Source organism: Luteipulveratus halotolerans (assembly GCF_001247745.1).
Lineage (GTDB): Bacteria > Actinomycetota > Actinomycetes > Actinomycetales > Dermatophilaceae > Luteipulveratus > Luteipulveratus halotolerans.
The window spans coordinates 1,469,665-1,581,801 of the sequence record NZ_LAIR01000002.1 but is presented as its reverse complement, the minus strand read 5'-3'; the positions used below and the strand labels follow the sequence as shown (position 1 = coordinate 1,581,801).

Annotated in this window: 112 protein-coding genes, 1 tRNA gene, 2 pseudogenes and 1 riboswitch (2 of these 116 cut by a window edge); of the genes and pseudogenes, 58 read left to right on the top strand and 57 right to left on the bottom strand. The window is 69.3% G+C overall.

Going from position 1 to position 112,137, the window contains the following annotated elements:
- Together VV01_RS08135 and VV01_RS08130 are read right to left on the bottom strand one after the other, a co-directional pair.
- Window positions 1-828: the 5' portion of an AAA family ATPase gene (locus VV01_RS08135; protein WP_050669447.1), read on the bottom strand. 2,367 nt of this gene lie to the left of the window's left edge; only the first 828 of its 3,195 coding nucleotides appear in the window; its start codon is at window positions 826-828; the stop codon falls past the left edge of the window.
- Entirely contained in the window at window positions 825-1,997 is a 1,173-nt protein-coding gene (locus VV01_RS08130) for an exonuclease SbcCD subunit D (protein ID WP_050669446.1), read from the bottom strand. The genes VV01_RS08135 and VV01_RS08130 overlap by 4 nt, the downstream gene beginning before the upstream one ends.
- A 125-nt stretch (window positions 1,998-2,122) precedes the next feature.
- On the opposite strand from VV01_RS08130, the gene VV01_RS08125 reads away from it, so the two are divergent.
- A complete protein-coding gene (locus VV01_RS08125) occupies window positions 2,123-3,607 on the top strand; it encodes a glutamate-cysteine ligase family protein (protein ID WP_050669445.1) in 1,485 nt (494 codons plus the stop codon).
- A gap of 31 nt (window positions 3,608-3,638) precedes the next feature.
- On the opposite strand, the gene VV01_RS08120 is transcribed toward VV01_RS08125, so the two are convergent.
- Window positions 3,639-4,247 (bottom strand): histidine phosphatase family protein, encoded by a 609-nt coding sequence (locus VV01_RS08120; protein ID WP_050669444.1) that lies wholly within the window; start codon window positions 4,245-4,247, stop codon window positions 3,639-3,641.
- A 30-nt stretch (window positions 4,248-4,277) separates the two neighbouring features.
- On the opposite strand from VV01_RS08120, the gene VV01_RS08115 reads away from it, so the two are divergent.
- Together VV01_RS08115 and VV01_RS08110 are read left to right on the top strand one after the other, a co-directional pair.
- Window positions 4,278-4,709 carry an OsmC family protein gene (locus tag VV01_RS08115; RefSeq protein WP_050669443.1) on the top strand — a complete coding sequence of 144 codons (432 nt, stop codon included), beginning with the start codon at window positions 4,278-4,280 and terminating at the stop codon, window positions 4,707-4,709.
- A 119-nt stretch (window positions 4,710-4,828) separates the two neighbouring features.
- Window positions 4,829-5,272: an SRPBCC domain-containing protein gene (locus VV01_RS08110; protein WP_050669442.1), complete on the top strand. Its 444-nt coding sequence runs from the start codon at window positions 4,829-4,831 to the stop codon at window positions 5,270-5,272.
- Here VV01_RS08110 and VV01_RS08105 read toward each other — a convergent pair.
- Window positions 5,249-5,899: a hypothetical protein gene (locus tag VV01_RS08105; protein ID WP_050669441.1), complete on the bottom strand. Its 651-nt coding sequence runs from the start codon at window positions 5,897-5,899 to the stop codon at window positions 5,249-5,251. The genes VV01_RS08110 and VV01_RS08105 overlap by 24 nt on opposite strands.
- A gap of 56 nt (window positions 5,900-5,955) precedes the next feature.
- On the opposite strand from VV01_RS08105, the gene VV01_RS08100 reads away from it, so the two are divergent.
- Genes VV01_RS08100 through VV01_RS08090 form a run of 3 tightly spaced genes read left to right on the top strand, consistent with a single transcriptional unit; the run spans window position 5,956 to window position 8,385 of the window.
- Window positions 5,956-6,576 carry an L-threonylcarbamoyladenylate synthase gene (locus tag VV01_RS08100; protein ID WP_050669440.1) on the top strand — a complete coding sequence of 207 codons (621 nt, stop codon included), beginning with the start codon at window positions 5,956-5,958 and terminating at the stop codon, window positions 6,574-6,576.
- Between the two features lie 30 nt (window positions 6,577-6,606).
- Window positions 6,607-7,413, top strand: coding sequence for a 2-phosphosulfolactate phosphatase (locus VV01_RS08095; RefSeq protein ID WP_050669439.1), 807 nt, complete (start codon window positions 6,607-6,609; stop codon window positions 7,411-7,413).
- 45 nt (window positions 7,414-7,458) lie between these two features.
- Window positions 7,459-8,385, top strand: a complete 927-nt coding sequence (locus tag VV01_RS08090; protein WP_050669438.1) for an SCP2 sterol-binding domain-containing protein — start codon at window positions 7,459-7,461, stop codon at window positions 8,383-8,385.
- Between the two features lie 7 nt (window positions 8,386-8,392).
- Here the strand turns inward: VV01_RS08090 and VV01_RS08085 are convergent, their stop codons facing one another.
- From VV01_RS08085 to VV01_RS08075, 3 genes are read right to left on the bottom strand one after another with little or no spacing between them, the layout of a single operon-like run.
- A complete protein-coding gene (locus VV01_RS08085; protein WP_050669437.1) occupies window positions 8,393-9,214 on the bottom strand; it encodes an acyl-CoA thioester hydrolase/BAAT C-terminal domain-containing protein in 822 nt (273 codons plus the stop codon).
- 49 nt (window positions 9,215-9,263) lie between these two features.
- Complete coding sequence (gene dinB / locus VV01_RS08080) at window positions 9,264-10,466, bottom strand: DNA polymerase IV (RefSeq protein WP_231635188.1); 1,203 nt, start codon at window positions 10,464-10,466, stop codon at window positions 9,264-9,266.
- A 33-nt stretch (window positions 10,467-10,499) separates the two neighbouring features.
- Window positions 10,500-11,627, bottom strand: a complete 1,128-nt coding sequence (locus VV01_RS08075) for a methyltransferase domain-containing protein (RefSeq protein WP_050669435.1) — start codon at window positions 11,625-11,627, stop codon at window positions 10,500-10,502.
- A gap of 85 nt (window positions 11,628-11,712) precedes the next feature.
- Between VV01_RS08075 and VV01_RS08070 the strand changes: the two genes are divergently transcribed.
- The 10 genes and pseudogenes from VV01_RS08070 to VV01_RS08025 all read left to right on the top strand — a co-directional run bounded on the left by VV01_RS08070 (window position 11,713) and on the right by VV01_RS08025 (window position 18,677).
- Window positions 11,713-11,901, top strand: a complete 189-nt coding sequence (locus tag VV01_RS08070; protein WP_050669434.1) for a hypothetical protein — start codon at window positions 11,713-11,715, stop codon at window positions 11,899-11,901.
- Between the two features lie 93 nt (window positions 11,902-11,994).
- Complete coding sequence (locus tag VV01_RS08065; protein ID WP_050669433.1) at window positions 11,995-12,741, top strand: SDR family oxidoreductase; 747 nt, start codon at window positions 11,995-11,997, stop codon at window positions 12,739-12,741.
- A gap of 67 nt (window positions 12,742-12,808) precedes the next feature.
- Window positions 12,809-13,693, top strand: coding sequence for a sigma-70 family RNA polymerase sigma factor (locus tag VV01_RS08060; protein WP_050669432.1), 885 nt, complete (start codon window positions 12,809-12,811; stop codon window positions 13,691-13,693).
- A 56-nt stretch (window positions 13,694-13,749) separates the two neighbouring features.
- Complete coding sequence (locus VV01_RS08055) at window positions 13,750-14,466, top strand: VOC family protein (RefSeq protein WP_050669431.1); 717 nt, start codon at window positions 13,750-13,752, stop codon at window positions 14,464-14,466.
- 286 nt (window positions 14,467-14,752) lie between these two features.
- Window positions 14,753-15,259, top strand: a complete 507-nt coding sequence (locus tag VV01_RS08050; RefSeq protein ID WP_197275010.1) for a GNAT family N-acetyltransferase — start codon at window positions 14,753-14,755, stop codon at window positions 15,257-15,259.
- Window positions 15,256-15,912, top strand: a complete 657-nt coding sequence (locus VV01_RS08045) for a GNAT family N-acetyltransferase (RefSeq protein ID WP_050669429.1) — start codon at window positions 15,256-15,258, stop codon at window positions 15,910-15,912. The genes VV01_RS08050 and VV01_RS08045 overlap by 4 nt, the downstream gene beginning before the upstream one ends.
- On the top strand, window positions 15,912-16,541 hold the full coding sequence (locus VV01_RS08040) for an HAD family hydrolase (RefSeq protein ID WP_050669428.1): 630 nt from the start codon (window positions 15,912-15,914) through the stop codon (window positions 16,539-16,541). The genes VV01_RS08045 and VV01_RS08040 overlap by 1 nt, the downstream gene beginning before the upstream one ends.
- Before the next feature lie 386 nt (window positions 16,542-16,927).
- Window positions 16,928-17,731: pseudogene (locus tag VV01_RS24900) on the top strand (alpha/beta hydrolase fold domain-containing protein); the annotation flags it as partial.
- Window positions 17,725-18,084 carry a Cd(II)/Pb(II)-sensing metalloregulatory transcriptional regulator CmtR gene (cmtR, locus tag VV01_RS08030; RefSeq protein ID WP_050671804.1) on the top strand — a complete coding sequence of 120 codons (360 nt, stop codon included), beginning with the start codon at window positions 17,725-17,727 and terminating at the stop codon, window positions 18,082-18,084. The pseudogene VV01_RS24900 and the gene cmtR, both read left to right, overlap by 7 nt.
- On the top strand, window positions 18,081-18,677 hold the full coding sequence (locus VV01_RS08025; protein ID WP_050669427.1) for a cadmium resistance transporter: 597 nt from the start codon (window positions 18,081-18,083) through the stop codon (window positions 18,675-18,677). Before cmtR ends, VV01_RS08025 begins: the two co-directional genes overlap by 4 nt.
- Here the strand turns inward: VV01_RS08025 and VV01_RS08020 are convergent.
- Window positions 18,674-19,738 (bottom strand): IS630 family transposase, encoded by a 1,065-nt coding sequence (locus VV01_RS08020; protein WP_050669426.1) that lies wholly within the window; start codon window positions 19,736-19,738, stop codon window positions 18,674-18,676. The two genes, VV01_RS08025 and VV01_RS08020, sit on opposite strands and share 4 nt — an antisense overlap.
- A 101-nt stretch (window positions 19,739-19,839) precedes the next feature.
- Here VV01_RS08020 and VV01_RS08015 point away from each other — a divergent pair, with 101 nt between their 5' ends.
- Both VV01_RS08015 and VV01_RS08010 read left to right on the top strand, forming a co-directional pair.
- The gene (locus VV01_RS08015) at window positions 19,840-20,226 is read left to right on the top strand and encodes a VOC family protein (RefSeq protein ID WP_050669425.1); all 387 of its coding nucleotides are present in this window, start codon (window positions 19,840-19,842) and stop codon (window positions 20,224-20,226) included.
- 57 nt (window positions 20,227-20,283) lie between these two features.
- Window positions 20,284-20,943: a DUF4304 domain-containing protein gene (locus VV01_RS08010; protein ID WP_050669424.1), complete on the top strand. Its 660-nt coding sequence runs from the start codon at window positions 20,284-20,286 to the stop codon at window positions 20,941-20,943.
- A 19-nt stretch (window positions 20,944-20,962) separates the two neighbouring features.
- Here the strand turns inward: VV01_RS08010 and VV01_RS08005 are convergent, their stop codons facing one another.
- Genes VV01_RS08005 through VV01_RS07995 form a run of 3 tightly spaced genes read right to left on the bottom strand, consistent with a single transcriptional unit; the run spans window position 20,963 to window position 22,428 of the window.
- Window positions 20,963-21,565: a VOC family protein gene (locus tag VV01_RS08005; protein WP_050669423.1), complete on the bottom strand. Its 603-nt coding sequence runs from the start codon at window positions 21,563-21,565 to the stop codon at window positions 20,963-20,965.
- A 1-nt stretch (window position 21,566) separates the two neighbouring features.
- Complete coding sequence (locus VV01_RS08000; protein ID WP_050669422.1) at window positions 21,567-21,977, bottom strand: VOC family protein; 411 nt, start codon at window positions 21,975-21,977, stop codon at window positions 21,567-21,569.
- Between the two features lie 10 nt (window positions 21,978-21,987).
- Window positions 21,988-22,428, bottom strand: coding sequence for a helix-turn-helix transcriptional regulator (locus VV01_RS07995; RefSeq protein ID WP_050669421.1), 441 nt, complete (start codon window positions 22,426-22,428; stop codon window positions 21,988-21,990).
- A gap of 172 nt (window positions 22,429-22,600) precedes the next feature.
- Here VV01_RS07995 and VV01_RS07990 point away from each other — a divergent pair, with 172 nt between their 5' ends.
- Window positions 22,601-24,781: an outer membrane protein assembly factor BamB family protein gene (locus tag VV01_RS07990; RefSeq protein ID WP_157508776.1), complete on the top strand. Its 2,181-nt coding sequence runs from the start codon at window positions 22,601-22,603 to the stop codon at window positions 24,779-24,781.
- A 7-nt stretch (window positions 24,782-24,788) separates the two neighbouring features.
- Here the strand turns inward: VV01_RS07990 and VV01_RS07985 are convergent, their stop codons facing one another.
- Window positions 24,789-25,277 carry a DNA glycosylase AlkZ-like family protein gene (locus VV01_RS07985; RefSeq protein ID WP_231635187.1) on the bottom strand — a complete coding sequence of 163 codons (489 nt, stop codon included), beginning with the start codon at window positions 25,275-25,277 and terminating at the stop codon, window positions 24,789-24,791.
- A 69-nt stretch (window positions 25,278-25,346) separates the two neighbouring features.
- Between VV01_RS07985 and VV01_RS07980 the strand changes: the two genes are divergently transcribed.
- Window positions 25,347-26,765 (top strand): GntP family permease, encoded by a 1,419-nt coding sequence (locus VV01_RS07980; protein ID WP_050671803.1) that lies wholly within the window; start codon window positions 25,347-25,349, stop codon window positions 26,763-26,765.
- A 3-nt stretch (window positions 26,766-26,768) separates the two neighbouring features.
- Here the strand turns inward: VV01_RS07980 and VV01_RS07975 are convergent, their stop codons facing one another.
- Window positions 26,769-27,278: a MarR family winged helix-turn-helix transcriptional regulator gene (locus tag VV01_RS07975; RefSeq protein WP_050671802.1), complete on the bottom strand. Its 510-nt coding sequence runs from the start codon at window positions 27,276-27,278 to the stop codon at window positions 26,769-26,771.
- Window positions 27,279-27,349: 71 nt separating this feature from the next.
- Here VV01_RS07975 and VV01_RS07970 point away from each other — a divergent pair, with 71 nt between their 5' ends.
- Complete coding sequence (locus VV01_RS07970; RefSeq protein WP_050671801.1) at window positions 27,350-28,093, top strand: SDR family NAD(P)-dependent oxidoreductase; 744 nt, start codon at window positions 27,350-27,352, stop codon at window positions 28,091-28,093.
- 9 nt (window positions 28,094-28,102) lie between these two features.
- Here VV01_RS07970 and VV01_RS07965 read toward each other — a convergent pair whose 3' ends face one another.
- The 3 genes from VV01_RS07965 to VV01_RS07955 form a co-directional block, all read right to left on the bottom strand.
- Window positions 28,103-29,746 (bottom strand): serine/threonine-protein kinase, encoded by a 1,644-nt coding sequence (locus VV01_RS07965; RefSeq protein WP_269431118.1) that lies wholly within the window; start codon window positions 29,744-29,746, stop codon window positions 28,103-28,105.
- A 39-nt stretch (window positions 29,747-29,785) separates the two neighbouring features.
- A complete protein-coding gene (locus tag VV01_RS07960) occupies window positions 29,786-30,463 on the bottom strand; it encodes a PadR family transcriptional regulator (protein ID WP_071606324.1) in 678 nt (225 codons plus the stop codon).
- 152 nt (window positions 30,464-30,615) lie between these two features.
- Window positions 30,616-31,053 (bottom strand): VOC family protein, encoded by a 438-nt coding sequence (locus VV01_RS07955; RefSeq protein WP_050669417.1) that lies wholly within the window; start codon window positions 31,051-31,053, stop codon window positions 30,616-30,618.
- A 71-nt stretch (window positions 31,054-31,124) separates the two neighbouring features.
- Between VV01_RS07955 and VV01_RS07950 the strand changes: the two genes are divergently transcribed.
- The 3 genes from VV01_RS07950 (at window position 31,125) to VV01_RS07940 (ending at window position 34,613) form a co-directional block, all read left to right on the top strand.
- Complete coding sequence (locus VV01_RS07950) at window positions 31,125-32,582, top strand: FAD-dependent oxidoreductase (protein ID WP_071606323.1); 1,458 nt, start codon at window positions 31,125-31,127, stop codon at window positions 32,580-32,582.
- A gap of 54 nt (window positions 32,583-32,636) precedes the next feature.
- Window positions 32,637-34,028, top strand: coding sequence for an MFS transporter (locus VV01_RS07945; protein ID WP_050669415.1), 1,392 nt, complete (start codon window positions 32,637-32,639; stop codon window positions 34,026-34,028).
- Between the two features lie 225 nt (window positions 34,029-34,253).
- On the top strand, window positions 34,254-34,613 hold the full coding sequence (locus VV01_RS07940; protein WP_050671800.1) for an RNA polymerase-binding protein RbpA: 360 nt from the start codon (window positions 34,254-34,256) through the stop codon (window positions 34,611-34,613).
- Window positions 34,614-34,682: 69 nt separating this feature from the next.
- Here the strand turns inward: VV01_RS07940 and VV01_RS07935 are convergent, their stop codons facing one another.
- From VV01_RS07935 to VV01_RS07915, 5 genes are all read right to left on the bottom strand, one after another.
- On the bottom strand, window positions 34,683-35,249 hold the full coding sequence (locus tag VV01_RS07935; RefSeq protein ID WP_050669414.1) for an FxsA family protein: 567 nt from the start codon (window positions 35,247-35,249) through the stop codon (window positions 34,683-34,685).
- A gap of 23 nt (window positions 35,250-35,272) precedes the next feature.
- The gene (locus VV01_RS07930) at window positions 35,273-36,076 is read right to left on the bottom strand and encodes a polyprenol monophosphomannose synthase (RefSeq protein WP_050669413.1); all 804 of its coding nucleotides are present in this window, start codon (window positions 36,074-36,076) and stop codon (window positions 35,273-35,275) included.
- Window positions 36,063-37,646 carry an apolipoprotein N-acyltransferase gene (gene lnt, locus VV01_RS07925; RefSeq protein ID WP_050669412.1) on the bottom strand — a complete coding sequence of 528 codons (1,584 nt, stop codon included), beginning with the start codon at window positions 37,644-37,646 and terminating at the stop codon, window positions 36,063-36,065. Before lnt ends, VV01_RS07930 begins: the two co-directional genes overlap by 14 nt.
- 322 nt (window positions 37,647-37,968) lie before the next feature.
- Entirely contained in the window at window positions 37,969-39,504 is a 1,536-nt protein-coding gene (locus VV01_RS07920; RefSeq protein ID WP_050669411.1) for an amidohydrolase, read from the bottom strand.
- A 46-nt stretch (window positions 39,505-39,550) separates the two neighbouring features.
- Window positions 39,551-40,057, bottom strand: a complete 507-nt coding sequence (locus VV01_RS07915) for an Lrp/AsnC family transcriptional regulator (RefSeq protein WP_082220881.1) — start codon at window positions 40,055-40,057, stop codon at window positions 39,551-39,553.
- A 115-nt stretch (window positions 40,058-40,172) separates the two neighbouring features.
- Between VV01_RS07915 and VV01_RS07910 the strand changes: the two genes are divergently transcribed.
- Entirely contained in the window at window positions 40,173-41,114 is a 942-nt protein-coding gene (locus tag VV01_RS07910) for a 5'-3' exonuclease (RefSeq protein WP_050669410.1), read from the top strand.
- Here the strand turns inward: VV01_RS07910 and VV01_RS07905 are convergent.
- The 7 genes from VV01_RS07905 to VV01_RS07875 all read right to left on the bottom strand — a co-directional run bounded on the left by VV01_RS07905 (window position 41,105) and on the right by VV01_RS07875 (window position 48,412).
- Window positions 41,105-41,668, bottom strand: a complete 564-nt coding sequence (locus tag VV01_RS07905; protein ID WP_050669409.1) for a PH domain-containing protein — start codon at window positions 41,666-41,668, stop codon at window positions 41,105-41,107. The two genes, VV01_RS07910 and VV01_RS07905, sit on opposite strands and share 10 nt — an antisense overlap.
- Before the next feature lie 54 nt (window positions 41,669-41,722).
- Window positions 41,723-42,217, bottom strand: a complete 495-nt coding sequence (locus VV01_RS07900) for a DinB family protein (protein WP_050671799.1) — start codon at window positions 42,215-42,217, stop codon at window positions 41,723-41,725.
- Between the two features lie 26 nt (window positions 42,218-42,243).
- Complete coding sequence (locus VV01_RS07895; protein ID WP_050669408.1) at window positions 42,244-45,057, bottom strand: DEAD/DEAH box helicase; 2,814 nt, start codon at window positions 45,055-45,057, stop codon at window positions 42,244-42,246.
- 48 nt (window positions 45,058-45,105) lie between these two features.
- Window positions 45,106-45,921, bottom strand: a complete 816-nt coding sequence (tatC, locus tag VV01_RS07890; RefSeq protein WP_231635186.1) for a twin-arginine translocase subunit TatC — start codon at window positions 45,919-45,921, stop codon at window positions 45,106-45,108.
- Between the two features lie 40 nt (window positions 45,922-45,961).
- Window positions 45,962-46,318, bottom strand: a complete 357-nt coding sequence (gene tatA / locus VV01_RS07885) for a Sec-independent protein translocase subunit TatA (protein WP_071606322.1) — start codon at window positions 46,316-46,318, stop codon at window positions 45,962-45,964.
- A 136-nt stretch (window positions 46,319-46,454) separates the two neighbouring features.
- Window positions 46,455-47,429 (bottom strand): helix-turn-helix transcriptional regulator, encoded by a 975-nt coding sequence (locus VV01_RS07880; protein WP_050669406.1) that lies wholly within the window; start codon window positions 47,427-47,429, stop codon window positions 46,455-46,457.
- On the bottom strand, window positions 47,429-48,412 hold the full coding sequence (locus VV01_RS07875) for a helix-turn-helix transcriptional regulator (RefSeq protein WP_050669405.1): 984 nt from the start codon (window positions 48,410-48,412) through the stop codon (window positions 47,429-47,431). The genes VV01_RS07880 and VV01_RS07875 overlap by 1 nt, the downstream gene beginning before the upstream one ends.
- A 41-nt stretch (window positions 48,413-48,453) precedes the next feature.
- On the opposite strand from VV01_RS07875, the gene VV01_RS07870 reads away from it, so the two are divergent.
- Window positions 48,454-49,551, top strand: coding sequence for a DUF3866 family protein (locus VV01_RS07870; RefSeq protein ID WP_050669404.1), 1,098 nt, complete (start codon window positions 48,454-48,456; stop codon window positions 49,549-49,551).
- Window positions 49,552-49,838: 287 nt separating this feature from the next.
- On the opposite strand, the gene VV01_RS23280 is transcribed toward VV01_RS07870, so the two are convergent.
- From VV01_RS23280 to pafA, 4 genes are all read right to left on the bottom strand, one after another.
- On the bottom strand, window positions 49,839-50,327 hold the full coding sequence (locus VV01_RS23280; protein ID WP_157508775.1) for a hypothetical protein: 489 nt from the start codon (window positions 50,325-50,327) through the stop codon (window positions 49,839-49,841).
- 158 nt (window positions 50,328-50,485) lie between these two features.
- A complete protein-coding gene (locus tag VV01_RS07860; RefSeq protein WP_050669402.1) occupies window positions 50,486-50,905 on the bottom strand; it encodes an FKBP-type peptidyl-prolyl cis-trans isomerase in 420 nt (139 codons plus the stop codon).
- A gap of 42 nt (window positions 50,906-50,947) precedes the next feature.
- Entirely contained in the window at window positions 50,948-51,964 is a 1,017-nt protein-coding gene (locus VV01_RS07855) for an FKBP-type peptidyl-prolyl cis-trans isomerase (protein ID WP_050669401.1), read from the bottom strand.
- 96 nt (window positions 51,965-52,060) lie between these two features.
- A complete protein-coding gene (pafA, locus tag VV01_RS07850) occupies window positions 52,061-53,422 on the bottom strand; it encodes a Pup--protein ligase (RefSeq protein WP_050669400.1) in 1,362 nt (453 codons plus the stop codon).
- Between the two features lie 121 nt (window positions 53,423-53,543).
- Here pafA and VV01_RS07845 point away from each other — a divergent pair, with 121 nt between their 5' ends.
- Window positions 53,544-54,545: an NAD-dependent epimerase/dehydratase family protein gene (locus VV01_RS07845; protein WP_050669399.1), complete on the top strand. Its 1,002-nt coding sequence runs from the start codon at window positions 53,544-53,546 to the stop codon at window positions 54,543-54,545.
- A 10-nt stretch (window positions 54,546-54,555) separates the two neighbouring features.
- Here the strand turns inward: VV01_RS07845 and VV01_RS07840 are convergent, their stop codons facing one another.
- From VV01_RS07840 to dop, 7 genes are all read right to left on the bottom strand, one after another.
- Complete coding sequence (locus tag VV01_RS07840) at window positions 54,556-56,415, bottom strand: ABC transporter ATP-binding protein (protein WP_050669398.1); 1,860 nt, start codon at window positions 56,413-56,415, stop codon at window positions 54,556-54,558.
- On the bottom strand, window positions 56,412-58,346 hold the full coding sequence (locus tag VV01_RS07835; protein WP_050669397.1) for an ABC transporter ATP-binding protein: 1,935 nt from the start codon (window positions 58,344-58,346) through the stop codon (window positions 56,412-56,414). The genes VV01_RS07840 and VV01_RS07835 overlap by 4 nt, the downstream gene beginning before the upstream one ends.
- 205 nt (window positions 58,347-58,551) lie before the next feature.
- Window positions 58,552-59,412, bottom strand: coding sequence for a proteasome subunit alpha (gene prcA, locus VV01_RS07830; protein WP_082220878.1), 861 nt, complete (start codon window positions 59,410-59,412; stop codon window positions 58,552-58,554).
- Complete coding sequence (prcB, locus tag VV01_RS07825) at window positions 59,409-60,236, bottom strand: proteasome subunit beta (protein WP_050669396.1); 828 nt, start codon at window positions 60,234-60,236, stop codon at window positions 59,409-59,411. The genes prcA and prcB overlap by 4 nt, the downstream gene beginning before the upstream one ends.
- Window positions 60,233-60,439, bottom strand: coding sequence for a ubiquitin-like protein Pup (locus VV01_RS07820; RefSeq protein WP_050669395.1), 207 nt, complete (start codon window positions 60,437-60,439; stop codon window positions 60,233-60,235). The genes prcB and VV01_RS07820 overlap by 4 nt, the downstream gene beginning before the upstream one ends.
- A 77-nt stretch (window positions 60,440-60,516) precedes the next feature.
- Window positions 60,517-61,134, bottom strand: coding sequence for a hypothetical protein (locus tag VV01_RS07815; protein WP_050669394.1), 618 nt, complete (start codon window positions 61,132-61,134; stop codon window positions 60,517-60,519).
- A 69-nt stretch (window positions 61,135-61,203) separates the two neighbouring features.
- Window positions 61,204-62,730, bottom strand: a complete 1,527-nt coding sequence (gene dop / locus VV01_RS07810; protein WP_071606320.1) for a depupylase/deamidase Dop — start codon at window positions 62,728-62,730, stop codon at window positions 61,204-61,206.
- A 92-nt stretch (window positions 62,731-62,822) separates the two neighbouring features.
- On the opposite strand from dop, the gene VV01_RS07805 reads away from it, so the two are divergent.
- Window positions 62,823-63,866 (top strand): Gfo/Idh/MocA family protein, encoded by a 1,044-nt coding sequence (locus VV01_RS07805; RefSeq protein ID WP_050669392.1) that lies wholly within the window; start codon window positions 62,823-62,825, stop codon window positions 63,864-63,866.
- A gap of 26 nt (window positions 63,867-63,892) precedes the next feature.
- Window positions 63,893-64,855, top strand: a complete 963-nt coding sequence (locus tag VV01_RS07800) for an alpha/beta hydrolase (protein ID WP_197275009.1) — start codon at window positions 63,893-63,895, stop codon at window positions 64,853-64,855.
- Here VV01_RS07800 and VV01_RS07795 read toward each other — a convergent pair.
- Window positions 64,816-66,813: an MFS transporter gene (locus VV01_RS07795; protein ID WP_231635185.1), complete on the bottom strand. Its 1,998-nt coding sequence runs from the start codon at window positions 66,811-66,813 to the stop codon at window positions 64,816-64,818. The genes VV01_RS07800 and VV01_RS07795 overlap by 40 nt on opposite strands.
- A 162-nt stretch (window positions 66,814-66,975) precedes the next feature.
- Here VV01_RS07795 and VV01_RS07790 point away from each other — a divergent pair, with 162 nt between their 5' ends.
- A complete protein-coding gene (locus tag VV01_RS07790) occupies window positions 66,976-67,359 on the top strand; it encodes a DUF3054 domain-containing protein (RefSeq protein WP_050671797.1) in 384 nt (127 codons plus the stop codon).
- Window positions 67,360-67,413: 54 nt separating this feature from the next.
- Here VV01_RS07790 and arc read toward each other — a convergent pair whose 3' ends face one another.
- From arc to VV01_RS07775, 3 genes are read right to left on the bottom strand one after another with little or no spacing between them, the layout of a single operon-like run.
- Entirely contained in the window at window positions 67,414-69,240 is a 1,827-nt protein-coding gene (arc, locus tag VV01_RS07785; protein ID WP_407942905.1) for a proteasome ATPase, read from the bottom strand.
- Window positions 69,221-70,225, bottom strand: a complete 1,005-nt coding sequence (locus VV01_RS07780) for a tRNA (adenine-N1)-methyltransferase (RefSeq protein ID WP_050669389.1) — start codon at window positions 70,223-70,225, stop codon at window positions 69,221-69,223. Before VV01_RS07780 ends, arc begins: the two co-directional genes overlap by 20 nt.
- 36 nt (window positions 70,226-70,261) lie before the next feature.
- Window positions 70,262-71,401, bottom strand: a complete 1,140-nt coding sequence (locus tag VV01_RS07775; protein ID WP_050669388.1) for a site-2 protease family protein — start codon at window positions 71,399-71,401, stop codon at window positions 70,262-70,264.
- 65 nt (window positions 71,402-71,466) lie between these two features.
- Between VV01_RS07775 and VV01_RS07770 the strand changes: the two genes are divergently transcribed.
- The 8 genes from VV01_RS07770 to thiC all read left to right on the top strand — a co-directional run bounded on the left by VV01_RS07770 (window position 71,467) and on the right by thiC (window position 78,790).
- Window positions 71,467-72,309 (top strand): RecB family exonuclease, encoded by an 843-nt coding sequence (locus VV01_RS07770; RefSeq protein ID WP_050669387.1) that lies wholly within the window; start codon window positions 71,467-71,469, stop codon window positions 72,307-72,309.
- Window positions 72,310-72,331: 22 nt separating this feature from the next.
- Complete coding sequence (locus VV01_RS07765; protein WP_050669386.1) at window positions 72,332-72,985, top strand: TRM11 family SAM-dependent methyltransferase; 654 nt, start codon at window positions 72,332-72,334, stop codon at window positions 72,983-72,985.
- Between the two features lie 209 nt (window positions 72,986-73,194).
- Window positions 73,195-73,989 (top strand): hypothetical protein, encoded by a 795-nt coding sequence (locus VV01_RS07760; protein ID WP_050669385.1) that lies wholly within the window; start codon window positions 73,195-73,197, stop codon window positions 73,987-73,989.
- 145 nt (window positions 73,990-74,134) lie between these two features.
- Window positions 74,135-74,245, top strand: a riboswitch (TPP riboswitch).
- A gap of 107 nt (window positions 74,246-74,352) precedes the next feature.
- Complete coding sequence (gene thiO, locus VV01_RS07755) at window positions 74,353-75,477, top strand: glycine oxidase ThiO (protein ID WP_050669384.1); 1,125 nt, start codon at window positions 74,353-74,355, stop codon at window positions 75,475-75,477.
- The gene (thiS, locus tag VV01_RS07750) at window positions 75,474-75,674 is read left to right on the top strand and encodes a sulfur carrier protein ThiS (protein ID WP_050669383.1); all 201 of its coding nucleotides are present in this window, start codon (window positions 75,474-75,476) and stop codon (window positions 75,672-75,674) included. The genes thiO and thiS overlap by 4 nt, the downstream gene beginning before the upstream one ends.
- A gap of 10 nt (window positions 75,675-75,684) precedes the next feature.
- Complete coding sequence (gene thiG / locus VV01_RS07745; RefSeq protein WP_197275163.1) at window positions 75,685-76,443, top strand: thiazole synthase; 759 nt, start codon at window positions 75,685-75,687, stop codon at window positions 76,441-76,443.
- Window positions 76,440-77,081, top strand: a complete 642-nt coding sequence (locus tag VV01_RS07740; RefSeq protein WP_050669381.1) for a thiamine phosphate synthase — start codon at window positions 76,440-76,442, stop codon at window positions 77,079-77,081. Before thiG ends, VV01_RS07740 begins: the two co-directional genes overlap by 4 nt.
- The gene (gene thiC, locus VV01_RS07735) at window positions 77,078-78,790 is read left to right on the top strand and encodes a phosphomethylpyrimidine synthase ThiC (RefSeq protein WP_050669380.1); all 1,713 of its coding nucleotides are present in this window, start codon (window positions 77,078-77,080) and stop codon (window positions 78,788-78,790) included. Before VV01_RS07740 ends, thiC begins: the two co-directional genes overlap by 4 nt.
- Window positions 78,791-78,937: 147 nt before the next feature.
- Here thiC and VV01_RS07730 read toward each other — a convergent pair whose 3' ends face one another.
- A complete protein-coding gene (locus tag VV01_RS07730) occupies window positions 78,938-79,834 on the bottom strand; it encodes an SDR family oxidoreductase (protein WP_050669379.1) in 897 nt (298 codons plus the stop codon).
- An 89-nt stretch (window positions 79,835-79,923) separates the two neighbouring features.
- Between VV01_RS07730 and VV01_RS07725 the strand changes: the two genes are divergently transcribed.
- Window positions 79,924-80,481: a TetR/AcrR family transcriptional regulator gene (locus tag VV01_RS07725; RefSeq protein ID WP_050669378.1), complete on the top strand. Its 558-nt coding sequence runs from the start codon at window positions 79,924-79,926 to the stop codon at window positions 80,479-80,481.
- Window positions 80,482-80,494: 13 nt separating this feature from the next.
- Here VV01_RS07725 and VV01_RS07720 read toward each other — a convergent pair whose 3' ends face one another.
- Complete coding sequence (locus VV01_RS07720) at window positions 80,495-81,193, bottom strand: HAD family hydrolase (RefSeq protein ID WP_050669377.1); 699 nt, start codon at window positions 81,191-81,193, stop codon at window positions 80,495-80,497.
- Entirely contained in the window at window positions 81,193-85,035 is a 3,843-nt protein-coding gene (gene metH, locus VV01_RS07715) for a methionine synthase (protein ID WP_456237224.1), read from the bottom strand. Before metH ends, VV01_RS07720 begins: the two co-directional genes overlap by 1 nt.
- 190 nt (window positions 85,036-85,225) lie before the next feature.
- Here metH and VV01_RS07710 point away from each other — a divergent pair, with 190 nt between their 5' ends.
- Window positions 85,226-86,074, top strand: coding sequence for a PAC2 family protein (locus VV01_RS07710; protein ID WP_050669376.1), 849 nt, complete (start codon window positions 85,226-85,228; stop codon window positions 86,072-86,074).
- Between the two features lie 150 nt (window positions 86,075-86,224).
- Complete coding sequence (locus VV01_RS07705) at window positions 86,225-86,698, top strand: hypothetical protein (protein ID WP_050669375.1); 474 nt, start codon at window positions 86,225-86,227, stop codon at window positions 86,696-86,698.
- 51 nt (window positions 86,699-86,749) lie between these two features.
- On the opposite strand, the gene mshC is transcribed toward VV01_RS07705, so the two are convergent.
- From mshC to VV01_RS07685, 4 genes are read right to left on the bottom strand one after another with little or no spacing between them, the layout of a single operon-like run.
- Window positions 86,750-88,009, bottom strand: coding sequence for a cysteine--1-D-myo-inosityl 2-amino-2-deoxy-alpha-D-glucopyranoside ligase (gene mshC / locus VV01_RS07700; RefSeq protein WP_050669374.1), 1,260 nt, complete (start codon window positions 88,007-88,009; stop codon window positions 86,750-86,752).
- 18 nt (window positions 88,010-88,027) lie between these two features.
- A complete protein-coding gene (locus tag VV01_RS07695; RefSeq protein WP_082220874.1) occupies window positions 88,028-88,876 on the bottom strand; it encodes an SCO1664 family protein in 849 nt (282 codons plus the stop codon).
- A 3-nt stretch (window positions 88,877-88,879) separates the two neighbouring features.
- A complete protein-coding gene (locus tag VV01_RS07690; RefSeq protein WP_050669373.1) occupies window positions 88,880-89,419 on the bottom strand; it encodes a DUF3090 domain-containing protein in 540 nt (179 codons plus the stop codon).
- Window positions 89,420-89,428: 9 nt separating this feature from the next.
- Window positions 89,429-90,145 carry a histidine phosphatase family protein gene (locus VV01_RS07685; RefSeq protein ID WP_050671794.1) on the bottom strand — a complete coding sequence of 239 codons (717 nt, stop codon included), beginning with the start codon at window positions 90,143-90,145 and terminating at the stop codon, window positions 89,429-89,431.
- An 81-nt stretch (window positions 90,146-90,226) separates the two neighbouring features.
- Here VV01_RS07685 and VV01_RS07680 point away from each other — a divergent pair, with 81 nt between their 5' ends.
- Entirely contained in the window at window positions 90,227-91,222 is a 996-nt protein-coding gene (locus VV01_RS07680; protein ID WP_050669372.1) for a magnesium and cobalt transport protein CorA, read from the top strand.
- 4 nt (window positions 91,223-91,226) lie between these two features.
- Here VV01_RS07680 and VV01_RS07675 read toward each other — a convergent pair whose 3' ends face one another.
- On the bottom strand, window positions 91,227-92,291 hold the full coding sequence (locus VV01_RS07675) for an LLM class F420-dependent oxidoreductase (RefSeq protein WP_050669371.1): 1,065 nt from the start codon (window positions 92,289-92,291) through the stop codon (window positions 91,227-91,229).
- 59 nt (window positions 92,292-92,350) lie between these two features.
- Between VV01_RS07675 and VV01_RS07670 the strand changes: the two genes are divergently transcribed.
- Window positions 92,351-93,283: an aldo/keto reductase gene (locus VV01_RS07670; RefSeq protein WP_050669370.1), complete on the top strand. Its 933-nt coding sequence runs from the start codon at window positions 92,351-92,353 to the stop codon at window positions 93,281-93,283.
- A 17-nt stretch (window positions 93,284-93,300) separates the two neighbouring features.
- Here VV01_RS07670 and VV01_RS07665 read toward each other — a convergent pair whose 3' ends face one another.
- The gene (locus tag VV01_RS07665) at window positions 93,301-93,636 is read right to left on the bottom strand and encodes a hypothetical protein (RefSeq protein WP_050669369.1); all 336 of its coding nucleotides are present in this window, start codon (window positions 93,634-93,636) and stop codon (window positions 93,301-93,303) included.
- A 38-nt stretch (window positions 93,637-93,674) separates the two neighbouring features.
- Between VV01_RS07665 and VV01_RS07660 the strand changes: the two genes are divergently transcribed.
- Window positions 93,675-93,860: a DUF5703 family protein gene (locus VV01_RS07660; RefSeq protein ID WP_231635184.1), complete on the top strand. Its 186-nt coding sequence runs from the start codon at window positions 93,675-93,677 to the stop codon at window positions 93,858-93,860.
- 8 nt (window positions 93,861-93,868) lie between these two features.
- Here the strand turns inward: VV01_RS07660 and VV01_RS07655 are convergent, their stop codons facing one another.
- Genes VV01_RS07655 through VV01_RS07645 form a run of 3 tightly spaced genes read right to left on the bottom strand, consistent with a single transcriptional unit; the run spans window position 93,869 to window position 98,281 of the window.
- The gene (locus tag VV01_RS07655; protein ID WP_050669367.1) at window positions 93,869-95,209 is read right to left on the bottom strand and encodes a M20/M25/M40 family metallo-hydrolase; all 1,341 of its coding nucleotides are present in this window, start codon (window positions 95,207-95,209) and stop codon (window positions 93,869-93,871) included.
- Window positions 95,210-95,237: 28 nt separating this feature from the next.
- Entirely contained in the window at window positions 95,238-96,776 is a 1,539-nt protein-coding gene (locus VV01_RS07650; protein ID WP_050671793.1) for an ATP-dependent DNA ligase, read from the bottom strand.
- Between the two features lie 35 nt (window positions 96,777-96,811).
- Entirely contained in the window at window positions 96,812-98,281 is a 1,470-nt protein-coding gene (locus VV01_RS07645; RefSeq protein WP_050669366.1) for an amino acid permease, read from the bottom strand.
- A 156-nt stretch (window positions 98,282-98,437) separates the two neighbouring features.
- Between VV01_RS07645 and VV01_RS07640 the strand changes: the two genes are divergently transcribed.
- Window positions 98,438-99,454 (top strand): NADP-dependent oxidoreductase, encoded by a 1,017-nt coding sequence (locus tag VV01_RS07640; protein ID WP_050669365.1) that lies wholly within the window; start codon window positions 98,438-98,440, stop codon window positions 99,452-99,454.
- Window positions 99,455-99,548: 94 nt separating this feature from the next.
- Window positions 99,549-99,633, top strand: a tRNA-Leu gene (locus VV01_RS07635).
- A gap of 289 nt (window positions 99,634-99,922) precedes the next feature.
- On the opposite strand, the pseudogene VV01_RS07630 reads toward VV01_RS07635, so the two are convergent.
- Window positions 99,923-101,128: pseudogene (locus tag VV01_RS07630) on the bottom strand (IS3 family transposase).
- A gap of 169 nt (window positions 101,129-101,297) precedes the next feature.
- Between VV01_RS07630 and VV01_RS23275 the strand changes: the two are divergent.
- From VV01_RS23275 to VV01_RS07580, 11 genes are all read left to right on the top strand, one after another.
- Entirely contained in the window at window positions 101,298-101,468 is a 171-nt protein-coding gene (locus tag VV01_RS23275; protein ID WP_157508774.1) for a hypothetical protein, read from the top strand.
- A gap of 104 nt (window positions 101,469-101,572) precedes the next feature.
- Window positions 101,573-103,528, top strand: coding sequence for a type I restriction-modification system subunit M (locus VV01_RS07620; protein ID WP_331456422.1), 1,956 nt, complete (start codon window positions 101,573-101,575; stop codon window positions 103,526-103,528).
- Window positions 103,529-103,590: 62 nt separating this feature from the next.
- Entirely contained in the window at window positions 103,591-104,763 is a 1,173-nt protein-coding gene (locus tag VV01_RS07615) for a restriction endonuclease subunit S (RefSeq protein WP_157508773.1), read from the top strand.
- Window positions 104,760-107,981: a type I restriction endonuclease subunit R gene (locus VV01_RS07610; RefSeq protein ID WP_050669362.1), complete on the top strand. Its 3,222-nt coding sequence runs from the start codon at window positions 104,760-104,762 to the stop codon at window positions 107,979-107,981. The genes VV01_RS07615 and VV01_RS07610 overlap by 4 nt, the downstream gene beginning before the upstream one ends.
- Window positions 107,978-108,247: a hypothetical protein gene (locus VV01_RS07605; protein WP_015779343.1), complete on the top strand. Its 270-nt coding sequence runs from the start codon at window positions 107,978-107,980 to the stop codon at window positions 108,245-108,247. Before VV01_RS07610 ends, VV01_RS07605 begins: the two co-directional genes overlap by 4 nt.
- A gap of 79 nt (window positions 108,248-108,326) precedes the next feature.
- A complete protein-coding gene (locus VV01_RS07600) occupies window positions 108,327-108,764 on the top strand; it encodes a hypothetical protein (RefSeq protein WP_015779344.1) in 438 nt (145 codons plus the stop codon).
- 195 nt (window positions 108,765-108,959) lie between these two features.
- Window positions 108,960-109,169, top strand: a complete 210-nt coding sequence (locus VV01_RS23270) for a hypothetical protein (protein WP_143827359.1) — start codon at window positions 108,960-108,962, stop codon at window positions 109,167-109,169.
- Between the two features lie 20 nt (window positions 109,170-109,189).
- Window positions 109,190-109,435, top strand: coding sequence for a hypothetical protein (locus VV01_RS07595; RefSeq protein ID WP_231635183.1), 246 nt, complete (start codon window positions 109,190-109,192; stop codon window positions 109,433-109,435).
- Between the two features lie 124 nt (window positions 109,436-109,559).
- Complete coding sequence (locus VV01_RS07590) at window positions 109,560-109,937, top strand: TIR domain-containing protein (protein ID WP_015779347.1); 378 nt, start codon at window positions 109,560-109,562, stop codon at window positions 109,935-109,937.
- A 19-nt stretch (window positions 109,938-109,956) separates the two neighbouring features.
- Window positions 109,957-110,916 (top strand): caspase family protein, encoded by a 960-nt coding sequence (locus VV01_RS07585; RefSeq protein ID WP_231635182.1) that lies wholly within the window; start codon window positions 109,957-109,959, stop codon window positions 110,914-110,916.
- Window positions 110,913-111,383 (top strand): hypothetical protein, encoded by a 471-nt coding sequence (locus VV01_RS07580; protein WP_050669359.1) that lies wholly within the window; start codon window positions 110,913-110,915, stop codon window positions 111,381-111,383. The genes VV01_RS07585 and VV01_RS07580 overlap by 4 nt, the downstream gene beginning before the upstream one ends.
- A 15-nt stretch (window positions 111,384-111,398) precedes the next feature.
- On the opposite strand, the gene VV01_RS07575 is transcribed toward VV01_RS07580, so the two are convergent.
- Window positions 111,399-111,590 carry a hypothetical protein gene (locus tag VV01_RS07575; protein ID WP_015779350.1) on the bottom strand — a complete coding sequence of 64 codons (192 nt, stop codon included), beginning with the start codon at window positions 111,588-111,590 and terminating at the stop codon, window positions 111,399-111,401.
- Window positions 111,591-111,985: 395 nt separating this feature from the next.
- On the opposite strand from VV01_RS07575, the gene VV01_RS22265 reads away from it, so the two are divergent.
- Window positions 111,986-112,137 carry the 5' end (the start) of a L,D-transpeptidase family protein gene (locus VV01_RS22265; RefSeq protein ID WP_071606319.1) on the top strand. Its footprint extends 877 nt past the window's final position, so 152 of the gene's 1,029 nt are visible here — the first part of the coding sequence; its start codon is at window positions 111,986-111,988; the stop codon falls past the right edge of the window.

Below are 112,137 nucleotides of genomic sequence, written 5' to 3'. Positions count from 1 at the left end.
ACGGTCGGCGGCCGTCTCGGCATGCTCTGCCTCAGCCATCGCGACAGTGACCGCGGCCCCGACCCTCGTCTGCTCGGCCTCGAGGCGCTCACGTAGGGCGCCGAGCGGCAACGAGCCCCACTCGGTGACGTCGGTGACGGCGGAGTCATCGGGGACGTCGCTGAGCACGCCCTGCAGCTGGACCACCGCCGCGGTCATGGCGGCGGACGCGTCCTGAACAGCGGTCGCGGACTCACGACGCTGCTCGGCAAGCCAGGTCTCGAGGTCGAGGAAGCGGTCGATGTCGAACAGGTGGCGCAGCACGCGCCCCCGGTCGTCCGGCCGTGCCTGCAGAAAGGCCGCGAACTGCCCTTGGGGGAGGAGCACCACCTGAGCGAACTGCTCCAGTCCCATGCCGAGCCCCTGGCCGATGAAGTCGCCCACCTCGTCGTTGCGGTGGCTGACACCGACCCACCCTGAGGACGTGCGCTCGGACAGCACCACCTTGGCCTGGCGTCTCGTCGTGCCGGTGCCGCGCTTCTTGGGTGCGAGGTGCTCGGGGGAGCGATCGAGACGCAGACGGCGACCGCTGAGCGTCAGCTCCAGCACCACACGCGGCTCGGCACCGGCCGGGGCGTGATCGCTGCGCAGGCTGTCGCGCTGCCCGCGACGCGCGCCCGGCAGCTGACCGAACAAGGCGAAGCAGATCGCGTCCAGGATCGTGGTCTTGCCGGCGCCGGTCGCACCGTGGATGAGGTGCAGGCCGTGTGCGCTCAGCGCGTCGAAGTCGATCTCCTCGGCCGCCGCGAACGGACCGAAGGCCTCGATCCGCAGATGGTGCAGTCTCATGCTGCGCCGCTGCGGCCGTCGGTGAGCCCGCCCTCGTCGTCGTGCTCGTGTCGTGCGGAGGCGGCGGCGCCGAGCGCGTCGCGCAGCAGCTCGCGCTCGTCGACGCTGGTGTCGACGCCGCCACGCACGTGCTCGAGGAAGTCGCAGCACAGGTCGAGGTCGGCACGACCCTGGACACGACGCGCATAGCTGCGCTGGGCGAAGGCGTCCGCCGGGCTGTCGAACAACAGCTGGAGTGTGTGCGGGAAACGTGAGCGCACGGCGTCCATCGCCGCTCGCGGACGACGCTCGTCGGTCAGCGTGACCTGGCACCAGGCGTTCTCGGCTTCGGCGTACGACGGGTCGCGGAGCAGCTGCTCGAGCGTGCCGCGCAGCCGCGCGAGGGGTCGCTCGGTCGGCGCGACCACCTCGTCGTACGCCGGTGCCGCCCCGGCGAGATCGACGAGGAGCGTGCTCTTGGTGTGCCCTGCCTCGCTGAACGACATGGCCACCGGCGAGCCGCAGTAGCGGACGTGCTCTGCGGGCTGCTGCGGACGGTGCAGGTGCCCCAGGGCGGCGTAGTCGACACTGTCGAAGACGTTGACGGGAACGGCCCCCATGCCGCCCACACTGATGTCGCGCTCGGAGTCGGAGGTGGTGGCGCCGGTGACGAACGAATGGGCCATGACGACCGAGCGCCCTCCGCGCCGGCCGAGGTCGGCCCGGACCCTGGACATCGCTGCGCGCAGGACCCCGGCATGGGTGCGTTCGTCCGCCTTGAGCACCGGCGCGGCGAGCGCAGGCTCGAGGTAGGGGATGGGGTAGACGTGCGTGTCGCCGACGGTGACGGGTGTGCCCACCGAACCGGCCGACGTACGGATGTGCAGGCCCGACCGCTCGAGCAGCCGCGAGGCGAACCCGAGGCGCGTCGCGGAGTCGTGGTTGCCGCTGGAGACGATCACCTGCGCCCCCGTGTCGAGCAGCCGGACGAGCGCGTCGTCCAGGAGCGCGACAGTGTCGGGTGAGGGCAGCGCCCGGTCGTAGACGTCACCCGAGACGAGGACCGCGTCGATGTGCTCCTCGCGTGCGACCTCGACGAGGTGGTCGAGGTAGCGCTCCTGCGCACCGAGCAGCCCGACGCCGTGGAACGACCGTCCCAGGTGCCAGTCGGAGGTGTGCAGGAACCGCATGTCTCGCAGGCTAGGAGACAGCGCCGACAGGGCAGCGGAGCCGCGGCGGCGAGCCGGGAACCCGGCCGACGAAAGGTCGTCACCGGATGCTGACACCACAGGGGCGCCTGTGGTGAGGTGTGCGCATGGGCGAGGACGTCAGCAGCACCACGTACACACGTGAGCAGCGCCAGCGCTACCGCGAGAAGGTCCGTCAGGACCTGGACGTCTTCGAACGCATGCTCACGACGAGCAGCTTCGAGTTCGACAGGCCGCTCACCGGTATGGAGATCGAGCTCAACCTCGTCGACGGGCAGTACGAGCCGACGATGACCAACGCCGAGGTGCTCGACAAGATCGCCGACCCGGACTACCAGACCGAGCTCGGCCAGTACAACATCGAGCTCAACGTCGACCCGCGGCCGCTGCCCGGCCGCGCCGCGCTCGACCTCGAGAAGGACCTGCGCGAGAGCCTCAACCGCGCCGAGCGGATGGCCGGTGAGACCGGCGCCCACATCGTGATGATCGGCATCCTCCCGACGCTGATGCCCGAGCACTTCCACCCCGAGTGGATGAGCGCCAACGCCCGGTACGCCGCCCTCAACGAGGCGATCTTCGCCGCCCGGGGCGAGGACCTGTGGATCGACATCGAAGGGCCTTCGGGCGAACAGCTCGCGACGTACGCCGACTCCATCGCGCCCGAGTCCGCGTGCACCTCGGTGCAGCTGCACCTGCAGGTTCAGCCCAGCGAGTTCGCGGCGCACTGGAATGCCGCGCAGGCGCTGTCGTCCATCCAGCTGGCCATCGGCGCCAACTCGCCCTACTTCTTCGGTCGTCAGCTGTGGCACGAGAGCCGCGTCGAGGTGTTCCAGCAGGCCACCGACACCCGGTCGATCGAGCTGAAGAACCAGGGTGTGCGGCCGCGGGTGTGGTTCGGCGAACGCTGGATCACCTCGATCTTCGACCTGTTCGAGGAGAACGTCCTGTACTACCCGGCCCTGCTCCCCGAGACCTCGGACGAGGACCCGGTCGCGCTGCTCGACGAGGGCAAGGCGCCCGAGCTGGCCGAGCTGCGGCTGCACAACGGCACCGTCTACCGCTGGAACCGGCCGATCTACGACATCGTCGGCGAACGCCCGCACCTGCGTGTCGAGAACCGGGTCCTGCCCGCCGGTCCGACGATCGTCGACTGCATGGCCAACTCGGCGTTCTACTACGGCGTGGTCCGGATGCTCGCCGAGAGCGACCGGCCGGTGTGGACCCGTATGAGCTTCGCGGCTGCGGAGGAGAACTTCCGCCAGGGCGCCCGCCGCGGCATCGACGCCCGGGTCTACTGGCCGGGTTTCGGTGAGGTGCCGGCCGATGAGCTGGTGCTGCGCCACCTGCTGCCGATGGCCCACGAGGGCCTGGAGCGCTGGGGCGTTGCGACGGAGGTCCGTGATCGCTACCTCGGCGTCCTGGAGGACCGGTGCCGCAAGGAGATGAACGGCGCCTCGTGGCAGATCGCGTGCGTCGAACGCCTCGAGGACAAGGGGCAGGACCGGCGTACGGCGCTGCACGGGATGCTCGAGCGCTACGTCGAGGGCATGCACAGCAACGAGCCGGTGCACACCTGGGACCTGCCGTCGTAGCCGAGCCCTTGGTGTCACTCGGTTCTCGACGTCAGGTGACGCGGTTCCAGACGTCGATGGTCGGCACGTCGTGGTGCTCGCCGAGCACGCTCACCGATCCTGCGTCCAACGAGATCTTGGCCCCGAACCTGGGTTGCTCGCGCAGCCACACGGTCGTGAGGATGCGCAGCAGGTGGCCGTGCGCGACCAGGACGACATCACCCTCGTGCAGCTGCGGCCAGACGCGTTGCAGCACGTGGCTCGCACGGGCCGCGACGTCCTCGACCGTCTCGCCGGGAGTCGCGCCCGGCGCCACGCCGTGCTCGAAGATCTCCCACTGGTAACCGAGCTGTTCGCGCACCTGCGGTGTCGTCATGCCCTCGTACGCGCCGTAGTCCCACTCACGCAGGTCCTCGTCGACGACGTAGTCGGTGAGTCCCGCGAGCTCGGCCGTACGCCGGGCCCGCGTCAGGGGTGAGCAGTGGACACCGACGATGTCGTAGGCCTCGAGCAGCGCCGCAGTGTCTCGCGCTGCCTGCTCGCCGACAGCGGTCAGAGGGATGTCGGTCGTGCCGGTGTGCTGACCCGACTTGCTCCACTCGGTCTCACCGTGGCGGAGAAGGACGAGGCGGCCCTGCGGGAAGGATGGTTCGGCGCTCACACGTCCGGAGGCTACTGGCAGGCTGTCTGCATGACGACCCCCAGCGCCCACCGTTCCGTCTCGCTCGTCCGTGACTCCGCCGGCCGGTTCACCGCGACCAATGCCCGGGGAGGCACCCTGGCGTTCGGCAGCGGCAGCGACGACGACTTCACGCCCGTCGAGCTGCTGCTCACCGCCATCGCGGGGTGCTCGGCCATCGACGTCGACATCCTCACCACCCGCCGCAGCGAGCCGTCGTCGTTCGAGGTCACCGCCGGAGGTGACAAGCTGCGCGATGACCAGGGCAACCACATGGGCCCGATCACGGTGACGTTCGAGGTGACCTTCCCCGAGGGCGAGGACGGTGACAAGGCCCGCGCCGTACTGCCCGACGCGGCCCGCCAGTCGCACGAGCGGTTGTGCACCGTGTCGCGCACCGTGATGCTGCCGACCGAGGTCACCACGACCGTCAAGGACGCCTGACCCCGCTCGTCCACACCCCCCTCTCTGGCCAGGCGGATTTCCACAACCGGAAATCGCCTGGCCGCACTGCGCCCCTGTCACCGCAGACTGAGCGGTGACAGGGAATGAGAGGATGATCCATGCCAGCCGAGGACGTCGTGCTGTCCTACGACCTGCCGGCACCGGCTCGACAGGCGTTCTACCTCTACGTCGACCGGATCGGTCAGTGGTGGCCAGGGGCCTTCACCAGCGACCCGGCGACGTACGAAGGAGTCGTGGTCCAGCCGCGTGTCGGTGGTCGGGTGATCGCGCGGTACCGCGGCTACGACGACGAGTGGGGAGTCGTACGCCGCATCGAGCCGGGTCATCTGCTCGAGCACACCTTCTCGTTCGCACACGCCAGCGGTGTCCCGAGCGTGGTGCGCGTGCAGATGCTCGACCACGACACGGGCTGCCGGATGACGCTCCGTCACGGCGGGTGGACACGGGACAACTCCACGGATCGCCACCGGTTCAACGACTGGCCGTTGATCCTGTCCGGCTACGTCGACCTCGTGCGCTCAGCCGTCAGCCGGCGCGCCTGAGCCCTCGTCCCGGCCGAAGAGCTGCACCGAGCCGACCGGCACGAAGCCGGTGGCGAGGAACGCACGCAACGCGCGGGCGTTGCCGGGTGCGACGGCGGCCACGACCGGACCGTTCACCGACGCGAGCGCAGCCTCGATCAGACTGCGCCCGGATCTGGTGCCGCCACCCGTCTCGACGCCCAGCTCGGTCAGACCTGCGATGCCGGTCGACATCGTCACCAGGTCAGTGCTCCTCGGGTCCGCGCGTCCGAGCACACGGACGTCACGGCGCATACGCCGCGCCAGCTGCGCCCGCGGGTGGTGGCCCAGGTCGGGACGCTCGACGAGACCGCCCCGAGCGCGCGCCTGACCGGGATGGACGAGCAGCGCATCGAGGCTGTCGATCCACCCGCCTCGTGCGAGCGCGGCCACCACTCGCGGGTCGTGAGCGCCACCGAACCCGTCGAGCCGGTCGACGGGCAGCTGTGTGACGAGGTCGTCACGCACCGCGAGGTAGGCGTGGCCGGTGAACGCGACGACGGCCTCGACGTGCGGGTGCCAGGTACGAGCGCGCTCCCATCCGCCGTCGACGGCGGGAAAGCGGCCCGCGGCTGCGTCACGCAGGACATCGGCGAGGTCGACGAGCACGGGAGTGAGTTTCGCAGACCCTGGTCACCGACGACGCCACCTCCTACCGTGGCCGGATGGCGCGCTACCTCGATGTGCATCCGCAGGACCCGCAACCGCGGCTGATCCGGCAGGCGGCCGACCTGATCCGCGACGGTGGTCTGATCGCCTACCCGACCGACTCCTGCTTCGCGCTCGGGTGCCGGCTCGGCAACCCGGACGGCAAGGAACGGATCACCCGCATCCGCCACCTCGACGCAAAGCACCACTTCACGCTGGTGTGCCGTGACTTCGCCCAGCTCGGCCAGCTCGTCCAGCTCGACAACTGGATGTTCCGGGCCGTGAAGGCTGCGACGCCCGGCTCCTACACGTTCATCCTCCCGGCGACCAGCGAGGTCCCGCGGCGACTGCTGCACCCCAAGAAGCGCACCGTCGGCGTACGCATCGTCGACCACCCGGTCGCGTCGGCTCTCCTGGAGGAGCTCGGCGAACCGTTGCTGTCGAGCACCCTCCTGCTGCCCGATCACGACGAACCTCGCACCGACGGCTGGCAGATCAAGGAGGAGCTCGACCACGTCCTCGACGCCGTGATCGACTCGGGGGAGTGCGGCCTCGAACCCACCACCGTCGTCGACATGTCGGGTGGTGCGGCCGAGGTCGTCCGTGTCGGCGCAGGAGACCCGACGCCGTTCCAGTAGTCCGCAGACCCGCAGGGCTAGGGTGCCGACATGGGGACTCCACACAGCCAGCACCGCCACCGGATCCGCCTCGACTGGGGCCTTCAGGGCGCGCAGTCGGTGGTCGACGGCGCCGACCAGGCGGTCGTCGTCGACGTGCTCAGCTTCACCACGACCCTGACGGTCGCGATCGACCTGGGTGCGGAGGTCTACCCCTACCAGTGGCGTGACGAGTCGGTCGTGGAGTTCGCCGAGGCACGCGACGCCCGCTACGCCGTGGGTCGGTTCAAGGCACGCGAGTCGGGGCCGTTGGCTGCGGTCAGCCTGTCACCGGCCAGCCTGCGCACGGCGACCGGCCTGAAGCGTCTGGTCCTGCCGTCACCCAACGGATCGACGATCAGCGCCGCCCTGCGTGACCGCGGCGTCGAAGTCGTGGGCGCCTGCCTGCTCAACCGCGCCGCCGTCGCCGCCCACGCGCTCGACCACCTGCACGAGCCCGGCCGGTCCGTCGCGTTCGTCGCCGCCGGCGAGCGCTGGCCCGACGGGTCGTTGCGACCGAGCGTCGAGGACCTGTGGGGCTGCGGCGCGGTGCTCTCGGCGGTGCTCGCCGACCAGCCTGCGCTCGCCGACGAGCTCAGCCCCGAGGCGCGAGCGGCCGTCGCGGCGTACGACGACATCGCCGGCGCACTGCGTACGGCGCTGCTGGACTCCGCGAGCGGCCAGGAGCTCGTCGAGGCGGGCTTCCGCGACGACGTGCTGGTCGCGGCACAGCTCGACTCCAGCCGTGCCGTGCCGGTGCTCGAGGGTGAGCGCTTCGCTGACACACGACACCGCGCTGCCACCGGCATCGGCGCCTGAGCGTTCGCCCGTCCTCGCACCTCAACCCATGTCACGGAGGTTCCGTTGAGCACGTGGTCGGTCCGCCTGCTGTCCGGCACACCCGCCGAGGTCGAGGAGCAGCTCGCCTCCACGACGCCACGGCAGGTCGTCGACGAGCTCGCCGCCTGTACCGACCGTGAGGTCGGGGCCCTCACCGCAGATGACACCGTCCGGCACGCCCTGGTCAGCACGGTCATCACTCACCTGCCCGAGATCGCCGTGCCCGAGCCGCTGCGGGCCCTCAAGGCCGTCATCGGTTTCGAGCTCACCCACTCCGGTCAGCTGGTCGAGGACCGCACGGTCGTGCTCGACGGGGGCGACGTGCGCGAGAACGACGAGGTCGGCGAGTGGGACGCGATCATCCGCACGTCGGTGACCCACCTGCTGCGGATCGTCACTGGTCAGGAGCACGCCGGTCTGCTGGCCATCGCCGGCGATCTGGTCGTCGAGGGGGACGGGTTGCTCGCACTCGACCTCGCGGAGGTCTTCAGCCGACCCGACCTGCCGGGCTCCCCGGTCGACACCCGCGACCTCGACCCGGTCGAGGTCGCGGGCGCGGTGCGACGGTCCAGCGACGACAACCTGCGGCATCTGATGGCGGGGTCCACCCGTCGGGTCGTGCTCGATGAGATCTTCCGTCGGTTCCCCGACTTCATCGACCCACGCAAGGGTGCTCGGTTGTCGTCGACCATCGCGTTCCGGTTGTCCGGCGCCGAGGGCGAGCCCGACCGCTACGTCGTGGCGTTCGACGGGGGTCGATGCACCATCTCCGAGGGTGACTCGCCCGATCGCGACGTGACGATCAGCATGGACGGCGCCGATTTCCTCAAGCTCGCCACCGGCAACCTCAGCACCGTGCGAGCCGGCATCCAGGGCCGGATCTCGGTCAAGGGCGACCGGGCGGCGGCCCTGGCGCTGAGCCGAGCGATCGACGTCCCGCGCCCGCGCTGACCCCTGGTCAAAGCCGCAGCTGCAGGGCACGCACGAGGTGCGGCCAGGCTCGCCGTCCGAGGTCGGAGTCGGCGTCAGGCGTGCCGCCGCGGGCGATCGCCGCACCGGCCCGGACGACGTCTTCGCCGGGCAGCACCGTGCGGTGCCCGGCGCGCGCAGCGGTCACCACAGTGGTCTCGCGGCCGGCGTCCGTACGACGTCGCGCGATGGTGTCGACCCACGCGTCGGCCGGCCACACCTGGTCGTCGCCACCGGCGATCAGCACGACCGCGCCCGCGATAGCCTCGACCGGGATCGTCGCTGCCGCAACGGTTTCGGGTGCGGCGGCAGCCAGGCTCTCGGCGTACGTACACCGGAACGCGGGCGGGTCACCGACGGGTTGCGACGGCTCGACGAACGGTAGGTAGGGCAGTGGCTCACCAGCACGCGTCCAGTGCGACGTGACCGATCCGTCGGGTCGTACGCCTGCCCACACGACGGGTGACGGAGCGAACGCCACCGCGGCCGTCACCCGCTGGTCGCACGCGGACGTCAGCAAGGTGGCTTCAGCGCCGAACGACGTACCGATCATCGCCAGCCGGTCGCAGCGCGTCGCGAGCTCGTCGAGCGCCGCCGTGAAGGTCTCGAGGGGAACGTCGTACGGACCGTCGGGCTGGCCCTCGCAACCGAACCACTGGATCGACATCGCGGTCGCCCCGTGCCGCGCAAGCAGCCGCGCACGGCCCTCGTCGACGCGACCGCTCGACCCTGCGACCACGAGAACGCCTGTGCCACAGGGGTTTTCGGGCTCGACCAGGATGCCGTTCGGTCTGCTCAGCACGAGCTCCACGCCTGCACCTCTCCGACTCACCGCTGCGTCCTGACCGCCACTGTGCCAGTCAGCCGGGCAGCAGAGGCACCGGGTCACGCTCGTCGCGGCCGAGCAGCGCCGCCCTGGTCACGATGGCCGCCCCGAACCGGTCACGCAGCTGGTCGACCGTGGCGTCGAGCGACCCCTGCTCCTCACCCTCGAACGGGAGCGCCAGCTGCAGCGGGTCGTCGTCGAGGAGGTTGCTGAGGGTGAGGCCGATCAGCGTGCAGCCGCGTTCGTCGATCAGCGGCATCGCGTCGGCCAGCAGCGTCTGCGCGGCTCGCAGCACCGTCGCGGTCAGCGCCGTCGGTGCATCGAGTGTGTGCGACCGGGTGATGCGGGTGAAGTCGTCGAAGCGCAGACGCAGCACCACGGTTCGGCAGACCCGGTCGGCGGCGCGCAGCCGTTTGCCGAGCTTGTCGGCGATCGACACGACGCTGCGCTCGAGGTCGGCGTGTGTCTTGGGTCCACGCCCCATCGCACGCTGCGAACCGATCGAACGTCGTCGCCGACCGACCTCCACCGGACGCGGGTCGCGGGCCCGGGCCAGCGCGTGCAGGTGACGGCCGGACGCGAGTCCGACGGTGTCGACGAGGCGTGACTCCGACAGCGCGGCCAGCTGACCGATCGTCGCGATGCCTCGGGCGTGCAGCTGCCCGGCCGTCACCGGCCCGACGCCCCAGAGCCGCTCGACCGGCAACGGGTGCAGGAAGTCGAGCTCACCGCCGGCCGGCACGACCAGCAGACCGTCCGGCTTGGCCACGGCACTGGCGACCTTGGCGAGGAACTTCGTCGTCGCCACGCCCACGGTGATCGGCAGACCCACCTCGTCACGCACCCGCGCGCGCAGGCGTCGCCCGATCGCCTCGGGCGAACCACTGATCCGCCGCAACCCACCGACGTCGAGGAACGCCTCGTCGATCGAGAGCTCCTCGACGACCGGCGTGGTGTCGCGGAAGAGCGCGAACACCGCCTTGCTCGCCTCGGAGTACGCCTCCATCCGCGGGCGGACCGTCACCGCGTCAGGGCACAGCAGCCGGGCTCGCCGCTCGTTCATCGGCGTGCTGACGCCCCGGGCCTTCGCCTCGTACGACGCCGCGAGCACGATGCCGCCGCCCACCAGCACCGGCCGACCGAGCAGCGTCGGGTCGTCACGCTGCTCGACCGAGGCGTAGAACGAGTCGAGGTCGGCGTGCAGGATCGACGCCTCGGGCCGGGCTCTGATCGACACGAACACATGTTCGCATCGGCGTCTGACAGCGGCTCAGCGCCGACGGAGCCGCACCATCACCTCGTGGTGCCTGGTCTGCGGGAACATGTCGAACAGCCGGGCGGCCACCACGTCGTACGACGGCATGGCCTCGAGGTCCGCGGCGAGGCTGGAGGCGTTGCAGCTGGAGTAGACGACCTCGGCGACGCCCGAGCGTTCGAGGGTGGCCGCCAGCGCGCCGATACCGCGCCGAGGCGGGTTGACGACAGCGAGGTCCGGCCGCGACGCCATCGTGTACGCGCTCGCGTCGCCCGCTCCGAACGTCACATCTCCGACGTCGCGCCGCTGCGCCAGCTCGACGGCGCTCAGTCGCGCACTCTCGACCGCGTCGACCGAGATCTCGAGTCCGTGCACGGTCCGCCCTTGCCCAGCCAGATGCAGCGCGAAACCGCCGACGCCGCAGTAGAGGTCGACGACCGACCGGGGCTCGATCTCAGCCGCCCACTGCGCGGCCTGGCGGTAGAGCGCAGCCGCCACCGGCGTACTCGTCTGGAAGAAGCTGCGCGGCCGCAGGTGCAGGACGACGTCGTTGACGCGCATCGGCAACGACCCGTGCTCGGTCAGCACGACCTCACGATCACCCTCGGTCGCGGCCTTGTGCTCCGGCAGCAGGTTGGCCGTGACGACGCGCGCCCGGGGGAGTGCGGCCAGCAGGTCCGGCAGCGCGCGCTGCAGCCGCGGCAGCTGTCCCTCGGAGCGCAGCACGAACCGCACCATCAGCTCGTCGTGCGGGGAGTGCGTGACGAGCACATGCTTGAGCTCACCGCTGCGGCGCGGCACGTCGTACGGCGTGAGGCCTGCCTCGGCGACCAGGTCGGCGAGCACCGGGATCGCCTCCCGGAGCCCCGACTCATGCAGCCCGCAGTGCCTCAGGTCGACGCCTGCCCGCTGCTCGTCCAGGATCCCGAGCGTCGGGGCGCCACGGCGGCCGCCGACGACCAGCTTGGCCTTGTTGCGAAACCCGGACTCGACGGTGGCGTACGGGTCGAGCCACACGTCACCGACCCGCCCGGCCAGCGTCCGGGCCACCGACCGCTGCTTGTCGGCGAGCTGCACGTCGTACGGGACACCCATGAGCGCACACGACCGGCACTGCCCGGCATCGAAGTAGTCGCACTGCACCGGCCAACCCTAGGCGCCGCGTGCCTGGCGCCCGTAGAGTCACCCTCGTCGGAGGTCACATCACGTTCTTGGGGGAGAAGTCATCATGATCGCGATCACTCTGCTCGTCCTGGCCCTGCTCGTCGTGTCGGCGCTGCTGCTGCGTCGCCGGCTGCGTCGTGACGAGCCGGCGCACGACGACTTCCGCAGGGTCGGTGAGCAAGAGCCCACCTCGCCGGGCGACTCCTACCACCGCCACGGAGCGACCACCGGGATCATCGGCGGGGGCTCCTGAGGCCGGAGGCGACTGCCTCGTGGCGCACATGTCACGCGGCGGCACCGAGGCGTGTCCATGCAGCGAGTCATTCATCTCTCGAAAGGCACCCTGATGAAGATCGCTGTCGCCGGTGGCACCGGAGTCGTCGGCACGCACGTTGTCCGCGAGGCGGAGTACGCCGGGCACGAGGTGCTCAGCCTCTCGCGCTCCACGGGCGTCGACCTCACGTCCGGCACCGGCCTGGCCGAACACCTGCGCGGAGTCGACGCGGTCATCGACTGCTTGAGCGTCGAGACCGTCAAGCGCAAGGTCGCGGTCGACTTCTTCACCACGACCACCCGCACGCTGCTCGACGCCGAGCAGGCGGCCGGTGTCCCGCACCACCTGGTGCTGTCGATCGTCGGCGTCGACCGCGTGCGCTACGGCCACTACGACGGCAAGGTCGCGCAGGAGCACGCCGTCCGCGACTCGGGCCGGCCGTTCACGATCCTGCGCGCGACCCAGTTCCACGAGTTCGCCGAGCAGATGTCGCGACGCGGCCGCCTCGGGCCGATCATCGCCATGCCGCGCATCGCCGCCGCCCCGGTGGCCGCCCGCGAGGTCGCGCAGGCTCTGCTTGATCTCGCGGGCCTCCCGCCGGCAGGCCGCACCTACGAGCTCGGCGGCCCCGAGCGGCGTGACCTCGTTGACATGGCGCGCGCACTTGCGCGCCGCACCGGCCGTCGTACACCTGTCGTGCCGCTGGTCGTGCCGGGCGCAGCCTCGAAGGCGATGCGCTCCGGAGCGCTCGTCCCTCACGACCCCTGGCGCACGGGGGTCGAGACGTACGACGCCTGGCTGGCCTCTCGGACCGCCTGACGCGCTGTCACCTTTCGTTGCTGTCGCTCGTCATCCTGGGTGACAGCAACGAAAGGTGAGCTCTCGCATGGTGCCCCACGACAGAGGTGACGCTCTCGCGGAGGCGTTCGAGCAGGAACGCGGCCGCCTCCTCGCCGTCGCGCACCGCATGCTCGGCTCACGAGCCGACGCCGAGGACGCCGTCCAGGAGGCGTGGTTGCGGCTGTCGCGCCAGGACGACGGATCGGTCGACAACGTCGCCGGATGGCTCACCACCGTCGTGGGCCGAGTCTGCATCGACGTCATGCGTTCGCGCAGGCGCCACCCGGAGGCGTTGTACGACGACCACCCGCCGGAGCTGGTCGTCGTGGCCGACGACGGCAGCGACCCGGAGGGCGATGCGGTGCTGGCCGAGTCGGTCGGGCTCGCGCTCCTGGTCGTGCTCGACACGCTCAGCCCTGCCGAGCGGGTCGCCTTCGTGCTGCACGACCTCTTCGGCGTGCCGTTCGACCAGATCGCCCAGGTGCTCGACCGTTCGACCGACGCGTCGAAGATGCTGGCCAGCCGAGCACGGCGCAAGGTCCGCGACGCCGATGAGCCCGACGTCGAGCACGGTCGCAGCCGAGCGGTCGTCGACGCGTTCCTCGCAGCATCGCGGGCCGGAGAGTTCGACGAGCTGCTGCGCGTGCTCGACCCCGATGTCACCTGGCGCTCCCACACCGGGCGCGGCGTCGTCGAACGGCGGGGCGCGCAGGTGGTCGCGGCCCGCGTCCAGCGCGGCGCCCGGGCCGATGTGCGCACCCGATCGGTCCGGGTCGACGGCCGCCCCGGCGTCGCCGTGTGGGACCCGCGAGGACGCCCGATCGGCGTCATGGCCTGCACGGTCGTCGGCGGCCGCATCGCCGAGATCGACTCGTTCACCGACGCCCGACTCATCAGCAGGACCGACTTCCCGCAGGCGCCCTCGGCCTGAGCCCGGGCAGGCATATTGCGTTGCTCCGAAGGGACAGCCCGGCCTAGCGTCGAGCGATGAGCCTTCGCCGCGACGCCGTCGTCCTCGATGCGCACGATCCCGAGAAGGTCGCGACGTTCTGGGCGGCGATGCTCGGTCGCCGACGTCTCGACGACGCACGCGGGGGAGTGCTCCTGCCGCCGACGTCCCAGCCCGGCTTCGCCGTACGGATCGTCCCGGGTGCCGCGCCGAAGGTCGCTGCCAACCGCACCCACCTCGACCTCACGAGCGCCACTCCGCAGGGCCAGGCGGACCTCGTCGCGACGGCGCTCGCGCACGGCGGCAAGCACATCGACATCGGCCAGGGACCGGATGCCGAGCACGTCGTCCTCGCCGACCCCGAGGGCAACGAGCTGTGTGTCATCGACCCGGGCAACGGCTTCCTCGCCGACACCGGTCGGATCGGTGCAGTCAACTGCGACGGCACGCAGCGCCTCGGATACTTCTGGAGCGAGGCCCTCGGCTGGCCGCTCGTGTGGGATCAGGACGAGGAGACGGCGATCCAGTCCGCGCTCGGCGGATCGAAGGTCACCTGGAGCGGACCGCCCCTCGATCCCAAGCACGGCAAGGAGCGTCTGCACCTCGACGTCGCACCCGTCGATGCCGATCAGGCGACCGAGGTGGCCCGACTCGAAACGCTGGGCGCCCGGCGTACCGACATCGGGCAGGGCGATGTGTCGTGGGTGGTCATGGTCGACCCGGACGGGAACGAGTTCTGCGTCCTTGACTCGTGACGTATGCGCTCAGTGCTGTTACGGTGATGTGCGAATTGCGTTGTGGCACAACGGTATTCGCCGTTAATCCACATTATGAAATATGCATCTCTCAGAGCCTACGGCGCCGGCGACGCGACCGACTGCGCCCTCTGGTCGGCACCGCGAACCCCGGACCCCGTCCTCATGTCGGCCTTCCGCCAGCGGGACCGGTGACCGGCTGACGGCGACGCGGGGGAGTAGGCCATCGGAAAGTCGGCTGACATCGACGGCTGGGTGCGGTTGTGTGGGTGAGGTGGAAGCACCCGTGCGCCTTGAGCTGCTCGCCCCGGAGCACGCGCGACCGCTGGAGCGGTTCGAGCTGGACAACCGGGCGTTCTTCGCCACCCGCATCAGCGACCGGGGCGACGGCTACTTCGCTCATTTCGACGCGCGACTCGCTGAGCTCGTCGAGGAGAACCGGGCCGGCACCTCGCTGATCGGAGTTCTCCTCGATCCTTCCGAGGCTGTTGTCGGCCGGGTGAACATCACCGACATCGACCAGCCGGAGCGCACCGAGATCGGCTTTCGAGTTGCGAAAAACGTTCAGGGACAGGGGATTGCGCGCACCGGCGTACGTCTCGCGCTGGACCTCGCTGTCGCTCGTGGCGTACGCACCGTGCACGCTCGCGTAGCCACGGACAACCCTGCGTCACGCCGCGTGCTCGAGGTCTGCGGGTTCCAGCCCACGGGCCCGGCGCCGACGCCGGAGGGCTCGTCACGCACGTTCATCGGTTACATCATCCGCCTCGACGGAGGGGAGGAGTCGGCATGAAGAACTACCCGTTGCTCGAAGTGCGTGTCACCACGCCGCGACTCGAGCTGCGAGCGACGACGGACGAGCTCATGGACGAGCTCGCCGAGCTGGTGCGCGCCGGCAAGACGCACGCGGAGCCACCGCCGTACGACGACCCGATCACGTTCTACGAGCCCGACCCCGAGGTGCGCGTGGCGCACTGGATGAGGCGTCTGTGGCTGCGCCGATCCTCAGTCGGCCCTAACTTCTGGCGGCTCAACTTCACGGTCGTCCTCGACGGTCGAGCAGTGGGGGAGCAGTCGGTCACGGGCGTGCACTTCGCCGCCCTGGGGACCGTGACGACGTTCTCCTGGTTGTCGGTCGACGAACGCGGCCGCGGACTCGGCCACGAGATGCGAGCGGCTGTGCTCCACCTGGCCTTCGACGGCCTCGGCGCCCGGGAGGCCGGCAGCGACGCGTTCGTCGACAACGCCGGCTCGAACGCGATCTCGCGCGATCTCGGGTACGAACCCAACGGTGTCGACTGGGCGACACGACGCGGCGAACGCGCCCAGCTCAACCGCTGGCGCATCACTCGGGCTGCATGGGAGCCACACCGTCGCGACGATGTCGAGCTGTACGGCGTCGACGCCTGCCACACACATCTGCCGCTGACGATCAGTGACACCTGATGAAGCAGTTCGTCCTGTTCGATCATGACGGGGTCCTGGTCGACACCGAGCCGTGGTATTACCGGGCCGGCGCTGATGCTCTCGCAGAGATCGGCATCGCCCTCGATCTGAGCCAGTACCTCGAGGACATGGGGCACGGGCTGGGCACCTGGGCACGAGCACGCGAAGCCGGTGTGGACGAGGAGACTGTCGCACGGCTGCGCGCCGTCCGCGATGACCGTTATCAGCACTACCTGCGTACCGAGACGATCGAGATCGACAGTGTCGCGGAGGTGCTGGACGAGCTCTCGACTGACGTCCGGATGGCCGTCGTGACCACCTCTGAGTTCGAGCTCATCCACCAGAACCGCAACCTGCTGGACCACATGGACTTCGTCCTGGTGCGCGAAGACTACCGACGGGCCAAGCCACATCCTGAGCCGTACCTGACGGCCTTGAGTCGCTTCGGAGGCGATCCTGATCAGACGCTCGTCGTGGAAGACTCCGCCAGGGGACTTCGGTCGGCCGTAGCCGCCGGGATCGACTGCGCCGTCGTCCACAACGACTTCACCGCGGGTCAGGACTTCAGCGCGGCGACGCACCAGATCGGTTCGCTCAGGGATCTCATCGACATCGTGCGTACGCGGTGAGCTCGGCACCGGGGCATGGACCAACGGTCGGGGGTGGGCTGGATTCCCGTTACTTGACATAATGTGGATTATCGGCGCCTACGGACGCACGTCTGGACGCACTGTGCTGCCGTCACGTGCGTTCTACGCCGACCGGCCCGCGCGCCGCGGGCCGGCAGGTCTGGACGAGCTCATGACGGCCCGCGACAACATCCCGCCGCCGACGCCGTCCGAGCCTCCGGCGCGCGTCGTACAGATCAGATCTGATGATCGCCACGTGATGCTGCGCCTGCACGAACCTGCCGACCGGCCAGCCGTCAGCGCCGCGCTGAACATCCACGGCGGCGGGTTCTACATGGGTTTCGGCGGCCGCTCAGGACGTATGCAACCAGCGTCTCGCGGACGCCCTCGGGCTCGTCGTCGCCTCCGCGGACTACCGACTCGCACCCGAGCATCCCTGGCCGGCCGCCCCTGACGACTGCGAGGTCGCCGCACTCTGGCTCATCGAACATTTCGTACATACGTTCGGGGAATCAGGATTCGCCCCCATGGGGTCATCTGCTGGCGCGACGCTGGCCATGACGACTCTGATTCGATTGCGAGACAAGGGAATTCGCGGTTTCACGTCCGCAGTCCTGCAGTTCGGCACGTACGACCTCAGTGGCACAACGCCGGCCGGACGCCTGTTCGCCGATGAGTACTTCCTGGACGCGTACGCCGGCGCCGCCGGGGACCGTACGCACCCCGACCTCTCCCCTGCGTTCGCCGACCTACGCGGCCTGCCGCCGGTCCTGATGGTGGTCGGCAGCGCCGACGTGCTCCTGGACGACAACCTGGCCATGGCGTCCCGGCTGTCGGCGTCGACGTGGACCTGCGGGTCTATCCGGAGGCGCCGCACGGCTTCACCGGGCACCCGACGCCGATGGCGCGCGCCGCGCAGGACGACGTCCATGCCTGGATCGCTCGGCGGCGGCGACCCTGAGTTGTTGCACCGACCCACGCGTGTCACAGACCGTCTTGACGAGGGCCACCACACGTCTAGTGTCGCGCGTCTGAAGTTGTTTGACGGGTTGCGCGGGGGTCGGCGGTCTTGCCTCCAGGTGCTCGGGGGAGAGCCGTCCAGCCCTCTTACCGGGAGCTTGCGTGCAGCGGGCAATGTGGGCAGGATGAAGTTTAGTTCAGCATGCACTGTATTGTTCAGTGCATGCTGACTCTTACTTCCCGCTTGGATGCCATGCAGCGCCTGGGCCGGGCGATGGCCGACCCCACTCGCTCACGGATACTCCTGTCGCTTCTGGCGTGCCCTGCGCACCCGGCAGAACTCGCCAACGCTCTGGACCTGACGCGCTCGAACGTGTCCAACCACCTGGGGTGCCTGCGGGACTGCGGAATAGTGGTCGCCACCCATGAAGGCCGTCAGGCCCTCTACGAGATCGCTGACCCCCACCTCGCGCGTGCGCTCACCGAGCTGGTCGAGGTCAAGCTGGCCGTCGACGAGGACGCTCCCTGCCTCGACGTCACCTGCGATGTGCCCGGCTGCCATGAAGGGAGCACTAGGGCATGACGGTCACGGCACTGCTCCAAGCGATCGGGCTCTTCGTCGCGACCAACATCGATGACATCATCGTGCTCTCACTCTTCTTCGCCCGAGGGGCGGGGCGTCCGGGGACGACCGCGAAGATCCTGGCCGGGCAGTACCTCGGCTTCGTCGGGATCCTCGCCGCCGCACTGCTGGTGACCCTGGGGGCGGGGTGGGCACTGCCAGAGGAGGCCATTCCCTACTTCGGGCTCATCCCCCTCGCGCTGGGCCTCTGGGCCGCATGGCAGGCCTACCGCGGCGAGGGCGACGACGATGATGCCGCCGTATCCGGCAAGAGCGTTGCAGTGGCGACCGTCGCCGGAGTCACCTTCGCCAACGGTGGAGACAATATCGGCGTCTATGTCCCGGTGTTCCTCAACATCAGTACTCCCGCTGTCATCACCTTCTGCATCGTGTTCCTCGTGCTCGTGGCTGTGTTGGTGGCCATGACCAAGTTCGTCGCCACGCGTCGACCCATCGCCGAGGTCCTGGAACGGTGGGAGCACATCCTCTTCCCGATCGTCCTGATCGGACTGGGCGTCGCGATCCTCGTCGGTGGCGGCGCGTTCGGCCTCTAGTGTCGCGCGCCTAAACTGGTTTGACGGGTGGCGTGAGGCAGGATCTCCTCGGCGGTCTTGGTCCAGATGAATGGGTGGCAGCGCTCGTTCCAGCCGTCGATGAAGGTGCTGATCGCTGCGACGAGTTGCTTGACGCTGTCGAAGGAGCCGCGGCGGATGGCCTGTCGGGTGATGATCCCGAAGAAGACCTCGACGAGGTTGAGCCAGGACCCGCTGGTCGGGGTGAAGTGCAACGTGATCCGCGGGTGCTTGGCCAGCCACTGCTTGATGTCCTCGTGCTTGTGCGTGTGGTAATTGTCCAGGACCACGTGCAGCTCCCGGCGCGGGTAGGCCCTGGCGACCTTCTTGAGGAAGTCGAGGAACTCGGCCTTGCCGTGCCGGTCGTAGCACTGGTCGGTCACCGCACCGGTGGCCACCTCAAGAGCGGCGAACAGCGTGGTGGTGCCATTGCGCTTGTAGTCGTGGGTCGCCTTCTCCGGCAAACCCGGTCGAAGCGGCAGGATCGGCGCGGTCCGGTTCAAGGCCTGGATCTGGGACTTCTCATCCACGCACAGCACGACCGCCTTCTCCGGCGGGTTCAGGTACAGCCCGACCACGTCGCGGACCTTGGCCTCCAGCTCCGGGTCGGTGGAGAACTTGAACGTCTCCCGCCGCCACGGCTTGACCCCGTACTTGCGCCAGGCGCGGGCCACAGTGGCATCCCCGACCCCCAGGTGCTGGCCCAGCAGCCGCGAGGACCAATGCGTCACCCCGAGCCTGGCCGGTGGCGGCTCAAGCGTGGTGGCGATGATCCCGGCATCATCGACGCGTTTCGGTCGGCCCGAACGCTCCTCGTCCTCCAGGCCAGCGAGCCCGTCGACGGCGAACCGGTCACGCCACTTGATCACCGTCGGACGCGAGGTCCCGACCTGCCGAGCCACCGCAGAGGTGCCCGCCCCCGCCGCGACGGCCAGCACGATCCGCGCCCTCTGCGCACGTCCCGCCGGCAACGTGCGCGACCGTGTCCACGAGGTCAGGGTCGCACGATCCTCATCGCTGATCTCCAGAGCAGGTGACGGCATACGCCATCATCCCATACTGTCAAAGAATTAATGACGCGCGACACTAGCGTCATTCGTAGAGGGCGTTCGGGGCGTTCCTCACATCCTGCGGAGGCACTGCCATGCTCAACGACAGCCAGGTCACGGCCAACATCCCAGCGGGCGACCTCGATCGAGCCCGCAGGTTCTACGCCGACACGCTCGGCCTCAGCCCGGCCTCGGAGAACCCGGGCGGCCTGATCTACACCACGGCCGGCGGCACGACGTTCTTCCTCTACGAGACCGAGTACGCCGGTCAGGCCGGCCACACGATCGCTCAGTTCCATGTCCAGGACGTCGCCGCCGAAGTGGACGGGCTCAAGGCCAAGGGCGTGACGTTCGAGCACTACGACATGCCTGGCACGACCTGGGACGGCGACGTCGCGAGCTTCGACGGGATGGGTCACGCCGCGTGGTTCAAGGACAGCGAGGACAACATCCTGTGCCTCGACGACATGGCCACGCCCTGAACGCTCACAGCGGGTGTCGGAAGACGCGTCCGACACCCGCTGTGTCACTGTCTGCAAATGACGGCGCAGAAGGCACTCCGGCTTGCGGTGCGAGACGTCTTCGGCCCCAACGCCCGTGCCCACGGGTTCAAGGGGGCTTTCCCGACCTGGCGCCGGTCCACACCCGCTGGCGACTGGGCAGTGGTCCACATCCAGACATCGATGTGGAACACCTCCTCCGAACTCGAGTGCATCGTGAACCTCGCAGTAGCGCCCGAGCCGTGGATCAGATGGTGGCGCGACTTCGACAACGAGATCACCGGCGACGTCAGTCGCATTCACGAGGATGCGGGGCTCTACCGCACCCGACTGCAGCCGACCGGGACCAGCGCTGAGTTCGAGCGTTGGTGGCGCGTCACGGATGAGGTGAGCGCCACGGACGCGGTGCAGGACATGGTCAGGCAGCTCGAGCAGACCGGTTGGCCCCTGTTGGACGCTCTGCTCTCACCGGGCGGGTGCCTGGCAGCAGTCGAGCAGGGTGATCTCGGAGACCTCCGCTACGAGGACTTCCCGAGCCACTTCCTGCGCGCTCGCGCCATGCTCATCGTCGATTGCGGCCCGAGCCCGGAGCTGGACCGGCTCCTGTCAGCCGCTCTCTTGTTTGCCGGTAGCGAGGAATCGGCGATGGCGCAGGAGTTCGACCGTTGGGCTCGTCGCCAGGCGCAACAGGCGACGTAGCGCGCCTTCCGACACCGATTCACTCCCAGACGAACCCGTTAGGGTCGGTGAACGCGCCGAGGTCGCCCTCGATCACGAGCCGGTGCGAACCCGAGCCCTCGACCGCCACACCGGCGTCCTTGGCCAGGTCCTTGCGCTGGTAGAGGCTCAGGCTGACCGGCGAGTCTGCGAACGACATCTCGACGTACTTGCCTCCGAAGCTGCGGTCGACACCGACGCCACGGTCGACGTAGAACGCCTTCGTCGCCTTCACGTCATCGGCACCGAGCAGCAGAACGACGTTCTCGACCTCACGCGTCGCCGGCCCCTTGTCCTTCTTCGACGAGGTCGCGACCTTCCAGATCGTGCCGTCCGGCGCCTGCACGACTCCCCCATAGCCCCACAGGCTCTTGCTGCCGGGCTTCAGGACCGTCGCGCCGGCCTCTGCGGCGCTCGCGAGGTAGCTGTCCGCGGTGCTCGGCTGGGCCACGAGCAACGAGACGGTGAAGCCCCGGAAACCGGTCGACTCCCCTGCCGCCTCACGCAGCGTCACGATGTCGCCCAGGCCGAACGCCTTGTCGTAGAACGCTTGTGCCGCAACGGAATCCGCGGACTCGATGCTCAGCGAACGAATGGTCGCCATGTCACTTCACCTCGTTGATGCGGACGGTGTTGCCGGCCGGGTCCCGGAACGCGCAGTCACGCACGCCGTACGGCTGGTCGGTGGGCTCCTGCATGACCTCGGCGTCGGTCGCCTGCAGCCGCTCGAACGCAGCATCGAGGTCGGCGGTCGAGAGCGTCACGATGCCGTAGGTGCCCTTGGCCATCATCTCGGTGATGGTGCGGCGCTCGTCGTCGGTGACGCCCGGGTCGGCTCCCGGCGGGAAGAGCACCAGGTTGACGTCGGGCTGGTCGGGCGGGCCGACGGTCAGCCAACGCAGGCCGTTGTAGCCCACGTCGTTGCGCAGCTCGAACCCGAGGCCCTCGCGGTAGAACGCCAGCGCGGCCTCGGCATCGTCGTGCGGGAGGAACGCGGAGTGGATGTGAATCGCCATGCGCAGAACGCTAGGACGAGCTGCTCTGCCGTGCTTCTTGATTCCTGATCGGTCGGGTCACCTGCTTGACCACACAGCTCGGCAGCCCGGCCGTCGACTGCTCGGCCGCGATCTTGTACGCCCTCGGAGACATGCCGACGAGCTCGCTGAACCGGGTGCTGAACGTGCCGAGCGACGAGCACCCGACCGTGAAGCAGACGTCGGTGACGCTGAGATCGCCACGGCGCAGCAGGGCCATCGCTCGTTCGATCCGCCGCGTCATGAGATACGAGTACGGCGACTCGCCGTACGCCCGTTTGAACTCACGGCTCAGATGGCCCGCCGACATGTGTACGCCGGCCGCCAGCGCCGCGACGTCCAGCGGCTGCGCGTAGTCACGGTCCATCCGGTCACGGACACGTCGCAGCAGACGCAGATCACGCAGGCGCTGGTCGTCCGAGGTGCTGCTCACGCCCCGATCGTGTCACGGTGCCACCGCAGACAGCTCCAGCACTGGGCGACTCCGTGCACGCAGGTGTCGGGTGGCCTTCCCGCACCCGTCGACGCGCGGTCACGCGCCGGTCCTGTACGGCTCCTACGGTCGCCCCGGGTGCACGCTCAGTGCACGTGACGAGGAGACCGCGATGACCGGACCGGCGTACAGCAGCAGCGGCGTGACCCGACGACGACTGCTCGCGATGGGAGGGGCCCTCTCCGCGGGCGCCCTCCTGCCCCAGGCAGGTGCAGCGGCGGCCGCCGCTGCACCGACACTGCGCTTCGCGATGGTCACCGACACGCACGCGAACGTCACGCTCCCCCAGAGATCTGCCGATCTGCGCCGTGCTCTCGACGTGGTCAGCAGCCTGCGACCGGACGTCGTGCTGCATTGCGGAGACATCACCGACTACGGGGCCGGCGACGAGTTCGCCGCCTACCGCGCCAGTGTCCCCAACGGGCTGTGGGACAGGATGAAGCACGTCCCTGGCAACCATGAGTCTCGTTGGGACGCAACAGGACTCGCGGACTACCGGCGCTGGTTCGGACCGGAGTGGTCGAGCTTCGCCGTCGGTGGGGTCCACTTCGCCGGACTCGCCCCGGTCCAGCTGCTGCAGGAGCCCGGCTACTTCGGTCGTGAGGGCCTCGACCGCGTGCGCGCGGCGCTCAGCGAGGCACGCACCGGCACCCCGGCCGTCTGCTTCCTGCACTACCCACTTGGTGGTCGTAACTACTTCGTCAACGACACCGACGACGTGCTCACGGTGATCCAGCAGTACTCGGTGCGTGCGGTGCTCGCCGGCCACGTCCACCAGGAGAGCGTGTCGCGGTTCAACGGGCTCACGCAGGTCTCGGGCATCAACACCTACAACGGTCCGAGCTTCTACTGGTTCGAGCGGACCACGGACGGCGGCAGCCTGACCGTCACGCGGTGGACCGTCCCTGCGGTGGGCGAGCCGACGCAGCAGGCGGTGACGTCGATCGACCTCGCGCCGGGACAGAACGGCCTGGACGTGCGACCGGCTCAGGTCGCTGCCGTACCCGGCCCTGAGCAGGTGACGGTGTCCGCCCGGTTCGGTCAGGAGACGCCGGCGTCCGTCTCGGCCCAGCTGTACCCGCAGGGCGTGTTCGGCGGCACCAGCGATGGTCAGTGGACACCTCTGGTAGCAGGCGCAGGTGCGACCTGGTCAGCCACCCTGCCATCCGCGGCGCTGGTGCCCGGCGAGCACCGCGTACAGATCCGCTCCGTGTCCGGCGACGGAGCGCGCTACGAGTCCGTCGCGCGCATGACGATCACCGCACCGGGTCCGAGGATCGCATGGTCGCATCGGCTCGACGGTGCCGTGCAGGGCGGACTACTGGGCGTGCCGGAAGGAGTCGTCGCGGCCACGACGACCGGTGAGATCGCGCGGCTGGAGACCACGGAGCACAGCGCCCGACCGCGCTGGTCGCGCCGGGTCGGACCGGTGCTGCGCGCGCCCGCCGCGCTCGATGAGGGGCGGCTCGTGGTGCCCAGCATCGACCACAACCTGTACGCCTTGAGGACGGAGGACGGCGCCCTCGCGTGGCGCAGCGACCTCGGTGCACCGGTGGCTGCAACCCCCACCGTTGCACCGGTCGACGGTGAGCCGACCGTTCTCGTCGCCGCGGGCAACCGGCTTCACGCACTCACGAGCGATGGCAGACAACGGTGGGCGGTCGACAACGGCGGGATGTTCGCAGGACGTGCCGCGTGTGACGGCACGCGCGTCGTGGTCGGCTCCGGTGACGGACTCGTCCGCGCCTACGACGCGCGTACGGGCGCTCGGTTGTGGACGTTCGAGACCAACACCCGCACAGCGCCGTACCAGCGCCTCATCTACGGCGCCTGGGGCGACACCATCGAGCTGCTACCCGGCGGCGGCGTCCTCGTCTCGACGGTCTCGGGCGCTGTCGCGCTCGACGCCGCGACAGGCGCGGTCCGATGGCGTCGGGCCGGCAGCTACATCTACACCCCAGCACTCGTCACCGAGCACGGGTGCCTCCTGGTGACCGAGTTCGGCATCCCGTCCTGCGTCGATCCGACGACGGGTGCGACCCGGTGGAGTGGCGCGTCCGTCGTACCTCGGTCGTTCGAGGCGGGGCCGGTCCGGGACGGCTCGAACGCGCTGCTGCTCGGCGCGGCCGGCCTCCTGGCACGCATCGACCTCGCCACCGGCGCGAGCACCCCGTTGCTGCAGACATCGACCGCGAACACGTTCGCCACCCCGGTGATCGTCGGTGCCGGCGGGCAGCGAGCGCTGGTCGCCGGGTATCAGGACGGGGTCGTGCGAGCCATCACCGGTTGGTGAGGGGGGCTCAGGCACGCACCAGGTCGAGACCCAGCCACGAAGCGAGCGCGGCGATCTCGCGGTCGACAGCAGCACGCATCGCGGCGGTCGGCTCGACGTCCCAGTGCAGCGCGTTGACGCGCAGTACACCTGCGCGTCGGTCCGCCTCAGCGTCGAGCTTGCCGACCAGGCGATCACCGTGGAGCACTGGCAACGCGTAGTAGCCCCAACGGCGCTTGGCGGCAGGCTTGTACATCTCCAGGAGGTACTCGTACTCGAACAGCTCCTCGAGCCGCACCCTGTCGGCGACGAGACGGTCCAACGGCGACAGCAGCGCGGTGCGACCCCGGAACGCCAGGCCGAGCTGCTGCGAGTCGACCCGCCACTCCCCTGCGACTCCCTCGACGGTCGCGCGCTCGCCGACCTCGCCGACACCCATCGGCTCGCCAGGGTTCACCGGACGCACCGCGATGCGTCGCGCGTCACGACGGCTCAGACGATGAACGGTCTCGGTCACGACGTCAGCATGGCACCGGATGAGGACCGGACCTGCCGCGCGGACGGCAGCGGGTCGTACCGTTTCCCTATGCAGATCGCGCTCGTCACGGCCGACGAACCCATCAGCCACGCCGGCAACACCCAGCTGCTGCTCGCGGCGCTCGCCGGCATCGCGGTCGTCGTCCTCCTCATCACCGTCGTCAAGCTGCACCCGTTCATCTCGCTCATCCTCGGCTCGGCCGCGCTCGCGCTGGTCGCCTGGGTGCCGGGTGAGGCGGCGATCGACAGCTTCACCGACGGGTTCGGATCGACCTCCGGAGCGGTCGGCCTGCTGATCGCGCTCGGAGCGATGCTCGGTCAGATCCTCGCCGACTCCGGCGGCGCCGACCGGGTCGTCAGCACGATCACCGACCGGTTCTCGGGCAGGGCGCTGCCCTGGGGAATGGCCCTCATCGCGGCGATCCTCGGCCTGCCGATGTTCTTCGAGATCGGCGTCGTCATCCTCGTGCCGATCGTCATCCTCGTCGCGCGCCGCACCCAGCAGCCCCTCATGCGCGTCGGCATCCCGGCCCTGGCAGGCCTGTCGATCCTCCACGGACTGGTCCCGCCGCACCCCGGGCCCGAGACCGCGATCTCGGCGCTGCACGCCGACCAGGGGCGCACGCTGCTGCTCGGCCTCGTCGTCGCGGTGCCGACGTTGGTCATCTCAGGTCCGCTGCTCGCGCGCCTCATCCAACGCCTCGTCCCGGTCACAGCTCAGTCCGGACCGGACGACGACGGCACGGTGGGTGCCGCCAGCACGGTGACGCGCGGCGACAACCTGCCTTCGGGACGTCGGATGCCGGCGTTCGCCCAGGCCGTCCTCGTCGTGCTGCTGCCCGTGGTGCTGATGCTTCCTGCAGCGATCGCCAACCTGTTCCTCGACGAGTCGAGCGCAGCGCGCACGGTGCTCGACGTCCTGGGTACGCCCTCGGTGGCTCTGCTGATCGCCGTGCTCGTCGCGTACTTCGTCCTCGGACTCGGCACCGGCATGACCCGTGCGGAGAGCAGCGGATCACTCGGCAAGGCGCTCCCGGGCATTGCCGGGATCATGCTCATCGTCGCGGCGGGTGGTGGCTTCAAGCAGCTGCTCGTCGACGCCGGTGTCGGCGACGTGATCGCCGACTGGGCCAAGGACGCCAACATCTCGGTGCTCGTCCTCGGCTGGCTGGTCGCCGTCGGCATCCGCCTCGCAACCGGCTCGGCGACCGTCGCGACAGTGACCGCGGCCGGCATCGTCGGCAGCCTCGCCGAGGGCATGAGCACGACGGACGTCTCGCTCCTCGTCCTGGCCATCGGCTGCGGATCGCTGTTCTTCAGTCACGTCAATGACGCGGGCTTCTGGCTGGTGAAGGAGTACTTCGGCCTGTCCGTGGGCCAGACGATCCGGTCCTGGTCGTTCATGGAGACCGTCATCTCCGTCGTCGGGTTCGCCTTCGTGATGGTGCTGTCGGGCGTCCTGCCGTAGCCCTCAGAGTCGCTGCTCCCACGCGCCCAGGATGCGTACGAGCGTGGCTCGGTCGCGAGACGACATCCCGTCGAGCATCGCCTCGTCGGCTGCCATCACCTGCGCGAAGACCTCGTCGAGCAGCGTGTGCCCGGCAGCGGCGAGCTCGACGTGCACCGTGCGCCGGTCGGGCTCCTCACGGCTCCGCCGAACGAGCCCACTCGCCTCGAGGCGCGCCACACGCTGGGTGGTCGCACCCGGCGTCACGCCGCACCGCACGGACAGCTCGGTCGCCGTCAACCGGTAGGGCTCGCCCGACCGACGCAGCGTGCCGAGGACGTCGAGGCCCGACTGATCGAGGTCGTACGCCGCGAGTGTTCGTTGGCGGCCGGCGATCACGGCACGGCTGATGCGCCACAGCGGAGTGATCACCTCGATCGACGCGGCGTCGACGTCCGGGCGCTCGCGTTGCCAGGCGCCCAGGATCGCCGCGACCGGCTCGCTCGACGGCCCGCCGAGAGTGCTCTCGTCCATCGTGGTCACCCACCCACCTCTCGTGTTGTGCGGTTGACGACGGCAATTATTTTAGCCCTATAGTGATCGCCATGAGCGACTCCGTCATTGTCATCACCGGAGCAGGATCAGGCATCGGTCGCAGCACTGCACTCGCCCTCGCACGCGGGCCGCACCGACTCGCTCTGGTCGGCCGCCGCGAGGACCGCCTCGCAGCGGTCGCCGCGCGGATCGGCAGCCTCGCTCCGGACTCCGTCGCTCCCACGACGCATTCGTGCGATCTCGCGAATCCCGTTGCCGTCCAACACCTTTCGGACTCCCTGACCGAGGTGCGAGTCGCCGGACTCGTTCTCGCCGCCGGCGGTGTCGCGCAGGCTCCGCTGGACGGAACTCTGGGCGCCATTGCCCACGCGTGGATCGATCAGCTTCAGCTCAACCTGATGACGGCGGTCCTCGTCACCGAGGCGTTGTCGGACCGGCTGGCCGACCCGAGCGCGATCGTGGCCATCGGCTCGATCGCCGGCACCCGCGGCGGCGGCAGCTACGGCGCGGCCAAGGCCGCGCTCGTGCCGTGGATACGCGACCTCGCCCGCACGCTCGGGCCGCGCGGCGTCACCGCCAACGTCGTCGCGCCGGGATACGTCGCTGACACGGAGTTCTTCGGGTCGAGCATGACCCCAGAGCGCCACGAACGCCTGATCGGCGAGACCTACGACGGCCGACCTGCGGCACCCGACGAGGTCGCCGCACTGATCCGGCTGCTCGTGTCCGAGCACGGTCGACACATCAGTGGGCAGGTCCTGCACGTCAACGGAGGCGCGCTGCTCGCCGGGTGAGGTGCGCGGTCAGGTGCCGTCGGCGTACGTCGTCATCGGCTCGTCGAGCAGGCTGTTGCTGCCCTTGCGGATCGACAGGTCGGTGCGCGAGATGTCATATGTGACACCGTCATTGGTGACCTGCCACCCAGAAGCCGTCCGCTCGGGGTGGTCGATCTCGATGCCGTTGCCTGACTTCGTGGAGTAGCCGCGGTAGTAGTAGTCGCCGACCGCCGTCTCGCAGATCGCGATGCGCGTGGTGGTGGACGCAGCCACCAGCACGGCCGGGTCGTCGACGTTGCACCGCGCGTCCTGTGGGCTGACCCATCCCTGGAAGTCGTAGCCGGGGCCGCTCAGCCCGACCCCGGTGCGCTGCGACGGCACGTTCGTCGTCCCGGGCTCCGTCGAGGGCGACGGCATCGGCGTCGTCGTCGACGGCGTGGAGGAGGTCGGCTCGGGCGTCGGGCCCGAGGTCGCGGCGGAGGTGGGCGTGGCCGACGGCGACGCCGAAACCCCGTCGTCGGAGGTCAGCGTCACTCCGGTCGCTCCCGACTGGGCCCCGTTGCCGTCGTCACTCAGGAGAGGTCGCAGCGCGAGGACACCGGCCACGACCGCGGCGACGGCCACGAGGGCCAGCACTGCCACCCCGCGCCGCGACCGGCCGGCGGTCGGCGTCTCTGTGGCTGAGCTCGACCGTGGCGCGGCGACCGGCGGGGGCATCGGGTCGGTTCGTGCACGCTCGACCGGAGACGACCGCGGGTCCAGCGCGGCCGATGCCGCGCGAGCGAGGTCACCCGCTGTCTGCGGCCGGCTGGCGGGATCCTTGGCGAGCGCCCACTGCAGGACTCGGTCCAGACCGGCGGGTACGTCGGGCGCGATGACCGACAGCGCCGGTGGCGTCTCGTAGAGGTGGGCACGGATCTGTGCGCTGACCGTTCGAGCAGCGAAAGGCGTTGCGCCCGTGAGGCACTCGTGCAGGAGGCAGCCGAGCGAGTAGACGTCTGCGCTGGACGTCACGGGTGCGTCGTCGAAGCGCTCAGGAGCCATGTAGGCGAACGACCCGATGGCGCTGCCGTCGCCGGTCAGCTTGCTCTCGTCGGCTCGACTCGCGATGCCGAAGTCGGCGAGGTAGGCGAAGTCGTCCTGCGTCAGCAGGACGTTCTCCGGCTTGACGTCACGATGGACGAGTCCGTCGGCATGAGCGGCGTCGAGTGCCGCCGCGACCTGACTGACGACCGCGATGGCCCGCGCGGGATCGAGGCGGCGCTCGCTGCGCAGGACCGAACGCAGATCGCGCCCGCGCACCAGGCGCATGTCGATGAACAGCACCCCGTCGATCGCACCGAAGTCGTGGATCGGGATGACGTGCGGTTCTTGGAGCCGGGCTGCAGTGCGAGCCTCACGCCGGAAGCGCTCCTGATACTCGGGGTCGTCGGCGAGGTCGGTCGGGAGCAGCTTGAGGGCGACCGTGCGGTCCTTGACCGTGTCGTACGCGATGTAGACCTCGCCCATGCCGCCGCGTCCGAGCAGCGAGCGCAGCTCGTACGGGCCGAACCGCGTGCCGCTTCGGCCCGTCCGAGCAGCGAGCGCAGCTCGTACGGGCCGAACCGCGTGCCGCTTCGGCCCCTCTCGTCGCCACTCATACAGCCCACTCCCCCACGCACGTCTGAGCACCCGCAGCACACACGCTGCGGGTGCTCAGACTAGTGAAGGTCAGGCGCTCGAGGTGCTGTCGTCCTCGGCAAGCAGGCGGTAGACCGCTCGACGCGTGTCCGCGAGGAGCGTCCTGGTGGCCGCGATCTGCTGCTCGTCGCCGGCCATGACGACCTGCTGGATGGCCATGGCGAGCTGTCCGACCTCTCGCCGTGCGTCGACGAAGGCGTCGCGAGGACCGGTCACCGGGGTGAACGGGTCGGCCAGCTCGTCACGGTGCTCGGCGACGTACGCCGTGCCGGCCTCGGTGAGCGCGAAGACCTTGCGCCCACTGCCCTCGGCGGCCTGGGGCTCGATCAGGCCCTCGTCCTCGAGCAGCCCCAGCGCGGGGTAGACCGAGCCGGGGCCCGGGCGCCACAGGTCGTCGGTGCGCTCGGCGACGGCCTTGATGATCTGGTAGCCGTTCATCGGCTGCTCGGCCAGCAGGGCGAGCGCCGCATTGCGTACGTCGCCGCGGCGTCCACCACGGCGGCGGTGCCCGCCGCGACGCCCGTCAGCAGGCATACGCATCTGTGCAGTGACGTCGCCCCAGGCCTCACCGCCGGGGAATCCGTGGCGGACTGCGTCACGATGGCTGCCGCGCCGGTGCCCGGGGCCGCCTCGTCGTGGACGGCGCCTGCCGTCGTGCTCACGGGGTGATCGGCCGAGCTGGTCGAAGGAGGGGTTCTGGTGACTCATGGATGTGTCTCCGTTCGGGTGGCGGGCGGCCTCGCGTCGGCACCCCCTGTGCGCGACGGGCACGGCCCGCGGTGACTGGTCATCGCCATCGATGACGTATCGACGATCTTCCGTCGGTATATCGACATCATGCATTCGTCGATATACCGATGTCAACCCCGCGCCCGCAGCCAGCGTCGCGACTGCGCGACGAGCTCCTCACCCAGCGGCGACGGGTTGTGCGCGACCTCCCAGCGGAAGCCGTCCGGATCGGCGAAGTACCCGGTGTAGCCACCCCACTCACGCTGCTCTCCGTCGTGCACCTCCGGCGAACCGGCAGCCCGCGCGTCATCAAGGACCTGGTCGACCTCGGCGGCGCCGATCACGTTGTGCGCCAACGTGATCGGCGCGAGTCCACTCGACGGTTCGCCGACCTCTGCGACGAAGCTCGCACGCTCCCAGAGTGACAGCACCAGGCCAGGGGCGAGCGGAAGGAAGATCACGTCCTGCTCGTCGAAGACGGGTTGCCAGCCGAGGCCTGCGACGTAGAACGCACGCGTCCGGTCGAGGTCGGCCACGGCGAGGGTCACGAAGTTCAGTCGCTGCTCCATACCCGCACGCTACGACCGGCCTCTGACGTCGGGTCTGCCAACGCGCAGCGCTGCTCGGGCGTCCTAGGCACATGAGCACGATCACGCGTAGAGCGTTCTTGGGGGGATCGGTCGCAGCAGGGGCGACCGCCGCACTGACCACACACCCGGCATACGCCGCACCCGGCGTACTGCTCACCGCAGCACCGACCACCGCCGACTGGACCGCGTTCGCGAGGACGCTCAGTGGACCGGTGTTCCTGCCCGGCACCTCGTCGTACTCCTCGGCGAAGCTGCTGTTCGACACGAGGTACGACGGGTCGTCGCCGGCCGCCGTCGTGCAGGTACGCAGCCAGGCCGACATCCAGAAGTCCATGGCGTTCGCGACCCGCTACGGCCTGAAGGTCGCACCGCGCAGCGGTGGGCACTCCTACATCGGCGCGTCGGCGGCGAACGGCACGCTCGTCCTGGACACCCGGCAGTACGCCGCGGTCGTCAACAACAGTGCCGCCGGTACCGCCACGGTCTACTCGGGTGCCGGCCTGTACGCCGTGCACTCGACGCTGGCCGCCGCCGGCCGCACCATCCCCACGGGCACCTGCCCGACGGTCGGCGCTGCCGGACTCACCCTCGGTGGCGGCCTCGGCGTCGAGTCGCGGCAGTGGGGCCTGACGTGTGACCGGCTCGCCGCCGTCGCGATGGTGCTGCCCGACGGTCGCGCGCTGTGGGCCTCCCCCAGTCAGAACGCAGATCTGTTCTGGGCAGCACGCGGCGGTGGCGGCGGCAACATCGGGCTCGTCACCGCGATGACATTCCGCACGCACGCGACGAGCAGCAAGGGCATCTTCTCGTTGACGTTCCCGTCGAGTGCGGCCACGCAGGTGCTGAGCAAGTGGGCGACATGGATGTCGGGCACCTACACCTCACGCTGGTCCAACGTGCACGTCGACGCACTCGGCAACGGCGCGATCTCGGTCCGCGTCACCGGCGTCGTCAACTCCACGGCCGAACGCATCGCAGCGGACAGCCTCACCAACGCGATCGGCGTCCGACCGACGGCGAGCAGCTACAGGCGTCTGTCCTACATGGACGCGGTGCGCTACCTGGGCGGCGGTACGACCTCGCCCCGCCAAGGTTTCGCCGCCGGCTCCGACGTCCTGCGTACGGTCGACAGTGCGACCGCCGCCCAGGTGGTCGGGGCGGTCGCCGCACGGTCGCGAGCAGGCGGCCGTGGCTCGGCCATCCTCGACCCGCTCAGCGGCGCGGTCAGCACGCCGAGCGCATCGTCCTCGGCGTTCCCCTGGCGTGACCACGTCGCGACCGTGCAGTGGTACGTCGGCGTCGGGACGTCGTCCGGATACACCTCCGCGTACAGCTGGATCAACCAGGCGCACCGGATGCTCGCCGGCCGCAGCTCCGGGGGCTACGTCAACTACCTCGAGACCGGGCAGCCGGCATCGCGTTACTACGCCGGCAACCTCGCCCGGCTCAGCGCGCTGCGCCGGACGTACGACCCGAGCCGCCGGCTGTACTCCGGGCTCTCGTTCTGATCAGCACGCGCCACCCGGCCACACGAGCCGGGTGGCGTGTGCCACAGTGCGTGCGTGACCGAGGCCTCCACGGCGTACCAGGCTGTGCCCACACCCGACGAGCGCGAGCGCCTGCAGCGCACGTGGTACTGGTACGACTGGGCCAACTCCGCGTACGCCACCACGGTGGCCGCCGTCCTGATCTCGCCCTACCTCACGGCCGTCGCCAAGGAAGCGGCCTGCCCGGGCATCGCGGACGGCCAGACCTGCCACGCCGATCTCGACGTGCTCGGGGTCGGCATCGCACCGGGCTCGCTCGCGCCGTTCACCATCACGGTCTCCACGCTGCTGTCGGCGGTCGTGCTGATCTTCGTGGGCGCGATCGCCGACCGATCGCCTCGCCCGACCCGACTCCTCGGCGGCTTCGCGTGGGCGGGCGCGCTCACCGCGTGCCTGATGTTCTTCATCACCGGCACCAACTGGCAGCTCGGCGTCGCGCTGATCATCGTGTCCAACCTGTGCTTCGGCGCGTCGCTCATCGTGTACGACGCACTGCTGGTGCGACTCGCGCCGCCCGACGACCGTGACCGGGTCTCGAGCCGGGGCTGGGCGTTCGGCTACCTCGGCGGCGGCATCCTGCTCGCGGTCAACCTGGCGATCATCAGCCTGCGCGACAGTCTCGGCATCTCCGAAGGCATGTCGGTGCGCATCAGTCTGCTCAGCGCGGGCCTGTGGTGGGCGGCCTTCACGATCATCCCCGTCCTCGGACTGCGCTCGGTGACGGGCACGGTCGCCACACCGGTCGAGCGCAGCGCCGGGGTGGTCGGTGGCAGCCTGGCGCAGCTGGCCGACACCTTCCGCGAGCTGCGTCGCTTCCCGCAGACGCTCACGTTCCTGCTCGCCTATCTGTTCTTCAACGACGGCATCCAGACGGTCGTCACCAGCGCGAGCCTCTACGGCAAGGAAGAGCTCGGGTTCGACGACACGCAGCTGATCGTCACGATCCTGCTGGTGCAGTTCGTCGCCTTCGGCGGGGCGCTTCTGTTCGGGAGGCTCGCCGGCTCGTACGGCGCGACGCGGCTGGTGCTCTCGGGGCTGGCCCTGTGGGTCGTCGTGGTCATCGCGGCGTTCTTCCTGCCCGAGAAGGCGTTCGGGCTCTGGCTGGTGCTCGGCGTCGGGATCGGCATCGTCCTCGGCGGCACTCAGGCCCTCTCGCGCTCGCTGTACAGCCAGCTGATCCCGCGCGGCCGCGAGTCGGAGTTCTTCAGCCTCTACCAGGCCATGGAGCGCGGCACGAGCTGGTTCGGGACGCTGCTGTTCGGGCTGGTCTACCAGCTCGCACACTCCTACCGGCTGTCGATCATCGCGCTGATCCTGCTGTTCGCGATCGGTGGAGTACTGCTGGCCCGATGCGATGTCCGCGAAGGCATTCGGGCGGCCGGCAACCCCGTCCCGCGCGTGGTCTGAACCTCGCCACGAGCAGCGGATGTGATCACTGTCACATCCGCCAACTTGACGCGGGCGGCATGCGTCTATCACATTGTCGGGTCGGGGAGAGCCGATTCACAGATTTCAATACGGACAACGTGCACCGTCCCGCAGGAACACCGGCGCCCTCTTGTCCGTTGCACCGCATAGACCGTCGCGGCACCGGCCGTGCCTGCGGCCCGGAAGACGTTGGGAGAGATGATCATGGCAGAGCGTTCACTTCGAGGAACCAACCTCAGCACGCTGTCGCTGGAGACCGACGAGGGTGTGTCGTTCAGCGAGCGCCAGATCGTCCGGTACTCCTGCTCCGAGGGGCACATCAGTGAGCTGCCGTTCTCGGTCGAGGCCGACGTGCCGTCGCTGTGGGAGTGCCGGTGTGGCCTCGAGGCCAAGCTGATCGACGGCCCCGAGCCCGAGCGTAAGCCCACCAAGCCGCAGCGCACCCACTGGGACATGCTGCTCGAGCGCCGCTCGATCCCGGAGCTCGAAGAGCTGCTCGAGGAGCGTCTCGCGCTGCTGCGCGCCTCGCGTGGCGAGAAGCCGCGTCGCAAGCGCAGCGCCTGAGCCGCACACGGAAGGCCCCGCGGACCGATCGGTCCGCGGGGCCTTCCGCATGCACGGCCGACCTGCCGATCACTCGTCGACGATGCGGCCCTCGATGACGGGCGGGTCCTGGTCATCACGCCGAGCCGAGCGCGGCGTCTGCTGCTCCCTCGGACGCTCGTCATGGACGACCTGGCCCGGCACCACGTTGCCGAACCCTCGACCGCCCATGCCGTAGACGCGGATCCCCCCGGACCGCAGGATGCCGCGTGCGGCCAGGACCTTGGCCAGACCCCGGACGGGCGCGTGCACCGCGGGGATCAGCAGGATCAACCCGATGAGCGCCGTGAGGAAGCCCGGCACGACGAGGAGCCCACCACCGACGAGGTTGATCACCGCGTCGGAGGCGTTGCGTGCAGGCGCCTTGCCGGTGCGGCTCATCTCACGCAGCTCACGCCAGGAGCGGCGGCTGGTCCGGGACACGACGACGAGGCCGAGCAAGGACAAGGCCATCAGCGCGAGCAGGGTCCACCAGCCGATCGCGCGGGCGACCAGGACGACGAGGAGCACCTCCACGAGGAGGACCACCAGCGGGAGAGCCCGTAGCGCGCGCACCCAGACGGGTCGGTGTCGGCCGGCAGCGGCGTTGGTTGCCATCCGGAGCTCCTTCGGGTCGGTCGTCAGGGTCGGCGTCGCGCCACCGCGTCACGCAGCTGGCGCCAGCGGTAGTCCGCGCCCCAGCCGCTGATACGGACCAGCGACTCTCGTACAACGTCCTGATCCATCTTGGAGTCCCCGATCTCGCGCTCGACGAATCGGATCGGTACCTCCACGATGCGCAGACCGGCGCGCACCGCACGCCAGGTGAGGTCGGTCTGGAAGCAGTAGCCCGCCGAGACGACCTCATCGAGGCCGATCTCGCGCAGTGCGCTCGAACGGTAGACGCGGTATCCCGCCGTCGCGTCCTTGACCGGCATGCCGAGCAGGAGGCGGATGTAGAGGTTGCCTCCACGGCTCAGGGCCTCGCGGTGCCACGGCCAGTTGACGACGCTCCCGCCAGGGATCCAGCGCGACCCGATCACCAGGTCGGCGTCAGCCGCCTCGCGCAGCATCGTCGGCAGCACCTCGGCGGGGTGAGAGCCGTCGGCGTCCATCTCGACGAGGGCGTCATAGCCCCTGGCCAGGCCCTCGGCGAAACCGGCGAGATACGCCGCGCCCAGGCCCTCCTTGCCCGCACGGTGCATGACCGTCACCTGCGGGTCGTGCGCCGCAAGACGGTCAGCGACCTCGCCGGTGCCGTCGGGTGAGCTGTCGTCCAGGACCAGGACGTCGACCTCGGGCGCTGCCGCCCGGACTCGCTCGACGATGCGCGGGAGGTTGTCCCGCTCGTTGTAGGTCGGGATGAGGACGAGCACCCGCGTGAGCGGGGTGCGGTCCGGGCCTGCTGTGCGGGCAGTCTCGGAACGTCCGTCAGAGGCGGTCATGCACGTCCTTCTCGTGGTGCTGGCGGGTGTCGTGGTCTGTGGCCGGGGTCGGGACACCGGCACGGTCCGTCACCTTAGCGGCGCGGCGGACGCGCACGGCCTGAACCAGCGCGACGGCTCCGACGAGAGTGGCGAGCAGCTCGGGGATGCGCCCCACGCGGTCGGCCCAGGTCGTCGCCGTACGCAGCGGCAGCTCGCCGACGAGCGCCTTCTGGGTGAACAGCGACGACTGGTCGTGCGTCGTGCCGTCAGGGGTGATCAGTGCGCTGACGCCGACGGTCGAGATGTGCACGATCGACCGGCCGTGCTCGATCGCACGCAGGCGAGAGATGGCCAGCTGCTGCTCGGACTCGGCCGTGCGACCGAACGTCGCGTTGTTGGTCTGGACGGCGAGGAGCTGGGCGCCGCGGCGTACGGGCTCGCGGGTGAGGTCGTCGTAGGCCACCTCGAAGCAGATGACCGGCCCGACCTTGACCGTGCCCGACGGTGTCGGGGCCGCGAAGACGCTGGGTTCCTTGCCGGGCGCGAAGTCCTTGGTGACCAGGTCGACCTTGGTGCTGAAGGTGCGGAAGAAGGAGCGGTAGGGGATGTACTCGGCGAAGGGCACCGGGTGCTGCTTGACGTAGCGGTCGACGATCCCGCGCCCCGGGACGTAGAGCAGCGTGGCATTCGACACCCGCGGCGACGGCTCCTGCAGCACCGCGCCGACCATGACCGGGACGCCGATCGCGCTCACCGCCTCGGTGATCTCGGTCGCGGCGTCGGCGTTGCGCAGCGGATCGATGTCCGAGGAGTTCTCGGGCCAGACGACCAGGTCAGGCGCCGGGGTGCGGCCCGCCCGCACGTCGGCCGCCAGGCGGTTCGTCGTGCGCACGTGGTTGTCGAGCACGGCGCGTCGCTGGGCGTTGAAGTCGAGCCCCGACTGCGGGACGTTGCCCTGGATGCCGGCGACCGTGACCGCCCGCCCGCCCGTAGCCACGGGCCACAGCGCGGCCAGGAGCAGGACACCGGCCGATGCGACGAGCGGGCGCAGCGCGGGGAGCCGACCGAAGTCACGCACGCGCGCACGCTCCGCGGCGACGGCCAGCCAGCCGCCGACCAGCGCGACCGCGAAGGTCACGCCCGGCGCTCCGGCCACCGATGCGAGGTGGACCAGTGGCGAGTCGGCCTGTGAGAACGCGATGCGCGCCCACGGAAATCCGCCGAAGGGGACCGTGCCTCGGATCAGCTCCTGGGCGACCCAGAGGCAGGCGATGAGCCACGGGCGCACCCTGATGGGTTGCACGACAGCGCACGCCAGCCCGAGCGCGGCGACGTAGAGGGACTCGGTGACGGCGAGCGCCATCCAGGGAACGGCACCGACGTAGACGCCGCTCCAGCTGAGCGCGGGGACGAAGCAGCCGAGGCCCGTGAGCAGACCGAGACCGAGGCCGGCACGGGCCGAGACCCCGACGGTCGCCCACGCCATGCCCGCGACGCCGACAAAGGCCAGGGGCCACAGGTCGATGGTCGGGAGGGCGAGCCAGAGGCACAGACCGGAGGCCACGGCGATGAGGGAACGACGCAGCACCTCGTCAGCCTAGGCGACGCGTCGCAGGCGATCTGCCCCGGACACAACAGATGGGCCCGCTCGCCGTTGGGGCCAGGCACGCATTGCGCGACGCGTACCAGTTTTCTACTAGGCGAGGGGCCCATCCGTAGTCATGGGAGAGTCCGCCTCCGAGAGGTGGACCTGGGAAGGGAACATACCCTCCACGCCGACGATGTCAACAGCCCTGTGACCTGCGGCTTCGCGCATCATTGCAGGTCAGAGCGCTGCTGCCCAATCCGGTTCTGTACCAATCTTTTCCCTTGGCACGGCGTGTCGCATCCGAGGCGGCCCTACGCGTCGGTCACCAGACGTCATGCACGACCCGCCCCTGCAGGACCGTGCGCAGTGCGGCAGGCTCGTGCAACGCCTCGTCGAGGCCCCCCGCGCAGTCCCAGATGACGTACGACGCCTCGCTCCCGGGCGTGAGCGCGCCGCCGGTCTCCCCCGCCGCAGCGTGCCCGCCGGCGAGGTGCAGACGCAGCGCCGTCGCAGCGTCGAGGGCTTGCGCCGGTGCGTGGTGGTCGACACACGCACGCACGGCCGCCCACGGTGCGAACGGCGTGACGGGTGAGTCCGAGCCGAGCGCGACCTGCACACCGGAGCCGACGAGATCGGCGAGCGGGTTCGCCGCCAGTGCGCGCTGCAGCCCGAGGCGGGCGGCGTACATCCCGTCGTCGCCGCCCCAGAACGCGTCGAAGGCCGGCTGCACGCTGGCCACGACTCCGATCTCGGCGAGCGCGTCGATGTGCTCGGCGTGACACAGCTCAGCGTGCTCGAACCTGTGACGTGCCAACCGAATTCGCTCGATGCCGACCTCGCGAGCCGCCTGGCGTACGCCGTCGACCGCACAGTCCATGCCGGCGTCGCCGATGACGTGGAAACCGGCCTGCAGACCGGCGAGCGTGCAGGCCGTGACGTGGGTCGCGACCTGCTCGGGCGTGAGGTAGGTGAAGCCCGACAGGCCGAGTGCGTCCTCATACGGCTCACGCAGAGCGGCCGTCCGCGAGCCGATCGACCCGTCGACGTTGAGGTCTCCGGCAAGACCGCGGACGCCGAGGCGGTCTGCGAGTGCCCGCGCCTGCGCGACGTCTTCGACCAGCTCACCCCAGTAAGGCACGACGCGCGGCGCACCGGGCTCACGCGCGGCGGCCACGACGGCGAGCAGGTCTTCCTCGCTGGTGAGGACGGGTGCGCCCATCTCGTGCAGCACACCGATGCCGGCGGCGAGAGCAGCAGTCATCGCGGTGCTGATGAAGTGCGCACGATCGTCCTGACTCACGCCCCCGCGGTGCGCCTCGCGCACGAGATGGTGTGCGTCGCGGGCGACGAGTCCCGTTCCGTCCGAACCGGGTGAGCTCCACGCACCCGCCCGGTCGACCAACGCGGACGACGCGCTCGCGGAGTGCATGTCGATGCGGGTGGCGTAGACCTCTGCTCCCCCACACGCCCGGTCGAGCTCGGCGGCCGTCATCGCCCGCTGCTCATGCCACTCGGTCTCGTCCCAGCTGTACGCGAACACCGGTCTCCCCGGCCGCTGAGCCGCGGCGGCGCTGAGACGATCCAGCGCCTCGGTCACCGAACGGGTTCCGGCAAGATCGATGCCGGCCAGGGCCTGTCCGGTGTCGCTGATGTGCACATGGGCATCGACGAAAACCGGTGTCACCACCCGGTTCTCGAGGTCGACGACCTCGTCGAAGTCGGAGGGTGTCGCGTCGTCGTCGGGCCCTGTCCACACGACGCGTCCGTCTCGGACGGCCATCGACGAGCTCGTGGTCACACCGTCAGTGATCACACCGTGCGTCAGCAGCACGGACCTTCCGAGGTCGTGCGTGGTCATGCTCGATGGTTCCTCTGCTGCGAATGTCGTTGGTATCCGGTCGATCTCAGTGGGCGGGCTCCGGATCGGCTGAAGTCGCGTCCGGCGCGGGGACGATCCGACCGTCGACCTCTGCGCTGAGCGGCGAGCGGTCCTCCCACGGAGTGCTGAGCACGACGGTCGTGCGGGTGGTGACGCTGGCCGCCCCGCGGATGTCGGCCAGGAGGTCCTCGAGCTCGCCCGGGCCACCCACCCGGACCTTGAGCACATAGCTCTCGTCGCCGGCGACCGAGAAGCAGGAGTCGATGGCTGCCATGTGCCGCAGCCGGTCCGGGACGTCGTCCGGAGCTGCGGGGTCGAACGGCGTCACCGAGATCAGCGCCGTCATCGGCACCTGCGCCTGGTCGTGGTCGACCACCGCGCGATAGGCGCGGATGACGCCGCGCTCCTCGAGCCGACGCACGCGCTGGTGCACGGCCGATGTCGACAGACCCGTACGTCGCCCGAGGTCGGTGTAGCTCATGCGTCCGTCGCCCGCGAGCAGCTGCACGATCTGCCGGTCCAGTGCCTCCATGCGGGAACTGTAAGCCTCGGCGGCGCGCTCGCCGGTGAACCTGGCCGGTTCCTGGACGGGCTCAGGCCCCGGTCGCCCGTACCCGCGCCCGACCCGTGGGTGACAGCATGTGCCCATGTCGTCTCGCCGCCTGATGCTCCTGGACTCGGCCAGCCTGTACTTCCGCGCGTTCTACGGGGTGCCTGACCGGCGCCCCACACCGCAGGCTCCGCCCAACAACGCGATCCGCGGCTTCGCCGACATGATCGCCACGCTCGTCACGACGTACGAGCCGACCGACTTCGTCGCGTGCTGGGACAACGACTGGCGGCCGGCGTTCCGCGTCGCCGCCATCCCGTCGTACAAGGCGCACCGGGTCGTCGAGGGCACCGAGACGCTTGAGGAGTCCCCCGAGGAGCTCACCCCGCAGGTGCCGGTCATCCGCGAGCTGCTGGAGGCCTGCGGCATCACCCGGCTCGGCGTCGACGGCTACGAGGCCGACGACGTGATCGGCACCCTAGCCCACCGCGCGCACGGCACGGCGACGGTCGATGTCGTGACCGGCGACCGCGACCTGTTCCAGCTGGTCGACGACGAGCAGAGCGTGCGCGTGATCTACACCGCCCGCGGTGGCGTGCGCGACCCCGACCTGGTGGACGAGTCGTGGCTGCACGCGAAGTACGGCATCAGCAGTGGGCGCGCGTACGCCGACATGTCGATGCTGCGCGGAGACACCAGCGACGGACTCCCGGGCGTGCAGGGCGTCGGCGAGAAGACCGCCGTCACCCTCATCAACCGGTACGGCGACCTCGCGGCGCTGCGCACAGCGATCGACAGCGGCGATCCGCAGATCAAGGGCGCCCAGCGCACCCGCCTCGAGGCCGCCTCGGCCTACCTGGACGTCGCCCCGTCAGTGGTCACCGTCGCGCTCGACGTGGCCGTGCCCGCTGACCTCGTCACCGCGCTCCCCTCGTCACCGGTCGACGACGACGCCCTCGACCGGATCGCTGCGGAGTACGACGCGGACACGCCCGTACGACGACTGCGCGAGGCGCTCGCGGCGCAGGCTCAGCGGTAGGGGCTCGTCGGCGGCACCGGTCCGCGCGGCGGCTCGCCCGGAGGGAACTCGCCGTCGTCGGAGCCGTCGTCGTGCTGGAAGAGCAGCTCGTTCATGCGGACGTGCACCTGCTCGACCTTCGGCACGTCGTGCAGCCTGACCCCGGCCTTGTCGGTGGCGTCCGAGACGATCAGGGTGCCGCAGCCGAGCAGACGGTCGAGCAGGTCTTTCTCGTAGGTCACGTCGTTGATGCGGTAGAGCGGGATGTCGCGGCCCGTGCGGGTGATGATGCCTTCACGCGTGATCAGGCGGCGGTTGGTGATGACGTAGATGCTGGTGCGCCACTTCAGGATCGGGACGACCACCCACACGATCGTGGCCAGCACCGCGAGCCCGATGATCACGTAGACGATCCAGTTGGCCCAGTCGTTGGATCGAACCCACCAGCACAGCAGCAGTGCCGCGACGATGATCAGGACCAGCGCGATGAGCGGCACGACGATCTTCTTGATGTGCGTGCGCAGCTCCATCTGCACGCTCTCGCCCTGGGCGAGCAGCTTCGGTGAGAACCCCATGGCGGTCATCGTGCCAGAGCCCGACCCGTCGCGTGCTGCGCCCCGCGCACGGGTTCAGCGCGCGGAGATCAGCTGCTCACGCAGGATGTCGGCGTGTCCGTTGTGCTGGGCGAGCTCACGCAGCATGTGCAGGTAGATCCAGCGCAGCGGCAGCGGCCCGCGTCGGTTGCCGTGGACCACGTCGTCGAGGTGCAGCCCGGCAGTCGCCCGGCGTGAGGCCTCACACGCGAGCACGTACGCCTGCCGCACGCTCTCGACGGTGTCACCGTCGTCGAGGTCGAACGACTCGTCCGGGGTCTGCGGGATGCCGATCTCCTCGCGCGAGCGGCAGCTGATCGCCTCGTCGAACCACACCTCCTCGATGAAGGTCGCGTGCTTGGCCAGGCCGAGCACCGTCGTCTTGGACGGCACGAGCGAACGACGCGCCTCCTCGTCGGTCAGCCCGTCGAGGCAGGCGAGCACCTGGGCACGGTGGTCGTCCAGGAACCGGTCGAGCTGGTCACGCAGGTCTGCGGCGAAGGCCTCGGGCTCGAGCGCGGTGGCGGTCACGCGATCACCGTACGCGGGCACGCGCCTCAGTCGAGCCGGTCCGCGGCGACCACGCCGCGCACGACGCCGTCGATCGCCTTACGGGCGGTGCGGCGTACGGCGTCGCTGGGTGTCGCGTCGGCGATCTGGTCGAGCAGGTCGGCCAGCTGCTTGCACCGGCGGACGAAGTCTCCGGCCGTCAGGTCGCTGTCACGCAGCACCGTCTCCAGCCGGGCACCGGACACCCAGCGGTGCACCATCCAGGCGATCCCGGCGTCGGGCTCCCCCATCGGCACCAGGCGATGCGCGCGCTGGCGGTCCTCCAGGTCGGACCACAGGCGCAGGAGCGCGTCGTAGCCGTCACGCACCGCATCGCCCGGCATCCTGGGCGCGAGGTCGGACTGGTCCCGCCGGGGCTCGTGCACCAGGGTGCTGACGACCGCCGCGAGCGACGGCGGGTCGAGCTGCTTCCACGCGTCGGTGCGCAGGCACTCGGCGGCCAGCAGGTCCTTCTCGGTGTAGATGCGCTGCAGCACGTGCCCCTGGTCGGTGACCTGCTGGCCGTCCTCGCTGAGGTAGCCGAGCTCGACGAGCAGGTCGCAGATGCGGTCGAACGTGCGCGACACCGTATGGGTGCGGCTGCCGACCTTGCGCTCGAGCCCGTCGGTCTCCCGACGCAGCCGCCACCAGCGCTCGGCCCACCGTGCGTGGTCCTCCCGGTAGGGGCACTCGTGGCACGGGTGCTCGCGCAGCTGCCGACGCAGCGACTCGATCTGGTCGCTGACGGCCGCGTCGGTCTCGGGCTCGGCGACATCACCCCGCGCCGGAGGGTCGTGGGGCACCTTGGTGCGCAACGTCGCGGCCAGGTCACGGCGGTGCTTGGGGCTGCGGGCGCTGAACGACTTGGGGATCGCCAGGGTGGTGAGCGCCGAGACCGGCCCGTCGACGTCGGTGTGGGTCAGGCGGCGGATCTGCCCCTCGGAGGTCAGCAGGGTCGGCTCGGGGCCTGTACGCCGGCCGCCACGGTTGCCCTGGATCACTACGGCCAGGCCCGCGCGGCGTCCGGCAGCAACACGGATGACATCGCCGGGCTGGAGCTCTTCGAGCGACCGCTCGGCGGCGGCGCGCCGGCTGCTGGCCTCCGCCCGGCGTACCTGCTTCTCCAAGTCGGAGATCTCGCGGCGCAGCGCGGAGTACGCAGCGAAGTCGCCCAGGTGGCAGCGCATCGCGTCGGCATACCCGTCGAGGGCCTCCTCGTTGCGCTTGATCGCGCGCGCGATGCCGACGACGCCGCGGTCGGCCTGGAACTGCGCGAACGACGACTCCAGCACCTCGCGTGCGCGTGCTCGACCGACCTGATCGACCAGGTTGACGGCCATGTTGGACGTCGGGACGAAGCTGGACTTCAGCGGGTAGGTGCGGGTGGAGGCCAGACCGGCGACGGCATGCGGGTCGACGCCACGGTTGTGGAGCACGACGGCATGGCCCTCGATGTCGATGCCGCGGCGACCGGCGCGTCCGGTGAGCTGGGTGAACTCGGCCGGCGTGACGTCGGCGTGGGTCTCACCGTTGAACTTCACCAGCCGCTCGAGCACGACAGTGCGTGCCGGCATGTTGATGCCGAGCGCGAGCGTCTCTGTGGCGAACACCGCGCGGATGCGACCCTCGGTGAACAGCTCCTCGACGATCTCGCGGAACGTCGGGAGCATCCCGGCGTGGTGCGCGGCGAAGCCCCGGCTCAAGCCCTCGACGAAGTCCCAGTATCCGAGGATGCCCAGGTCTTCCTCGGGCAGGGACGAGACCCGCTCCTCGACCTGCCGTCGAATGCGCTCCCCCTCCTTCTCGGGGATCAGCTGGGTGCCCCACGCGAGCAGCTGTGACACGGCAGCGTCACAGCCGACCCGGCTGAAGATGAACGTGATCGCGGGCAGCAACCCGTCACGGTCGAGGCGGTCGATCACCTCGGCGCGGCTGGGACCCCCACCGGGGCGGCCCGCCGGACGGCCGCCGTGCGTCGGGCCGCCCCCTCGGCGGCCGCGTACCTGCTTGCCTCGACGGCCGCGCGGAGCACCGGCGTCCTCACGGCGTCCGTGGCGATCGGTGCTGGCCTCCAGCCGCGAGATCCGTTGCAGCAGCTCAGGATTGACCTTGGCGCCCGAGTCGTCGCCGGAACCACCGGCGTCGTCCACGAACAGGTCGAGCAGTTCGCGGCCGACCATCATGTGCTGCCACAGCGGCACCGGACGGTGCTCCTCGACGATGACCTCGGTGTCGCCACGCACCTCACGCAGCCAGTCGCCGAACTCCTCGGCGTTGCTGACCGTCGCGGACAGCGAGATCACCTGCACCGACTCGGGCAGGTGGATGATCACCTCTTCCCAGACCGCGCCGCGGAACCGGTCAGCGAGGTAGTGCACCTCGTCCATCACGACGAAGCCGAGCGTGAGCAGGGTCGAGGACCCGGCGTACAGCATGTTGCGCAGGACCTCGGTCGTCATGACGACGATCGGCGCCTCGCCGTTGATCGAGGAGTCGCCGGTCAGCAGACCGACGTTGTCCGCGCCGTGCCGGGCGGCGAGGTCGGCGTACTTCTGGTTGGACAGCGCCTTGATCGGCGTCGTGTAGAACGTCTTGCGCCCGGTGTGCAGGGCCAGGTAGCAGGCGAACTCGCCGACAACCGTCTTGCCCGACCCGGTGGGCGCGGCGACGAGCACCCCGCGGCCGTCCTGGACGGCCGTGCAGCCCTGGATCTGGAAGTCGTCCAGAGGGAAGGAGTACTGCTCGGCGAACCGGCCGACGTGACTGCTGTCGAACCGACGACGCTCGCGCGCGGCCGCATGACGCTCAGCGGGGGTGGGCATGCTCCGAAGACTAGGCGCTGACCCTGACCGAGCCGAGGCTCGACACGATCACAGCGGTGAGGCCTGGTCGTCCGGGACGTCCATCCAGTCGGCCCGGTCGCGGCTCGCACGCCGCTTGTCCATGAGGATCGAGAACCCGCACGCGAGGTAGTACAGGCCCACCATCGGCAGGGCCAGCGCCAGCATCGTCCAGGCGTCCGGCGTCGGCGTCATCATGGCGGCGAAGACGAAGATCGCGATGATGGCCACGCGCCAGCCCTTGAGCATGATCCGACCGGGCAGGATGCGCGCGCTGTTGAGACCCACCAGGAAGACCGGCAGGAGGAACGCGAGACCGAACGCGAGGATGAACCGCGTGCAGAAGGTGAAGTACTCGCCGGCGTTGGGGAGGTTGGCGGAGTCCTCCGGGGTGAAGCCGAGCAGCACCTCGACGGCCTTGGGCAGTGCCCACGTCGCGAGGTAGCAGCCGATCAGGAACAGCGGGACCGCAGCGGCGACGAACAGCCGCGCGACCTTCTTCTCCTTCTTGGTCAGCCCCGGCACGAGGAACGCCCAGATCTGCCACAGCCACACCGGGCTCGACACGATGACGCCGAGCCACATCGCGATCTTCAGGTGCAGGGTGAAGGCCGAGGTGATGCCGGCGTAGTTGAGCCGGACGAACTCGCTGTTGCGCTCCTTGGAGAGCTCGACCAGGGGTTCGGTGAGAAACTTCACGAGCTGGTCGTAGATCACCCAGCCGAGCACCGCCCCGACGGCGATCGCCAGGGCAGCGATCAGCGCACGGTTGCGGAACTCACGGAAGTGGTCGCCGAGGGACATGCGTCCTTCGGGGTTGGCGTTCTTACGCCGCAGGAGCGCCATCTATGCGGTCCGGATGTCGAGGACGGGGTCAGGCACTCCCTCAGGAGCCCTGGCCACCAGGGTTCTGACCGCCCTGCTGCGGGGGCTGCTGCGGCTGGTACTGCGGTGCCTGCGGCTGCTGGTAGGGGCCGGCCTGCGGCGGCGTCTGCGGTGCGGGAGCCTCGCCCGGCAGCGGAGCCTCACCCGCGGGCGTCGCACCGTGCGCCGTCTCACCCTTGACCGTCTGGCCCGAGGCCTTGCTGTCACCGCTCATCTCGCCCATCTCGCTCTTGAGGATGCGAGCGGACCGGCCGAGGCTGCGCGCTGCGTCGGGCAGCCGCTTCCAGCCGAAGATCACGACGACCAGCAGGACCAGGATGACCAGGTGCCATCCCTCGAAAAGACCTCGGATACCCATGCTTCTGCTCTCCCTAGGAGCTCGCGGTCGTCTGGCCGCGGGCTCGTGCTCGATGCAACGTGTTCCAGTCTACGTGCGCGACCACCCGTCGGTGACGAGGCGCACAACGGGCCCGAGTCGGACCGGTGAACTCTTGTCAGCGAGCACCTGTCGAGTACGCCGCCAACGCCTCGTCAGCCCCTGCTCGTACGCCGTCGACCAGCTCCGCGGGCGCAGTCACCCTGGCCTGACCGCCCAGGCGCCACACCAGCGACCGCACCCAGGCCAGGTCGGAGACCCGCAACGTGATCTCGGACCGGCCGTCGCCGAGGTCGCGGATGTCGTCGACCGGGTAGTACTCCCCCACCCACGACGCACTCGACTCGACCTCCAGGCGCACCTGCACGTCCTCGGGGGCCGGGGTGAAGATGCCCTCGTCGAGGTCACGGGGGCGAGCGTGGGGTGGCGGTGTGCCGTCCACGTCGAGGACCTCGGCGTGCTCGACCCGGTCGAGCCGGAACAGACGCACCTCCTGAGCGCGGTGGCACCAGCCCTCGAGGTACCAGTGGCTGTCGATGTTGACCAGGCGCATCGGGTCGACGTCGCGCTCGGTCGTCTCGTCGCGAGCCGCCACGAGGTATCGCAGGTGCAGCCGGCGCGTCCGTGAGAGTGCCTCGCGCGCGACCGCCAGCGCCTCGATGGCCGCTGAGTCGTCGAGCGACACCTGGACGCGCGACGACGCCTCACTGGTCTCGCCGGCGGCCTCCGTCAGCTTGGCGAGAGCCCGTGCGATGGCGTCGCGCTCACCGAGTCCGGGGACGTCGGCGAGCGTGCGCAGACCGACGATCAGGGACAGGGCCTCGTCGCGGCTCAGCCGCAGCGGCCGGGCGATGGTGTCGGCGTTGCGCAGGAAGACCCGGCCCTCGTCCCACTCGGCCTCGATGAGGTCATCGGGCAGGTGGCCGGGCGTGCCGCACAGGAACAACAGCTGCAGGTCCGCCTCGATCTGGGCGGTGCTCACGCCGAGCTCACGGCTGGCCTCACCGATGTCGACCCCCTGCCGGTTGACCAGCCAGGGGACCATCGTGAGCAGCCTCGACAGGCGCGCGGTGGCGTTCTCGGGCGCAGCCATCAGACCTTCTCCGCGTGGGACTCACGCACGGCGCGCAACCGGCGTACGACGCGTCCGACCAGGTCGTCCGGTGACAGCGCCACCGCGGACGGGCCGAACCCGGCGATCTCGTTGGCGAGCATCTCGACATCGCGGAAGTCGACCTCCACGACCTGCCAGCCGTCGGCGTCGCTGACGACGCGCGCACGCCGCCGCAGGGTGTTGCCGGCGCCCTCACGGACCCGCACCTGCGCGGTCTGCAGCGCCCGGTCGTCCTCAGACCCGGCGATCATCACGACCGGGTCGTGGCCGGCCGGAACGTCGTACGACGCAGCGCGCGGCTCGCGGCCGACGCGCCCCTCGATCCGGCTGAGCCGGAACACCCGCGGCGCCTCACGGTCGAGGTCATGACCGGTGAGGTACCAGCGGCCGTGCCAGCTGGTGATGGCCCAGGGCTGGACACGGCGCTGCTCGACCTCGGCGCCGCGTTTGCGGTAGCCGAACCGGATCGTGCGGCGCTGCACCACGGCGTCCTTGACCGGCTCGAACGCGGGCTCGCTGGTACGGACGCGCGGCTCGAGGCCGAGGACCGAGTCGGTGTCGCGCTCGATGTCCTGGGCCTGCAGCTTGCGCATCGCCTGGGCGGCCGGGCCGCCGAGGCTGGCCTGCTGCCAGGTGCGGCTGGCCAGGCCCAGGACCGCGAGCTCGTCGGCCTCGAACGCGATCTCGGGCAGGGCGTACTCGCGCTGGTCGATGCGATAGCCCGACTCGTCGTCGAAGAAGGAGTCGACCGGCTCGGTCTTGAGCGGGATGCCGAGCTCGCGCAGCTCGTCCTTGTCGCGCTCGAACATGCGGTCGAACGCCTCGTCGGACGCCGCCTCGCCGTACTGGGGCACCGCGCTGCGGATCCGGGCCTTCGACAGCGGCTGCCGGGTGTAGAGCAGGCAGATCACCAGGTTGAGAAGGCGTTCGGTCTTGGCGGCCGGCGTGGTGGCGGCAGGCATGCCCTGAACGCTACCCGACACTTCGCACTAGTGTGCGACGTGTGATCCGATGGCGAGCAGGTGTCGTGGAGTCCGAGCGCACCCGGTGGGCCGGTGCCGTCGAGTACGCCGTCCGCCTCGTCGACGACGACGTCACCGTCCGTGCACTCGCCTACTCCGACCTCGTGGGTGAGGCGCAGCCCGGCGACCGGGTCCTGCTCAACGTCAGCGCGCTGGTGCGGGGGCTCGGCACCGGTGGGCTCGCCCTCGTGACCGCGATCCCCGACCGCATCCCGGCCGATCCGCCGGCCGGACCTGGCCACGTGGTCAAGGCTCGCTACACGCCGTCGCAGGCCATGGTCCTCGGCGTCGACGAGCAGGAGTCGCCGCACCACGAGCTGCTGCGTGACGCCGACTCGATCGAGGGCATGCCGGTCGTCGTCGCCGACCTGCACTCCGCCGTCCCCGCGATCATCGCCGGGCTGAGAGAGTCGTCGCCCACTCCCCCGCGCGTCGCGTATGTCATGAGCGACGGCGGCGCACTGCCGATCGCGTTCTCGCGCAACGTCGCCCAGCTGCGTGACGCCGGCTGGATCGCCGGCTCGGTGACGGCGGGCCAGTCCTTCGGTGGCGACCTGGAGGCGGTCAACGTCCACACCGCCCTGCTGGCCGCGCGCCTAGTGCTGCAGGCCGACGTGGTCGTCCTGAGCCAGGGCCCCGGCAACCTCGGCACCGGCACGCGTTGGGGGTTCTCCGGCGTGGCTGCGGGCGAGGCCGTCAACGCGACGGCGGTGCTCGGCGGCCGACCCGTCGCCTCCCTACGCGTCTCGCAGGCCGACGCCCGCGACCGCCACCGCGGCATCTCCCACCACAGCCGGACGGCGTACGGACGGGTCGCCCTCGTCCCTGCGGACCTTCCGGTGCCGCGCCTCGACGGTGAGCTCGGCGGGCTCGTCGACGCCCAGGCGTCCGACCTCGTCACGGCCAGCGGTGAGCGGCTGCGACGCCACGACATCGACCTCACCGGCCTGTACGACGCCCTCGCGGTCTCGCCCGTGCCGTTGCGCACCATGGGTCGCGACTTCGACGCTGACACCGCTTCGTTCCTGGCGGCTGCCGCGGCCGGTCGTCACACCGCAGGGCTGCTTTCCGCGCCCTAGCCCCGACGCACGAGGGCCCACCCGTTCGCCCAGAGCGGATGGGCCCTCGCCGCAGAGGTCGTGCGTCCCGGAGACTATTTCTCCAGAATCGCGCACACGTCTCCCTCAGCGAGCGACGCGAGATGGTCGCGCACATTTTCTTCGTGCGCTTCCTGACTCATAACGAAATCCGACTTAGACAGACGGATTGAGAATCCTCCGAGCCCGACGGTGTAGTCATACACGGCCGTGTCTCCGGATCGCTGCTCGACGGTGCACCGGACACCATCCACGGAGAACGTGAGCATCTACTGATTGCACCAGAGAGTTTGGGACTTGGTGATGAGAACCTCTGGCGAGTCCGCCACGCCGATAATGTCCACGTCAACCATCGTCCGCCATGTCGTCTTTGCCACAATTCCGCCGCAGTTCGCCTTTGCGTTCGTGCGGGCGACCGAACCGCAACCCTGCTTGATGGTCTTAGCTTGCTTGCTGCGCGTCACCCACCCGTTGCCCACACGCTTCTGCAGCCACACGGTTACCCGTGCAGTCGTTCCGGGCCCTGAATATTTCTTCCAACACCCATGCGCCGACGCATAGTAGATCCCGTTGTATCGGGACACATGGACATAGTCACCAACTGTCTGAATCACTCCTGCGCGCGGAAGTGCATTGGCGACCACGGTTGAGCTGGAACTTGCCTCCACCGGGTGCACATCTGCACCCGCACTCGCTGGCGCGACTGCGACCAGGCCCATCCCCAAAACGGTGCCAACAATTCGCTTCTTCGTATCCATCCCCCAGTGAATATCGAATCTCACCGCCCATTCTTGGGCGACCTAGGAACCATATCAGCGCCGTGCCTGATCGTGATCGCGCCAGCGCGGTTGATCGACGTCAACTCACGGTCGCCCACCCCGGTCTGACGAGGGGTGGCGTGGCGGACTCTGCGGTGTCAGCGCAGACCGAACGCCGATCCGGCGCCCGGCTTGTTGGCGCTCACCAGATCGACGACGAAGATCAGCGTCTCGCCGCCCTTGATGGCGCCGCCCGCGCCCTGGTCGCCGTAGCCGAGGGCCGGCGGGATGATCAGCTTGCGGCGGCCGCCGACCTTCATGCCGACGATGCCCTGGTCCCAGCCCTGGATGACCTGGCCGACACCGACCTGGAAGTCCAGCGGCGCACCGCGGTTCCAGGAGGCGTCGAACTCCTCGCCCGTCGACCAGGCGACACCGACATAGTGGGCCTTGATGGCGTCGCCGGCCTTGGCCTCGGCGCCGTCACCGACGGTGATGTCCTCGATGACCAGCTCGGCGGGCGGGTTGTCACCCGGGAAGTCGATCTCGGGCTTGGTCGTGCTCGGGTCGAAAGGCATTGCTGCTCCTAGGAGTTCGTGCGGATCAGAGAAGTCAGAGGGTCACATCGCGGCGAGGATGTCGACCACGAACACCATCGTGTCGGTCGGCTTGATCGCCCAGGAACCGTCCTGGTTCTTCTTGCCGGTCTTGCCGTAGCCCTCGGCCGGCGGCACCGAGATCAGCACGCGGCTGCCGACGGTCTGGCCCACCAGCACCTTGTCCCAGCCGGCGATGACCTGGCCGGCACCGATCTGGAAGGGCACCGGCTGGCCCTGCTTGGCCGCGGCGTCGAAGACCTTGCCGTTCCAGACTTGACCGGTGTAGTTGGACAGCAGCTGCTGGCCCGCGACGACCTTGGGACCGGTGCCCTTGATGAGCACCTGCGACTTGAGGGTCTTGGGCGCGGTGGAACCCTTCTCGAAGGTCAGCTTGGCCTGCTGCACCGGACCGGCCGGCACCGAGACCTCGGGCAGACCGGGCTCGGACTTGGCCTGGGTGCCCTTGACCTCGGTCAGCATCGGGTAGGTGTCGTTGACCTTCAGGTGGAACACCATCGTGTCCTTGGCCGTGATGCCGAGCTCCTTGGCACCCTGGCTGCCGAAACCGTCGGCTGGCGGTACGGCGACAGTCAGCTCACTGCCGACCTTCTGGCCCTTGAGAGCCTTCATCAGGCCGGGGAACGTCTGCTTGTCACCGAGGTTGAACGCCGCGCTCGGCTTGCCGAACGTCGACTCGATCGTCTTGCCGCTCGTGCCGTTGACCGCGACGTAGGAGACGTAGGCGATGTCCTTGGCTCCGATCGCCTTGCCGGTGCCGGGCTTGGTGACCTTGGTCGTCGTGGTGTTGACGCTGAACGGCTTCTTGGCCAGCGACACAGTCGGAGCGTTGGGCTTGCTGCTGTTGACCGTCACCGCGCTGATCGGGGCGACCTTGTCGGGCGCGACCGTCTGGGGGCTCGCGGCCGAGGTCGAGCTGGAGGACTTGCTGGCCTGGGAGCCGTCGTCATCGCCGCACGCGGTGAGGAGGGCGAGCGGAAGGACGCCGGCTGCGATGAGCCGGACACGGGTGGAGCGCACAGGGAACCCTCGAGGTCGGGGATGTCGGGACAGCACACCCTAACCCGCCCGACCTGGAGGTTCACTGGACACGGGTGTTCAGTCGAGACGGCGGGGCTACATCCCGTCGACGAGGCGCTGCACCCGCTGGTCGTGCGAGGAGAACGGGTCCTTGCACAGGACGGTGCGCTGCGCCTGGTCGTTGAGCTTCAGGTGCACCCAGTCGACGGTGAAGTCGCGGCGCTTGGCCTGGGCCGCGCGGATGAAGTCGCCGCGCAGCTTGGCGCGGGTCGTCTGCGGCGGGTAGGTCTTGGCCTCGAAGATCTCCACGTCGGTGGCCACCCGCGCTGCGCGTCCGCGCTTCTGCAGGAGGTAGAACAGCCCGCGCCTGCGGTTGATGTCGTGATAGGCCAGGTCGAGCTGGAGCATGCGGGCGTCGTCCAGGCCCAGACCGTGCTTGGCGGAGTACTCATCGAGCAGGCGGTGCTTGATGACCCAGTCGATCTCGGTGTCGACCAGGCCCAGGTTGTCGGTCTCGATGGCGGTCAGCGTGCGCTGCCACAGGTCCATCGTGCGCTTGGTGATCGGGTCGGTGAGGCCGTGCTCGTCGACGTAAGCACTGGCCTTCTCGAAGAACTCGGTCTGCAGCTGCAGCGCCGACAGCTCACGGCCGTTGGCCAGTCGTACCGGCTTGCGCCCGGTGATGTCGTGGCTGATCTCGCGGATCGCGCGGATCGGGTTCTCCAGCGACAGGTCGCGCATCGGGACGTCGTCCTCGATCATCCGCAGCACCAGGTCGGCCGAGCCGACCTTGAGCAGCGTCGTCGTCTCGCTCATGTTGGAGTCGCCGACGATGACGTGCAGGCGGCGGTAGCGCTCGGCGTCGGCGTGCGGCTCGTCGCGGGTGTTGATGATCGGGCGCGAACGCGTCGTCGCGCTGGAGACCCCCTCCCAGATGTGGTCGGCGCGCTGGCTGACGCAGTACGTCGGCGTGTGGCCGAGCATCGCGATCTTGCCCGCGCCGCAGGTGATCTGACGGCTCACCAGGAACGGGATCAGGATGTCGCTGATCCGCTGGAACTCACCCTGCCGACTGATCAGGTAGTTCTCATGACAGCCGTAGGAGTTGCCGGCCGAGTCGGTGTTGTTCTTGAAGACGTAGATCTGGCCCTCGATGCCCTCGTCGCGCAGCCGTGCCTGGGCGTCCTCGACCAGACCCTCGATGATGCGCTCGCCGGACTTGTCGTGCACGACCAGCTGGTGGACGTCGTCGCACTCGGCGGTGGCGTACTCGGGGTGGCTGCCGACGTCGAGGTAGAGCCGTGCACCGTTGCCGAGGAAGACGTTGCTCGATCGGCCCCAGCTGACGACCTTGCGGAACAGGTAGCGCGCGACCTCGTCAGGCGTGAGCCGACGCTGCCCGTCGAAGGTGCACGTGACGCCGTACTCGTTCTCGATGCCGAAGATGCGCCGCTCCATGTCACGACCTTAGTCGCGCCCGCGCCGCGTACGACGACACCGGGCCGACATGCGGGACCGGTCACTTCGCCGTGAGCGAAGACGGTTGCGGCCGGCGTACGACGTGTGGTCGGCTCCTGCCATGCGACTTCTGGTGCTCGGTGGCACGGCTTGGCTCGGCTCGTACGTCGTCCGCGAGGCCCTCGGCCGCGGCCATGAGGTCGTGGCGCTCGCGCGCGGCGAGTCCGGCGTGGCTCCGACCGGCGCGACGTTCGTACGCGGAGACCGCTCGACGGCTGAGGGCTACGCCGACCTGAGCGGCGACTTCGACGCCGTCGTCGACGTGACCCGGCTGCCGCTGCACATGCGAACCGCGTTGAAGGAGCTGCGTTCTCGCGTCACGCACTGGGTCTTCGTCTCGACCTGCTCGGTGTACGCCGACCACGACGTGCCGGGCGCCGACGAGTCGGCCCCGCTGCTGCCGGCGCTCGAGGGAGACGACTGGACCGCCGAGCAGTACGGCGAGGGCAAGGTCGCGTGCGAGCAGCTGCTGCTCGAGGCTGTGGGGCCCGACCGCGCGTTCATCGCCCGGAGCGGACTGATCGCGGGACCCGACGACATCAGCGACCGCACGGGGTACTGGCCGCTGCGCTTCGCGCACCCGAGCACCGAGGACGGCGGCGTGCTCGTCCTCGACGCACCGGATCTGCAGGTGCAGGTCATCGACGGCCGTGACCTCGCCGGCTGGCTCGTGGCCGCCGCCGAGGGCCGGGTGACCGGGACGTTCAACGCGATGGGGCGGCCCCTCCCCTTCGCCGACTACATCGCGACCGTCCGCGAGACGGTCGGGCACACCGGCCCGGTCGTGCTGGTCGACCAGGACTGGCTCACCGAGCACGGTGTGCAGCCCTGGGCCGGTGACCGGTCGCTGCCGTTGTGGTTGCCGCTGCCGGAGTATGCGGGGTTCTCGAGCCGGTCCGTCGACGCGGCCCTGGCCCAGGGGCTCACGACCCGACCACTGGCCGACACCGTGCGCGACGGGCTGGAGTGGGAGCTGCGGCAGGGGCCAGGTCGCCGCCGCAAGGCCGGGCTCACCCCGACCGAGGAGGCCGAGCTCGTCCGACAGCGACGCGCCGACGCCTGAGGACTGCGCCTCAGGCGAGCGAGGAGATCCAGGCGTCGTGCAGGGCGGCGTACCGCCCGCCCTCGGCCTGCATGAGCTCGGCCGGCGACCCGTCCTCGAGGACCTGCCCGTGCTCGAGGACGAGCACCCGGTCGGCGACCTCGACCGTGGACAACCGGTGGGCGATGATCAGCGCGGTGCGGTCGGCGAGCACGGTCTCGAGCGCACGCTGTACGAGCCGCTCGCTCGGGATGTCCAGGCTCGAGGTGGCCTCGTCGAGGATCAGCACGTCGGGGTCGGCGAGGAACGCCCGCGCGAAGGCGATCAGCTGGCGCTGCCCCGCGGACAGCCGCCCGCCACGCTTGGCGACGTCGGTGTCGTAGCCCTGCGGCAGCGCCTCGATGAACCGGTCCGCGCCGACGCCCTCGGCCGCCGCGCGCAGCTCGGAGTCGCTCGCGCCCGGTCGCCCGAACCGGATGTTGTCGGCGACCGTGCCCTCGAACATGACGTTCTCCTGGGTGACCATGACGACGTGCTGGCGCAGGTTGCTCTGCGTCAGGTCGCGCAGGTCGACGCCGTCGAGGGTCACGCGCCCGGACGTCGGGTCGTAGAACCGGGCCATCAGCTTGGCGATCGTGGTCTTGCCGGCGCCCGTGGTGCCGACCAGCGCGATCGTCTGCCCGGCCGGGATGTCCAGGTCGAGGTCGGGTACGACGGGTCGCCCGGGGACGTAGGAGAAGCCCACGTGCTCGAAGCGCACGTGCCCTTCGGACCGTGTGAGCCGTGTCGGCTTGGACGGGTCGGCGACGGCCGGCTCCTGGGCGAGGACGCCGGCGATCTTCTCCAGCGCGGAGGTCGCCGACTGGAAGGTGTTGTAGAACTGGCTGACCTCCTGCATCGGCTCGAAGAACATCCGCAGGTAGAGCAGGAAAGCGGTCAGCACGCCGATCGTCATCTCGCCGTGGAAGACCCGCCAGCCGCCGTACAGGATCACGACACCCGTGGTGACGTTGCCGACGAGCTTGATCGACGGCATGAAGATCGCGAAGAGCCGGAAGCCCTTCTCGTTGGAGTGCTGGTAGCGGGTGGCGACGTCCTCGAAGATGTCCTGGTTGCGGCGCTCGCGGCGATAGGCCTGGACCGCCTTGATGCCCGTCATCGTCTCGACGAAGTGGACGATCACCAGGGCGGCGTGCTCGCGCACCGTGCGGAAGGTCGCCGTCGATGCGCGGCTGAACCAGCGGACCACCAGCGCCAGGACCGGGAAGCCCACCAGGCAGGCCAGACCCAGCTGCCAGTCGAGAGTGAGCAGGAGGACAGCGGTGCCGACCATCGTCAGCACAGCCGTGACGAGCCCGTCGAATCCGCTGTCGGTCATCTCCTGGATGGTCTCGACGTCGTTGGTCGACCGGCTCACGACCCGGCCGGAGGTGTAGCGGTCGTGGAAGCCGACGTCGAGTCGCTGGAAGTGCTCGAACAGCCGGCGTCGGACCTCGATGAGCACGAGCTGGCCGACGCGCCCGGACTGGCGTAGGAACAGGACCCGGCTCGCGGCCTGGATCGTGACGGCGACGACGAGCGCGATCACCACGAGCGTCAGGTTGTGGCCGTCGGAACGGTCGCGCAGCGGGGGGACGCCGTGGTCGATGCCGATCTGCACCAGGCGCGGCACGGACAGCCGCGCGGCGTTCTCGATGACGACCACGACGACGAGGGCGAGCAGCATGCGCTTGTACGGGCGCAGCAGGTCGACCAGGAGCCGCTTGGCCTCGGCGCGCATCGGCGTGGCGTCCTCGGCCGGGATGTCGTCCTGGGCGTCGACCAGCCGGCCCCGCCAGTCGTCCTCGTCGGGGGTGTCGACCTCGTCGGCCCGCTCGGTGGTCTGGGTCATCGGCTCAGCTCCTCGAGGTCGGACTCGGCGTCGGAGCAGGCGTCGTGCTCGTCGTGACGGCAGGTGTCGTCGACGGCCCCCTCGACCAGGCGGGGGTTGCCGTCGACCTGGTCGTGCCAGCCCGCGCCCTCCTCGGGGTCGGGCAGGTCGCGGTCGTCGGCAGCCAGGAGGTAGCGGTAGGACGGCACGGTGGCCAGCAGGTCGGCGTGCGTCCCGACGTGGGTGATCGTGCCGTGCTCCAGCAGGGCGACCTTGTCGGCGATCAGGACGGTCGAGGCGCGGTGGGCGACGACGATGCCGGTCACGTCGTGCAGCACGTTGCGCAACGACTCCTCGACGAGCGCCTCGGTGTGCACGTCGAGCGCGGACAGGGTGTCGTCCAGGACGAGGACGCGCGGCTCGGCGAGAACCGCCCGGGCCAAGGACAGGCGCTGCCGCTGGCCGCCGGACAGGCTCATGCCCTGCTCCCCGATTCGTGTCTCGAGCCCGTAGGGCAGCTCGTGCACGAAGTGCGCCTGCGCCACCTCGATCGCGCGCTCGACGTCAGCCTCCGTGGCGTCGGGGCGTCCGAGCATGAGGTTCTCGCGGACCGACATCGAGAACAACGTCGGGTCCTCGAACGCCGTCGCCACCGTGCTGCGCAGGGACGGAAGCGTCAGCTCACGGATGTCGACGCCGTCGATGGTGATGCGCCCCTCGCTGACGTCGTAGAGCCGTGGGACGAGCGAGGTGAGCACCGACTTGCCCGAGCCGGTCGCGCCGACCAGCGCGACGGTCTCGCCGGGCTGCAGGTCCAGGTCGACACCCCGCAGCGTCCACGGCCCGTCCGGCTCGGCGTCGGGAAAACGGAAGCCGACACCCTCGAATCGCAGGTGCCCGCGTGGCCGGATCAGCTCGGTGTCGCCGTCGTCGATGGTGCGCGGCTCGTCGAACACCTGGACCACCCGATCGGCTGCCGTCATCGTCTCCTGGGTCATGGACAGCAGGAAGCCGAGGGAGGAGATCGGCCAGACCAGCGACAGCATCATCGTGATGAACGCGACCAGCGTGCCGAGCGTGACGTCTCCCTGACCGACCGCGACCGCACCGAAGCCGAGCACGATGATCAGCGTGACGTTGGGGATGACCTCGAGCAGCGTCCAGAAGCGCGAGGTCAGCCGGACCTTGGCCAGCTCGGTGTCGAGCAGCTGCGAGGCGCGCTCGTCGAACTTGGCGAAGGCGTACTCGTCGCGTCCGAAGGCCTTGATGACGCGCAGGCCGTGAGCGCTCTCCTCGACCACAGACGCGACGTCGCCGGTCTGGTCCTGCGCCAGACGAGACAGACGGGTGTACTCCTGCTCGTTGCGCATGACCGTGATGACGATGGGGACGACGGACAGCAGCACCACCAGACCGAGCGGCCAGTACATGAGCAGCAGCAGTCCGGTGACGATCACGACCTGCAGCATGTTGAGGATCAGGAACACCAGCCCGAACCCGAGGAACCGCCGGATCATGCTGAGGTCGTTCATGATCCGTGACAGCAGCTGACCCGACTGCCACTCACCGTGGAAGCGCATCGGCAGGCGCTGCATCTGCGCGTAGAGATCCTTGCGCAGGTCGGCCTCGACCCCGAGGGTGGCGCGTGCGACGACCCATCGCCGGATGAACCAGAAGACCGCCTCGACCACACCGAGGGCGAGCGCGAGGCCGCCGAGGAGCAGGAGACCGCGCTCGTCACGGTCGGCGATCGGACCGTCGATGACCGCCCGGGTCACCAAGGGGATCAGGATGCTCGTGGCGACCACCAGCACCGAGAACACGACCATGGTCAGCCACCGTGCGGTGTAGGGCTTCAGGTAGCGCGGCAGACGGAGCAGAGACGCGGCGCGGTGAGTGGACCCCGAGTGCGGCAGCAGCGCCGGCTCCGGCCGGAGCCGGGGAACGGTCACCTGATCTCGGGTACGTCGTTCCTCCGGCTGCGCAGTCATCTGCTGTGAGTCCCCTCCCGATCTGGCCCCGACCTGCCCGTCAGTATGTCCCGACGCACTGACAGCGTCACTTCGAAATTCGATGCACCCCGGGGACCCACGTCCGGCAACAGCAACGCCGCTCCGGGCATTCCGGAGCGGCGTTGCGGATGTGGCTCGACGAGGTTCAGCTCGTCTCGTCGTCCTCGGTGGATGTCGAGTCGGGCTGCTGCGTCTGGGGATTGGTCGTCCGCTGACCGGCCTCCGCATCGCTGTGCTCGCCGGTGAGCACCTCGTGGCTGCCGGGCGTCGGGTCGTCCGAGCTCGGCACGTCACTGGTCGGGTCGTCCTGGCTGAGCAGCGCCTCCAGAAGTGCACCGCCGACGCGCCGGAACGTCCGTCGGGGACGCTGACGATCCAGCACCGCGACCTCGAGGTGCTGAGGACCGAGCTCGCGGGCCTGCCCGGAGGAGTCCTCGCCATTGGCGCTCAGCAGCTCGACGGCGAGTCGCAGGACGGTGCCGAGGTCCTGGCCGGGCTCCCAGCGCTCCTGCAGCGCCGTGGTGATCTGCTCGCCCGCGCCGCCCATCGCGACGAAGCCGGACTCGAACGCGACCGAGCCGTCGTAGGTGAGTCGGTAGATCTGGTCGTCCTCGACGGACGAGCCGACCTGCGCCACGACGATCTCGACCTCGTACGGCTTCTGCTCCTGGGTGAACACCGCACCGAGCGTCTGGGCGTAGGCGTTGGCCAGACCACGCGCGGTCACGTCGCTGCGGTCGTAGGAGTAACCGCGCAGGTCGGCGTACCGCACACCGGCCACCCGCAGGTTCTCGTACTCGTTGTACTTGCCCACCGCGGCGAACGCGATGCGGTCGTAGATCTCGGAGACCTTGTGCAGCGCCCGCGAGGTGTTCTCGGCGACGAAGGCGATGCCGCCGTCGTAGGCGACGACCACGACCGACCGGCCTCGGGCGATGCCCTTGCGGGCGTAGTCGGCCCGGTCCTTCATCAGCTGCTCGGGCGAGACGTAGAACGGCATCGTCATCGCGCACCTCCGGGGTTGTCACGACGGTCGGCCACGACGGACTCGACCACCTGCTCGAGCTCGGTCTCGTCCAGGAACCGGACCCCGGACTCGTCGAGCACGGCCAGGGTCGGCCAGATGCGCCGCCCGAGGTCGGGACCGCCGGTGGCCGAGTCGTCGTCGGCCGCGTCGTACAACGCCTCGATGACGGCGCGCACGGCGTCGCCCTCGGACAGACCTGGGCGCCAGAGCTTCTTGAGGGCGCCGCGCGCGAACAAGGAACCGGAGCCGACGCTGTGGTGCTGCTGCTCCTCGTAGCAGCCGCCCGTCACGTCGTAGGAGAAGATCCGACCCGCACCCGTGGCGAGGTCGTATCCGGCGAACAGGGGTACGACGGACAGGCCCTGCATCGCCATCCCGAGGTTGCCCCGGATCATGCTGGCGAGCCGGTTGGCCTTGCCCTCGAGGGACAGCAGCGCACCCTCGATCTTCTCGTAGTGCTCCAGCTCGACCTGGAACAGCTTGACGACCTCGATCGCGATGCCGGCCGTGCCGGCGATGCCGACCGCGGAGTACTCGTCGGCCGCGAACACCTTCTGCATGTCGCGGTTGGCGATGAGGTTGCCCATGGTCGCGCGTCGGTCGCCCGCGAGCAGCACGCCGCCGTCGTAGGTCACCGCCACGATCGTCGTGCCGTGCGGCGCGTCGAGCGTCATGCCAGCGGGGAGAGTGCGCGCCGACGGGACGAGGTGCGGCGCGTGGCCGGCCAGGAACTCGGTGAACGACGCGCTGCCGGGCGTGAGGTAGGCGCCCGGCAGCCGGCCGTCGTCAGGACCTGCGCTCACTGGCCGCCCTTCTGCACGAACCCACGGACGAACTCCTCGGCGTTGGACTCCAGGACCGAGTCGATCTCGTCCAGGACGCCGTCGGTGTCCTCGTCCAGGCCCTCCTTGGTGGCGGCGCCGGCGGGCGCGGGAGTGGCGTCGTCGTCCGGCCCGTCGGGCTCGTCGTTGCGTCGCTGGGGGCTCTTGTGGTCTTGAGTCGACATGTGCCGCTCCCTCTCTGTGGTGCTCCGGGTTTCAACCCTAACGAGCAAGCCGTGGGGCAGGTCCCCGGCGTGCCGTGTCAGGACGCGATCGTGCCGCCGACCTTGGCCTTGACGGGCTCGTAGTCCTTGGCGAGCGGCAGGCCCTGCGGACCGGAGCCGTCCTTGAGCAGGATCCAGTCGTCCCCGTGCAGGTACGCAGGCTTGCCGGCCGAGGACTGCTGCTGGAACGCCTTGCCGACGGCTTCGGTCGTGCCGGGCTGCTTCGTCCGCATGATGATGAAGTCCTTGCCCGCAGCGTCGGAGCACTCCACACCCGAGGCCACCGTTGCGGTCAGCGGCGTGCCCGGCTTGGGCTTCTTGACCGCTGCCGACGTGCACCCGGCCTTGGTCGCGAGGTTCTTCAGCCCGTTGTCGTCCTTGACCGCCGCTCCGACCGGACCGCCGGCGGGTGCCTCACTGGTCGAGGCCGCCGAGCTCGGGGCCTGTGACGACGCGGACGCGGACGACCCGCCCGTCGTGGGTCCGGCAGCCGAGCTGGATGCTGCCGCCGAGGTCGCCGCGGAGGCAGTCGTGCTGTCGGCCGCGTCGTCGGAGTCGGACGAGCAGCCGACGGCCGCGACGAGCAGCAGGCCGGCTCCGGTGACGGACAGACCGGTACGAGTGGTTCGGCTGGACGTGGCTGACAGCAGAGGCATGGTGTGCGGTCCCTTCGATGGTGCTGGCGGCACGAGGACCAGGTCGGACCCCGTGCACCTCCATCCGTATCAGGCGCCGCTCTCGCCCTGCGACAGGCGTCTCAGCAGATCACCCGCGTCCGAGCTCGCCTCGAGAAGCGCACCGACCGTCGCTCGCGTGCCGCGCTCGGGCTCGAGCATCGGCACGCGCTGCAGGCTGGGCTGGCCTGCGACGTCGAAGATGATCGAGTCCCAGGACGCGGCAGCGACCTCCTGGGGGAAGCGCGCGAGGCAGGTGCCGCGGAAGTACGCCCGGGTGTCCTCCGGCGGCTCGGTGACGGCTCGGCGTACGGCCTCGTCGTCGATCAGACGCTCGACGGCGCCCTTGGCGAGCAGCCGGTTGAACAGCCCCTTGTCCTCGCGGACGTCCGACCACTGGATGTCGATCGCGCGCAGCCGGGGATCGTTCCAGTCCAGCCCGCCGCGCTCGGCGTAGCTGCGCAGCAGGCGCAGCTTGGCCACCCAGTCGAGCTCACGGTGCAGGCTCATCGGGTCGGTCTCCAGGCCGGTCAGGACCTGCTCCCAGCGGGTCATGACCTCCTTGGTGTCCTCATCCGGCATCCCGCCGTGGGTGCGCTCGAGCCAGGCCTGGCACATCTCGTAGTAGCGCCAGAGCACCTGAACGGAGGTCATGACGCGCCCGTCGAGCAGCTTGACCGGGGTCTGCAGGGTCGTGTCGTGGCTGATGTCGCGCAGTGTCGTGACCGGCTGCGCCAGTGTGAGGTCGTCGGTGAGCGCGCCGTCCTCGATCATGCCGAGCACCAGGCTCGTGGTGCCCATCTTGAGCAGGTTGGCGACATCGCAGTGGTTGGCGTCACCGATGATCACGTGCAGCCGCCGGTAGCGGTCGGCGACCGCGTGAGGTTCGTCGCGGGTGTTGACGATCGGCCGCTTCAGCGTCGTCTCGAGCCCGACCTCGACCTCGAAGAAGTCCGAGCGCTGGGCGATCTGGAACCCCGAGCGCGTCGACTCGGTGCCGATGCCGACCCGGCCCGAGCCGCACATCACCTGACGCACCGTGAAGAACGGCACCAGGTGACGCACGATCTCGCCGAACGGCGTCTCGCGACTCATCAGGTAGTTCTCGTGGGTGCCGTAGGAGCTGCCCTTGCCGTCGGTGTTGTTCTTGTAGAGGTTGACGCCCGGGCTGCCGGGGATCGCGAGCAGTCGGACCGCCTCGCGCATCACCAGCTCACCGGCGCGGTCCCAGGTGATCGCCGCTCGCGGGGTCGTGATCTCGGGTGAGCTGTACTCGGGATGAGCGTGGTCGACGTACAGGCGAGCACCGTTGGTGAGCACCACATTCGCGAGCGTGGGGTCATCCTCGTCGGTCAGCTGACTGGCGTCGGCCTGGTTGCGGTCGATGTCGAAACCGCGGGCGTCGTGCAACGGGGACTCGTCCTCGTAGTCCCAACCGGCCCGCGCGGCTCGCATGCCGACCTGCGAGGCGTACGCCGTCACGACCCTCCCGCTGAGCACCATCGGGTTGGCGTCGGGGTTGCCGGGCACCGAGATGCCGTACTCGGTCTCGATGCCCATCACACGGCGAACGGTCATACGCGCAACCCTAGGCGCACCAGACCCGGCTGCCACGGCACGGTTCGACCACCGGACCCGCGGCCGAAGGCGTCGTCCGCCAGGATGGGGCCATGGCGACCGCGACCCTCCCCCAGCCTCGTACTCCCGACCCGCAGGACGCCCCTCCGCTGCGCTGGGGTGTGCTCGGTCCCGGAGGCATCGCGTCGTCCTTCGTCGCCGCCCTGCGGGCCGGCACCCAGCAGCAGGTCGTCGCGGCCGGGTCGCGCGACCTCGGTCGTGCGCAGGCCTTCGCCGACCGGTTCGGTGTCGCGTCCGCGTACGGCTCGTACGAGGCGCTCGTCAACGACCCGGACGTCGACGTGGTCTACGTCGCCTCACCCCACTCGGAGCACCGTGAGCACGCGCTCCTCGCCCTCGAGGCGGGCAAGCACGTGCTTGTCGAGAAGGCGTTCGCTCGCAGCCGCGCCGAGGCACAGGAGGTCGTCGGCCTCGCGCGGTCGAAGGGCCTGTTCTGCATGGAGGCGATGTGGGCGCGCTTCCTCCCGCACTACGACGTGGTCCGGCAGGCGGTCGAGGGCCGGCTCATCGGGAGCCTGCGCACGATCGTCGCCGACCACGGGCAGCGGCTCTTCCCGGGCGGACCCGAGCGGCTCAGCTCGCCGGCGCTGGCGGGCGGTGCGCTGCTCGACCTCAACGTCTACCCGATCTCGTTCGCGGCCATGCTCATGCCGCACATCACGTCGGTGTCCGCGACCGGCGTACTCACCGACGAGGGCGTCGACGAGCAGGAGAACGTCACGCTCCACGGACCGGCCGGCGAGATGGCTGTGTGCATCTCGACGATGTCCGCGCAGACCGCCAACACCGCTGTCGTTGCTGGTGACTCGGCTCGCGTCGAGATCGACGGCTGGTTCTACCAGCCCAACGCCGTGCGACTGGTCGAGGTCGGTGACGTCGAGCTCGACCGCTACGAGCCGGGCGCCGACGACCGCGAGCACGGGCTGCGCTACGAGGCTGCCGAGGTCGCTCGCTGCATCAGCGCGGGCCGCACCGAGTCCGAGATCATGCCGCTCGACGAGACGCTGCGGGTGATGGGGCTGATGGACGACGTACGCCGGCAGCTCGGCGTCACGTTCCCGGGCGAGCAGCTCTGAGGCGCGTGATGTCGATGAAGTCCCAGATGCCTTGGCGCACCAGGCTTTTCACCGCGGCGTACGACCGGCTCCTGGCCGAGCACGTCGATCGGATGTCACCTGACCAGATCGCACGTGGCCGGGCGCGGTCGTTGCCGAGCGTGCCGCCGGTCACCTGGATCACCGGCCGGGTTCCCCGTGCTGTCCAGGTGACGACCACGACCTGCCCGACGCGCGACGGCGACGACGTGCCCGTGCGCGTGCTCCGTCCGGCCGGTGTCGGCGCAGACGCCCCCGCCGTCGTCTTCCTGCACGGCGGCGGGTGGACCGTCAGCAACCCGCGCAACTACGACTCGCTCACCACGTGGATGGCCGACTCGATCGGCGCGGTCGTCATCGCGCCCGACTACCGCAAGGCACCCCAGCACCGAGCTCCGACTGCGGCGTACGACTGCTTCGACGTGCTCGCCTGGGCCGCCGAGCACCCGCAGGCCGTGGGCGGCCACAACGGACGGATCGCGCTCGCGGGCGACAGCGCCGGCGGCAACCTCAGCGCCGTCGTCAGCCTGCTGGCGCGCGACGCCGGCGGTCCGCCCGTCGCGGGCCAGGCGCTGATCTACCCCGCGACCGACCTCACGCGCAGCCACGCGTCGTCACACTGGGCCCACGAGGCGGTCCTGAGCGGCCCACGGCTGGAGGCGTTCCTCGCGTTCTACCTCGACGGGAGCGGGATCGAGCCCGACAATCCCCTCGTCTCGCCCCAGTTCGCGAGCAGTCACGCCGATCTGCCACCGACGCTCATCCAGGTCGCCGGGTGCGATCCGCTGCGTGACGAGGCCGAGCACTACGGCGAGCTGCTCCGAGCAGCAGGCAACGACGTCCAGGTGTCGCGCTACGCAGGGATGCCCCACGGGTTCATGAGCTTCCCGGGAGCAGCACCCGCCGCACGCCGGGCGCGGTCGGAGCTACGTCAGTCGCTGGCGGCGTGGCTCGCGGTCGCGCCGACCTGATCACGCCGGCTCGCCAGGCTCAGGTCGGCCGTCACCGAGCTGGTGCCGATGACGATGCTGTGCGACGTCGAGCACTCGGTGCGCGGGTCGATCGCAGTCAGGACGTACCGTCCGGGCGGCGGCAGCTCGGTGCAGTACTGGCCCTCAGCGCCGGTCGTGGCCGTCGACTGGTACTCCCCCGAGTGCTTCACCAGGGCCACCGGTACGCCGGCCTGCGGCTCACCGTCCCGCAGCACCGTGCCGCGTACGGACAGCCGGTCGAGCATGTCGATCGCCGGGATCCCGTCCGCCCGGACGTCCCAGAACAGCGACCGTGACGCGAAGCCGTCGGCCGACACGACCAGGACGTGGCGCCCGAGCTCAGCGACGGCAAGGCGATATGTGCCGTGCTCGTCGGTGCGCCCCCAGTCGACGTGGGTGCCGTCCGGGCGGATCGCCGTGACGACGGCGCGCGTGAGCGGCTCGCCGTCGGCGTCGATCACGCGACCGCTCACGATGTGCTCGGCACCGTCCCCGGCCGCCACCCGGTCGCGCTCCGCGGGGCCGGCAGCGGCTTGCGCCGCGGCCCGCGGCAGTGCGAGTGCGACCCCGGCGGCCGTGAGAGCAGCCGCCGCCGACAGCCAGAAGCTGTGCTTGAACGCATCGAGAGTCGGGACGACCACGGGTCCGAGCTGCATCGTGGTCGCCGACAGCAGGGCAGCCAACGCCGCGGACGACGTCGTCGTACCCACCGCGCGCAGCAGCGTGTTGAGCCCGTTGGCCGAGGCCGTCTCGGTGATCGGCACCGCACGCATGATGAGGGTCGGCATCGCGGCGTAGCCGACCGCCGTCCCGATCGAGATGATGCTGGACCCGATCACGACCTCGGCGACGGTGTCGGTCATCAGGACGCGGACGACGTAGCCGACCACCATGATCAGACCGCCCACGATCAACGTCGTCCGCGCACCGAACCGCCGGGTGATCGTGGCCGAGATCGGCGAGAAGAACACCATCGACAGGCCACCGGGCAGCATGCACAGTCCTGCGGTCGTCACGCTCAGGCCGAAGCCGTAGCCGGTGGCCTCGGGCATCTGCATCTGCTGGGTGGTGCTGAGCATGTTGCCGAACATCGCGAAGCCCAGCAGGATCGAGGCGATGTTGGTGAGCAGCACCGGCTTGCGGGCCGACGTACGCAGGTCGACCATCGGCTGTCCCGCGCGCAGCTGCGTCGGGGCCCAGATCGCCGCGACCACGACAGCGACCAGGAAGCAGCCGAGCGTCGCCTCACTGGTCCAGCCCCAGCTGCCGCCCTTGGAGATCCCGAGCATCAGACCGCTCAGGGCGATCGACAGCAGGATCGCGCCGACGTAGTCGAAGCGCCCACCGGTCCGTACCTCCGACTCGGGCACCACCAGCAGGACCGCGACGAACATCACGCCGGCGAAGATCACAGACACCCAGAACAGCGCGTGCCAGGAGAAGTGCTCGTAGATCACGCCCGCGAGCGGCATGCCGATCGCGCCGCCGATCCCCAGCGTCGCGCTCATGAGGGCGACGGCGCCGCCGACCTTCTCCCCGGGCAGCTCGTCGCGCATCACGCTGATGCCGACCGGGATGAGCGACGCACCGATGCCCTGCAGGCCGCGTCCGACGAGCACGGCGGGCAGTCCGTTCATGAGCGCCGGGATGAGGGATCCCACGATCACGGCCGCGAGTGCCACCAGCATCATCCGCCGCTTGCCGAACATGTCGGCCAGGCGCGAGACGATCGGCGTGGCCACGGCGCTCACCAGCAGCGTCACCGTGACGAGCCAGGACGCGTTGTCGGGGGTCGTGCCCAGGATCTTCGGGAAGTCCGGCAGCAGCGGGACCACGAGCGTCTGCTGCAACGACACGACGGTGCCGCAGATGCTGAGCACCGCGATGATGAGTCCCGTTGCGGGACGGCGACGTTCGGACACGGGCGCGCTGGACACCGGACTCCTTCGGGCGAACGAGCATCGAGCCGGTGAGGCGGCCGGCGAGCTCGGGACGGGACGCGGGCGACACCTCCCGCCCCGCCAGTCAATCATCGGCGCCCTATGCTTTGCGAATCACCGCCTCCGATCGAGACCGATGTCACCGTTATGTTGGCGGCCATGACCCCTCGCACGGCCGGCGCGCTCGCCGCTGACACGCTCCTGGTCCTCGTGTTCGCCGCCATCGGGCGGGCGAGCCACGACGAGGGCAACGCGCTGCTCGGAGTTCTCGGGACGGCCTGGCCGTTCGTCGCCGGCGTCGGTGTCGGCTGGGTCGTGGTGCACCGCACCGGCCGGCGTACGGCGGTCGACCTCGGACCGGGCATCACCGTCTGGCTGTGCGCCGTGGTCATCGGCATGCTGCTGCGTCGCCTGGTCGGTGACGGCACCGCGCTGTCGTTCGTGATCGTGGCGACGCTCGTGCTCGGGCTGTTCCTGCTCGGCTGGCGCGCGGCGTACGCCGCCTGGGAGCGCCGCAGCGCCCAGCGCCCCCTCGAGAAGTAGGACAGCAGAGCCCGCCGCCGACGCGATGTCGGCAGCGGGCTCTGTTCGTCGGCTCTAGAGGTACTGGCCCGTGTTGGCGATCTGGTCGATGGAACGGCCCGGCTCGGCGCCGTCCTTGCCGTTGATGAGCGTGCGGATGTAGACGATCCGCTCGCCCTTCTTGCCGGAGATGCGCGCCCAGTCGTCGGGGTTGGTGGTGTTGGGCAGGTCCTCGTTCTCCTTGAACTCATCGACGCACGAGCGCAGCAGGTGGTCGATGCGGATGCCCTTGGACCCCGTCGTGATCTGGTCCTTGATGGCCATCTTCTTGGCGCGGTCGACGATGTTCTGGATCATCGCGCCGGAGTTGAAGTCCTTGAAGTAGAGGATCTCCTTGTCGCCGCCGGCGTAGGTGACCTCCAGGAAGCGGTTCTCGTCGATCTCGGTGTACATCCGCTCGACCGTCGCCTGGATCATCGCCTCGACGGTGTCCTCGACCGAACCGCCGTGCTCGGCGAGGTCGTCGGCGTGCAGCGGCAGCTGGTCGGTGACGTACTTGCTGAAGATGTCCTTGGCGCTCTCGGCGTCGGGCCGCTCGATCTTGATCTTCACATCGAGGCGGCCGGGGCGCAGGATCGCCGGGTCGATCATGTCCTCGCGGTTGGACGCACCGATGACGATGACGTTCTCGAGCCGCTCGACACCGTCGATCTCGGCGAGCAGCTGCGGCACGATCGTGGTCTCGACGTCGGAGGAGACACCCGAGCCGCGGGTGCGGAACAGGCTCTCCATCTCGTCGAAGAACACCACCACGGGCGTGCCGTCGGAGGACTTCTCACGGGCCCGCTGGAAGATCAGGCGGATGTGCCGCTCGGTCTCACCGACGTACTTGTTGAGCAGCTCAGGGCCCTTGATGTTGAGGAAGTACGACTTCATCTCGCTGCGGCCGGTCTTCTCGGCGACCTTGCGGGCGAGCGACGCTGCGACCGCCTTGGCGATCAGGGTCTTGCCACACCCGGGAGGGCCGTAGAGCAGGACGCCCTTCGGGGGCCGCAGCTGGTGCTCGCGGAAGAGGTCGGCGTGCAGGTAGGGCAGCTCGACCGCATCGCGGATCGCCTCGATCTGACCGGCGAGGCCACCGATGTCCTCGTAGCGGATGTCGGGCACCTCCTCGAGCACGAGGTCGGCGACCTCCGCCTTGGGGATGCGCTCGAAGACGAAGCCGCTGCGGCTGTCGAGCAGGAGCGAGTCGCCCACGCGCACCGCGTCGATGTCGAGGCTGTCGGCGACCCGGCAGACCCGCTCCTCGTCGGCGTGGGAGACGACCAGGACGCGTGCCGGGTCGAGGATCTCCTTGGTCGTGACGAGCTCGCCGACCTGCTCGAACCCGACAGCGGCCACGATGTTGAGGGCCTCGTTGAGCATGACCTCACGGCCCGGTGCCATCTGGTCGGGCTCGACCGACGGGCTGACCGCGACGCGCATCTTGCGACCGCTGTTGAGGACGTCGGCGGTGCCGTCGTCGTTGACCGTGACGACGATGCCGTACGACGCAGGCGGCTGGGCGAGCCGGTCGACCTCGCCCTTGAGGGTCACGATCTGCTCGCGCGCTTCTTTGAGGGTGCGTACGAGGCGTTCGTTCTGGGCCGACAACGTGCCCATCGACGACTGCAGCTGGAGGACCTGCTGCTCGAGCTGGCGCTGGCGGCCCGGACCGTGTGCGAGCTTGTCTCGCATCGCGTCGACCTCACCGCGCAGGCGGTCCTGAGGGCTGTCGGAACGGGGGTCGTGAGTCTCATCACTCATGCGGGCCTCCTTCGCCTGGCGCCGTAGCGCGTTCACGTCATCACACGTGCATCTCGACCCTAACCCGCCGACCTGCTCACGACTCGGATTGTTCATCCAGCGACCGAGCGAGCCGCCGCACCTTCTTGTCGGAGACCGGCCGCTCACCGAAGTCCTCCGGCGTGAGCGCCTCTCCGGTGCTGACGTCGGTGTAGCCCTTACCGGGTCGACGCTTGCGCAGGGGCGGTGTCACGCCCGGCGCCAGCCGGCGGGTGGTGATGAGGAATCCGGTGTGGCCGTGCATGCGGTGCTGGGGCCGTACGGCGAGGCCCTCCAGGTGCCAGCCGCGGACGAGCGACTCCCAGGCCTCGGGCTCGGTGAAGCCACCGTGGTCGCGGGCCGCCTCGGCAACACGTGACAGCTGGGTGGCTGTCGCGACATAGCAGATCAGCACGCCCCCGGGAGCAAGTGCGTCGGCGACGACCTCGAGGCACTCCCACGGTGCCAGCATGTCGAGCACCACCCGGTCGACCGTGCCGGGCTCGACGGCCTCCGGCAACGACTCGACGAGGTCACCCACCGTGACCGTCCACGCCGGGTGGTCGACACCGAAGAACTCACGGGCGTTGGCGCGCGCGATGGTGGCGAAGTCGTCGCGCCGCTCGAAGGAGTGCACCCGCCCGTGGTCGCCGACGGCGCGGAGCAGGGACATGCTCAGGGCGCCGGACCCGACACCGGCCTCGACGACGGTCGCGCCGGGGAACACGTCGGCGAACGCGACGATCTGGCCGGCGTCCTTGGGATAGACCACGGCCGCTCCGCGCGGCATCGACATGACGTAGTCGGACAGCAAAGGCCTCAGTGCGAGGTACTCGACACCGGCCGTGTTGGTGACCGTCGAGCCGTCCGGCGAACCGATCAGGTCATCGTGGCTGAGGTAGCCGCGATGCGTGTGGAACTGCTTGCCGGCGCCGAGCGTGATGGTGTGCAGGCGTCCCTTGGGATCGGTCAGCTGGACGCGCTCGCCCTCGAGGAAGGGGCCCCGTCGACCGGTGGCACCGGTCGGGGACGCAGGGTCGTGCGGTGCGGGCGAGGTGGTCATGGCCCGTCAGTCTAGGGACGCCGCTGCCGCCGTCGTTCAGGCGTCGCCGTCGGCCCGGTGCAGCGCCGCGGCAAGCCTGCCCACGTCGACCAGCCCGACCTCAGGCGGCTCAGCGCGAGAGACCACGACGATGCGCTCGGCGCCCGACGCCTGGACCCCGGCGACCACCTCAGCCACGTCGGCGTCGAACGAACCCACCTCGACGACCCAGCCGGCCGGCTGGGCACGCGAGACCGAACCCAGCGTCGTGACGGCGCGGGCCGACTCGGGCACGGCGCCGACCGCCTGCTCGTCGAGCAGGCCCCACACACCACGGTCCGGATGGTGCACGGCCACGGGCTCCGGACGCTCCACCGGCAGATCACCCAGCACGGCCGAGTCAGGAGCGATCCGCACCGGCCGGGCGACCGAACGTACGGTCACCCTGCCGACGACGCGCAGACCCGCGCCCGCGCGGATCGCCGAGGTCGCTCCCACCCACAGGAACGTCGCGAGGAACACCGCCCACGCGACCGTGAACAGCGACGGGCTGCTGCCGCGCAGGAACGGCAGGACCAGGGCCCATGCCAGGACGAGAACGGTCACCCCTCTCCCGCACCAGCCGGCCACCACCATGCCCTGGGCCCGCGAACCGGTGACCTTCCAGACCAGCGCGTCCACCAGGTGGCCGCCGTCCAGCGGCAGTCCCGGCAGCAGGTTGAAGCCTGCGACGAGCGTGTTGCTCCAGGCGAGAACGGCGACGAGCGTCTGCGGGATGCCGTCCGGCGTCATCGGGAGCGCCAGCCAGGACAGCAGCGCGAGGACACCGTTGCTGAGGGGGCCGACCACCGCCACCAGTGCCGACGACATCGGCGAGGTGTCGGCGTGCTCGTACGCCGTGTGGCCGCCCCACAGGTCGGCGACGATCCGCGAGACGTGGTAGCCCCGCGCCTGGCCCATGAGCGCATGCGAGGCTTCATGCACCAGCACGGACACCAGGAGCAGGAGCGCATAGCCGGCAGCGACGACGTAGACGACACCGCCGAGGTCCGGTCGCTGATCGTGCAGCTGCGGGCCGAAGAGGGCCACGATCACGAGGGCGATGACAGGCCAGCTGCGCCCGAGGTAGACCGGCACCCCACGTACGGAGCCGATGCGCCAGCCCGGCACCGAGCCGGGCGCTTCGGCTCCTGACATGCGCACGAGACTAGCTGTGGACGGCGGCCGTCCTGATGTCGGTCCTCCCGCCTACAGTTCCGTGCATGGTCGCCGCACTGTCACCCAGCCGCGCCGCGGACTTCATGCAGTGCCCACTGCTCTACCGGTTCCGCGTCATCGACCGGCTGCCGGAGCCCCCGAGTGCTGCCGCAGCCCGCGGCACGCTGGTCCACTCCGTGCTGGAGCGCCTGTTCGACGCCCCTGCAGCCGAGCGCACCGTCGAGGCGGCGCGCGACCTGATCGAGCCGCAGTGGGCGGCCCTGGTCGAGGCCGAGCCGGCACTGTCCGAGCTGGTCGGCGAGGACGCTGCAGAGCACGCCGCGTGGGTCGCGGAGGCAGCACGTCTGGTGGAGCGCTGGTTCCTGCTCGAGGACCCCACGCGCCTGGAGCCCGCTGAGCGCGAGCTCTACGTCGAGGTCGACCTAGACGGCCTCCTCCTGCGCGGCTACGTCGACCGCCTCGACGTCGCGCCCACCGGTGAGATCCGCGTCGTCGACTACAAGACCGGCCGCGCACCGTCGGAGCTGTTCGAGGCCAAGGCCCTGTTCCAGATGAAGTTCTACGCCCTGGTGCTGTGGCGCACCCGCGGCGTCGTGCCGCGCATGCTCCAGCTGGTCTACCTCGGCAACAGCGAGCTCATCCGCTACGCGCCTGATGAGGCCGACCTGCTCGCGACCGAGCGCAAGATCAAGGCGCTCTGGGCGGCCATCGAGCGAGCAGCACGCACGGGCGACTGGCGGCCCCGCACGTCCCGGTTGTGCGACTGGTGCGACCACCGGGCGTTGTGCCCCGAGTGGGGCGGCACTCCGCCTCCTCTGCCCGAGGACTCCTCGACCCTCGCGCTCGACCCCCGGCGCGCCGGCCAGGCCGAGGTGGCCGTTGACTGACCCTCGGCCGCGACGCGGGCCCATGCGCCCGTACGTCTTCGTCCGCCACGCCGACGTGCTCCGCGAGCGACACCCCGACGCCGACGAGGACATCCACTTCGCCGAGGCGGTCGTCCGCGCGGTCCTCGAGGACCTCAGCAGTCCCGGCGACCGGGTGCTCGACCCATTCGCCGGCTACGGCACGACCCTGCGTGTGGCCCACGAGCTCGGCCGTACGGCGGTCGGTGTCGAGCTGCTCCCCGAACGGTGCGCGGCCATGCGCCATGTCCGGGGACCCGTGGTCGTCCAGGGAGATGCGCGTGATCTGCGCACGCTCGTGACCGGACCGTTCGACCTGGTCCTGTGCTCACCGCCCTACATGACCGCGACCGATCATCCCGAGGACCCGCTGCAGGCGTACGAACGCGACGGCGCGGGCTATGACGCCTATCTGGCCGACCTCACCGACGTGATGCGCCAGGCGGTCGACCTGCTGACGCCCGAGGGACACCTCGTGCTCAACGTCGCCAACATCGCCACGCCCGACCACTTCACACCACTCGCCTGGGACGTCGGAAGGGCCGTCGCTCGCGTCGCCCGCCTGCGACAGGACGTCGTCGTCTGCTGGGACCACCCGCTCGACGACCTGGCGGGCGATTATCTGCTGGTGTTCACGGCTGAGTCAGGCAAGGGCTGAGCCGTAGCGCACTTGGTCTGCGATGTCCCCGATTCGAGTAATTTTTTCGCAAATTCCTTGACTTCGCCGGTCACGCCCCAAGCGGGTTCACCAGCGGTCAGACTGCTGCCGTTACCGGTCTGCGCATGCGGGAGGCGCGACCGACGGGGTTCCACCACATCTGTCGTTCGCAGGCGCCTGACGTCTGCACCTGCTGAAGGGGATCTGACGTGACCACCGCACGGACACGAAGCGCCATCGTCGCACTCAGTCTCACCGCCGGCCTCGGGGTCGGCGTCGTCGCCGCCACCAGCGCCGTCGCCGCACCTCCCGGCAACAACGGCACCCTCAAGGTGCACGAGCTGGGCACTCCGGACGGCACGCCGAGCAACGACCCGAAGGTGTGCAAGTTCAACTTCGAGGCCTTCGGTCTCGACCCCAACCAGTCGGGCGACATCACCATCAAGCCGCAGGGCGGCGACTCCGACGCCACGCAGACGGTGGTCGTGCACCTCGAGACCGACGCTGACGGCAACGGCAGCACCGTCTACATCAACGACGACTCCAACGGTGAGACCGACGGACTCACCCTCGAGAACGGCCACTACAAGGCCACCCTCGACAAGAAGTTCGGCACCGACCCGGGTCGCAAGGCCAAGTCGAAGGTCCTCAAGATCAAGTGCAAGGACGAGCCGACCGAGCCGCCCACCAGCTCCACCTCCACGGAGCCGAGCGAGCCGCCGTCGTCCAGCTCGACCAGCACCGAGCCGTCCACCAGCGGCACGTCGTCCTCCTCGTCCACTCCTCCCGGCGGCACGGACACGCCCACCGACACGCCGTCCACTCCGGGCAGCACGATGACGCCGCCTCCCGGTGGCACGGACAACCCGAGCGGTCCGCCCGTGCAGACCGACTACCTCAAGCAGGCCGGTGACTCCAACACCACGCTCGTCGCGGCCGGCATCATCGGTCTCGGCCTGGTCGTCGGTGGTGGCTACGCCATGCGTCGTCGTCTGACCGACTGACCTACGACGGCCCGCGCGGCCGACCAGGCCTGAGGGGTGGGCATCTGAGGATGTCCACCCCTCAGTCATGCCCGGACGTCGAGCGTGGATCGATGGGTCTGAGGCACAGGCGCCCCAGCGGCTCCCGCGTGCTGCTACGGTCGGGCCTGTCCTTCGCGGGAGTCCGGCGCACCGGGCTGAGAGGGGGCTGACGCGGCCCCGACCGTTGCCACTTGATCCGGGTCATGCCGGCGCAAGGAGAAGCCCAGCGGTGTCGTACGCATTCCTCCCCACCCCTCATGCCGCCGTCGCCGCCTGCCGGCCGGACGACGCCGATCCGCAAAGGGTGCGCCATCGGCGCGTGAGCCCGAGCAGGTCCGCGCGATGACACGCGTCGCCGTCATCGGCGCCGGTGTGTCCGGCCTGGTCAGCGCGTGGGCCCTGACGTCCGCGGGCGTCGAGGTCGTGGTGTACGACGCCGACGACCGCGGTGCAGCATCCCCGGTTGCAGCGGGCATGCTCGCGCCCGGCTCTGAGCTCACCGACGGTGAGTCCGAGCTCTACCGCGTCGGGGCGGAGTGCGTACGGCTGTGGCCCGACCTCGCCGCCCGGCTCGAGGCCGACTCGGGTATCGACGTCGGCCTGCGCACCGAAGGCACCCTGCTGATCGCGCACGACCTCGACGAGGTGAGTGAGCTCGAGCGGCACGAGCAGCGGTTGCGCGACCACGGCACGCCGTACAGACGCCTCGACCGCGCCGCTCTGCGCGCGCTCGAACCGGCGGTCCTGCGCAGCGTGAAGGGCGCCGCCCACCTGCCCGGCGACCTGAGCGTCGACACCACTGCCGTGCTCGCCGCCCTGCGAAAGGCGTTGCGCCACAACGGCGTTCGGATCAACGCCGACCGTGTGCAGCTTGCGTGCCACGCTGATCGGGTCGTGGGTGTCTCGTCCTCGCTGGGTGAGGAGCGATACGACTGCGTCGTCCTGGCTGCAGGCGCGCACAGCAACGACATCGCGTCCGGTGCAGGCGTCGACCTGCCGGTACGGCCGGTGAAGGGTGAGCTGCTGCGCCTGCGCGTGCCCTACCCCGTTGTCACCCACACGCTGCGCGCCCGGGTCGACGGGGTCGAGATCTACGTCGTCCCCCGCAGGCACGGCGAGATCGTGCTCGGGGCCAGCAGTGTCGACTGCGGCTTCGACACGGACCGTTCCGTACGGGCTGCGCTCGACCTGCTCCGTGCGGCCACGCTGCTCGTGCCCGAGCTGCGCGACGCCGAGATCGTCTCTCACGATGTCGGGCTCCGCCCCGGCACACCCGACAACGCGCCGTACCTCGGCCCGGCCCGCGAGGGCCTGGTCGCTGCGACGGGCCACTACCGCCACGGCTACCTGCTCGCACCCGCCACGGCGCTGGCCGTCGTACGCGGTGTCCTCGCCCACGAGTCACCCGCGCTCACCGCGCAGCTCTCGCCCATCCGCCACCACGACCGAGGAGACCAGGCCTCATGACCGTCATCGTCAACGGACTCGAGCAGGACCACAGCCCCGGCTCGACCGTCGCCGACCTGCTGACTCAGCTGGGCGAGTCACGTGCCGGCATCGCCGTCGCGCTCGACGGCACCGTCGTGCACCGCGAGTCCTGGGAGCGCACACCGCTCGCGCCGGGCTCCGTGGTGGAGATCGTCTCCCCCATGCAGGGCGGTTGATGTGGACGCGCTGGTCCTCGGCGAGCACACCCTGACGTCGCGACTGCTGCTCGGGTCCGGTGGCGCGACGAGCCCGGACGCGCTGCGCGCCGCCGTCGCGGCGTCCGGTACGCAGGTGGTCACCGTGTCGATGCGTCGGACCGGAGGTTCGGTGGCCAACGGTCTGACCCAGGAGCTGCTCGACCTGCCTGTCGAGCTGCTGCCCAACACCTCCGGCTGCCGCACCGCACGCGAGGCCGTGCTGGTCGCCGAGCTGGCCCGCGAGTCGCTCGGCACGACGTGGGTGAAGGTCGAGGTCGTCCCGGACGAACGCACGCTGCTGCCCGACGTGGTCGAGCTGCTCGAAGCCGCAGAGACGTTGGCGGACAAGGGATTTGACGTCCTGCCCTACACCACCGACGACCCGCTCGTCGCTCGTCGGCTCCAGGACGTCGGTTGCGTCGCCGTGATGCCGCTGGGCTCCCCGATCGGCAGTGGTCTCGGCATCCGCAACCCCCACGCCATCTCGCTGCTGCGTGAGTCCGTCGATGTCCCGGTGATCCTCGACGCCGGCATCGGGACCGCCTCCGACGCGGCGCTGGCCATGGAGCTCGGCTGCGACGCTGTGCTGCTGGCCTCGGCCGTCACCCGAGCGAGCCATCCCGAGGTGATGGCCAGGGCGATGCGCGCCGCGGTCGAGGCGGGCCGGCTCGCGCGCCTCGCCGGTCGTATCCCCCGCCGCCACCTCGCGCAGGCGTCCTCCCCCGCAGACGGGGTGATGGGTACATGAGGCCTGTGCCTCGTCTGCTGCTGGTGACCGACCGGACCCAGGTCCCCCGTGGTCGTCGCCTCACCGACGTCGTGGCCGAGTGCATCGCGGCGGGGGCGAGCGCGGTGTTCTTGCGCGAGCGCGATCTCGACCCCGCGGCGTACGACGCTCTGGCCGACACGATCCGTACCCATCTCGACCGGTGCAACGGTGTCCTCATCGCACGCGACAGTGCGCGAGCGGCGCGAGGGCACGGCGTACATCTGCGCATGTCCGACCCACAGCCGCGACGGCGCCCCTCCTTGCTGGGCCGTTCGGTGCACGACCATGCCCAGCTCGCGTCCGCTCGGGTCACCGGGTGCGACTACGTGACGTTCTCACCCGTGCACTCCTCGGCGTCCAAGCCGGGCTACGGCCCACCACTCGGCGCAGCCGGCCTCACGCGCGCCCGCGCGGCCGTGCCCGGCGCGCCACCGATCCTCGCGCTCGGCGGCGTCGAGGCACGCCACGTCGAGGACGTGCTCACGGCCGGTGCTCACGGCGTCGCCGTCATGGGGTCGGTCATGCGAGCCCGCGACCCGGCTGCCGTCGTCGACGAGCTGCTCACCGCCGTACGAAGCCATGTCCCCCGCCCGTCACCACAGGAGGTTGCACGATGACCGACCACGATGCCCGCACCAAGGTCTACGTCGAAGGAGCGCACGGCATCCGCGTCCCCTTCACCGAGATCGCGCTGGACGACTCGCCCGGCACGGGTGAGGCCAACCCGCCGTTCCGCGTCTACGACACCTCCGGCCCGGGCTCGAGGCCCGAGCGCGGCCTCCCACCACTGCGTCGCGAGTGGATCGCCCAGCGTGACGACGTCGAGGCGTACGACGGTCGCACCCGCACCCTCGCGGACGACGGACGCAGCGCCGTACGCCGGGGCGAGGCGAGCCAGGAGTGGCAGGGCGAACGCCGAGAACCGTTGCGTGCCAAGGCCGGTCGCCGAGTGACGCAGATGCACTACGCGCGCCGCGGCATCGTGACGCCAGAGATGGAGTTCGTCGCCCTGCGCGAGCAGTGCGACGTCGAGCTCGTCCGCTCCGAGGTGGCAGCGGGACGAGCGATCATCCCCAACAACATCAACCACCCCGAGACCGAGCCGATGATCATCGGCAAGAGGTTCCTGGTCAAGATCAACGCCAACATCGGCAACTCGGCCGTCACCAGCTCGATCGCCGAAGAGGTCGACAAGATGTCGTGGGCGACGAAGTGGGGCGCCGACACCGTCATGGACCTCTCGACGGGTGACGACATCCACACCACCCGTGAGTGGATCGTGCGCAACTCGCCCGTGCCGATCGGCACCGTCCCGATCTACCAGGCCCTGGAGAAGGTCGACGGCAACGCCGACGCCCTCACCTGGGAGATCTACCGCGACACGGTGATCGAGCAGTGCGAGCAGGGCGTCGACTACATGACCGTGCACGCGGGCGTGCTGCTGCGGTACGTGCCGCTCACAGCCGAGCGCGTCACCGGCATCGTCAGCCGCGGCGGGTCGATCATGGCCGGCTGGATGCTCGCGCACCACGAGGAGAGCTTCCTCTACACCCACTTCGACGAGCTCTGCGAGATCTTCGCGCAGTACGACGTCGCGTTCAGCCTGGGCGACGGGTTGCGCCCCGGCTCGACCGCAGACGCCAACGACGAGGCCCAGCTCGCCGAGCTCCGGACGCTCTCCGAGCTCACCCAGCGCGCCTGGGAGCACGACGTACAGGTGATGGTCGAGGGGCCGGGCCACATCCCGCTCCACCTCGTCGAGGAGAACGTGCGGCTCGAGCAGGAGTGGTGCCACGGCGCGCCGTTCTACACTCTCGGCCCGCTCACGACCGACATCGCACCGGGGTACGACCACATCACCTCGGCGATCGGTGCGGCCACGATCGCGATGCACGGCACCGCGATGCTGTGCTACGTCACGCCCAAGGAGCACCTCGGGCTGCCCGACCGGGACGACGTCAAGACCGGCGTGATCACCTACAAGCTGGCGGCTCACGCCGCTGACGTCGCCAAGGGGCACCCGGGTGCGCGCGACCGCGACGACGCGTTGTCCAAGGCGCGGTTCGAGTTCCGCTGGAACGACCAGTTCAACCTGTCGCTCGACCCCGACACCGCGCGCTCGATGCACGACGAGACATTGCCGGCGGAGGCGGCCAAGACGGCCCACTTCTGCTCGATGTGCGGGCCGAAGTTCTGCTCGATGCGCATCTCGCAGGACGTGCGGGACCGGTTCGCCCAGCGCGAGGGCATGCAGGAGATGAGCCGCACGTTCGTCGAGCTCGGCTCATCGGTCTACGTCGACGCGGGCTCCCGACCTGCCGACTGACCGATCCGGGGTGGTCCTACGCATCAGTCGTACGACCACCCCGGACGGATCGGACCGAGGTGAACGGGGCTGCGGCCCCGTTCACCTCGTACGACGCCGGCGAGCTCGCGATGAGCCTGCACCTGACCGCGGCCACGGTCAGCACGGTCACTGACCCGGGTAGTGCCCCGCCTTGATGTCCTCGAGCAGGGTGGGGCCGCTCGGGGTCCAGCCGAGCAGCTCACGAGTGTGCGCGGACGCGCTCGGTGCGTCGGCTGCGAAGAACCGTGCGATCCAGCCGAGCTCCTCGCCCGCCTTCTCGGCGTCGAGCGACTCCGTGGGCACGCCGATGGCCCCACCGAGAGCCTGCGCGATCTCGCGCGTGGCGACTCCCTGTTCGGCGACTCCATGGAGCACCGAGCCGGCCGGTGCCTTCTCCAGGGCGAGGACGTTCATCCGGGCGATGTCGGTGATGTGGGCGGCCGGCCAGACTCCGGATCCGTCGCCGATGTACGCCGACGCACCACGCTTGCGTGCCAGCTGGGCGAGCGTGGCGACGAAGCCTTGGTCGCCCGCGCCGTGGACAGACGCCGCGAACCGGAGGGCGACACTGCGCACGCCCTTCTCGGCGAACGCGAGCGCCAGGTTCTCCGAGCCACCGCGCAACGAGTCACGTCCGACGAAGGGCGACGGGTCGGCCTCGGTGGCCGGGCGTCCGGAGGCGAGCCCGACCAGCCCGGACGCCACCAGCAACGGCCGGTCGCTGCCGGCCAGCGTCGTACCGAGCGTGTCGACCACGTCGGCGGCCGTGCGGCCGGCGCTCTCGTAGGCATCGAAGTCGTGCTTGAACGCCAGATGGATGACGCCGTCGGCAGCGTCGGCCCCGGCGCGAATGCTGTCCAGGTCGTCGAGGTCACCGTGGTGAACCTTGGCGCCCGCGGCCGCGACCCGGTCAGCGGAGGCAGCTGTGCGAGCCAGACCAGTGACCTCGTGGCCGGCCGCGAGGAGCTCGGTGATGGTGGCGGAGCCGATCCAACCGGAGGCTCCCGTGACGAAGACATGCATCTTCTGTGCCCTTCTCTCGTCACGTCAGTTCCTGACATGAAGCAGCCTAGCCTTTGATGTCAGTACCTGTCATCGCTAGAGTGATGGTTATGCCACGGTGGAGTCCCGGTGCCCAGGACCGGCTGGTGCAGTCGGCCCTCGACCTGTTCGACGAGCAGGGCTACGACCAGACGAACGTCGCCGAGATCGCAGCTCGAGCGGGGGTCACCGAACGCACCTACTATCGCCACTTCACCGACAAGCGCGAGGTGCTGTTCGGCACGTTCGGGGATCTGACCGAGCAGCTCAGCACCGCCGTGACAGCAGCCCCGGAAGACGCGTCCGCCCTCCGTGCCGCACAGGTCGGCCTGACCACGCTCGCGGAGGCGCTCGGTGATCAGCCACGCGATCGCGCCCGGCAGCGGTCACGGGTCCTGGCGGCGACCGCCAGCCTCCGGGAACGCGAGCTGCTCAAGATGGAGGCATGGACGTCTGCGGTCGCATCGGCGCTGCGCGGACGTGACGTGCCGGACGACATCGCACAGATCGCGGCGGCGACGGCCATCGGTGCGTTCCAGGTCGCCTTCCGGCGATGGACCGGCCCTGGGCGAGCACCCGGCCTCGTAAAGTGCCTCGACGAGGCGTTCAGTCAGGCCAGATCGCTGTGACGTGGCCCGGCGACTACTGCAGAACGATGCGTCGCAGGTCGGCGGGAGTCAGGCCCTGCAGGGTGTCGACGTGGGTGGCGCCGTCGAGGACCGGCACTCGTACGACGTGCGGCACCGCGAGCGTGGGTACGCCGGCCGCCACCGCCGAGCGCACGCCCGGGGGCGAGTCCTCGATCGCCACGCACTCCCCCGGCTCGACGCCGAGCTGTGCAGCGGCCGTGAGGTAGGGCTCCGGGTGCGGCTTGCCGTGCGTGACGGCGTCTCCCGTCACCACGGCGGCGAAGGTGCCCTCGGGAAGTGCGTCGACCAGCACCTGCGCGAAGACGGTGTAGGACATGGTGACCAGTGCGCACGGAACCTGTTGCGCTGCAAGGGATTCGAGCAGCTCGCGTGCACCCGGTCGCCATGGCACGTGCTCGCGCATGCGGCGTACGACGCCGTCGAGGAGCACGTCGACGATCTGCTCCGGCGTCAGCGTGACCGGCGAGTTGTCGCGGATGATCGCCGCGGAGACGAGCAACGGGTTGCCGACGCACTGGTGCGCGAGCTCGTCGGTCGAGGTGCCGCCGTAGGACTCCACCAACTGGTGCTCGGCCTCGATCCAGAACGGCTCGGTGTCGACGATCGTGCCGTCCATGTCCCACAGCACCGCTGCGGGCAGGGCGCCGCCGGTGGCGGGTTCGAGGTCGGCCGGTGTCGTGCTCAGAGCCATCAGTCCTCCGGCTCGTAGGCGAGGTTGGGTGAGAGCCACTTCTCCGCCTGGGCGAGGGTCCAGCCCTTGCGGTGGGCGTACTCCTGCACCTGGTCGCGACCGATCCGACCGACCACGAAGTACTGCGACTGCGGGTGCGAGAAGTACCAGCCGCTCACGGCCGCGCCCGGCCACATGGCCATGCTCTCGGTCAGCTCGATGCCTGTCTGCTCCTGCACGTCGAGCAGCTCCCAGAGCAGCTCCTTCTCGGTGTGATCGGGGCAGGCGGGATAGCCGGGAGCCGGACGGATGCCGGCGTACTTCTCGGAGATGAGGTCCTCGTTGGACAGGTGCTCATCGCCCGCGAAGCCCCAGAACTCCTTACGGACCCGCTCGTGCATCCGCTCGGCGAACGCCTCGGCCAGGCGGTCGGCGATCGACTCCAGCAGGATCGCGCTGTAGTCGTCGAGGTCGGCCTTGAACTGCGCGATGTGCTCCTGCGCGCCGAGGCCGGCCGTCACCGCGAAGGCGCCGACGTAGTCGCGCAGACCCGTGTCCTTCGGAGCGACGAAGTCGCTGAGCGCACGGTGCGGGATGCCCGGCCGGTGCTCGCCCTGCTGGCGCAGGTGGTGCAGCGTCGCGCGGACCTGCGTGCGGGTCTCGTCGGTGTAGATCTCGACGTCGTCACCGACCGCGCTGGCCGGGAACAGGCCGATCACACCGTTGGCCGTCAGCCACTTCTCGCGCACGACGCGGTCGAGCATCGCCTGCGCGTCGTCGTACAGCTTGCGTGCCGCCTCACCCGTGGCCGGGTTGTTGAGGATGTCGGGGAAACGACCCTTCATCTCCCACGCGTTGAAGAACGGCTGCCAGTCGATGTACTCGCGCAGCTCGTCGATGGGGTACGCGTGGAAGGTCTTGGTGTACGACGCCCCGCTCGGGTGCGGACCCTCGTGCAGGTCCTTGGCCTGCTGCTGCAGCAGGTGCGGGCGCGGCGGCTGGTAGCCGGACCAGTCGATCGGCGTGGCGTTGGCGCGGGCGTCCTCGATCGACAGCAGCGGCCGGTCGTTCTTCTTGGCGGCGTGCCGGGCGCGCAGTGCGTCGTACTCCTGCCCGACCTGCTCCAGCAGCGCGGGGCGCCGCTCGTCGGACAGCAGCGAGGCGACCGTCGGCACCGACCGTGAGGCGTCCTTCACCCAGATGACCGGACCGTGGTACTTCGGCTCGACCTTGACGGCGGTGTGCGCCTTGGACGTCGTCGCCCCGCCGAGCAGCAGCGGGATGTCGAGCCCCTGTCGCTCCATCTCCTCGGCGAACGACACCATCTCGTCCAGTGAGGGCGTGATCAGGCCGGACAGGCCGATGATGTCGGCGCCCTCGGCCTTGGCCGCGTCGAGGATCTTCTGGCCCGGCACCATGACGCCGAGGTCGACGACGTCGTAGTTGTTGCACTGCAGCACCACACCGACGATGTTCTTGCCGATGTCGTGGACGTCGCCCTTGACGGTCGCCATCACGACCTTGCCGTTGGAGCGCTGTGCGTCACCGGGCTGCTTCTCGTCCTCGATGAACGGGATCAGATAGGCGACCGCCTTCTTCATCACGCGGGCCGACTTCACGACCTGCGGCAGGAACATCTTGCCGGCGCCGAACAGGTCGCCGACCACGCCCATGCCGTCCATCAGCGGGCCCTCGATGACCTCCAGCGGACGGCCACCGGAGGCCGCCAGCTCAGCGCGCATCTCCTCGGTGTCGGACTCGATGTGCTCGTCCAGACCCTTGACGAGGGCGTGCGTGATGCGTTCGCGCACGGGCAGCTCGCGCCACTCCTCGGTGACCTTCTCCTTCTGCTCACCCGTGGAGTTGAACTGGTCGGCGATCTCGAGCAGCCGCTCGGTGGAGTCGTCGCGCCGGTTGAGGACGACGTCCTCGATGCGCTCGCGCAGCTCGGGGTCGATCTCGTCGTAGACCACGAGGGCGCCGGCGTTGACGATGCCCATGTCCATGCCGGCCGCGACCGCGTGGTAGAGGAACACCGCATGGATCGCCTCGCGCACCGGGTTGTTGCCACGGAACGAGAACGACACGTTGGAGACGCCGCCCGACACCAGCGCGCCCGGGAGGTTCTGCTTGATCCACCGGGTGCCCTCGATGAAGTCGACGCCGTAGTTGGCGTGCTCCTCGATGCCCGTCGCGACCGCGAAGATGTTGGGGTCGAAGATGATGTCCTCGGCCGGGAAGCCGACCTCCTGCGTGAGGATTCGGTACGCCTCACCGCAGATCTGCTTGCGCCGCTCGAGGGTGTCGGCCTGACCCTCCTCGTCGAACGCCATCACGACCACGGCCGCGCCGTACTTGCGGCACAGGCGGGCGTGCTCGACGAACGGCTCGACGCCCTCCTTCATCGAGATCGAGTTGACGATCGCCTTGCCCTGGACGCACTTCAGGCCGGCCTCGATCACCTCGAACTTGGAGGAGTCGATCATCGTCGGCACCCGGCAGATGTCCGGCTCACCGGCGATGAGGCGGCAGAACCGCTCCATCGCCTCGACGCCGTCGATCATGCCCTCGTCCATGTTGATGTCGATGACCTGCGCGCCGGCCTCGACCTGCTGGCGGGCAACGTTGAGGGCGGTGCCGTAGTCGCCGTCCTTGATGAGCCGGCGGAAACGGGCCGACCCGGTGATGTTGGTGCGCTCGCCGACGTTGACGAACAGCGACTCCTCGACCACGTTGAGCGGCTCGAGGCCCGACAGCCGCAGCGCCGGACCCACCGTGGCAGGCACCCGCGGGGTCTTGCCGTCGACCGCCTTGTCGATCAGCCCGATGTGCTCGGGCGTCGTGCCGCAGCAGCCGCCGAGGAGGTTGACCAGACCATCGGCCGCGAACTCCTCGACGACCGCCGCCATCGCCTCGGCGCTCTCGTCGTACTCGCCGAACGCGTTGGGCAGACCGGCGTTGGGGTAGCACGAGACGAAGCAGTCGGCGACGCGCGACAGCTCGGCGACGTAGGGCCGCATGTCGGTGGCGCCGAGGGCGCAGTTGAGCCCGACCGCAAGCGGGCGCGCGTGACGCACGCTGTTCCAGAACGCCTCGGTGACCTGGCCCGACAACGTGCGCCCCGACGCGTCGGTGATCGTGCCGGAGATGATCACCGGCCAGCGCCGCTCACGCTGCTCGAACAGCGTCTCGCACGCGAAGATCGCAGCCTTGGCGTTGAGGGTGTCGAAGATCGTCTCGATGACCAGCAGGTCCGACCCGCCGTCGACGAGCCCCTGCGCCTGCTCGAGGTAGGCGTCGACGAGCTGGTCGAACGTCACGTTGCGCTTGCCGGGGTCGTTGACGTCGGGCGAGATCGAGGCAGTGCGGTTGGTCGGTCCGAGCGAACCTGCGACGTAGCGGCGACGGTCGGGGGTGCGCTGCGTCATCGCGTCGCACTCGAGCCGGGCCAGCTGCGCCGAGGCGAGGTTGAGCTCGTATCCCAGGTCCTGCATCCCGTAGTCGGCCATCGAGATGGCCTGGGCGTTGAACGTGTTGGTGCCGATGAGGTCGGAGCCGGCCTCGAGGTTGGCCCGGTGGATCTCACGGATCAGCTCGGGCTGAGTCAGCGAGAGCAGGTCGTTGTTGCCCTTGAGGTCGCTGGCCCAGTCGGCGAACCGCTGACCCCGGTAGTCGTCCTCACCGAGCCTGTGGCGCTGGATCATGGTGCCCATCGCGCTGTCGAGCACGAGGATGCGGCTGCGCAGCGCCTCGGTGAGCTCGTCGGTGCGGTCGGGCTGGACGTGGGTCGGGTCGACCTCGGTCTGGCGTGCGGTGGCGGACTCGGCGGACCGGGTCACGCTCAGGTCGGAGCGGCTGCTCACGTGGGTGCCTCCATCGGCTGGGACCTCTGGTGCTGGGCGTCGCGCCATCCTAACGAGGCACCGCGACACGTTCTGCGGACCACCGCTCCGCGGGACGGGACAGGTCCTTAGGGTGGTACGACGCCGGGTCACCTCCCGGCGTCAGCCGGCGCGTGTGCGACCGGTCCCGTCGACCTCCGGGAGGCCCCCGTTGATCCAGCTCGAGGACCTGCCAGAGCTGCGCGACCCGATTATGATCGCGGCGTTCGAGGGCTGGAACGACGCCGGTGAGACAGCGACCGCGACGCTGGCGCACCTCGCCCGGATGTGGGACGCCGAGCCGATCGCCGCGCTGGATCCCGAGGACTACTACGACTTCCAGGTCAACCGTCCGCGCATCGTCAACGAGGACGGCGCGCGCACCCTGCGCTGGCCGACGACCCGCATCCTCCTGGCCCGTGAGACACCCCTGGACCGGGACGTGCTGCTCGTCCAGGGGATCGAGCCGTCGATGCGGTGGGCGACGTTCACCGAGGAGATCATGTCCTTGGCCGAGGACCTGGACGTCTCGATGCTCATCACGCTCGGCGGTCTGCTCGCCGACGTCCCGCACACCCGGCCGATCCCCGTCACGGTCACCTCCGAGCACGACGAGACCCGCCACCGCTACGACCTCGAGCCGAGCCTGTACGAAGGCCCCACCGGCATCGTCGGCGTCGTCGTCGACGCCGCTCACCGGGCCGGGATCGCGTCGATGTCGTGCTGGGCGGCGGTCCCGCACTACGCCGGCGGCAGCCCCTCTCCGAAGGCGACCCTGGCGCTCATCACCCGCCTCGAGGAGCTGTTCGACACCCTGATCGGGCACGCCGACCTGGCCGACCTCGCGCGTGCGTGGGAGCACGGTGTCGACGAGCTCGCGTCTTCTGACGACGAGGTCGCCGAGTACGTCCACTCGCTCGAGGAGGCACAGGACACCACCGACCTGCCCGAGGCCAGCGGTGACGCGATCGCCAAGGAGTTCGAGCGCTACCTGCGCCGCCGCCAGGAGGACGACGACTGACGGTCGCTCCACGTCGCGTCGAGTATTTCCTTCGACTCCGCCTCGCACCGCCCTCTACGTTCGAACGATCGGGGGCAGCGAGACGCGAAATCCCCTGTCCCACCGGAGGATTCGACAGATCGGAGACAACCTGTGCGACGCACTACACGCATGGCCACCACGCTCGCCGCCGCGGGTCTGGCGCTCGTTGGCTCGGCAGCAGTCACCGCACCATCCGCCTCGGCTGAGACGAAGTGCTCGACCAACAGCAAGGAGTTCCCGACGTCCGGCTTCAACGTCGACGTCACGATCAGGATGTGCATCGACCGCTGGTGGGGTGGCCCGGGCGGCAGCTACGAGTACCGCAGGGCTCGCGCTGAGATCAGCTGGGGCGACGCGGGCGGCAACAAGTGGGACAACTTCGACGTTCAGGTCCGCCTCGAGAACAACGACGCCGACGTACGCACCCGCTGGTGCGACGTCACCTCGCTGATGGACAACAACTCCTCGGGCAGCACCACCTGCCAGACCGACACCGTCGTCAACGGCTCGGGCAACACCGCCGACGGCTACGTGAGCTACAACCTCAACGACGACGGCAACGGCGACTACGGCTGGAGTCTGACGGGGTCACCGGCGATCTGATCGCACCGCTGCCTCGGCCCGCCCCGTGCACTGATGTGCGGGGCGGGCCGTTCAGAGGCGTACGCCGAGGAGCGCGTCGAGCGCCTGGCTCAGGTCGGCCCCCGCGCCGGGCACGTGGTCGTCGGTGCCGGACTGCTCGGCCCACGCGTCGACGGCGTCGAGGGCGCGCGCGGTGCTCAGGTCGTCAGCGAGCGCACTGCGGACCGTGGCCACGACAGGCGCGGCGGCCGGGCCGCGGTCGGCCTTCGCCGCTGCTCGCCAGCGCTCGAGGCGCTCGGTCGCAGCCTTGAGGAGGGTGTCGGTGTACTCCCAGTCGTCGCGGTAGTGCTGTGCGAGCAGTACGAGCCGGATCGCCATCGGGTCGACGCCCTGGCGGCGCAGGTCGGACACGCGGACGAGGTTGCCCTTGGACTTGCTCATCTTCTCGCCCTCGTAGGCGACCATGCCCTGATGGGCATAGGTCCGGGCGAACGGCACGGTGCCGGTGAGCGCCGTCGCCTGCACGGCACTCATCTCGTGGTGCGGGAAGATCAGGTCGGTGCCGCCGCCCTGGACGTCGAAGCCCTCGCCGAGGAAGTTGAGGGCGATGGTCGTGCACTCCAGGTGCCAGCCGGGCCGACCCTCGCCGGCCACACCGCCGTCCCATGACGGCTCGCCCGGACGGGCGGCCCGCCACAGCAGCGGGTCGAGCGGGTCGCGCTTGCCGGCGCGGTCGGGATCGCCACCGCGGTCGGCGTAGACCTCCATCATCTGCTCGCGGGTCCAGTGCGAGACCGAGCCGAACGTCGGCTGCGTCGCGAGGTCGAGATAGACGTCGCGGGCGCCTTCACGGCCGGCCTCGGTCGGGTCGACCTCGACGGTGTACGCCGAGCCGTTCGCGAGCAAGGACGCCACCGTGGCCGCGTGCTGCGGCATCGTCTCGACGACGCCGACGTAGTCGTCCGGAGGAAGCACCCGCAGGGCGGTCATGTCGGTGTGGAACAGGTCGATCTCCGACGTGGCGAGCTCACGCCAGTCGACGCCGTCTCGAGCCGCGCGCTCCAGCAGCGGGTCGTCGACATCGGTGGTGTTCTGGACGTAGTGGACGTCATGGCCGGCCGCGCGCAGGGCGCGGTTGACCAGGTCGAACGTCACGTAGGTCGCCGCGTGCCCGAGGTGGGTGGCGTCGTACGGGGTGATGCCGCAGACGTACATGCGGGCCTGGCCCTGCGGGCTGACCTCGCGCACCGACTGGGTCGAGGTGTCGAACAGATGGAGGGGTCCGCTCCTGCTGGGCAGCTCGGGCAGGACAGGCGCGGACCATGACTTCACGCCCTGCAGCCTACGACCTCACCACAGGGGCCACGGGAGCGGAGTCCGGGCCTCGGGGGGCTCGGGGAACGTCCCCTGCCGCAGCAGTCGGTGAGCGCGGTGCCGCAACGCCTCGACCTCGTCGCCGGTGAGCAGCGGAGCGAGCTCGGAGGCCAGTGTGTCGTCGAGAGCGGCGACGAGGTCGTGCAAGCGCCCCAGGTCATCCTCCGGGATGGGGTCGCCCGCCCAGCCCCACAGGACGGTCCGCAGCTTGGGGTCGGTGTGCAACGTGATGCCGTGGTCGATCGCCCACAGCCGTCGGTCGTCCTCGATGAGGTGGCTGCCCTTGCGGTCGGCGTTGTTGAGCACCGCGTCGAGCACCGCGAGTGAGGCGAGCCGCGGGTCGTCGGCGTGCGAGACGGCGACCGGCCCGTCGCCCTCGAGCTCGAGCGCGACGACCGGGAGGTACGACGGCGGCACCTCACGCACGGGATCCAGCCGGATGAGTGAGATGGGTTCCTGGGGCTCCAGGGGTCCGACCCAGCGTTGGAGCGAACCCGGGCCGAGCGGCCCGTCACGCAGGACGGTCTCGGGGATGTGCGGCCATCCACCCGCCCGAGCGATCAGGAAGGTCGCGACCTCGCGCCCGGCCAGGTGGCCGTCCGGGAAGTCCCACAGCTCGCGCTCGCCGCGAATCGGCTTGTAGACGGCGGCAGCGCGCGTGTCGCCGGTCCCGACGCGCACGCGCAGCGCCAGGTTCGACGCATCGACCAGCTGCCCCTCGATCTCGATCTCACCAGTGCTCAGCAGATCGATGAGCTCGTCGGACGTGCGTGCGTGCCCGCGAGGTGGTGCGGAGTCGGCGGAGCCGGTTGCGCGCCCGTCCATCGGTCAGCGGCGGTAGCCGTTGGCGCGCGGGCAGATGTGACCGTCGGCGTCGAGCGGTCCACCGCAGAACGGGCACGGCGGTCGCCCCTGCGCGACCGCAGCCAGGCTGCGTCGGGCGAACTCGCGGGCGTCGGCCGCCGTGATGACGACGCGGAGCACCGAGGAGTCAGGGGGCGTGACCTCGACGAGCTCGTCGCCCTCGTCGGTGGGCTCGAGCTCGACCTGCCCGTCGTGGCACTCGATGACCACGGCAGCCAGGTCGGACTCCCAGGCGAGGCTGAGGGTGCCCACCCTGAACTCGTCCTCGATCGGTGTGCTCAGCGGACCGTTGTCCTCGGGCGCGGGCGGGACGTCGGCGGCGGCGCCCACCTCGTCGAGCAGCTCGTTGACCCGCTCGGCGAGCACCTCGACCTGCTGCTTCTCCAGCGAGACGGACGTGACGCGTCGCCCCTGGGAGACCTGCAGGAAGAACGTGCGCTGGCCGGGAGGGCCCACCGTGCCGGCGATGAACCGGTCCGGTCGGTCGTACTCGATGACGGGCATGTGTCGAGCCTAATCCGCGGACCCGGAGGAGCCGGTGGCACCACCGGGCGTGGCGTCGGTGCTGCTGGCCTCCGCCTTCGACGGAAGCAGGTCGGCGACCGACGAGCTGTTGTCGTTGACCCGCAGGACGTAGGGATGGCTGCTGGTGTAGCGCACCACCGACAGCGAGGCGGGATTGACCGAGATGCGCTGGAACAGGTCGAGATGCGTGCCGAGGGCATCAGCGAGCACGGCCTTGATCACGTCCCCGTGCGAGACGGCGACCCACACCGCCTGTGCACCGTGCTCGGCCTCGACCTGCGCGTCGACGCGCCGGACGACCTCCACAGCGCGTGTCTGCATCTGCGCCATCGACTCGTGCTCGTACTCCTCGGACGGCGGGAAGGTCACGGCCGACGGCTGGGCCTGGACCGTCGCCCACAGGGGGTCCTGGGCGAGGTCCTTGATGGGCCGGCCGGTCCACGCGCCGTAGCGGCACTCCCCCAACGCGTCATCGGTCACGACGTCCAGACCACGTGACCCGACGACGGCGACGGCGGTCTCCTGGCATCGCTGCAACGGGCTCGAGACGACGCGGGCGAGCGGCAGCTCGGCGAGCCTGGCACCCACCGACTCGACCTGCTTCCGACCGGTGTCGTCGAGGCCGACCCCGGCAGTCCACCCGGCCAGCAGGCCCGAGGAGTTGGCGGTGGTGCGCCCATGGCGCAGGAGCAGGACGGTGGCCACGCGGCCACTGTAGGCGGACGGCGCACGACCCGGTGGCGCGGTGGGCGTGCGCTGCCGCACCGCGCGTGGTGACATAGGGCCGTGATCGTGGACCAGGCCGTGTACAGGGACGGCAGACGACTCCCCTGCGGCGACCTGAGCGACGAGCTCGACCTGCTCCATGAGCAGGGCACGGGCTTCTTGTGGATCGGCCTGAAGGACCCCACCCAGGACGAGTTCGACCTCGTGCGCGACGAGCTCGGCCTGCACCCGCTCGCCATCGAGGACGCGGTCACCGGCAACCAGCGTCCCAAGATCGAGTACTACGACAACGGCCATCTGTTCGTCGCGATGAAGACGCTCAGCTACGTCGAGGCCACCTCCGACGTCGAGACCGGTGAGGTGATGCTGTTCATCGGCGACCGCTTCGCCCTGACGGTCCGTCGCGGCGAGCCGGCCCCTCTCGCGCCCGTGCGTGCCGCCCTGGAGCACGCGCCCCACCTGATGGAGCACGGCCCGATCGCGGTGCTCTACTCGGTGATGGATGCCGTCGTCGACAACTACGTGCGCATCGACGACGAGCTCACCGACGACCTGGACCGCATCGAGCGCAGCGTGTTCTCGGCCGAGGCGCAGGGCAACGTGCAGGAGATCTACTCTCTCAAGCGCGAGGTGCTCGAGACGCGCCGGGCCGCCCAGCCGCTCGTCGACCCGCTCACCCGCCTGCTGCACGGCAGCCGGCTGCCCTCCGACGCCGTGCCCTTCTTCCGCGACATCAGCGACAACCTGCTGCGCGTCGTCGACCACGTCGAGTCCTACGACAGGCTGCTCACCGACGTGCTCAACGCCCACCTCGCGCAGGTGTCGGTCCAGCAGAACAGCGACATGCGCAAGATCTCGGCGTGGGTCGCCATCGCGGCCTTCCCGACGATGCTGGCCGGTGTCTACGGCATGAACTTCGAGGGCATGCCCGAGCTGAGCGCGTCGTTCGACGTCGGCGGGACCGAGTACCACTACGGCTACTTCGTGGCGCTCGCGGTGATGATCGGGGGCTCGTTCCTGCTCTACCGCGCGTTCAAGCGCTCCGGCTGGCTCTGACCGATCAGCCCGCCAGACCCTGCTCGTCCAGGAGCTCGGCCATCGTGCGCACCGTGTCGAGGCGCTGCTGCAGGCTCTCGCCGTAGGGCGCGACACACAACGTCGTGACCCCGGCCTCGGCGTAGCGGTGCAGCCGGTCGGCGATGCGTGCCCGGTCCCCGACCAGCGCGGTCCGGTCCAGGAAGTCGTGCGAGAGCGCGGCCTGGGCGTCACGCGGGCGACGCTCCAGGTAGAGCCGTTGGACCGTCGCTGCCTCGTCGGCGAACCCGGCCCGCACAGCGATGCGGTTGTAGAAGTTCTGCTTGGCCGAGCCCATCCCGCCGACGTAGAGCGCGGCGTACGGACGAACCCGGTCGTACGCCTGCTCCAGGTCTGACCCGAGGCTCACCGGCACGCTCGGCGCGATGTCGAAACCGTCGAGGGTCCTTCCCCGTCCGGCTGCCTCGCGACCTGCTCGGACCGTCTCGTGCAGGCCGCCCGCCTCCTCCGGGATGTAGAAGACCGGCAGCCAGCCGTCGGCGACCTCACCGGTCAGAGCGAGGTTCTTGGGGCCGATCGCCGCGAGGTACAACGGAATTCGCGCCCGCTCGGGTCGGATCGTCAGGTGCAGTGCCTTGCCCGGACCGTCGGGTAGAGGCAGCGTGAAGTGCTCACCGTCGTACTCCAGCCGCTCGCGGCCGAGGGCGCGTCGGACGATCTCGGCGTACTCGCGGGTGCGTCCGAGCGGGTCGGTGAAGCGCACCCCGTGCCAGCCCTCGCTCACCTGCGGCCCGGACACGCCGAGCCCCAGCCGGAACCGACCGCCGGTGAGTGAGTCGAGCGTGGCTGCCGTCATGGCGGTCATCGCGGGAGTGCGGGCGGGGATCTGCATGATCGCGCTGCCCACGTCGATGCGGTCGGTCTGGGCGCCCAGCCAGGCGAGGACGGTCGGGGCGTCCGAGCCGTACGCCTCCGCAACCCACGCAACGGCGTACCCGAGCCGCTCGGCCTCCTGGACCAGCTGGAGCTGGGAGTGAGCGTGCGTGTCCTTGGCCGATCCCCAGTAGCCGACCATCAGTCCGAGCCTCATGGTCTCGAACGCTATCCCTTCGTCACCGTGCAGGCGTCGGGGTCGGTAGGTTGCCGCCCATGCGTTCGCTCCCTCTCGGCCGGTCCGGCCTGCGCGTCTCCGCCCTCACGCTCGGCACGCTCGGATGGGGCACCGACGTCGAGCCCGAGACCGCACGAGAGCAGCTCGAGGCCTATGTCGCCGGTGGCGGCCACACCCTCGACACGGCGCACGGGTACGGCCTGGGCGAGACCGAGCAGATCATCGGCGACCTCACCCGTGAGGTGGTCGACCGCGACGACCTCACGATCATCACCAAGGCCGGCATCTCGCGTACGACGGGCGACCGCGTCGTCGACACCTCACGCGGCACGTTGATGCGCCAGCTGGACCTGTCCCTGGAGCGCATGCGGACGTCGTACGTCGACCTGTGGCTGGTGCACACCTGGAGCGACGAGCCCGCCCTGGAGGAGACCCTGTCCGCGCTGGAGTGGGCGGTGTCCACCGGCCGCGCGCGCTACGTCGGTGTGTCCAACTACCAGGGGTGGCAGATGACGCGGGCGCACGCGCTGCTGCAGCAGGCTCGAGTTTCGTTGGTGGCCAACGAGATCGAGTACAGCCTGCTTCGACGCGAGGCCGAGCAGGAGGTCTGCCCGGCTGCAGCCCACCTCGGCGTCGGGCTGCTCGCGTGGTCACCCCTCGCGCGCGGTGCCCTGACGGGCAAGTACAGGCACAACGTGCCCGCCGACTCACGCGCGGCTCAACGTCCCAGCCTGCTGGAGCCCTACCTCGACGACCACTCGCGGGCGGTGGTCGAGGCGGTCAGCACGGCGGCCGACGGGCTCGGCGTGACGCCGGCAGAGGTGGCTCTCGGGTGGCTCACCGCACGCCCGTCGGTGGCGGCTGCAGTCATCGGCGCGCGCACCGTCACCCAGCTGCGCTCGGCGCTGAAGGCCGTCGACCTCGTCGTGCCCGACCAGGTGACGCAGGCACTCGACGAGGTCTCCGGCTGAGGCAGACCGCCGGGGGCTCAGCCGCGGGTCGGCGTCGCCGGCTCGTCCTCGGTGTCGTAGTCCTCGTCGTCGAGACCGGAGTACTCGACGTCGTCCTCGTCGTCGAAGTCCTCGTCGTCCTCGTCGTCCTCGTCGTCGAAGTCGTCGTCGTCACCGGCGTAGATCTCCAACGGGGTGACCTCGCCGTAGGTGTCCATGAGGGCGTCGTCGTAGGTCTCGAACGCGTCGGCGACGTCCCTGTAGGCGGCGACCACCGTCGGGTCGTTCTCCCCGCGCCGCGCGGCCGCGGCCTCCAGGTGCCGTTCGAGAGATGTCACCAATGCGGAAAGGGCGGCACGCGGGTCATCCGTCATGACGCCGACGGTAGCGAAGATGTCGCAGAATGGCAGCAATGGTTCAGTACGAGTACCGGGTCCTGACGTTCCCCCGCGATGCGACGCGCCCGGACATCCGTCAGGTGCTGGCCGAGCACGCGGAGTACGGGCACTGGGAGCTGGCTCGTACGAGGCTCTACCTCGGCGGTCACCGACGGGTGTGGCTGCGCCGCAAGATCATCCGGGTGCAGCGCACCGCCTGAGGCGTCGTTCAGCAGTCGGCGACGAACCGCTGCAGCACCCGGGCCCCGAACTTCAACGACTCCAGCGGCACCCGCTCGTCGATGCCGTGGAACATCGGGGCGAAGTCGAGGTCGGCCGGCAGCTGCAGGGGCGCGAACCCGTAGCCGGTGATGCCGAGCGCCTTGAGTGCCTTGTTGTCGGTGCCGCCCGACAGGCAGTACGGCAGGATCGCGGCGTCCGGGTCCTCGGCGAGCAGGGCGCCCTTCATCTTGTCGACCAGCGCGCCCTCGAAGGGCGCGTCGAGCGCGATGTCGCGGTGGTGCACCGTCACCTCGACGTGCTCCCCGGCGAGCTCGCGCACGGTCGCCATCAGCTCGTCCTCGTGACCGGGCAGGAACCGGCAGTCCAGCGAGGCGCTCGCGCTCTGCGGGATCACGTTGTGCTTGTACCCGCTGTCGAGCATCGTGAAGTTGGAGGTGTCCTGCAGCGTGCCCTCGACGAACCCGCGTGCGCCGCCGAGCAGCGGCAGCACCCGGGAGAGGTCGTCGTCGGCGTACGTCTGACCGCTGAGGTCGGACAGGCCGTCGAGCAGCTGACGCACCGAGCTGATGTATTCGCGCGGCCAGACGTGGTTGTCGATGCGCGCGATCGCCTGGGCGAGCCGGACGACGGCGTTCTCGTCATTGGGCACCGAGCCGTGGCCCGCGCGTCCGTGCGCGGTGAGGCGCAGCCAGGCGATGCCCTTCTCCGCGGTCTGCAGGAGGTACGCGCGCTGGTCCTTGCCGCTCTGGGTGGGGAACGTGACGCTGTAGCCGCCGACCTCGCTGATGGCCTCGGTGACGCCGTCGAACAGCTCGGGTCGGTGCTCGACGACCCACTGACTGCCCTTGACACCGCCGGCCTCCTCATCGGCGAAGAACGCGACGACCAGGTCGCGAGGCGGCTTGGTGCCGGTGCGCGCAAGGTCACGCACCACGGACAGGATCATCGCGTCCATGTCCTTCATGTCGACCGCACCGCGGCCCCAGATGCAGTCGTCCTTGATCTCGGCGCCGAACGGGTTGACCTGCCAGTCCTCGGCGTTGGCGGGGACCACGTCGAGGTGACCGTGCACGGCGAGACCGCCGCGCGAGGAGTCCTCGCCCTCGATGCGGACGACGACGCTCGCCCGGCCGGGCTCGCTCTCGATCAGCTCGGGGTGGAGGCCGACCTCGGTGAGCTCGCTCATGACGTACTCGGCGGCCTTGCGCTCACCCGGGCCGCTGCCGTCGCCGTAGTTGCTGGTGTCGATGCCGATGAGGTCCTGACAGATGCGGACGACCTCGTCCTGCGGGCTCGTCGTCTGCTGGGTCTGCTTCGCCTCGGCCATGACTCCACCTTGCCACGCGCGGGGGCGTTCAGGACCACCCGGCCAGCCGGCGTACGTCGTCGACGGTGTCTGCCTGCTCGGCGGTCTTGTCGTCGCGGTAGCGCAGCACCCGTGCGAAGCGCAGCGCCATCCCGCCCGGGTAGCGCGAGGAGCGCTGCACACCGTCGAACGCGATCTCGACCACCTGCTCCGGTCGCACGGTCACGACCCACTCACCGCGGTCGGTCGCGAGCTCGGTGAACCGCCGCGTCTGCCAGTCGAGCATCGCGTCGGTCATGCCCTTGAACGTCTTGCCGAGCATCACGAAGCCGCCGGTCTCGGGGTCGCGGGCGCCGAGGTGGATGTTGGACAGCATGCCGCGGCGACGTCCGCTGCCCCACTCGACCGCGAGCACCACCAGGTCGAGCGTGTGCCGGGGCTTGACCTTGACCCAGCCGGCGCCCCGCCGACCCGCGGCGTACGGAGCCGCAAGGCTCTTGACGACGACACCCTCGTGGCCGCGGCCCACCCACTCCTCGAAGAAGGCCTGCGCCTCGCCGGTGTCCGCGGTGACGGCTCGCGGGACGAGGTGCTCGGTGGGGACGACGTCGACGAGGGCCGCGACGCGGACCGTCGCCGGCTGGTCGATCAGGTCGGCACCGTCGCGGTGCAGGACGTCGAAGAACCAGGGCGTCACCGGCGTCGTACGCCGCAGCTCGGCCGGGTCCTTGCTGCTCGCGGTGCGGGCGCCGGTCACCTGGAACGGGTGGGGCGAGCCGTCCTCACGCAGCGCGATCACCTCGCCGTCGAGCACCAGCGTGTCGGCCGGGAGACCGCGCACGACCTCGACCACCTCCGGGAGCCGGTCGGTGACGTCGTCGAGGCTGCGGGTGAACAGGCGGACCTGGTCACCGACCTTGTGCGCCTGCACGCGGATGCCGTCCAGCTTGCACTCGATGGCGACCGGATCTCCTTGCGCCGCAGCGGTGCTCAGCGCCTCGGCAACGCTCGGCTCGGAGCCGGCGAGCATCGGTCGCAGGGGGCGACCGACCTCGAGCCCGACCTGCTCGAGGGCCTGCACTCCCCCGCTCATGGCGGCCGCGGCGACCGGCGCGCTGAAACCGGCCAGCATCACGGCACGGCGCACGAGTGTCGCGGGGACGTCGGCGGCGGTGGCGATCGCAGCCTGCATGACGCCGTCCTGGGCGCCCTGGCGCAGCTCGCCGGAGATCAGCCCGCGCAGGAACGTCTGCTCGCCGGCCGTCGCGGCACCGAACAGCTCACCCACCAGCGCCGCGCGTGCAGCCACCGACCCCGGCCCGGACGCGTCGGCCAGGCGTTGGAGCAGCCCGTCGACACCCACGACGGTCAGGGACGGCTCGGCGGCGGGTGAGGGCAGCGAGCCGAGTGTGCGCCAGCCGACGCCGACCCGGCGCTGCGGCAGGACGCCGGCGAGATAGGCGGTGACGAGTGCGACCTCAGCGGGCTCGGCCGCGCGCAGGACGTCGGCGACCACCTCGGTCTTGGCGGTGCGCGACCGGGTCGCGGCGACGCGGGCGGAGGCGGAGACGACGTCGGCGAGCAGCACGGTCACAGTCTCGCGCGTCGTACCGACAGGCGTGGTCACTCGCGGCTGAGGTCGGCCTCCGTCGGGTCGACCTTGGGTGCACGCGTCACGAGCTTGTGCCCCGCCCACAGCCCGAGGAACAGCGGCAGCCCGATGTACGACGTCGCGAGCCCGTGCAGGTCGGGCGTGGTCGTCAGCCAGGCCTCGTAGTTCTGACCGACGACCACCACGATGCACATGACCAGCGCGACGACCGGCCCGAGCGGGAACCACCGCGCCCGGAACGGCAGCTCGCTGATGTCGTGCCCCTGGGCGATGAACGCCCGCCGGAACTTGTAGTGCGACCAGGCGATGCCGACCCAGGTGATGAACCCGGCCAGACCCGAGGCGTTGACCAGCCAGGTGTACGCCGCGCCGTCGCCCGCGAGGCTGGTGACGAAGCACAACGCCCCGACCGCAGTCGTCGCGAGCAGCGCCGCCATCGGGATGCCCCGACGGTTGGTACGCGCGAACAGGCGAGGTGCCTTGCCGCCCTTGGCGAGCGCGTACAGCATCCGGGTCGAGGCGAAGACCCCCGAGTTGCCGGCCGACAGGATCGCGGTGAGGATCACGGCGTTCATGACGGTCGCAGCGCCGAGGATGCCGGCCTTCTCGAAGATCAGCGTGAACGGCGCGACGGTGATGTTCTCCTCGCTGCTGTCCAGCAGGCGCTTGTCGGTGTAGGGCAGCAGGAAGCCGATCACCACGATGGCACCGACGTAGAACAGCATGATCCGGTAGAACACGGCGCGGATCGCCTTGGGAATCGTGCGTTCGGGGTCCTCGGCCTCGCCTGCGGCGACGCCGACCATCTCGGTGCCCTGGAACGAGAAGCCGGCCACCATGAAGATCGACAGGATGCCGAGGCCGCCGCCGACGAACGGTGCCTCACCGTCGGTCCAGTTCGACGTCCCGGGCGAGTCACCGCCCAGGATCCCGGCGATCATCAGGACGCCGATGACCAGAAACACCAGCACCGTCAGCACCTTGACCGAGGCGAACCAGAACTCGCTCTCGCCGAACGCCTTGGCACTGATCGCGTTGAGCGCGAACAGCAGCGTGAGGAAGATCGCCGACCACACCCACGACGGCACGTCGGGCAGCCAGTACTTCATCACCAGGGCCGCGGCCACCAGCTCCGCCGCGACCGTGATGGCCCAGTTGAACCAGTAGTTCCAGCCGGTCGCGAAGCCGAACGACGGGGACACGAAGCGGGTGCCGTACGCCTCGAAGGAGTCGGCGATCGGCAGGTAGGTCGACATCTCGCCGAGGCTCTGCATGAGCAGGAAGACCATGAGGCCGATGGCGCCGTACGCGATGAGCGCGCCGCCCGGGCCGGCCTCGCTGATCGATGCACCGGACGCCACGAACAAGCCCGTGCCGATCGCACCACCGATGGCGATCATGTTGAGGTGGCGAGCCTTCAGCCCGCGATGCAGGGACTGCTCCTCGCGCGCGGGGGCCGTGGTGTCGACGACGTCGGACATCGCTCTCCTTGAGGGTTCGTCAGGCCGCCTGGCTCGCCGACCGCGCGCGAACGTACCAGGCCGGGTGTGGCGAAAGCCTCCACCGCGTACCGGAATCGGGTCATGCGGTGCACTGTTCTCGCGCACGTCACCCGACAACCGAAGGAGCACGTACCGATGGCCCAGACCACCCGCATCGTCCTGGCCGCCCGCCCACACGGCGAGCCCACCCAGGACGACTTCCGCACCGAGACGATCGACCTGGCTGCGCCGGGTGACGGCGAGGCGCTGCTCGAGACGCTCTACCTCTCGCTCGACCCGTACATGCGCGGTCGGATGAGCGATGCACCGTCGTACGCCGCACCGGTCGAGATCGGCGCGCCCATGGTCGGTGCGACGGTCTCGCGGGTCGTCGAGTCGAACGACGACGCGTTCGAGCCCGGCGACGTCGTCCTGGGGTACGGCGGCTGGCAGACCCACTCGGTCGAGAAGGTGAGGCACCTGCGGCGTCTGGACCCGTCGGTCGCACCCGTCACCACGGCACTCGGTGTGCTCGGCATGCCCGGCTTCACGGCGTACTCCGGCTTGCTGACCATCGGGCAGCCGAAGCCGGGCGAGACCGTCGTCGTCGCCGCGGCCACCGGCCCCGTCGGCTCGGCCGTCGGACAGATCGCCCGGCTCAAGGGTGCTCGGGCGGTCGGCATCGCGGGCGGCCCGGAGAAGGTCGCTCATCTGCGGGAGATCGGGTTCGACGCGGCCGTCGACCACCGTGCGCCCGACTTCGCCGAGCAGCTCGCGGCGGCGACACCGGACGGTGTCGACGTCTACGTCGAGAACGTCGGCGGAGCCGTCTGGGACGCGGTTCTCCCCCGGCTCAACACGTACGCCCGCGTGCCGGTCTGCGGTCTCGTCGCCGGCTACAACGCCACCTCGCTGCCCCAGGGACCGGACCGGTCGGGCGTGCTGATGGGCACGATCCTGCGCAAGAGCCTGACCGTGCGCGGGTTCATCCAGACCGAGTTCGCGCCGACCCAGACCGAGCAGTTCCTGGCCGACATGGCCGGCTGGGTGGCCGACGGCAGCGTGCAGTACCGCGAGGACGTCGTCGAGGGCCTGGACCAGACCGTCGAGGCGTTCCGCAGACTGCTCACGGGCCGCAACTTCGGCAAGCTCGTCATCAAGGTCGCGGACTGATCCGCAGCACCCGGCCGATTCCGAGATTCGGCCGGGTGCGTGCTAGTGTCTGCCGTCGCAGAGGGGGTCCTCGGGACCGCCTCCGCACCACCTCGTCCGGGTGGCGGAATTGGCAGACGCGCTAGCTTGAGGTGCTAGTCCTCGTATAGAGGGTGGGGGTTCAAGTCCCCCCTCGGACACCGGGGGTCGTTTGCGTGGAAGCGTGTTTCACGTTTGTACGGAACGCCCAGAGAAGGGCCGGACTGCTCAGGATCGAGCGGTCCGGCCCTTGTCGTTGTCCATGAGGGTCTGAGGTCGGTTCCACGAGCGCGGAGCCGGGCGTGCGAAGGCTCGGTGGAGTCCGCGCAGAGGCGTTGGGCCGCCTTTCGGGCAGGGTGAAGCCAGAGCGGCTCATGCGAGGGAGGTTGTGCGGATGACTCAGGCGTCGGCTTCCACGGGACTGCTGCACGAACAGGTGACAGTTGGTAGTCATGCCGCCTGATCGGCTGGCGTGGTCATGATCGTCTCGTACTCGATGGGGGTCAACTGGCCGAGGCGTTCTTGGCGTCGACGCCGGTGGTAGGTGCGTTCGGTCCAGGTGATGATCGCGATCCGCAGGTCTTCGCGGGTGTCCCAGGTGCGGCGGTTCAGGACGTTCTTCTGCAGCAGCGCGTAGAAGGACTCCATCGCGGCGTTGTCACCGGCAGCGCCGACCCGGCCCATCGACCCGGTCAGCGCGTGCTGGTTCAAGGCGTGCACGAACTTGCGTGAGCGGAACTGGCTGCCGCGGTCGGAGTGCACGATGCACCCGGTGACGTCCTGACCCTGCGCGCGTCGCCGCGCGACGGCCGAGTCCAGGGCTGCCGACCGCGAGGGTGGACTTCATCCGGTCGCTGATGGAGTAGCCCACGATCCGCCCGGAGCAGGCGTCCTTGATCGCGCACAGATACAGCTTCCCCTCACCAGTGCGGTGCTCGGTGATGTCGGTCAGCCACACCTGGTTCGGCGCGGCGGCGGTGAAGGAGTGCCGGATCACACCGTGCTCGTCCTGACCAGCGAGCAGGTCATCGTGCACCGGTGGCCCGGGCTTCTTGCCGTGGCTGCCGCGCTTCTTGCCGAAGACCGACCACCACGCGTTCGCCGAACAGAACCGCCACGCCGTGCGCGGCGTCATCACCTCACCCGCGTCGGCGGCCTCCACAAGCAAGTACCGGTACCCGAACTCCGGATCATCACGGTGGGCATCGAACAACGCGTTGGCCCGGTAGGCCGCCTGCAGCTCACGACCGGTGACCGGACTGGCCAGCCAGGCGTAATACTTCTGACGGTGGAGCTTCAGGACCCGGCACGTGACCGTCACGGGAATCCCGTCAGCGGCCAGCTCACTCACGAGCGGGTAGAGCCTTTTCCCGGCAGATGCGCCTGAGACAGGTAAGCCGCCGCCCGGCGCAGCACCTCGTTCTCCTGCTCAAGCAGCCGTATCCGCCGGTTGGCCTCCCGCAGGTCAGCAGACTCAGCCGTGGTCGTGCCCGGCTTGTCGCCATCATCGATCGCGGCCTGGCGCAACCACTTGTTCAACGTCATCGGGTGGACACCGAAGTCCTTGGCGACCTGCTCCAGCGTCACACCCGGCTCACGGCCGCGGGCGACGCGCACGACATCATCACGAAACTCTCGGGGGTAGGGCTTAGGCACAGCAACATCCTTCCAGGCCACCCTCACGGGCAAGCCAGATCAGATGTCACCTGTTCGTGCAGCAGTCCCTCTCGACGAGCCTGAAGACGCGCTTGCCGAGACTGGGGGCTCGGGGTGGTGGGAACGTCCGCTGACCGACGAGCAGTGCCTCACTCTCCTCGGGGCCGGGATGCACCCCGAGCGTGTCGTCGCCAAGATGCGCACCCTCGCCGTCACGAAGCGATGGCGCGAGATCGACTGGGCCCGCGTGGTGGGTAGCCAGAAGATCGACAAGGACACCGCCCTCCAGCGCGGTGAGAAGACACGGCTGACGGTGGCGCTTGCTGGGGACGCAACGTGAGGAAGTGGAAGACCAGCCGGAGCCCTGGTCGGCAAGCCTCCAGGCCGGACGGCACCAGGACAAATAGCATGACCGAGAGCCGATCTGACGACCGAAAGAGCGCCGTGACCAAGCCTGACCCGACCTTCATCTGGGGCATCGCAGACATGCTCCGTGGCCCGTACCGCCCGAAGGAGTACGGCACGGTCATCCTGCCGTTCACCGTGCTGGCGCGGTTCGAGTCGGTGCTGGAGCCCACCAAGGATGCGGTCCTCGCGGCTTCCGAGAAGTACGAGAGCGCTCCCGACCTCGTGCGTCACGAGATGCTGAAGCGGGCCTCCGGTCAGGAGTTCTACAACACGTCGCAGTTCACCCTGAGCACGCTCGGTGACCCAGCCAACCAGGCTGCGAACCTCCAGAACCTCATCGAGGGCTACAACGAGGAGGTGCGGCAGGTCTTCGAGCGCTTCGACATGCCGAAGATCATCCGCGACCTGGACGACCGCGACCGTCTGTCTGCCGTCGTCAAGGAGTTCGCCGCACTGGACGTGCACCCGGACCGGGTGAGCAACGCCGAGATGGGTGACGTCTTCGAGGAACTTATCCGGCGCTTCATGGAGGCGTCCAAGGACGTAGCGGGTGACTACTTCACCCCGCGCGAAGTGGTGCGCTTGATGGTGTCTCTGCTCTTCTCACCGGACAGGGAGGACCTGTCCGACCCGCACCTGATCCGGCAGGTCTACGACCCGACCTGCGGCACGGGCGGCATGCTCTCCGAGGCCCATGAGTGGATGCGCGAGCACAACGGTCACGCGACCTTGAACCTCTTCGGTCAGGAGTTCAACGCGCTGTCGTACGCCATGGCCAAGGCCGACCTGATCATCAAGAAGCAGGACGCCCAGAACATCTTCTTCGGGGACACCCTCTTGGTTGACGGGCACGAGGGGAAGACCTTCTCCTACTGCATCTCTAACCCGCCGTTCGGGCAGGACTGGAAGGTGCAGGAAAAGGCCGTCAAGGCCGAGCGCGAGCGCGACGGAGACGAGGGGCGCTTCACTGCTGGCCTGCCCAGCGTCAACGACGGCGCGATGCTCTTCCTCCAGCACCTGGTCTCCAAGATGCGTCCCGCCGCGCAGGGTGGTGGCCGTGGGGCCATCGTCCTCAACGGCTCCGCGCTGTTCACCGGCAGCGCTGGACAGGGGCCGTCAGAGATCAGGCGACACCTGCTGGAGAACGACCTCGTGGACGCCATCATCGGCTTGCCGACCGACCTCTTCTACAACACCGGCATCGCTACCTACATCTGGGTGCTCGACAACAACAAACCGCAGGAGCGGCGAGGCAAGGTCCAGTTGATTGACGGCACCGCGCAGTGGGTCAAGATGCGTAAGTCCATCGGGGCGAAGCGGCGCATGCTCTCCGAGGCCAACATCACGAGCATCGTGGACCTCTACGGTGAGTACGAGGACGCCGATCCGGAGGTCTCCAAAGTCTTCAACACGGAGGACTTCGGCTATCGCACGATCACGGTCGAACAGCCGCTGCGGCAGGTCTACTCGGTGGACGAGGACCGGATCGAGGCTGCGCTCAACCTGACTCCGATCAAGAAGTTCGACAAGGAGACCCGACACCTGCTGCGCGAGGCGCTCGACAGCCTCGACCACGAGCAGGTCTGGACCGAGCGAGGAGAGTTCGACAAGGACCTCGGAACCGCGCTCGGGGCTCACAGGGTTGGCCTGACCCCAGCGAACCGCCGCGCTGTGATCGGAGCATTCGCGGAGTCCTCAGCCCAGGGCGAGATCGTCAAGGGGCCGAAGGGCCGCATCGAACCGGACGCATCTCTGCGCGACACGGAGAACGTGCCACTGACCGAGGACGTGGACGCCTACGTGGAGCGTGAGGTGCTGCCCTGGGCTCCCGAGGCTTGGGTGGACGAGTCCAAGACCAAGATTGGCTACGAGATTCCATTCACGCGAGCCTTCTACGTCTACGAGCCCCCGCGCCCTCTGGCGGAGGTCGACGCCGACGTCCAGGCTGCTATCGCCCGAGTGCAGGGCCTCTTCGCGGAGGTCCGGTCGTGACACGGTTTGGGGTCTTGGTTGATCGTGTCGATGTGCGTGGGAAAGGTATCGACCTTCCGCTCATGTCCGTTTCTCAGTTCCGAGGAGTAATCCGTCGTTCTGAGATCAGCGACGGGGCGCACCGGGCTGACAGCCTTGATGACTACAAGATCGCGAAACGAGGGGACATCGTGTTCAACAAGATGTCTATCCGAGATGGAGCGATGGGGCTTGCCCGGGAGGATGGGCTGGTCACGTACCACTACGAGGTGATGCGGCCTCGCCCGGCTGTCGAGGCACGCTACGTCGTTTACCTTATGAAGTCGTCCTGGTTTGGCGGCGAGTTGATCAAGCGTGAGCGGGGGATCGGTGCGGGAGGCGCAAAGGGTGTCCGGACGACTGAAGTGCCCTTCCGCGTTCTGAGGACCATCGACTGCTACATCCCGACAGTCGAGGGTCAGAGGGCCATCGCTGACTTCCTCGACCGTGAGACTGCACAGATCGACTCCATGATCGAGGCGCAGAACGTGCTAATGCAAGAACTGCGCGAAAGGCAGCGTGCTGCAATCTCAAACACCATTGACTCAGACGCTTCGCTGCAAAGAGTGCCGCTACGGCGCTTGATCACTGGTATCAGCCAGGGCTGGTCTCCCCAATGCGAAGACACTCCCGTGGACGATCCGTCGACCCAGTGGTCAGTGCTGAAGGTGGGCTGTGTCAATGGCGGAGTCTTTCGTCCTGAGCAGAACAAGATGCTGCCCGGGGATTTGGAGCCTCGTCCAGAACTCGGCCTGCGTGCCGGTGACCTGCTCATGTCGCGTGGCAATACCCGAGAGTGGGTGGGAAGCGCCGCCGTCGTTGATCGGGACTACCCGACCCTCATGTTGAGCGACCTGCTCTACCGGGTCGCGGTCGACCGCTCCTTGGTATCCAGCGAGTACGTCGCCCTCGCTCTAAGTACCCGCAAGGCCCGCGATGAGATCGAGATTGCCGCGAAGGGCGCAAGTCACTCGATGCAGAAAGTTTCTCAGGGCGATATCCGGTCCACGACCATTCCCCTTCGCAGCCTTCAGGCACAATCAGACGTCGTGAATGAGGCGAGCGCGATAACAGTAAGAGCCGATGCGATGATCTCGGCTGCGCAAGAGGTCATCGACCTGCTTCGTGAGCGCCGCGAGGCACTCATCACCGCCGCAGTCACCGGCAGGATCGACCCCGAGACCGGCACTGAATGCATCGAGGAGGGGGCAGCATGACGGACGTCCACAAGGAACTGGCCATGGAGGACGAAGCAGTCGCCCAGTTGGCTACGCAGGGGTGGGTCTACGAGGAGGGCTCTGCGGCTCGCTACGACAAGCAGCGTGCCCTCTTTCCCGAGGACGTCTTCGCGTGGCTGGAGGCCACCCAGCCGGACGAACTGGCCAAGCACCTGAAGCCGGGCTTGGACCCTGCCGCTCAGGCGAAGGCTCGCAACGGCATCCTGGACGCCCTCGCTGACACGCTGAGCAACGTCGGTGGCGGTGGGGGCACGCTGACTGTCATGCGAAAGGGATTTCGACGCATCTCTTCGCGCTTCCAGATGGTGCAGGCCAAGCCCACTGAGTCCATGAACCCGAAGACGGTCAAGGACTACGAGTCGAACATCCTGCGCGTCGTCCGGCAGGTGCACTACTCGAGCACCAACGCGAAGAAGTCCATCGACCTGGTGCTGTTCTGCAATGGCATCCCGGTGACGACCATCGAATTGAAGACCGAGTTCACCCAGTCCGTGACGCGCGGTCAGGTGCAGTACAAGAATGACCGCGACCCGGGCACGGACGGCAAGGACGTCCTGCTGGCGTGGGGCAAGCGCGCGCTCGTGCACTTCGTCGTGACCGACAACGAGGTCTCGATGACCACGAAGTTGGCCGGGAGCAAGACCACCTTCCTGCCGTTCAACCAGGGCAACGGATCAGGCAAGGGCAACCCGCTCAACCCGGACGGTGCACGTACCGAGTACTTCTGGCGGGACGTGCTCGACCCGGATGCCTTCCTGACGATCCTGACCAAGTACCTCGTGGTCCGCACGGATGAGAAGCCGGACCCGGTGACGGGTAAGGCGGAGAAGTCCACGTCGCTGCGGTTCCCGCGCTTCCACCAGTGGGATGCGGTGGAGAGGGTCATCTCGCGGGTGGCGGAGCAGGGGGTGGGTGAGCGGTACCTCATCGAGCACTCGGCTGGCTCGGGCAAGACCGACACCATCGTCTGGACGGCGTTCCGGCTCGCGGCGCTGCATGACCAGTCGAACAAGAAGGTCTTCGACTCGGTGATCGTGGTGACCGACCGCAACGTGCTGGACAAGCAGATGAGCGCCGCCATGAGGCAGTTGGACCCGCACGGCGCGCAGATGGTCCGCATCGACGGGTCAGGAGCCTCGAAGTCCAGCGAACTGGGCGAGGCGCTGAGGCTGAAGACCCCGATCATCGTCGTGACGATCCAGACCGCTCCCTTCGCGCTGAAGTACTTGCGCGAGCAGGCCGACGCATCGGGCGGGCACTTCGCGGTCATCGCGGACGAGGCCCACTCGTCCCAGACCGGGACGGCTGCGGCCAAGTTGAAGGCCGTCCTGAGTCCGCAGGAGCAGTCGGACGTTGAGGACGGCGGGGAGGTCGATGCGCAGACGCTGCTGGCGGCTGAACTACCGCAGCGGGCCGAGACGCCGAACCTGACCTATCTCGCCTTCACGGCGACCCCGAAGTCCAAGACCCTCGAACTGTTCGGCACACCGGACCCGCAGGACACCGGCGAGGACGGCAACCCGAGGCCCAAGCCGTTCCACCGCTACACGATGCGTCAGGCCATCGAGGAGGGCTTCATCCTCGACGTGCTCCAGAACTACACCGAGTACGACGTCGCCTATGAGTTGGGCTTGAAGGTCAAGGACGAGGCCGTCGAGTCCGTCGACAAGGAGGCCGCTCGCAAGGCCGCTCAGCGCTGGGTGATGCTGCACGAGCACAACATCTCCCAGAAGGTCGACATCATCATTCGGCACTTCCGCGAGAACATCGCCGGGATGCTGGGTGGCACCGCCAAGGCGATGATCGTGACCTACTCGCGCAAGCACGCCCTGCGGTACTACAACGCCATCGAGCGGTACGTGGCCAAGCACGGCTACGACGACGTGCATGCCTTGGTCGCCTTCTCCGGCAAGGTCACCGTCGCCGACGACGACACCGACGTCAGGCCCGACGACCTGCTCGGCGTGGGTGAGTACACCGAGGCGAGCGTCAACACCGGCACGAAGGGCAAGGCGCTGGACGACGCCTTCAACGGCCCCGCCTACCAAGTGATGATCGTGGCCAACAAGTTCCAGGTCGGCTTCGACCAGCCGCTGTTGTGCGCGATGTACGTCGACAAGCGACTCGACGGCGTGATGGCCGTCCAGACCCTCTCGCGCCTCAACCGCACCTGGGCGGGCAAGGACCACGTGTACGTCCTCGACTTCGTGAACAAGGGCGAGGACATCCTCGCGGCCTTCCAGCCGTACTACGAGGGGGCCGAATTGGGGGCCGTCACCGACCCCGACCTGCCGAACCGCCTCGCGGTGAAACTGGACGACGTGGGCATGGACCGCATCTACACGATGGCCGAGATCGAGGCTGCCGCTGTCGCCGCGACCGATCCCAACGGAACGCACAAGGCGCTGACTGCCGCCATCGACCCGGCAACGGAGCGCTTCGGTGATCTGCTGAGGCAGGCCCGGGAGGACAAGGACGACGAGGAGCGAACGCGGCTGGAGGGCTTCCGTTCGGACCTGTCCAACTACGTGAACGCCTACGACTTCCTTTCTCAGATCGTCCCCTACGACCTGGAGATGGAGAGCCGCTCGATCTACTACCGCATGCTCGCCAAGCGTCTGCGGGATGAGAACTCCGGCATCGTCGTGGAGATCGGCCCGGTCGCCCTGGCCAAGTACAAGGTCGAGAGCAAGGCCGCTCGGACGCTCGACCTGACGTCCGGGCAGGCCACTCCGTTGAGCCCGCTGGCTGAGATGGGCACCGCCGAGGCGCGTGAGCGGGATCAGGCCCATTGGGCGGACATCATCGACGCCATCAACTCCCTCTTCGCGGACAGCGGCCTGAGCCCCGACGACGCGGTGCCCGAGATCGAAGGCATCCTCAGGGACGCGAAAAGAGACCCGGACCTCGTGGCGAAGGCCAAGGCCAACAGCGACGCCGACTTCAACGCTGACAACACGGTCGTGGCCTCGGTGCTGAGCAAGTTCATCGACCGTCGCGAGAAGAGCGAGGAGATCGTCAACGCTCTGCTGGAGGGGCAGAATATGGACACGTTCGCCCAACTGCTCGCCATGCTCGGCTTCCGGGAGTACCTCGCCACCGTCGACTACCACTTCCCGAATGAGAACGTCGCTGTCGAGGTCGAGGCTCAACACTCTCCATCGACTGCCAAGGCCAATGAGGAGGCCAGGGCATGAACGTCCCGTTCGAGATCACATCCGGCCCCGGACAGTCCTACTTGATGCGTAACGTCAGCGACCAGACGGTCGACCTCGTGACCGTGACTGTGGATCACCCAGAGGGTCTGACGCGGGACCTTCCATCCGAAGACACGTTCGGTCCCGGAGCCTCGAAGAAGTTCCTTGTGCTGGCCACGTGGCAGACCGGAAGGCCGGTCGAGGTGCTCGTGTCGTGGGACGTGCACCCCACCCCGTACGCCCTTCCCCTGCCTCCGAAGAACTGAACTCGTGCCGGACTGGATAGCCGCTGGAGCCGGTCTTGGGGGTGCGGTTGTTGCTCTGATCGCGTTCATCTGGGGACGGGTGGACATCTACAAGGAGCGTGCAGCGCGGCAGGAGTCCGACGCGCGCTCGCAGGCCATGGCGAACAGCATGGACCGTATGACCAGGGCGGTGGAGACTATGGCCGATACTGCCTCCACGCCCGCGCAGGTCGAGGCCGCGTCCGCTCAGGCGCGCAATTCCATCCGGTGGAGGATCAGGCAGGTGGACCGAACTTCGAACCGCGTCGTCTATGAGTTGGTCAACGCCGGAGATGGCATTGCGACGGGCGTGAGCGCGTCCGCCCCCGAGGGCTACAACGCGGCGAACATGCTGCACAAACTCCCTGTGGACGCGACGGTGCATCCCCACGAGGGTGTCCGGTTCTACCTCACCATGAGGATGTCGGTCGTGCCCATGGCCAGCATGCAGGTGCGCTGGGACGGGGGCGATGAGATGGTCCCAGTCACCGACCTCTGAGGCCGGACCGGGCGAAACTACAGCCGTGTCATTGGCACCAACTAGACTTGCCCGCAAGAGCACCGAAGCCCCGGACTCTCCGGGGTGGGAGCATCCAGGGCTTGGCGTCTAGTTGGGCGAACTAGGACTCCGACTCTAGTCGCTTCCCTGGCAGTGCTCCCAAATGGGCCTCGGCCCAGAACGGAGGCGAGCCAGATGGCACGCACCGCGAGTAGGAGCGCCCGCACCGGACGCTTCGTGAGCGCTTCGACGGCACGTCGGAGCCCCCGGACCACCTCAACCGAGCGCATCGGTCGGGGCACGTCCAACAAGACGACCGTCAACCGATCCACGATCACCGGACGGTTCGTCAAGGAGTCCACGGCCCAGCGTCACCCGGGCACGACGATCAGTCAGCAGGTCTGATCATGGGCTCAGGCTTCAAGATGTCTGGCAACTTCGAGCGCGATCTCAACCGGATGGTTCAAGGCACCGTGAAGGACATCGCCTCTGACTACCAGAAGATGTTCGACTCCCTGCTGCGCAGGTACGAGGGACGGCCCGTCTCCGAGATCAAGCCCGTGCTCCGGCGCGAGTGGTCCCGCATTGGCGGCTCGATCTCCGATCCGGAGTTGACCGACTACGCGACGCTCATCAGTGAGGGCACTCGCATCCAGATGAAGGTCAAGTAGGAGGTCGGGTCGGGGCGCGGCGGCGAGGGGAAGCGCCCGTCGCGCCCCGACTGCTCTCGGCACGGACAGGGCTGTCGGTGCTCGGTGATAAGCATGACCTCGACATCGACAGAGAGGACCTGACATGGCCAACAAGACCGTCTTCATCGCCTTCGCCAAGGAGGACGAGAGGACTCGTGACCTCTTCGTCGGACAGCGAAAGCTGGGCAACACGCCTTACGACTGGACCGACATGAGCGTCAAGAACCCCTACGACACGGAGTGGAAGGAGCGGGTCCGGACACGCATCCGCCGCTCCGATGGGGTCATCGCCCTCATCAGCAGCAGCACCCCAAACGCAGCCGGGCAGTTGTGGGAGATCAAGTGCGCTCGTGAGGAGGACAAGCCGCTCCTCGGCATCTGGATCGAGGACGGCTACCGGACCAAGCCCGTGCAGATGGGGACGGCTCCATGCAAGACCTGGACCTGGCAGAACGTCGGGGACTTCATCGACGGGCTCTGACGTGCTGCGACGCGCACTCGTGGTCGGCATCGACCACTATCCGGCCTTCGGCAACCTCGGGGGCTGTGTGAATGATGCCGTGGCCCTCACGCCGGTCTTAGCGCGCAACGAGGACGACACCCCCAACTTCGAGGTGAAGACCCTCACCGCCCCAGTCGGGACCGGCCACGTCAGCCGCGACGATCTGCTGGAGGCGTTGGACCGCCTGTTCGCCCCCGGCGTCCACATGTCGCTCCTCTACTTCGCTGGACACGGCGCACAGGTCGCGGATGGGGCCGACGTCACTCTCGTGACCTCTGACGGCACTCAGCAAACACCTGGCGTCAGGTTCAGCGAGGTCATGGAGAGGATCAACGCCTGCAACCAAGAGGTCGCGGTGATCCTTGACTGCTGCTTCTCGGGTGGGGCGGGTGGTGTCCCTGCCGCCATGACCGCCGGTTCAGTCCTGCGGCAAGGGGTCTCGATGCTCACGGCAAGCCGAGCAGATCAGACGTCTGCGGAGACCCCTGACGGGCGCGGGCAGTTCTCCGCCTACCTGGAGGGTGCGCTCGAAGGTGGAGCAGCCGACGTCTTGGGCCACCTGACGTTGGCGGGTCTCTACTCCTATCTGTCCGAGGCGTTTGGGACCTGGGACCAACGCCCCATGTTCAAGGCGAATGTCGACCACCTGCAAGATATCCGTCGTTGCGACCCTGCCGTACCACTTTCGACACTGCGAAGGCTTCCCAAGTGGTTCCCGACGCCGGGCCACGTGTTCCCCCTCGATCCCTCATACGAGCCGGACAAGCGTGACTCAGGCTTGGAGCCCCATCCTGAGCACGAGGCAGTGTTCAAGCAACTCCAGAAGTGCGCGTCCGCGAAGTTGATGGAGCCGGTGGGGGCTGACCACATGTTCTTCGCCGCGATGCAGAGCGAGGGTTGTCGGCTCACACCCCTCGGAAGGCACTATCGCCACATGGCCTCCGAGGACCGACTATGACGATCTACGCAGTCTCGGGCCACCAAGAGGCACCGCAGTCGGTCTGGAGTCTGCTGGCGGCCCGGCTGCCAGCCATCCTTGGTGGCCCACCGTTCGTAGGGGCATCCAGTCTGGCTGCCGGGGCTGATCAGAAGTTTGCCGAGGAGGTCTTGGGCCTAGGCGGACGACTACACGTCATCCTGCCCTGCTCGAACTATGAGTCATCGTTCGAGCAGGAGACTGACCTCCTTCAGTTCAGAGCGCTCCTGGCGAGGGCTTCCGAGGTCGAGACGTTGGACTTCGCGGAGCCGACTGAAGATGCCTACCTGGCTGCCGGGAAGCGCGTTGTCGACCTCTGCGACGTCCTCGTGGCCGTCTGGGACGGCCTCCCCGCACAAGGGAAGGGCGGGACGGCTGATGCAGTCGCCTACGCGCATTCGCTCAGCAAGCCGGTCACCGTGATCTGGCCTCCAGGGGTCCGCCGATAGTCGGGGTTGGTGAGGCTACGAACCGCCGACCCACGCCTCCTCCAGGAGCACCGAGGCCACGACGTACTCCACCCTGTCCCGGTCGAGCGTGGGGGAGACGCGGACGAGATGCTCGGCGGCCACCTCCGCGACTGCGAACGCTCTCGTAATCACGGCCTGTTGAGACGGGTCGACGGGGATGCTGGCGGGGCTGGACGGCTCTCTCATGCGCCTGGACTGTAGCCAGGCCCTGCGACACGGCAACCCGGTCTCCCGGACCACGCTGGGAACAGCGGAGAGTTAGCCCGGGATCAGGTCACAGGGGGAGCCGAGTTTCGTTGCTGCACCGCAGGCCAGGGGCGGAATCTGGAGCCGTACAAACGACCCACCGGATGAAGGCCCCCAGCCGTGATGGCTGGGGGCCTTTCTCATGACCGTACGGTGTTCTCCACGCTCGATCACCCGCATCGCGTGCACGCCGCTCGTCGACCGCAGTCACCGCCAACGTCACGATCCGGACACGACTACGGTCGGATCGTGCGGCTATTCACCGCGGAACGTCGACGAGCGTTCATGATCACCGGGTTGCCCGCCGTCGCGGGCACCTGTTCTGGGAGGGACTCATGCGCAACCTGTCCTCGCGCGCGCGCCTGACGGCCGCACTCGCACTGCCTTTGAGCGTCGGCCTCCTGGCCGCCTGCGGCAGCCAGCCGGTCGACCAGGCGGCGAGCTCGACCACCACCGCGTCGGCCACCACCCGCTCGGCGTCGGTGAC

Excerpts from the sequence above, each read along its gene's own strand:
- VV01_RS08020 (WP_050669426.1), bottom strand. The coding sequence starts at position 19,738 with ATGCCGTCACCTGCTCTGGAGATCAGCGATGAGGATCGTGCGACCCTG.
- thiO (WP_050669384.1), top strand. The coding sequence starts at position 74,353 with ATGACACGCGTCGCCGTCATCGGCGCCGGTGTGTCCGGCCTGGTCAGC.
- VV01_RS07875 (WP_050669405.1), bottom strand. The coding sequence starts at position 48,412 with ATGCCTGCCGCCACCACGCCGGCCGCCAAGACCGAACGCCTTCTCAAC.
- VV01_RS07990 (WP_157508776.1), top strand. The coding sequence starts at position 22,601 with ATGACCGGACCGGCGTACAGCAGCAGCGGCGTGACCCGACGACGACTG.
- VV01_RS08095 (WP_050669439.1), top strand. The coding sequence starts at position 6,607 with ATGGGGACTCCACACAGCCAGCACCGCCACCGGATCCGCCTCGACTGG.
- VV01_RS07640 (WP_050669365.1), top strand. The coding sequence starts at position 98,438 with ATGGCCCAGACCACCCGCATCGTCCTGGCCGCCCGCCCACACGGCGAG.
- VV01_RS07720 (WP_050669377.1), bottom strand. The coding sequence starts at position 81,193 with ATGGCTCTGAGCACGACACCGGCCGACCTCGAACCCGCCACCGGCGGC.
- VV01_RS07905 (WP_050669409.1), bottom strand. The coding sequence starts at position 41,668 with ATGGGGTTCTCACCGAAGCTGCTCGCCCAGGGCGAGAGCGTGCAGATG.
- tatA (WP_071606322.1), bottom strand. The coding sequence starts at position 46,318 with ATGGGTATCCGAGGTCTTTTCGAGGGATGGCACCTGGTCATCCTGGTC.
- VV01_RS07790 (WP_050671797.1), top strand. The coding sequence starts at position 66,976 with ATGACCCCTCGCACGGCCGGCGCGCTCGCCGCTGACACGCTCCTGGTC.
- VV01_RS07980 (WP_050671803.1), top strand. The coding sequence starts at position 25,347 with ATGCAGATCGCGCTCGTCACGGCCGACGAACCCATCAGCCACGCCGGC.
- VV01_RS07615 (WP_157508773.1), top strand. The coding sequence starts at position 103,591 with ATGTCCGTTTCTCAGTTCCGAGGAGTAATCCGTCGTTCTGAGATCAGC.
- VV01_RS08110 (WP_050669442.1), top strand. The coding sequence starts at position 4,829 with ATGCCAGCCGAGGACGTCGTGCTGTCCTACGACCTGCCGGCACCGGCT.
- VV01_RS07740 (WP_050669381.1), top strand. The coding sequence starts at position 76,440 with ATGAGGCCTGTGCCTCGTCTGCTGCTGGTGACCGACCGGACCCAGGTC.
- VV01_RS08025 (WP_050669427.1), top strand. The coding sequence starts at position 18,081 with ATGACGGTCACGGCACTGCTCCAAGCGATCGGGCTCTTCGTCGCGACC.
- cmtR (WP_050671804.1), top strand. The coding sequence starts at position 17,725 with ATGCTGACTCTTACTTCCCGCTTGGATGCCATGCAGCGCCTGGGCCGG.
- VV01_RS08060 (WP_050669432.1), top strand. The coding sequence starts at position 12,809 with ATGGTGCCCCACGACAGAGGTGACGCTCTCGCGGAGGCGTTCGAGCAG.
- VV01_RS07605 (WP_015779343.1), top strand. The coding sequence starts at position 107,978 with ATGAACGTCCCGTTCGAGATCACATCCGGCCCCGGACAGTCCTACTTG.
- VV01_RS07845 (WP_050669399.1), top strand. The coding sequence starts at position 53,544 with ATGCGACTTCTGGTGCTCGGTGGCACGGCTTGGCTCGGCTCGTACGTC.
- VV01_RS07955 (WP_050669417.1), bottom strand. The coding sequence starts at position 31,053 with ATGGAGCAGCGACTGAACTTCGTGACCCTCGCCGTGGCCGACCTCGAC.
- VV01_RS08005 (WP_050669423.1), bottom strand. The coding sequence starts at position 21,565 with ATGGCGACCATTCGTTCGCTGAGCATCGAGTCCGCGGATTCCGTTGCG.
- VV01_RS07765 (WP_050669386.1), top strand. The coding sequence starts at position 72,332 with ATGCGCCCGTACGTCTTCGTCCGCCACGCCGACGTGCTCCGCGAGCGA.
- VV01_RS07800 (WP_197275009.1), top strand. The coding sequence starts at position 63,893 with ATGCCTTGGCGCACCAGGCTTTTCACCGCGGCGTACGACCGGCTCCTG.
- VV01_RS08115 (WP_050669443.1), top strand. The coding sequence starts at position 4,278 with ATGACGACCCCCAGCGCCCACCGTTCCGTCTCGCTCGTCCGTGACTCC.
- VV01_RS07780 (WP_050669389.1), bottom strand. The coding sequence starts at position 70,225 with ATGACCACCTCGCCCGCACCGCACGACCCTGCGTCCCCGACCGGTGCC.
- VV01_RS07645 (WP_050669366.1), bottom strand. The coding sequence starts at position 98,281 with ATGTCCGACGTCGTCGACACCACGGCCCCCGCGCGCGAGGAGCAGTCC.
- VV01_RS07590 (WP_015779347.1), top strand. The coding sequence starts at position 109,560 with ATGGCCAACAAGACCGTCTTCATCGCCTTCGCCAAGGAGGACGAGAGG.
- VV01_RS07730 (WP_050669379.1), bottom strand. The coding sequence starts at position 79,834 with ATGCATGTCTTCGTCACGGGAGCCTCCGGTTGGATCGGCTCCGCCACC.
- VV01_RS23275 (WP_157508774.1), top strand. The coding sequence starts at position 101,298 with ATGCACCCCGAGCGTGTCGTCGCCAAGATGCGCACCCTCGCCGTCACG.
- VV01_RS08010 (WP_050669424.1), top strand. The coding sequence starts at position 20,284 with ATGACGGCGCAGAAGGCACTCCGGCTTGCGGTGCGAGACGTCTTCGGC.
- VV01_RS07670 (WP_050669370.1), top strand. The coding sequence starts at position 92,351 with ATGCGTTCGCTCCCTCTCGGCCGGTCCGGCCTGCGCGTCTCCGCCCTC.
- VV01_RS07930 (WP_050669413.1), bottom strand. The coding sequence starts at position 36,076 with ATGACCGCCTCTGACGGACGTTCCGAGACTGCCCGCACAGCAGGCCCG.
- VV01_RS07675 (WP_050669371.1), bottom strand. The coding sequence starts at position 92,291 with ATGAGGCTCGGACTGATGGTCGGCTACTGGGGATCGGCCAAGGACACG.
- prcA (WP_082220878.1), bottom strand. The coding sequence starts at position 59,412 with ATGACGATGCCGTTCTACGTCTCGCCCGAGCAGCTGATGAAGGACCGG.
- tatC (WP_231635186.1), bottom strand. The coding sequence starts at position 45,921 with ATGGCGCTCCTGCGGCGTAAGAACGCCAACCCCGAAGGACGCATGTCC.
- VV01_RS07660 (WP_231635184.1), top strand. The coding sequence starts at position 93,675 with ATGGTTCAGTACGAGTACCGGGTCCTGACGTTCCCCCGCGATGCGACG.
- VV01_RS08040 (WP_050669428.1), top strand. The coding sequence starts at position 15,912 with ATGAAGCAGTTCGTCCTGTTCGATCATGACGGGGTCCTGGTCGACACC.
- VV01_RS07950 (WP_071606323.1), top strand. The coding sequence starts at position 31,125 with ATGAGCACGATCACGCGTAGAGCGTTCTTGGGGGGATCGGTCGCAGCA.
- VV01_RS07910 (WP_050669410.1), top strand. The coding sequence starts at position 40,173 with ATGTCGTCTCGCCGCCTGATGCTCCTGGACTCGGCCAGCCTGTACTTC.
- VV01_RS08045 (WP_050669429.1), top strand. The coding sequence starts at position 15,256 with ATGAAGAACTACCCGTTGCTCGAAGTGCGTGTCACCACGCCGCGACTC.
- VV01_RS07595 (WP_231635183.1), top strand. The coding sequence starts at position 109,190 with ATGTCTGGCAACTTCGAGCGCGATCTCAACCGGATGGTTCAAGGCACC.
- VV01_RS08070 (WP_050669434.1), top strand. The coding sequence starts at position 11,713 with ATGATCGCGATCACTCTGCTCGTCCTGGCCCTGCTCGTCGTGTCGGCG.
- VV01_RS07840 (WP_050669398.1), bottom strand. The coding sequence starts at position 56,415 with ATGACCCAGACCACCGAGCGGGCCGACGAGGTCGACACCCCCGACGAG.
- VV01_RS07610 (WP_050669362.1), top strand. The coding sequence starts at position 104,760 with ATGACGGACGTCCACAAGGAACTGGCCATGGAGGACGAAGCAGTCGCC.
- VV01_RS07940 (WP_050671800.1), top strand. The coding sequence starts at position 34,254 with ATGGCAGAGCGTTCACTTCGAGGAACCAACCTCAGCACGCTGTCGCTG.
- pafA (WP_050669400.1), bottom strand. The coding sequence starts at position 53,422 with ATGGAGCGGCGCATCTTCGGCATCGAGAACGAGTACGGCGTCACGTGC.
- VV01_RS07935 (WP_050669414.1), bottom strand. The coding sequence starts at position 35,249 with ATGGCAACCAACGCCGCTGCCGGCCGACACCGACCCGTCTGGGTGCGC.
- thiS (WP_050669383.1), top strand. The coding sequence starts at position 75,474 with ATGACCGTCATCGTCAACGGACTCGAGCAGGACCACAGCCCCGGCTCG.
- VV01_RS08065 (WP_050669433.1), top strand. The coding sequence starts at position 11,995 with ATGAAGATCGCTGTCGCCGGTGGCACCGGAGTCGTCGGCACGCACGTT.
- VV01_RS07580 (WP_050669359.1), top strand. The coding sequence starts at position 110,913 with ATGACGATCTACGCAGTCTCGGGCCACCAAGAGGCACCGCAGTCGGTC.
- VV01_RS08125 (WP_050669445.1), top strand. The coding sequence starts at position 2,123 with ATGGGCGAGGACGTCAGCAGCACCACGTACACACGTGAGCAGCGCCAG.
- VV01_RS08100 (WP_050669440.1), top strand. The coding sequence starts at position 5,956 with ATGGCGCGCTACCTCGATGTGCATCCGCAGGACCCGCAACCGCGGCTG.
- VV01_RS07960 (WP_071606324.1), bottom strand. The coding sequence starts at position 30,463 with ATGAGTCACCAGAACCCCTCCTTCGACCAGCTCGGCCGATCACCCCGT.
- thiC (WP_050669380.1), top strand. The coding sequence starts at position 77,078 with ATGACCGACCACGATGCCCGCACCAAGGTCTACGTCGAAGGAGCGCAC.
- VV01_RS23270 (WP_143827359.1), top strand. The coding sequence starts at position 108,960 with ATGGCACGCACCGCGAGTAGGAGCGCCCGCACCGGACGCTTCGTGAGC.
- VV01_RS07770 (WP_050669387.1), top strand. The coding sequence starts at position 71,467 with ATGGTCGCCGCACTGTCACCCAGCCGCGCCGCGGACTTCATGCAGTGC.
- VV01_RS07970 (WP_050671801.1), top strand. The coding sequence starts at position 27,350 with ATGAGCGACTCCGTCATTGTCATCACCGGAGCAGGATCAGGCATCGGT.
- VV01_RS07705 (WP_050669375.1), top strand. The coding sequence starts at position 86,225 with ATGGCCACCACGCTCGCCGCCGCGGGTCTGGCGCTCGTTGGCTCGGCA.
- VV01_RS07665 (WP_050669369.1), bottom strand. The coding sequence starts at position 93,636 with ATGACGGATGACCCGCGTGCCGCCCTTTCCGCATTGGTGACATCTCTC.
- VV01_RS07725 (WP_050669378.1), top strand. The coding sequence starts at position 79,924 with ATGCCACGGTGGAGTCCCGGTGCCCAGGACCGGCTGGTGCAGTCGGCC.
- VV01_RS07805 (WP_050669392.1), top strand. The coding sequence starts at position 62,823 with ATGGCGACCGCGACCCTCCCCCAGCCTCGTACTCCCGACCCGCAGGAC.
- VV01_RS07975 (WP_050671802.1), bottom strand. The coding sequence starts at position 27,278 with ATGGACGAGAGCACTCTCGGCGGGCCGTCGAGCGAGCCGGTCGCGGCG.
- VV01_RS07920 (WP_050669411.1), bottom strand. The coding sequence starts at position 39,504 with ATGACCACGCACGACCTCGGAAGGTCCGTGCTGCTGACGCACGGTGTG.
- dop (WP_071606320.1), bottom strand. The coding sequence starts at position 62,730 with ATGACCGTTCGCCGTGTGATGGGCATCGAGACCGAGTACGGCATCTCG.
- VV01_RS07695 (WP_082220874.1), bottom strand. The coding sequence starts at position 88,876 with ATGGACGGGCGCGCAACCGGCTCCGCCGACTCCGCACCACCTCGCGGG.
- VV01_RS07775 (WP_050669388.1), bottom strand. The coding sequence starts at position 71,401 with ATGTCAGGAGCCGAAGCGCCCGGCTCGGTGCCGGGCTGGCGCATCGGC.
- VV01_RS08130 (WP_050669446.1), bottom strand. The coding sequence starts at position 1,997 with ATGCGGTTCCTGCACACCTCCGACTGGCACCTGGGACGGTCGTTCCAC.
- VV01_RS08000 (WP_050669422.1), bottom strand. The coding sequence starts at position 21,977 with ATGGCGATTCACATCCACTCCGCGTTCCTCCCGCACGACGATGCCGAG.
- VV01_RS08055 (WP_050669431.1), top strand. The coding sequence starts at position 13,750 with ATGAGCCTTCGCCGCGACGCCGTCGTCCTCGATGCGCACGATCCCGAG.
- VV01_RS23280 (WP_157508775.1), bottom strand. The coding sequence starts at position 50,327 with ATGGATACGAAGAAGCGAATTGTTGGCACCGTTTTGGGGATGGGCCTG.
- VV01_RS07880 (WP_050669406.1), bottom strand. The coding sequence starts at position 47,429 with ATGGCTGCGCCCGAGAACGCCACCGCGCGCCTGTCGAGGCTGCTCACG.
- VV01_RS07915 (WP_082220881.1), bottom strand. The coding sequence starts at position 40,057 with ATGGAGGCACTGGACCGGCAGATCGTGCAGCTGCTCGCGGGCGACGGA.
- VV01_RS07655 (WP_050669367.1), bottom strand. The coding sequence starts at position 95,209 with ATGGCCGAGGCGAAGCAGACCCAGCAGACGACGAGCCCGCAGGACGAG.
- VV01_RS07820 (WP_050669395.1), bottom strand. The coding sequence starts at position 60,439 with ATGTCGACTCAAGACCACAAGAGCCCCCAGCGACGCAACGACGAGCCC.
- VV01_RS08015 (WP_050669425.1), top strand. The coding sequence starts at position 19,840 with ATGCTCAACGACAGCCAGGTCACGGCCAACATCCCAGCGGGCGACCTC.
- VV01_RS07860 (WP_050669402.1), bottom strand. The coding sequence starts at position 50,905 with ATGCCTTTCGACCCGAGCACGACCAAGCCCGAGATCGACTTCCCGGGT.
- VV01_RS07575 (WP_015779350.1), bottom strand. The coding sequence starts at position 111,590 with ATGAGAGAGCCGTCCAGCCCCGCCAGCATCCCCGTCGACCCGTCTCAA.
- VV01_RS07690 (WP_050669373.1), bottom strand. The coding sequence starts at position 89,419 with ATGCCCGTCATCGAGTACGACCGACCGGACCGGTTCATCGCCGGCACG.
- VV01_RS07815 (WP_050669394.1), bottom strand. The coding sequence starts at position 61,134 with ATGCCTCTGCTGTCAGCCACGTCCAGCCGAACCACTCGTACCGGTCTG.
- VV01_RS07895 (WP_050669408.1), bottom strand. The coding sequence starts at position 45,057 with ATGCCCACCCCCGCTGAGCGTCATGCGGCCGCGCGCGAGCGTCGTCGG.
- arc (WP_407942905.1), bottom strand. The coding sequence starts at position 69,240 with ATGAACAATCCGAGTCGTGAGCAGGTCGGCGGGTTAGGGTCGAGATGC.